Here is a 115343-nt window from a genome sequence, read left to right on the forward strand (position 1 = left end):
GTCATCTATGCCTATGATTATTCGCCAGTTCAGTGGTATGAATGGGGTGCGTTTGACCGAGTTTTGCATTTAACGTTGGAAATACTCATGGTGGTTTTGTTGTATGTTACGACTGCGTTCTTAGTGGGTATGCGTCCTCGGCATTTGTTACTTAAGGGCAAATAATTTATGAGATTAATTAGGTACTTGCCAGATGGGCAGGCTTTTCCAAATGGTAGCGTGTTAACTATCGGCAATTTTGATGGTGTTCATGTTGGACACCGGATGGTGTTGAGCGCCTTAATTGAACAGGCGAAAAGCTTAGGCTTGCAAGCAGTTGTTATGTGTTTTGAGCCACAACCTATTGAATATTTTCGGGCTGAGGCAGCCCCTGCACGTGTGTCGACTGCGAGAGATAAAATAGAGCAGTTGTCGGAAACCGGCGTAGATGCGCTTTATCTTGTGCGTTTTAATGACTTGTTGGCGAATATGTCTGCAGAGCAGTTTGTAGAAATGTTGGTTCAACGGCTTAATGTTCAATTATTGATCGTGGGTGATGATTTTTGTTTTGGCAAAAATCGCCAAGGTAATTTTGAGTATTTAAAAGTCGCGGGAGAAAAATATGGTTTTTCCGTACAGCGCTCCCATTCTTTTAAAATTGAAAATGAGCGTGTTAGTAGTACATTAGTTCGACGTGCGTTGGAAAATGGGCGCCTAGATAAAGTGGCGGTTTATTTAAATAGGCGCTTTAGTATGTCCGGTCGTGTTATGCATGGGCACAAACGAGGGCGAGAGTTGGGTTTTCCTACGGCTAACATCCGGGTGAAAAATAGAAAAACTCCGCTTAAAGGTGTTTTTGCCGTTACAATAACACTCGAATCGGGCGTGGTATATAAAGGGGTTGCGAACGTTGGAACGCGGCCTTCCATTGAAGAAGCAACAGCGGTTTTATTAGAAGCACACCTATTTGAATTTTCTGGTGACTTATATGGTCAACGCGTTGTCGTTGCGTTTGCAAAAAAATTACGCGAAGAGAAAAAATTTGAAAATTTAGAACAGTTAACGCAGCAAATTTTAATTGATTCTGAACAAGCTAAAACATACTTTAATCAGACATTAACATCCTAAGAGCATCATGGATTACAAAACAACACTGAACTTGCCAAAAACCAGCTTTCCGATGAAGGCTAACCTTGCTAACCGCGAACCCAATGCGTTGAAACGTTGGCAGGAAATGGGGTTGTACCAGAAAATACGTGAAAAATTTGCTGGTCGCCCTCAATTTGTCCTACATGATGGACCGCCTTATGCAAATGGCCCTATTCATATTGGTCATGCGGTGAATAAAGTACTTAAGGATATGATTATAAAGAGTAAAACCCTGCAAGGTTTTGACTCGCCTTATGTGCCAGGTTGGGATTGTCATGGCCTGCCTATTGAATTGATGGTGGAAAAGAAAATCGGCAAAGCAGGCGTGAAGGTGTCGGCAGCTGAGTTTCGTAAAGCCTGTAGAGCCTATGCGACCAAACAAGTAGCTATGCAGAAAGAAGAGTTTGTGCGTCTGGGTGTTTTTGGTGATTGGGAGCGTCCTTACCTGAGTATGGATTTTCAATTTGAGGCGGATATTGTTCGCTCACTAGGCCGTATTATTGAAAAAGGTCATTTGCATAAGGGATCAAAGCCTGTGCATTGGTGTACCGATTGTGGCTCTGCGTTAGCAGAAGCAGAAGTGGAATACGAAGATAAACGTTCACCAGCCATTGATGTGCGTTTTACGGTCAATGATGAGTCAAGGTTTTTACAACAACTCCACAGCAGTGATAATGCACCTGGGCACGGCCCTATCTCCGTCGTTATTTGGACGACTACACCGTGGACTTTACCGGCGAACCAAGCGGTTTCATTAAATCCTGAGTTTGATTATGTGTTGGTTCAAAGCGGTGATGAGCGCCTTGTTTTGGCGGAAAAGTTATTAAAAGATGCAATGTTACGTTATGGCATTGAAGATTACCGTGTGCTTGGGTATTGCAAAGGTAAAGATTTGGAACATATGACGCTGAGTCACCCGTTTTATGATCGTGTTGTTCCTATTATTGTCGGTCATCATGTAACGGCTGAGGCAGGCACAGGTGCAGTGCACACTGCGCCAGGCCATGGGCAGGACGATTATATTATTGGTCAGCAATATAAGTTACCAGTGGACAACCCTGTTGGCGATAATGGCGTGTTTTTAGCCAGTACTCCTTTGTTTGCTGGTAAACATGTTTTCAATGCGAATGATGAGGTGATTGACGTTTTAAAAGAACGTGCTGCGCTCGTGCATTCAGAAGTGTTAAATCACAGCTATCCACATTGCTGGCGACATAAAACGCCAATCATTTTTAGAGCAACACCGCAGTGGTTTATCTCGATGGATAAAAATAATCTGCGAGAAAAGGCACTGGCAGAGATTAAGCAAGCCTCGTGGGTGCCAGAATGGGGTGAAGCGCGTATTAATAGCATGGTTGAGGGGCGGCCAGATTGGTGTATTTCTCGTCAGCGCAACTGGGGCGTGCCGATTGCTTTGTTTGTGCATAAAGAAACGGGTGAATTACACCCCAATACGGCTGGCTTGATTGAGCAAGTGGCGGTTCTTATAGAAGAGTCGGGTATTGAAGCCTGGTTTGATTTAGATGCTTCGACATTGCTAGGTGATGAAGCGGATGAGTACAGTAAAATTAATGATATTTTAGATGTATGGTTTGATTCTGGTGTAACGCATGCCTGTGTTTTGGAGCGGCGTGAAGCATTAACGTTTCCAGCGGATATGTATCTTGAAGGGTCAGACCAACATCGAGGTTGGTTTCAGTCATCTTTGCTGACATCGGTTGCCATGAATGACCAAGCACCTTATAAGGCTGTTTTGACACATGGTTTTACCGTCGATGCGAAAGGTATGAAAATGTCTAAGTCAAAAGGCAATGTTATTGCGCCTCAAAAGGTGATTAACTCCCTTGGAGCGGATGTTTTACGCCTTTGGGTTTCAGCTAATGATTACAGTGGCGAAATGACTGTCTCGGATGAGATTTTAAAACGAGCATCTGATGTTTATCGTCGATTGAGAAATACCGCACGTTATTTGTTATCAAATTTAAATGACTTTGATCCAGCAAAAGATATGGTAGCGTTTGCTGATATGTTGCCATTAGATCGTTGGGCGGTTGAAAAAACCCGTGATGTTCAAAAAGACGTATTGAAACACTATGATCAATACCAGTTTTTACAAGTTCACCAAGGTATCCACCACTTTTGTTCTGTTGAAATGGGCAGCTTTTACTTAGATGTCATTAAAGACCGCCAATACACATTACAACAAAATAGCTTAGCAAGGCGTTCATCGCAAACGGCAATGTTCCATATTGCCGAAGCATTAGTGCGTTGGGTAGCACCAATACTCAGTTATACAGCCGAGGAAATTTGGTCAGCAATGCCAGGTGAACGTGAAGAGTCAGTGTTTTTGGCCACTGCTTATGACGGTTTCCCGATTGAGGATACTGAAGTAAGTAATGAGTTGGCGTTTTGGAAGCCGGTGATAGAGACGCGTGAATTGGTTAGTAAAGAGCTGGAACGCGTCAGAGAAGAAGGTCTAATTGGTTCTGGCTTAGATGCAAGCGTCATCTTGTATTGTGAGGGTGAATTATATGAAACACTGGCTAAGATGAACGATGAACTACGTTTTATCTTTATTACCTCATATGCCGAAGTAAAACCTCTTGCAGACAAACCCGAGCAGGCAAAGGCAACGGATAATGCTCAGTTATTCATCACCGTTACTGCCAGTGAGCATGAAAAATGTATTCGTTGTTGGCATCACCGTCACGATGTGGGTGAATCTGAAACGCACCCTGAACTATGTGGGCGTTGCGTAGAAAATATAGAAGGCAGCGGTGAGCAAAGACTGTTCGCTTAGAGTAAGCCGTATGTTTAAGTGGTTAGGATTGTCACTGCTGGTTATAGTTCTGGATCAGGTCAGTAAACTTTGGGTGGTTGCATCTTTTAGCTTATACGAGTCTATTGATGTTATGCCGTTCGTGAATTTAACGTATGTGCATAATAAAGGCGCGGCGTTTAGTTTTTTAAGTACCGCCGGTGGTTGGCAACGTTGGTTCTTTGTCGCAATCGCATCGATTGCAACACTGATTTTGGTGATTTGGTTAAGCCGTTTGAAGCCGAAAGAAAAATGGATGGCCGTGAGCCTGTCATTGATTTTGGGTGGTGCAATAGGTAATCTATATGATCGGGTTGCCTATGGTTATGTTATTGATTTTATAGACGTTTATTATAATTCTTACCACTGGCCCGTATTTAATATTGCTGATTCAGCCATTTCAATTGGCGTTGTAATGATGTTGATAGATATGTTCCGAGGCGAAGACTCAACGGCCAGTCAGTAGCGTCCTAAATTTTTGCCAATCGAAGCTTTCGCCAGGGTCAGTTTTTCGGCCCGGAGAAACGTCACAATGACCAACGATGGTTTCTGTAGAAAGCTCAGGATAATGTTGTATCAAAGTTTGGCAGCAGCAACTAAGTGCTTGGTATTGTTTCTCTGTATAAGGGATATGGTCCGCACCTTCTAATTCTATGCCGATAGAAAAATCATTACAGTTGTCCTCGCCGGCATACTGTGAAACACCAGCATGCCATGCACGTTCTTGAAACGGAACATATTGCGTCACGCTACCATCACGACGGATTAATAAATGTGAAGACACTTTAAGAGTGCAAATCTCTTGAAAATACGGGTGTTGTTTAGGGTCTAATTGATTAAGAAAAAAATCATCAATCCAACCCGCTCCAAATTGATCAGGGGGCAGGCTGATTCCATGCACAATAATTAACCGAATATCAAAAGGGTTTGGACGCTCGTTTTTATTCGGCGAGGCTTTAAATTCAGCAGTTTCTAGTAGACCTAGGCGAATATTTGTTGGTGTGTCAGGCATATAAAATGAGGGTATCTAAATATGTGCTCTAGCGCACAACTTTATACATGAGCTGACTATACTCTATGTATCCAGAATACAAAAAAATTTCAGTTTATGGAAAAAGCACAATCACAGGCAAGGGTAGTTCCTATTCGCCAAAATAACAACCGTTCAACATCGAGGAACACTATGTCGGTAGAGAAGCAAAGGGTGATTAATGCATCAGTTAATTTATTGAAAAGTTATTTGCAAAAAATGCTGGTTATCCACTTGGAAAAGAGTGAACAGCAGTTGTTTGATGCGATAGATAGCAAAAAAATGGACGCTGCAACCGGCGATATTAAGGTGTTTCAAAAGGCCTCTTTGTACATTCCTTCGCTATACATTGATAGTGTGATTAAAAACCTTTCTAGTTTTTCAGCGTCGCCTAATCCGACGGTTGGCGAAGCGTTTGCCTCATCAGTTGAAACCGAAGATTGGTCTGGTTTACAGTTATTGGGAACAGACGAAATTGAAGGCCAGTTACTAATCGATGGCTATATTGCTAACTGTGAAAGTGAGTTGGCTGATGTCTTGTATGCGCTAGCTCGTCGCATTGAATTTGTGTCGGGCACAGACGAACTTAAAGCGAGTAAAAACCCATTTGGCCCAGCCATTTTATTGAAGACTTATGTTGAGTTATTGAAAGGCGAGTCGTTTTCAAAACAGGCTCATAACATTTTGTGTGAATCATTTTCACAAGAGGTTCTTACGAATTTAGGTGATGTTTTAGGGGAGATTAATGAGGTGTTTGTTCAAGCAGGCATCCTGCCAACATTACCGAAACCAAAAATCAAAAATACTAATGCAGCCGTTAAGCGGGCAGCACAATCATTTACTAATGAAAAAGTAGCACATACGAACCACGAGCAGGCGCCGGTCACGGAGCAGCCTATCACGACAGCAAACGTATCGATGGCTGAAATTGACCCTGCGCTATATACGGGCTTGGTTGAAATGGCGCACGTGTATCGTTCTCAGCAGGGTGATAGCATGGTGTCCGATGGGTTGACAGTGTCTGGACAGCAACTACCGACAACGGAGCTTGTTGATACACTGACTCATCTTCAAAAAGAAGGCGCAGTGGAGGGTATTGATATAGCTGAAAGTGTTCGCCTAAAAATTGGGGAAAGAATTCAAGTTGATGGTCAGCGCCAACCATATGCAGAACAAGATGACACATTAATTGATGTGGTTGCGATGTTTTTTGATGTGATTTTGCAAGATCGTCAATTGCCCGATACGGTTCGGGCGATGATTGCTCAATTGCAAATTCCTATTTTAAAAGTGGCAATGATAGATAAGGAGTTTTTCGCCAAAAAAAGTCACCCAGCAAGAAAATTTCTAAATGCCATGTCACAAGCAGGCTTGGGTGTGAGCGAAAAGAACAGGCAAATTAGAAGTGCTGTGTTTGAAAAAATGGAAGAGTTAGTCGAGCGAGTACTGATGGAGTTCGATAATGACGTGGAGATATTTGCTGAACTTAATGAAGAATTTGATGTGTTTATGGAGCAGCAGCAGCGTCAAATAGACGTGATAGAGGAACGCTCTCGCAAAGTGACTAAAAGTACCGAACAGCTTGAGTTAACAAAGCGTCAAGCTGCCTATGAAATTGCTTTGCGACTAAATGGTAAGTCAGTGCCTGAGTTCATTCAGTTATTTTTAGACGACGCATGGAAAGACGTGCTTGTATTAGCCTTATTAAGGCGCGAAAGGGAGCCACAAGAAACGCAGAAATGTATTGAGGTAATTGATAGGCTAGTGGTCAGTGTTGTTGAGCCAGCGGATGACGCGGCTAGAGAATTGATTATAGAGGGGCTGGCTAGGTTGTTGAAAGACATTAAAGTTGGACTGGAAAATATCTCATATGATTTTCATCAATCCGTTCCATTTTTTAAAGAGCTGGAGTCCTGGCATAAACAGTTATTGGTTATGAGGGTCGGCGAACAAGACAATATTCCAGTGGCTGAGAAGGTAGTTATGGTTGAGGTTAACGAAGACTTATGTGACAACCTCGAAGAGGATTTATTGCAAGAGCTTGAAAGCAAAAAAGCACAAATGCCAAACGATAAATTCAGCAAGTTGGCATCTAAAATAGATGTTGGTGATTGGGTTGAGTATACGGGGGAAGATGGTGGTGTTTTACGTGCCAAATTGTCTTGGAAAAGTTCGGTTACTATGCAATGTCTTTTTGTGAATGATTGCGGCGTTAAAGCAATGGATATTAGTCTGGATGATTTAGCAGAAGCGTTTAGGCAAAAACGAATGACTATTATTGGTCAAGAAAGGGCGCCGCTAGTAGACAGGGTGTTAGCGGGAATGAAGAGCCTAATGACATCAAAAAGTGCTGAACCTGGCTTGGCATGAGATTCTTATTAGCATTAAATTATGTGATAATAAAGAGCCTCTAACAAAGAGGCTTTTTTTATTTTTCAGGTGAATGGATTTTTATGCTCGACCCCAAAATAATAGACGAAGATGTTTGTCGGTTTTTAGCAGAAGATGTTGGTAGTGGTGATTTAACCGCACTGGTCATTCCAGAAGAGAAATTAGCTAAAGCAACTATTCTAACGCGTGAAGCCATGTTGGTATGTGGCCAAGCATGGGTGAATGCGGTTTTTAAAAAGCTGGATGAAAAGGTTGTCATCGATTGGCAGTTTAAAGAAGGCGAGCAGGCATATGCTGGTGATACCTTGTGTTACCTATCAGGCTCTGCACGGGCTTTATTAACAGGAGAGCGCGCAGCGTTAAATATGTTGCAGACCTTATCGGCAACAGCGTCACTTGCTAAGCAATTTGCGAAAGCAGTTGAAGGTACGTCAGCGACCGTATTAGATACGCGTAAAACAATCCCTGGCTTACGGTTGGCGCAAAAGTATGCAGTTCGCTGTGGCGGAGCGTCTAATCATAGGGTTGGCTTGTACGATGGTATGTTGATAAAGGAAAATCATATTATGGCGGCTGGTTCAATTGCAAAAGCGGTCGCTGCTGCTCGTCTAAGCAGTTCGCTGGTTGATGTTGAGGTAGAGGTTGAAAACTTAGACGAGGTGAAACAAGCACTTGAAGCGAAAGCGGACATCTTGTTATTAGACAACTTCACTTTAGAGCAATTGCGTGAAGCGGTTGAGCTTAATAAAGGCGTTGCGAAACTAGAGGCGTCGGGTAATGTTAATTTATCGACTATCCGAGATATTGCTAAAACAGGTGTGGATTTTATTTCGGTAGGCGCGTTAACAAAAAATATTCAAGCTGTCGACTTATCAATGCGCGTGGACTTAGAAGCCTAAGCTAGTCATTAACCCTAGCGGCTAATACATCACAGGTTGCACCGTGTAGGACGGCATTAGCGGTAGAGCCGAGTAATAAACTAAGTCCACGTCGTCCATGACTTCCCACCACAATAAGGTCGCATGGCAGGTCTTTGCTGAGCTGATGAATCGTATCAGCGGGGCGGCCAATTTGGATTAATTGGTTTTCTTCTGCTAGGTCGATGGAAGCGGCGAGTTTACTGAGTTTCTTTTTTGCTGACGCTTCAATCTCATCTTGAACCGGTAATAAATCAGTTGAGATAGTCCCATCAAATGCCAAATGTGAGGACTCTACAAGGGGTTCAATAACATGAATAGCTGATAATTTGGCGTGGTTTTGTTGAGCAAGCTCGTGCGCTTTTTTTAAAACAAATAAGGAATGTTCGCTGAGGTCTAGGGCTACTAAAATATGTTGGTAAGTCGTCATGGTAATTCCTTACTGTTTGCTTCCTTACTGTAAGAATAAGGGTTAGTCATCTGGTTTGGCAAGCCATTTTATGCGTCTATTGGAAATACCTTATCCGGATTTAATAGATTTTTGGGGTCAAATTGAGCCTTAATTTTTTTCATAATGCCGATAGCCGTGGCTTCTAGTTCTAAATTAATATAATCACGTTTTTCAAGCCCGATACCGTGCTCGCCAGATAGGCTGCCATTAAGTTGTATGACTAATTCAAATACCTCGGCTAAACATTCTTTTGCTCTATCTAGCTGCTCAAGCTGAACGAGAAGATTAACATGAATGTTTCCATTTCCTGCATGACCAAAATTAACAATAGGGATTTGATAACGTTTAGATAGTGCCTGAAGGCCATTAATTAACTTAGGAATATAGCTAACGGGAACAACCACGTCTTCATTTATTTTTTTTGGAGCGACTTTTCGAAGAGATGGAGAAAGGGCTTTTCTAGCAGACCAAAGCTGTTTAACTTGTTCAGCTGTATGGGCAATATGAATGTCGATGAGGCCATCGACCGATGCACTCGCTGCGACTTTATCTGCAATGGCATCCAGCCCAAATTGATCACCATCAACCTCTATCATTAGTAAGGCTTGTGCATTATCAGGTAAATCTAATTGGGCGTCTTCTTTAACCAGTGAAATTGCGGTTCCATCCATAAACTCCAAGGCGCAAGGGGTGATTGGTTGTGCCATGATGCGTGCAATGGCATTAGCCGCGGCTTGAATAGAATCGTAAGTAGCTTGAAGTGTGCGTTTGCTTTCAGCCAAAGGTGTTAGTTTTAGGGTTGCTTGGCTAATAATGGCTAAGGTGCCTTCAGAGCCAATAATGAGTCGAGTTAAGTCGTAGCCGACGACGCTTTTTGTGGTGTTTGCGCCGGTTTTTAAGGTTTCTCCACTGCCGGTAATACAGGTTAGCCCTAATGTGTTCTCGCGTGGTGTGCCGTATTTCACAGCCCGTGGGCCAGCTGAGTTATAAGCAAGGTTTCCACCAACGGTGCAAATGCTTGCGCTGGTTGGGTCGGGAGGCCAAAAGAAACCATGTTCTGCCGCCGCTTGTTGAATGGCCTGATTAGTTACACCGGGTTCAACAATCATCATGCGGTTATCAGGGTCTATGCTGATGATATTATCCATTTTCTCGGTGGATAAGATAATGGCACCATTCGATGGTACGCTAGCACCTGTTGTGCCGGTTCCGCTGCCACGTGCAGTGATGGCTATATTATGTGTGTTACATAATAGGACGGTATCAATTATTTGTTGATGAGAGCTAGGGAAAACAACAGCAAGGGGTTCTTTGTGTCGTCGGCTGTTATCATAGCCGTAACTCCAACAGTCAGCGGGGTCTAAGAAAAGTGATTTTTCGTGATAAAGCCCGGTTAACTGCTGTAAAAAGTCGTCATTTTTTTTTCTCATTAGTCAGTAATTTCAAACAACTTCACTACACGTTGAACACCGCCTACCCGCCGAACTGTTTCAATGACAGGGGTTACTTCGTGCTGTTTTAGAATACCTAATAAATAAACGACACCGTTTTCAGAAACAATTTTGACGCGAGTGGGATCAAACCCTTTTATTTTATTAAGGCTAAATAAAGCAACTTTAGCTTTGCTGGTAATCAGGCCGTCACTGCTACGAGAGACTAAGGAACTTGGCGCAGCGATTAGAATTTCATTATGTACTTTTCGGACTTTTGGTATTTTGCGCAATCTATTTGCAATATCGTTGCGCAGGCTTTCTGTTGGTGCTTCACCGGTTAGCAATAAGATACCGTTATAGCAAGTAGCATTAACGTGTGTGTTTATACGAATATTATCTACGCCATATAAGACACCCAACGCTTTAAGTTCAATGGTTTGATCATCAATGACGGTGCCAGTGGTGCGTCTGTCATGAACAACGGCAGCGCCTGTAGTGGCGGTTCCAACAGCAACAGCTACACAGCCTGATAATAAAACGATGGACAGTAAAGCGGGTACTATAAAAGCTTTTTTAAAAAACATGTTGTTTATCCGAATAATTGAAAGTCGATCAGGTCACAAAGACAATGGGTGATTAAAAGATGGACTTCTTGAATACGGGCCGTTGAGTTAGACGGTACCCTTAATTCAATGTCGCTATCTTGTAATAAATCATTAGCGGCTATCGTGCCGCCATCTTTACCAGTAATGACGATCACCAACATTTCTCGGTCATGCGCAGCACTGATGGCTGATACGATGTTCTTGGAGTTTCCGCTTGTTGTGTAGGCTAATAAAATATCGCCTGCTTGCCCCAGTGCACGTATTTGCTTAGAAAACACCTCGTCGTACGAATAATCGTTTGCAATGGAGGTTAGCGTTGAGGTGTCTGTGCTAAGTGCAATAGCTGGTAGGCTAGGGCGCTCACGTTCAAAACGATTAAGCATTTCAGAAGAAAAATGTTGCGCGTCCCCTGCCGACCCACCGTTACCGCAGGTTAGAACTTTGCCATTGTTAAGTAAGCTCTGGACAATAGCTTGGCCGGCTAATTCAATGGAGTTGGGAAGCGACTCTAAAGCGTCGTGTTTTGTTTGAATGCTATCGGTAAAGTGTTGATAGATTCTTTCTTGTAAACTCATGTTAGAACTCATCAAATGCGTTGGTAACCCATTGTATCTCATGCTGGCTAGAGGAGGGTGAAATTGCGATTACATCAAATCGAAAGTTTTGCTGGCCTGATGTGTTGGCAATGTAGTGTTGAGCACACTTTATAAGTTTAGCTTGTTTGTGTCGATCGACAGACAGTAAAGCGCCGCCAAATTTCGTTGAGGAACGGTAACGAACCTCAATAAAAACGGTGTAGTCATTGTCTTTCATAATTAAGTCAATTTCACCCAAGCGAGTACGATAGTTTCTTTGTATAAGAACAAGACCTTTTTGACGTAAAAAGGTAAGTGCTAAGTCCTCGTTTTGTTGACCAAGAGCATTAGATGAGTCCATTAAAGGGGGGCAGTATTAACGTGTTCGGTGTGTTGAGGAGAAGGCACTACTGATTGCATATTCATCGTGCGCTCAAGGTGAGGTGCCAGGCCTAATGATTTGACTTGACCGCGCTGGAATTGGCCGCAACTCAATTGCCTGTTAATGACGTTATTATTCATTGAAAGAATACCGGTTTTGCCATCAAGGCGAGCAAAATGGTTGGATTTCAAGTGTTCTAAATGTGGAATAAGTTGATACGCATCGTAACCAAAGGCAGTTAATCGACGGTGTAACCCACGAGTATTGGGCCATTGTTTTAGTGCCTGGTTGAGAGAGCCATTTTGTTGCTTATTAGGTTCGATAAGCCAGGGCATGTCACAGAAAAAAACGTCATCTAAATCACGGTTTGCCCCTTTGTTTTGCTCACCCTCGTAAATTTTGGAAGTACTAAAAACAGCAATGTCGGCAGCGCGGTGGAAACGTAATTGTGGCTTGATTAAGCGGCCTTCACGAGGGCTTGCCAATAAAAAGATAAAGTCTGCATCGTGACGACGTCTTTCTTCGAATTTGATGTTCAGGTTAAGGCGCTGACGAAGTTGTTTAAAGCGGTAAACACTGTCGTCAATTTGTAACAGGCTTTTAATGGCAGTGGAGTAGTCTGCTTGATTAGCTTCGTATGTTTGTACATCTAGAACTTGTCCACCAAGTTTTTGCCAAAGCGATGAAAAATGACCGGCTAATCGTTCGCCACTGTTTGATTGAGGCGTTAAAATTAATGCTTTTTGGTGCCCTTTTAGCCAAGCAAAACTGAGTATTTGCGTAATATCTTCTTCGGGTGACAACGAGAACTCAACGTAATGAGGGCTATGATGACTACCATTTTTATTGAGCCCAATAACAGGGATGGGTAAATCAGGTAATAAGGCTATTTTACTAAGGTTTTTTTTGTCCAGTGGGCCAATAATGATGTTAACGCCATCGCTTATGGCTTGTTGATAAAGCGTTTCAATGGGTGTAGATGAGGTGTCGTAAAAATGAATATTCAGCGGCCATTTGTTGGCCATGGAGTATGCAGCAGCGGTGATGCCTTTACGAACACTAAAAGCAGCCTGTGAGAAAGGGCCTTGGCTTGGAAGGAAAACGCCTACTTTATTGGGTGCTATGAAGTTTTCTTGGGACTGTTTGGCCATGGTTAGAAGAAATGAACCATTCGCGGCGTGCGTGGGGTATTGTTGTTTCCACGATTCAACATCAGAACTGTTTGGAATAAAGGTGACTTGTTGTTTTTTTATAATGGCAAGGTCTACCCAGCCAGCCATATTGTTGTCAGCTGTTGGTAATAAAGCACGTAGAGCGTGCTCGGACAATAAAGATAAAACATTCACTAAGTCCAATTGATTATTGAGCTTGCTAGTAGGCTCATCTATGAGTGCATCTAATATAATGCGTTCGCGGGCACTTTCGATTAAATTACCAGCTTGGAAGAAAGCAGAGCTAGTCAGTGTGTGAAGATCAATGCGTTGTTCGTTGTTTAAATTAAGCTCACTTACGCTCATTAATACGCTAATAGCGTCTTCGGCTTTACCTTGCTCAAGTAAGAGTGTTGCGAGGGATAATTTATTATCACTGGTAAGCTGTGATGAAGGTGTCAGTAAAGAGTCAATGAGCGAGTCAGCATTCGTTAGGTCGCCAGCATTAAAATAGGCCTCAATAGCAGATATTAGATATTGGTTTTTAAGAGGGGCCTGACTGTTTTTTGCCAGTTGTTTGAACAGCATTGCCGCACGAGAAAATTGTTGTTGAGACAAAGCTTCTTGGGCTTGAATTGCCAATGGGTTAGACTGTTCGACCGTGGGCGTTTCTATCGGTTCAAGAGCGCTACAATTTGCTAAAAGCAGTACGATAAACGCTATAACTACTAGTTTGAAAGGCGTAATTAAACTCTTTTTGTATGGACTCATAAACGAACGACTTAAACCGCAAAATTAAAAATGATCAAACCAGTGCTTAGTATCTTTTTCAGGGTCAACGATGTCAAACGATAAAGGCATACTTTATATTGTAGCCACACCTATTGGGAATTTATCAGATATCAGTTTACGTGCATTAGAAGTGCTTAAGACGGTTGATGTGATTGCCGCCGAGGACACGCGTAATAGCAAAGTCTTGTTGAATCACTACTCGATAAACACAGCGATGACGGCCTACCATGAGCATAACGAAAACAATAAGCGTCAGTTTTTATTAGAAAAGTTGAGCGCTGGCGAATCAATCGCGTTGATATCGGATGCGGGTACACCACTTATTAATGATCCGGGTTATTCCTTAGTTGAAGGGGTCAAGCAGGCTGGTTTTGAGGTGGTGCCAGTTCCCGGTGCTTGTGCGTTAATTGCGGCGCTTAGCGCATCTGGATTAGCAACAGATAGGTTTAGTTTCGAAGGCTTCTTGCCGCGAACATCGGCTGCGCGAAAAGCAATTTTTGAGATATATAAGGGTCGTCAAGGTACGCTCGTATTTTATGAATCGAGCCATCGCATTATTAAATGCATGGACGATATATTCGCTACGTATGACCCAACGCATAAGATATCGATTGCCCGTGAATTGACTAAAACATATGAAACAATTGCAACAGGGTCGGTTGCAGATATTTATCAATTACTTCAAGCAGATAGTAATATGCAGCGTGGTGAGTTTGTCGTATTGATAGAAGGCGTCAACAAAAAGCAGCATAAAAAGGATGAGCTGTCCGATGAAGACGTTAAGACCCTAGAAACTTTATTGCAAGAGTGTTCACTAAAAACGGCTGTTAAATTGGCAGTTCAATTGACCGGTCAGCCAAAGAAAGCGCTGTATAAAAGAGCACTTGAAATACAAGCTGATGATTAAAAAAAGGACAAAAACTAGGGTGTGGTTACCCAGTTTTTGCTCAGTTTTAAAAAATTTATTTCCCTCGGCTGCGTAAAGACTGAACGGTGAAGTCCTTTAGTTTGACAGACGGGTCGTTGATTTTAGTTTTCATTTTGAGTGTCGTGCAGTGTCTAGCAGTAATATCAATCATTGAAATTAGTGTTGGAATTGCCACCCCTGAACCTTTGTTTTGCTCAAGGTGCTCGTCAGGGTGAGAAAAGGCACTAATACCTATACGCCAAATTTGACTGTTTCTATCATAATGGCGCCCGGCAATTGGAATATGTGTTTGAGCATCTATATAAAAGATACGTTTAGATAACGGATGATCGGTGAGTTTAGGCTCCGCCTGAAGAATATGAAGCTCTCTTAGTTGCCAAGGTACATTTGGGAAGCAGCCACCTTCTCCATGAAAGGTGCCAAATGTATAGTCATTCGAGCTTTCTGATTCAACATTTTTTATCAACGTACTGTGTTTATATATTGGAGCTAATAATTGCTGAGTTCCTAAGTAGCGCCATGTCATATCATTTATTCGGCCGTTATAACCGAGAAAATCTTCTATCATGATATCGCTGCCTAAAAAAGCATCGGTTGTTTGTCCGGCAGGTAGTCGGCGAACACGCCGCTGAACGGAAAAGTACAACCATGTTCTTTCACGTGCACTATCATCTTCTAATCGATGAACCAGTAATTGAGTGTTTTTTATATCAAAAGGTTCTTTTGCGAGGAGGTAAATACCGTTAAAAATGTCAGCAGGGTTTTTAGGAAGGTTCGGTTTGGGCGGCATCAAAAGTCGGTGTTTATAGCGCATCGTTTTACCGATAAATGAAATACTTCTTTCAACTTTACCAGTTTTCATATTGATATAGTCCCAAATAAAAGGGTCAACAACTGAAGTATCACCACCATAAGAATAACGCATATTCCACGCAAGTTTTAGTCCGGTCAGAGGGTCATCAGTTGTTGGTTGTTCTGGAAAAGGTAAGCCCCCCTGATAATTTATCATTTGACCTGTTTTTGAATCGATTGAGACAGTTCCTTTATTTGCCTCAGTCAACGCTAAAAAAGAGGGGTTCGGGGCCATATCAAACTGTTTGCCAATAGTTATTGAGAATGAGCCTTGTGTTATTAAATCTACAATAGGTTTATCTAAGTAAGGTGTAAACTTTTCAATATTTTGCTGATTAATGAGGTTCCCAGCAATTAGTGACGAATCGGCTTGGGCTGAAATAATGACGCTGCTAAGTAATAAGGTTAATAATAGTTTCATTTGAAAGATTCTTCCCTAAATACGGTTACAAATTTTTGAGTGATAAGTTATGTAGTAATGTTATCTGCCGGTAAAAGATAATTTAATGCATATAAAAAAATATTAGCTAATTCTAATAATTGAATCAATGTAAACTATCAAGAACCTTAATAATAGGTGTTTAAAATGATTTGGTGCATTCTTATTGCTTAACAAGGCTAAATAATAATTAATAAAATTGATCGAAGAGGTATTAGTTTGTACACTGCACGCGGAGTTGGCCAGGCAGTCGCTCTGCGCAAGCAGGGAGGAAAGTCCGGGCTTCATAGGGTAAAGTGCCAGGTAACGCCTGGGGGGCGTGAGCCTACGGATAGTGCAGCAGAAAGGAAACCGCCTAAGTCTACTGGTAGACCGGTAAGGGTGAAACGGTGCGGTAAGAGCGCACCGCGTGTACGGTAACGTATCACGGCGATGGTAAACCCCACTTGAAGCAAGACCAAATAGAGAAGTAGCAACGTAAGTTGCAACGTGTGGCCCACACGGCTTCTGGGTAGGTCGCTCGAGGTGCATAGTGATATGCATCCCAGATGAATGACTGTCCTCGACAGAACCCGGCTTATCGGCCAACTCCACTTACTTTTATAACGATTCTAACGCCTAAAAACAGCTCACTTAAGTGCTAAAGGCATTGTTTTTTCATTGTTTGGCCTATGTTGCGTCGCGGTATTTTATGTAGTAAAATTCGCCTTAACGAACGTTAAGTAACCAGTTGGTAGATGAACGCACAAAGCAAAGAAATAAATACACGCATTAACATACTGGATAAGGCCACACCGTTATTTGCCGCTAAAGGCTATAACGGCGTTTCTATGCGTGAATTATCTAAATTGGTTGGCTTGAGTACCGCCGCAATTTACCATCACTTTCCCGATAAACACGCGCTATATTTTGAAGTGCTGAAACACTCATTTGTTGATAAGGCGACTGCCATAGCAGGCTCTGTTTCAAACACAGGGGCACCGCTAGAGCGACTTGAAAGTTTTATCGAGCGCTTTGCCTTGATGGTTAATGACGATCAAAACGTTAGGGCGTTAGTCATGTGGGAGTTGCTGGATGGGGATGAGGCGAGGTTGAAGTTAGTGGCTGAAGAAGTGCTATTAGAGCCCTTTAAAATGGTTCTAGCCTTGGTTCAGGATATTGCCCCTGAGGCTGACCATTACATGTTAACCGTCTCCAGTATTTGGTTGGTGCTATCGCACTCAGCTACCAGACCTATGTGTCAATACTTACCGGGATGGAAGACATCTTATAGTGACCCAAGTGTTATTTCGTCACACGTTATACAACTATTGAAAAACAATATTAATACCATCAATACAGTGGCCGATGAGAGGGGCCCTAATACATGAGTTTTTTGAAAAAACAATTAACACTTATGCTGTCAATAGGTTTGCTGGTTAACCTATTAGGGTGTTCTGAGCAGCCTAAGGCTGAAAAAGCAGTGAAAGAACCTTGGGCACTGCAAACAGCACAGGTGCAAGTTGAGAGTCTACCAATAGTTTATCGAACAACAGGCTCTATTGTTTCAGATCATCGTGTTGATGTTGCCTCTAGAAGCACGGGCTATATTAAGAAAATCTTGGTGCGTGAAGGTGATTCGGTGACGACCGGACAAACATTAGTGGTATTGGATGGTGCGGATGTTGAAGGTGCTATTCGGCAAGTCACCGCGTTGGTGGATAAAGCAAAATCGGCATTAAAAGATGCGCAAACCGATCTGGAAAGCTTCCAAGCATTATTTGAGCGTGGCAGCGTGTCTGAAAACAAACTCAGAAAAGTACGATTGCAGCGGGATATCGCGCAAGACACATTACGCGAAGCTAAAGCAGCGCTACAAACAACTCAGGCGCAGCGTCAATATACTCAAATTACAAGTCCAGTTAGTGGTGTGGTAGTGGGGCGGCATAAACGTGAAGGAGATTTGGCAGCACCTGCTATACCTTTACTAACAGTTGAGTCAGCTGACGGTTTGTTATTTGAAACGTATATTGGCGAGGGACAGTTAAAAAATATCAGTCGAGGAGAAACTGTTGAGCTGGTTATTGATGCGCTTGATGAATCGCTTCATGGCGTTATTGCTCGAGTTGTTCCATCGGCTGATCCGTTAACGCGTAAATCACAAGTAAAAGTCTCGTTACCGGATAACAGTAAGCTACGGCCAGGGATGTTTGGGCGAGCTCATTTTAAAGTAGGCGTCAAGTCCTCGCCGGTTATTCGTGTTGAGTCCTTGATAAGCAGGGCGGGCTTAACCGGGGTATATATAGTTGACGAACAACAGCGCATTCATTTTCGCTGGCTACGCTTAGGGAAAACAACCCGCGGAAAAATTGAAGTATTAGTCGGTTTAACGGGTGGCGAGCAAATTGTATCAGCCCCGACTGAGCGGTTACGAGAGGGTGACTCTATTCAAGCAAGGGATGTAGTGGGTGAATAATAAGCGATTAAATCCGGCGGGATGGGTTGCCCATGCTTTCGTTACCTCCAAGTTAACCGTGTTATTTATGCTCAGCTGTGTATTGCTGGGTATTATCGCTATTTTGTTAACGCCTCGTGAGGAAAACCCGCAAATTGTGGTGCCGGGCGCCGAAATTTTTGTCAGCATGCCGGGTGCAACACCAAGCGAAATAGAAGAACTGGTGATCAATCCATTAGAAGGCATTATTCGAGAAATACCTGGTGTTGATCATACCTATGCAACCGCACTGAACTCTATGGGTGTGGTGAGTGTTCAGTTTAAAGTAGGGCTTGATAAGGAAGAATCGCTCGTGAAGCTTTACGACCGAGTTCTAGGAAAACAAGACCAATTACCTGCTGATGCTTCAGTTCCTTTAATTAGAAGTGTTGATGTTGATGATGTGCCAATTCTAACGGTTACCCTGGCCTCAGAAAAATATGATGATTATGCTTTAAAACGCCTAGCAGACCATATGGTAGACCGTTTACGTAGTTTGAATGAAGTGTCGGTTGCCTACGTTAAAGGAGGGCGAGACAGGGAGGTTCGGGTCGAACTTGATCCTGAAAGGTTGTTGGGTTTTGGTATTACGCTAGACCAAATGCAGGCAGCATTGCAAGCTGGTAATGTATCGGCCCCAGTTGGCACACAAGCAATTCAAGGAAAGGTCAGTAACCTCTACTTAGATGGGTTTTTAACGTCTGCTGAACAAGTCAAAAAACTAATAATAGGTAGCTTTAATCAACAAGCTATTTACATGGAAGATGTTGCAGACATCATTGATGGTCCTCGAGAAGAACGAGACAAACTTTCACGATTTGCTTATGGCCCAGCAGACCCAAGATTTGGTTCCACCGCTGCGGTAGAGATTCCCGCGGTTTCTATTGCCGTTGCAAAAAAAACCGGGACCAATGCGGTCTTCGTCGCGGATGATGTGCTAGATAGAATCGAGCGGATGAAAAACAGTTTTATTCCCGCCGGAGTAGAGGTCATTATTACGCGTAATGATGGCAAAAAGGCTGATGATGCGGTTAATAATTTAATTGAGCATCTGGGTATCGCTATCATTTCTGTTTTTGTTGTTATTGTGCTTTTTCTTGGGTTTAAAGAAGCGCTCATCGTTGGGATTAGTGTGCCTTTTATTTTGGCATTAACACTGGGTTCTGACTATATATTTGGAATCACCATCAATAGAGTCACCTTGTTCGGTTTAATTCTCTCTTTAGGGTTATTAGTGGATTCTTCAATTGTGGTGATTGAGAATATTCATAGGCATTATAAAAGCTTATGGTTAAAGGATAAGGTGGATGTCACCGTTGAGGCCACTAACGAAATTGGGAACCCAACCAATTTAGCGACGTTTGCCGTTATGTTGGTGTTTGGTTCGTTGGTGGTGGTGACGGACATGGCAGGGCAATATTTTTTCCCCATCGCATTTAATGTGCCAATGGCTATGTTTGCGTCATTACTAGTGGCTTATATTGTTACACCTTGGGCTGCTAACCGTTGGCTTAAACCGGGTGAAGGGGAAGATTTAGAAACGCCCCATGACAATGATAAATTACATCAGTTTTACTACAACATTATTACGCCCTTATTAGCTCGTCGGCGTTATCGCTACATTACAATAGGCGTTATTGTCTTAGCTATTGTGTTATCAATGTTGCAACCAGCTTGGCAATTTATTCGCCCTGCGGGTGTGGGTGGCCCAGTGTCAGCGGGCGGTATTCCTTTAGTCTTTTTGCCGAAGGATAATAAAAACACCTTTAACATTACGATCGACATGCCTGAATTCACGCCGATAGAAGTGACCGATCAGATCACTCGCGAAGTGGGTGCTCTATTGCGTGAGCGTGATAACGTGCTTAATTATCAAAGTTGGGTTGGGCAAACGGGCGTTATTGATTTTAATGGCTTGTTAAAGGGAGCGGGTAATAAAAAAGGTTCATTTGTTGCTGAAGTGAGAGTGAATTTAACGGATAAAAAAACGCGAGATATGAGTTCTATTGATTTAGTTGCTCAGCTGCGTCCTGCAATGGAAAAAATTCAGCAACGTTACCCTGGCAGTGTTATTCAATTAGCAGAAGACTTACCCGGCCCGCCTTTACGGGCGACGGTTTTAGCTGAAATTTATGGTAAAGATCCTGAAAAGCTTCGTGAAATATCAGCCAAGGTGAGCAAGGTGTTTAAAGAGACTTACGGCGTTGTTGAGGTGCATGATTCTGAAGTGGCTGATGTGCCACAGTTTAGAGTGATTGTAGATAAAGAAAAAGCCGCTTTATCGGGTGTTTCAGTAGCGCAGGTTGTACAAGCATTGAGGCAAATGGTCAGTGGGACTGAGATGGGCCGTTTACATATTGCGTCAGAAAAAAAGATTGTGCCAATACGCTTACATATTCCTTATCAATACCAGATAGACCCAACGCTTTTATCGAGTATTTATTTAACGAACAGACAAGGGCAAAGAATACCGCTATCTGAATTGACTCGAGTAGTTAACGATATTCAAGACCGGCCAATTTTGCATAAGGATTATGAGCGCGTGACATTTGTAGGTGCAGAACTGAGCGATACCACACCGGTGTATGCAGTGATGGATATAGAGCAACGATTAGACAATCTGTCATTGGGTGAAGGAGAGGTGTTAACAACGGGTAATTTACAATTACAATCGGTTACCCCTGACACGATTGATGGATACCAATTGCTATGGGATGGCGAGATTCGTTTAACCTTAGATGTTTTTCGCGACATGTTAGGTGCACTTGGTATTGCATTGGTTTTTATCTATCTATTATTGGTCGGTTATTATGCCTCGTTTAAAATACCTCTGATAGCCATGTCGGCTATTCCACTTGGGCTGATTGGTGTGTTTCCTGGGCACTGGATAGTTGGTGAGCCTTTCACCTCAACGTCGATGATTGGAGTAATAGCATTAGCAGGTGTGGTGGTTCGTAACTCATTGTTAATTATTGATTTTGTAGTGGACTATATGAAAAAAGGTATGTCTGCACATGAAGCGGTTAGAGAGGCCGGGGCTGTTCGGTTACGGCCAATTTTATTGACAGCATTGGCGATTGTTTTGGGCTCTGCGGTAATGTTATCTGACCCTGTTTTTGGTGGGCTGGCGATCTCATTAATCTTCGGTACGATTGTGTCAACGGCGTTGACACTGGTTGTGGTGCCGATGTTGCTGTATTCAATGTTAACACGTCAGTCGCTTCATACTGGTTCAACAGGAGAAGACTAATGTTGTTTAAAAAAAACCAACTTTTTGCTCTTGTACTTTTGTTTGGCTGCGTGCTTCCCATGGCTTTAGAAGCAGAAACACTCGAGCAGGCATGGGATATTGCCATCAAGTATGACCATAGTCTTCAAGCGGTGCGTGAAAATACACAAGCTAGTCAATACCAGCTAGAGGCAGCAAAGGCAGCCCGTTTGCCTAATGTCACTGTTGGGGCAGGGTATAGCATGATGGAGAATGACCCAGAAGCAAAAGTAGATTTTGCGGGTGTATCAACACAATTCACATTGGCTGAACGAGAAAGTTATTCGTACAAAGCGATGACGGTATTACCTATTTACACCGGTGGAAAAATTAGTCGTGGTATCGATGCGGCAACCTCTTCGTTAGAAGCTTCAAAAAAGTTTGAGGCGGGTAAAGTGCTAGACTTGAAGCTGAAAGTGGCTGAAGCCTACATCGGGGTGTTGCGATTAAGTAAAGCACTTGAGGTGGCAAATAGTCATGTGCTCAGCCTATCATCGCATAAGGCAGATGTTGAAAACCTATATCAGCAGGGGATGGTATCAAGAAATGATTTATTAGCCGCGAAAGTTGCTTTGGCCGATGCAGTGCAGTCATCTATGCAGGTTGAAAATAGGCTTGATATTAGTCAATCTGCCTACAATCGTTTACTGGGGCGAGATTTTCAAACAGCAGTCTTATTGAAAGAATTAGAGCCGCAAAGAGTAGACCTTTCGTTGGATATGTTATTGGCCCAAGCGATTAAGCAACGTTACGAATTGCGTGTTTTAAAAGAACAAGCCGAGGCACTTAAATCCAAAGCAAAGGCTGTTCGAGCAGGTAATGCGCCACAAGTTGCTTTAACGGGCGGTTATGATTTTCAAGAAAACGAATATCAGGCACATGAGGGTCAATGGTTAGTGGGTGTCGGTGTGAAATGGACGTTGTTCGATGCAGGCCTAATTCGTCATCAATCGTCAGCAATGGCTCGTCAAGCGCGTTCACTTGAAAAACAATATGATGAAGTATTAAGCCTTGTTAAACTGCAAGTAAGGCAATATTGGCTAGACGTACAAGAAACACGTAAACGTCTTGGCGTAACCGAGCAATCTATTGATCAGGCAGAAGAAAACCTAAAGGTTAATCGTGATCGGTATGAGCATGGCTTATCAACCAATACCGATGTGCTTAGTGCCGAAGCACTACGGAAAAACAGCCAGAATAACCATGCAAATGCTGTTTATGATGCGGTCTTAGCAAGCATTAGGTTAAAAAGGGCTATCAGTGATTTATAAGCGCTCTATCAACTTACATAAAGAATTTTAATCAAGTATGGAACTATCGACCCCCGCCTTATTATTTCCCGCTATTTCATTGTTACTACTTGCCTATACGAATCGCTTTTTGGGCTTGGCAAACGTTATCCGCGGTTTACATCAGCAAATTAATGAGACGAATAAGCAGCTTATTGCACGTCAGATTATCAGTTTGCAGTTGCGTATAAAGTTAATCATCTGGATGCAAATTTTGGGGGTACTAAGCATTAGTTTTTGCGTAGCTGCGATGTTCCTATTATTTTTAGCGGCTGGTGATTTCGGTCAATGGGCTTTTACTATCAGTTTAGTACTCATGATGCTGTCGCTGGTTGTTTCACTATACGAGCTGATTATTTCAGGCCATGCACTTAATATAGAACTTGAAGATATCGATTGTTAGCCAATAAAGGGTAGTCAGTAATACGACTGTTACCCGTGAGTGATAGGCGTATTAGTAATATCTTTTAGAATACCGTTCTTAATATTGTAAACCCAGCCGTGTACCGATAAGTCAGCACCACTTTTCCAAGCATTCTTGACGATAGTGGTGTCACAAACATTAGCTACTTGCTCAATCACGTTTAATTCACATAAACGGTGTTCCATTTCTTCCTGATCAGTAATTGCATTTAACTCAGTTGCGTGAAGGCGATGTACATCTTTAATGTGCCCAAGCCAATTATCAATAAGCCCATGGTCGACGTCCTCCAGTGAGGCTTTGATACCGCCGCAACCATAATGGCCGCAAACGATAATATGCTTAACTTTAAGTACTTCAATGGCAAACTGCATAACCGACAAGCAGTTTAGATCACTGTGGATAACCATATTAGCAATGTTACGATGAACAAAGACCTCACCTGGGGCAAGATTCAGTAGCTGATTGGACGGTACTCGGCTATCAGAGCAGCCAATCCAAAGGTACTCGGGTGATTGCAGTTTAGATAAATTTTTAAAAAAGTTTGGGTCTTCGTCTGTAATGGACTGAGCCCACTCTTTATTTTGTTTAAAAAGATGTTCCAGCTTTTTCATATTCATTTGCCACGATGATTTTTAATGGTGATTAAATTTTACATGAATTTGGGTCACTATCTCACCGATCTTTAGGTCAAATGAATCGATTGCTAAATAATTGTCGGTTCCGACTTAAAGGTATATGCTAAAAGTACCAACAAATGATAGGAGGATAAGATGAGTCATCATACCTATAAATATATTGAGCTAACGGGTAGTTCAGAAGTCAGCTCGGACGATGCAATAAAAAATGCCATTGAAGCTGCGGCTAAAACAACCCGTAATATGGATTGGTTTGAAGTAATAGAAACGCGCGGTCACCTAGCCCAAGGGCAAATTAAACATTGGCAAGTAACCGTTAAAATAGGCTTCCGGTTAGAAGACTAAGGAGTAAAGCGGGGTAGCAAATGGATTATAAAGACTATTACACCATTATGGATGTTGCGCGCGATGCGAAACAAGATGAGATAAAACGAGCGTATAGGAAATTAGCGCGTAAATACCACCCTGATGTAAACAAAGCCGAGGATGCAGAAGCCCGTTTTAAAGAGCTTGGTGAAGCCTACGATGTACTAAAAGACCCAGAAAAGCGTGCGGCCTACGATCAGTTGGGAGCTAATTGGAAAGCCGGTCAAGACTTTAACCCACCACCAAATTGGGACGAGGGTTATGAATTTAGTGGTGGTTACAACGATGGCGATGGTGCGGACTATAGTGACTTTTTCGAGTCTTTATTTGGCCAACAGTTTAACCAAGGGCAAGCAGGTCGTCAGCAAGCCGGTTTTAACGCACGAGGGCAAGATCATCATGCCAAAGTAAGCATAGAACTCATGGATGCCTACTATGGTGCAATACATAGTATTACCCTAAACGCCGCTGAATTGGACGCTAACGGGCAAGTAGTCACTAAACAGCGAACCTTAAAGGTAAAAATCCCTAAAGGGGTTAAAAAAGGCCAGCGGATTCGTTTGGCGGGTCAAGGGTCGGCCGGTATAGGCCAAGGCGGCAAAGGTGATTTATACCTAGAAATTGATTTTAAAGCACACCCTTTTTACCGTGTCGATGGGCATGATGTGTACCTGGATTTACCTATTACTCCATGGGAGGCAGCCTTAGGCGCGAGCATTAAAGTACCAACGCCCGATGGGCCGGTCGATATGAAAATACCAGCGGGCACAAAAGGTGGCGGTAAAATGCGATTAAAAGGGCGGGGTATACCTAGCATACCACCGGGTGATTTATACGTAGTGCCACAAATTACCTTGCCAGCAGCGGATACTGAAGAGGCAAAAGCGTTGTACCAGCAAATGGAACAAACTTTAGGTTATAACCCACGTAGTAAATTGGGAGTGTAATGACGATGAACGATAAAATACTTAAAGGGCTCCTGCTAGATGAAGCAACGGTACTGTCTTTAGATGACTTATGCCAAGCGTGTTCAAGCAGTAATGAATGGGTAATTGAATTGGTGCAGGAGGGTATATTGGAACCTCAGGGGCAGCGGCAAACGCAGTGGCAGTTTAGTGCTCGTTGTCTGCAAAAAGCACACGCCGCCATGCGCTTGCAGCGTGACCTAGATATCAATCTATCCGGTATTGCCTTGGCGTTGGATTTACTCGATGAAATTGACAGCCTAAAATCACGCCTATTGCAGTTAGAGCAAGCGGCAAAATGACTAAAGCATCGATCGCTGGTCACGCTCAAATCACCGTTTTTTACGATCAATCTTGCCCCAGCTGCGTTAAAGATCGTGCGTTATTTGAGCGGCTAGCCGGTCAGAGGTCGGCTTTATTTAGTTGGTTTGATATCACCAGCCAAGACCAAGCCTTGCGACAACGTGGGATAGACCCGTTCAAAGCCTTGCGTGAATTACACATAGAAGATACTCATGGGGTTATCCATTCAGAAATGGATGCCTACAGCATTATGATGAAGCAAGTGCCACTATTAATGCCACTGGGTGTGCTTATCTGCTTGCCGGGTATCAAACCCGTACTCAGTTATTTTTACCGACGCATGGTTGATAAGCGTTTGGCTTGCGAAGGCCGCTTATAAGTTGGGTAACCATTTGCAAACAAGTTGAGCCGCTTTGTATTGGTGCTAGGTTAATGGTGAACTCGCTACAGCAACAAATCCTCATCAATCGGGTGAAAAACGCTAGCCGCATCAATCAGAGACTTTGCCGTTAACGCCGGTACACCATAAACTTCCGTTCTTACGCCATACTGCAGGTTTATTTTCTCCAGCAATAGATCAAAATCACCATCACCCGACAGCAAAATTACACGATCCACCTCTTTGGCTGCGTCTAGCACGTCAATTGTAATGCCTACGTCCCAGTCGCCTTTAGCGCTGCCATCAATACGTTGAATAAATGGCTTCAGCTTAACGCTAAAGCCCATGTGTTTAAGTGCCGATTGAAACTTATGCTGGCCATCGTCATCGTCACGCTGGGTGGCATACGCAGTAGCCTGTGTAATCGTGCCTTGCTGACTAATAATTTGCCATAACTTACGGTAATTAAACTGGCGACCATAGGTCTGCCGAGTGGTGTAGTAGATGTTTTGTACATCAACAAAAAGAGCTATTTTATCCATAAGACAGTCTCAGTAGGGCCGGTTTGGTTAAGCTTGAAAATGAGTGCGTTAGGCTAGCATATGTAGTGCTTAAAGCGTGTAAAGGGTTGAAGAAAACAGAAATAGTAAATTATTGGGGAAGGCATTTTTGTCATCAGCTAGTTAATGAAATTTTAGCGCATATGACTCGCGCTTATTTTTTTGATTTAATGGCTTGGCTAAAATACCGACGTGAATAAAGTCTTTTATTACCCCTGAGCGCATCAGGGGTTATTTAATTAGTCTGTAAAATGGGTTCCAAGTGGTCCCAAATCTTTTGTGCAATAATTGGCTGGGCTTTTTCATTTGGATGTAATTGATCGGCTTGCATCATGTCGGGTTCGAGTGCGACATCCTCTAAAATAAATGGCACAAAAGGAACGTCCATTTCTTCGGCCAACTCTGGGTAGTTGTTGTAGAACATTTCGGTGTAGCGTTGCCCATAATTTGATGGAATACGCATGCTAAGCAAGAGGGTTTGCGCACCGTTGGCTTTGATTCGTTTGACGAGTTCTCGTAAATTTTTCTTGATTAAGGTGGGAGGCATCCCACGCAAGCCATCATTTGCACCTAATTCTAATAGAACTATTTCGGGTGTATGTTGTTCTAAGGCTTGGTCAATTCGGGCAAGCCCGCCTGCGGTGGTGTCACCACTAATACTTTTATTTATAAGTGTGTAGGGCTTGTTTTGTTCGTTAAGTGTTTGTTGTAATAGGTTAACCCAGCCTTTTTCTATAGGCATTCCGTAGCCTGCACTTATACTATCGCCCAGGACCACGATGGTCTTAGCGAAAGGTGCGGACGAAAACAATGCAAAAACTAACAGTAAATATATTCTAATCATGTTGAAAACCAGTAATCCTATTATTGAAACAAAAAATCTAAATAAAACTGTACCTGTTGCCGATGGTGACTTGACTATTTTATCAGCCGTAAACTTAACTGTTGATGAAGGAGAAAGTATAGCGATTGTAGGAGCATCTGGCTCAGGTAAATCGACGCTGTTGGGGTTGCTGGCAGGTTTAGATAGCCCAACTGGCGGTACTGTCATACTAAATGGCGAAGAATTAACGGCGTTAGACGAGGATGGTCGAGCGGGTATACGAAATAAGTTGGTGGGATTTGTTTTTCAGTCGTTTCAATTGATGCCGCGTTTGAGTGCCTTAGAAAACGTCATGCTGCCTTTGGAATTACGTGGCGATAAACAAGCAAAAAAAACTGCAACGGCTTTATTGAAACGAGTTGGGTTAGGTCATCGTTTAGAGCATACGCCAATGAAACTATCAGGCGGAGAGCAGCAACGAGTGGCGTTGGCACGTGCTTTTGTGACGAGGCCGGCAATTTTATTTGCTGATGAGCCTACGGGCAATTTAGACAGTAAAACGGGCGATCAGATTATTGAGCTGTTGTTTGAATTAAATCAAGAGCAAAAGACAACGCTGGTGCTAGTGACTCATGATATGGCGTTGGCTTCTCGATGTCAGCGTAGTGTGCATATTGAAGCGGGGCAAGTTATATGAACCGATTGAGTTTAGCCCTTCGTTTGTTAAGCCGAGATTTTCGTAGTGGTGAATTAACATTATTAGCGTTGGCTTTGGTGATTGCTGTGACAAGCTCTACGGCCATTAGTTTATTTGCTGATCGCTTACATCGTACGATGAATTCACAAGCAGCAGAATTTTTGGCGGCTGATTTGGTGGTCAGTAGCTCTGATATCATCCCCAATACATGGTTAGATGAAGCAAAGCGGCTAGGATTAAAGCAAGCAAGAACGACTGAGTTTTCGACGGTCGTCATCGAAAATGATGAGTTGCTGTTGGTGGGGGTAAAGGCGGTTAGTAACGCCTATCCGTTACGAGGGCACTTAAAAACAAGGGCAATGCTTGATGCGGTAGAAACCGTTCATAAGCAAGGGCCAGAGGCTGGTAATGTTTGGGTTGATAGCCGTGTTTTGTCTACCTTAAAACTACAAGTGGGTGATGTTTTAACCGTTGGGGATCAGTCTTTGACGGTCAGTCATGTGCTTAGTTATGAGCCCGATAAGCGGGGTGATATTTATAGTTTATCACCAAGGGTTATGATGAATCAGTTAGACCTACAGGCCACCAATGTTATACAGCCGGGTAGTCGTGTCCATTATTTCTTTCAGTTTAGTGGAGAAGCTAATGCGATTAAACGCTTTAATGCGTGGGTAAAGCCTTTGTTATCGGCTTCACAAAGATTAATGGACGTGCAAGATGACCGGCCCGAACTAGGAAATGCGTTGTCTCGAGCTGAGCGTTATTTGGGGCTCTCGAGTATTTTGGTTATTTTAATTGCTGGTGTTGCTATTGCCATGTCTAGTCGCCGATATAGTGAGCGACATTTTAATTCTACCGCGGTGCTGCGTTGCTTGGGGTGTAAGCAGAATGATATTTTGTTGATATTCCTATATCAGTTTTTTTTAATAGGTGCCGTGGCTTGTTCGGCTGGACTATTATTTGGCTGGTTGACACAAGAAGCACTGTTTCATCTATTGCGTAATTTATTACCCGCTATGGTGTCAGATCCAAGCCTTATTGCTGTGATGTTTGGTTTTATGACGGGGTTTGCCATTTTGATTGGTTTTGCCTTGCCACCTTTGCTAAGACTCAAACGGGTTTCGCCCTTACGGGTTTTACGCCGAGAGCTCGAACCGTTGAATAGTAGCGCCTGGTTGGTTTATGGTTTAGCGCTTACTTTGATTAGTGGGCTTATTTATCGATACACCGATGATTTAATGCTGTTGTTTTCAATAATGGGTGGCGGCTTATTGGCGGTAATTTTTTCAGCAGGCTTGTTGTACGTGCTTTTATTGCAAGGTCGCAAGTTATTACCGCATGTTGGCTTAGCTGGACGCTTGGGTTTGCAAGGCGTGTTAAGAGACCCCAAAGCCAGTGTGACCCAAGTCTTAGCGTTTAGCATCACGATTTTGGCTATGTTACTGAGTTTTACGGTGAGGAATGATTTGTTAACCGATTGGCAACAGCAAATACCTGATGAGGCACCGAATTATTTTGCGATTAATATTTTTCCTGACCAAGTGGCTAACTTCGATAATATATTGAGTCGCCAGGGTGTTCCCGCTGCTAGTTTTCACCCAGTTGTACGTGGACGTTTAGTGGCTATTAATGGAACGCCGGTGCAAAAAATTGTTAGCAAAGACTCCCAAGGAGAGCGTGCAACACATCGTGATTTAAGCCTGACATGGAATAAGGAGCTGCCGCTAGATAATAAAACTCTAGCTGGACAGTGGAGCGGGACGAAAAAAGGCGAAGTGTCTATTGAAAGTAAGTTAGCTGAAAGTTTGCAGGTGAAGCTAGGCGATCAGCTGACCTTTAGTATTGGTAGTGAGCAAATTAACGCCAAAATAACGCACCTGCGGAGCGTGCAATGGGACACGATGAAACCGAATTTTTACATGGTGTTTTCTGAAGAAACCTTGGCTAACTTTCCAACCACATACATCACGAGTTTTTATTTATCAGAAAATAATAAAACGCTCTTAAATGATCTGGTCAGGCAATTTCCAGCGATGACCTTGTTGGAAGTGGATGCCATGTTGAAACAAATAAAACTGATTTTATCGCAACTCACTAGTGCGATTAATTACTTATTATATTTTGCTTTGTTAGCTGGTTTTACCGTACTGCTGTCGTCGATATATTCAACATTGGATACTCGAATTTCAGAAGGTGCTTTGATGCGAACATTGGGTGCTCATCGCAGGCTATTACGCAATGCCCATTTAATTGAGTTTGCTGCAATTGGGGTCATGTCGGGGTTAGTTGCGGTGTTTATTTTCAACTGGGTGTTGTTTGGTTTATATCGCTATGTGCTTCACTTGGATTTTTATTTTAATTGGGTATTGTGTCTTGTAGTACCCATTATTAGTGCTGGCTGCGTTGTCTTGGCTGGTTTCTGGGGTGTTAAAGATGTGGTTAATAAGTCACCTGTGCATATGCTTCGAGGGACGTAAGCAACGTGTATTATTTGTATGAACGATAAAGGTTAAAATATATATTATGAAAAATATTTCCCTACAAGACCAATTGCTAAAGGCTGGCTTGACCAGTAAGTCGAAAGCGCATAAAGCTAAAACGCAAAAGCATAAACAAATTAAACAGAAACAAAAAAATAAAATTCAGGTGGTTGATCAAGCGGCCGTGTTGGCTGAGGAAGCTAAGCTAAAACAGCAAGAAAAGGATCGTTTGCTTAATGAGAAACGCAATCAACAAGCTGAGCAGAAACAAATTGCCGGACAAATTAACCAACTTATCTCGCTTAATAAATTAGATAAAGACGAAGAGGGTGCCCCGTTTAATTTTACTCACGATAATAAAGTAAAAGCCATTTATATAGATGAAGCTTTGCGACAACGTATTGTTGCAGGCACGGCGGTGATTGTTCAGCTAGGTAAAACCTACGAAGTCGTGCCTATTGGGGTTGCTGAAAAAATTGCACAGCGCGATAAAGAGCGTGTGATTTATTTAGAAGATGTTTCACCTATTTCATCGGATGATGCCTATGCTGATTACGCTGTGCCGGATGATTTGATGTGGTAAGGGCAGCTGACGAAAGGGTCATAGAGAGTTGTCGCCAATGGGTTGAGACAGTAATTATTGCGTTGAATTTTTGCCCGTTTGCAAAACCTGTTGTTAATGCGGGGCGCGTTGACTACAAGGTGATTAATGAGCGCGGTGTTGAGCAAGCTTTAATGGCGCTTAGTGATCAGCTCAGTTACCTTGCCAACAACGATCATGTCGAAACGAGCTTATTGATTTACCCACAGGGCTTAGAATCATTCGATGACTATCTTGATTTTGCTGCGATAGCCGATGATTTATTGCTTGAGGAGGGATATGAAGGTGTATTTCAAATAGCTACGTTTCACCCAGACTATTGTTTTGAAGGCCAGCAGCAAGATGATGCATCTAATTATACAAATCGTTCGCCATATCCAATATTACATATTTTACGAGAAGCAAGCATAGAAGCAGCGTTAGAGGGTGTATCAAGCCCCGATAAAATACCAAGCAGAAATATTGAGTTGGCCAGAGCAAAAGGTTTGGAAGGCATGCAAGCGTTGCTGACGGCGTGCCAATCAACATAAAAAAGCCCGTCTTTAGTATTCAAGCGGGCTTTTTTGTAACGATATGACGGTGTCTTTAACGGGTGCCCGTTTTGACGTTTTCAATATCTTGGCTTTTAAGATATTCATCATAGGTGCCATGGAAATCAACAATGCCATTAGGTGTTATTTCAACAATGCGGTTGGCAAGTGAAGAGACGAATTCGCGGTCATGACTTACAAAAATTAATGTGCCATCATAATTATCCAAAGCTAAGTTTAAGGCTTCGATAGACTCCATATCTAAATGGTTTGTTGGTTCGTCCATTAACATGACATTGGTTTCGCCCAAGGTTAGTTTGCCAAACAGTAGACGGTTTTTCTCACCACCGGAACACACAGCAACTTTTTTATTAAAATCATCGGATGAAAAGAGCAAACGCCCCAAGGTCATGCGGACTACTTGGTCATTATGACTTGGTTTTCGCCACTGACTCATCCAGTCGAATAAGGTCATGTCGACATTAAAATCGTCGCTAGCATCTTGCGGGCAATAGCCAAGAGTGGCATTTTCTGCCCATTGAATAGTACCCTTGTTAGGACTTATTTCATTCATGAGGCAACGCAAGAAAGTCGTTTTACCGGCACCATTTTCGCCAATAACAGCTAAGCGTGTACCGGCTTGTAAAATCATGCTGGTGTTTGTAAATAAAGTTTCATCAAAACCATGCTCAAGGTTTTCAATGGTGACGGCTTCACGATGAAGTTTTTTAATTTGATTGAAGCGGATAAATGGGCTCACACGTGATGAGGGTTTAATATCGGCCAGTTCAATTTTTTCTAATTTCTTAGCTCGTGATGTTGCTTGTTTGGCTTTAGACGCATTGGCAGAAAAGCGACTAACAAATTGTTGCAGTTCAGCCATTTGAGTTTTCTTCTTGGCATTCTCTGATTGTAGTAACTCGCGCGCTTGGGTTGATGCGATCATGAAATCATCGTAGTTGCCCGGGTATATACGCAGTTCGCCGTAGTCAATATCTGCCATGTGCGTGCAAACGGCATTTAAGAAATGTCGATCATGCGAGATGATGATCATGGTGCTTTTTGACTGATTGATAATCCCTTCAAGCCAGCGAATCGTATTAATGTCCAAGTTGTTGGTGGGCTCATCGAGAAGTAATACGTCAGGCTCTGAAAAGAGTGCTTGGGCTAATAAAACACGCAGTTTCCAGCCCGGAGCAACGTTACTCATTAGGCCGTAATGGAATTCTTGTTCAATCCCCGCACTCATGAGTAGTTCTTCTGCACGACTTTCAGCGCTGTAGCCATCCATTTCAGCAAACTCAACTTCTAATTCGGCAACCCGCATGCCTTCTTCTTCGGTCATTTCAGCTAATGAATAGATACGTTCACGTTCTTGTTTTACCTTCCAGAGTTCATCGTGTCCCATGATGACGGTATCAACAACGGTGTGTTCTTCAAAGGCAAATTGGTCTTGGCCTAATTTACCGATACGTTCTCCTGGGTCTTTTGATACGTTGCCGGATGTAGGCTCTAAATCGCCTCCTAATATTTTCATATAGGTTGATTTGCCACAACCGTTTGCGCCGATAAGCCCGTAACGGTTGCCGTTGCCAAACTTGGCTGAAACGTTTTCAAAAAGTGGCTTAGAGCCAAACTGCATGGTGATGTTTGCGCTAATTAACATAGTGATTGCTCGTTATAAATGTGTTGTTTAAAAGTGTGGTTACCGATTTCCAAAATTATCAGGTCGGTTGGTAGGTTTATTTTGAGTATTGCGCTTTTTTGCACGAGTGGAGCCATTCGGTTTAGCACTGGTGTTTGTTTTAGGTTTGGCAGGTGAATGGTTTTTGGGTGTTGATTTTCTAGGGCGTTGATTATTACGGCCATTTTGAATCGGTTCTGGTTTGATGCTTAGATCAGGTTCATAACCTTCAAAAGTAACTTTTTTGATATCGGTTTTAATCAGGCGCTCAATACCTTTTAGTAGTTTTAATTCATCAACACAAACTAGAGACATGGCTTCACCTTCGCTGCCTGCTCGGCCAGTACGACCGATGCGGTGTACATAATCTTCAGGCACATTAGGCAGTTCAAAATTAACCACATGGGGAAGCTGGTCAATGTCTAGGCCACGAGCGGCGATGTCTGTGGCGACCAGTACACGAATATCGTTGGATTTAAAGTTTGCTAATGCTTTAGTGCGAGCCCCTTGGCTTTTATTACCATGAATAGCGGCTGCAGTAATACCATCTTTATTGAGTTGCTCGGATAATTTGTTGGCGCCATGTTTAGTGCGTGTAAACACCAGGACTTGTTTCCAGTCATTTGAGCCAATAAGAAAAGATAATAATTCACGTTTGCGTTTTTTATCAACAGGGTGAACGACTTGGGAGATCAGCTCCGATGCAGAATTCTCTTTGGCGACTTCTACTAACGCAGGGTTATGTAACAGGCTGCTCGTTAGTTTCTTAATTTCGTTTGAGAAGGTGGCTGAAAACAGTAGTGTTTGTTTTTGCTGAGGTAGTAAAGCTAAAACCTTTCTAATGTCTCGAATAAAGCCCATATCAAGCATACGATCGGCCTCATCGAGTACGAGGATTTCGACGGATGATAGGTCAACAGTATTTTGGCTGACATGATCGAGAAGACGGCCTGGCGTTGCGACTAAAATATCAACACCCTTACGCAACTTTTGCTTTTGTGGATTAATGTTTACACCACCAAATATAACAAACGATGATAAGGGTAAATGTTGACCATAATCTCTGACGCTCTCAGCAACTTGTGCCGCTAGTTCGCGCGTTGGTGTTAATACTAAGGCGCGAACTTTGCCCGCCTTTGGTTTCGCGTCGCCAGATTCCATAAGGCGTTGTAAAACAGGTAACGTGAAACTGGCTGTTTTTCCGGTGCCAGTTTGTGCGCCGCCCATTAGGTCTCGTCCTTCTAGGATGAGTGGAATGGATTGGGCTTGGATTGAGGTGGGTTCGGTGTAGCCTTTTTTAGATACAGCGGTGATTAATTCAGCTCTGAGGCCGAGTGAGTCGAACGACATATAGTTTTCTCCGTGAGTCCATCCGCCATTTAATAAATGGCACGGTCGAGGTGGAAGCAATGTTTAGTTACGGCGGGCAGTATTTTAATATTGCCACGTTTTGAGGTGGGTGCAGACCGATCAGCACAACCATTTTGAGGGGCTTATTGTACCTGATCGCTAAAGAATATAGTGATATATGTCAGTAAAGGTTGAGAAAAAGCTGTTTTTCTAAAGAAAGTACGTTAGAATTAATCTCGCTACATTCTCTACTGGTTTTTGTAAGATCTGCTCTTGTTAATTTCCTTGTAAGATTTGTAACATTTTTTAATTTTAATTTTATTGAGGTATTATCATGGCAACAGGAACAGTTAAGTGGTTCAACGAATCTAAAGGCTTCGGCTTTATTACTCCAGAAGATGGCAGCAAAGATGTATTCGTACATTTCTCAGCTATCGCTAGCGAAGGTTTTCGTACATTAAACGAAGGTCAGCAAGTGAACTTCGACGTAGAGAATGGCCCTAAAGGCCCACAAGCTGTAAACGTAACAGCTTAAGTTTCTATTCGTATGAAAAAGCCTCGCTTAATGCGGGGCTTTTTTTTGTCTACACACTTTGTAGGTGTTTTTTAAGGTATGATTGATTTGAGGTATATTTAAGGGTTAGAGGTAATGGCTGAGATATTTGATCAAGTTAATGCGGCACTGCTACCAAGTGCATTTATTATATTAATGGGTGTTTTGCTGAGGTATTGGGAGCCTGCGGGTCTTACATTACATGAAACTCGGCGTGTCATCAGTACCTTGGTGATTAATCTGTTTTACCCGGCACTTATTTTTTCTGTTATTCCTAATGTGACCCTATCGGGAGACATTTTTAGTGCTCCGATGGTATCAAATGTAGGCATTGTTGTTGGCATGCTTGCGTGTTGGGTTTTCTACCCTTGGTTAAAACGTCAAGGTTTGGGTAAACCTGAACTGGGCGCGTTAATGTTGGTTTGTGGTTTAGGGAATATTATTTCTCTGGGAGTGCCGTTACTACAGGCGATGCAAGGTGACGAGGCCGCAAGGTTCGCTATTTATGTCGATATTATGGCCATTACACCAATGTTGTGGATTGTTGGTTTGTGGATAGCGATAGAATGGGGTGATAATGACGAGCAAAAGCAAACTCCGTTAAGGTTTATTAAATCATTATTAAGCCTGCCGCCCATATGGGCCTTTGTTGTTGCAATTTTGATGAATATTTATGACATTAGTTTGCCGCTGTTTCTTCAAAAGGGCACCACGATGCTGGGAAATATTACGATGTCGGGTATGTTGTTGGTCGTGGGGATGTCGCTCTCATTTGGTAGCCTAAGGAAGCACAAAGGCATTGCTATTTTGGCGTCAGCAATAAAGCTACTTGTCGTCCCAGCGGTCGTTTACTTTACAGCAAATGCAACCATGACAGATGTTAAAACGATACATGCGACGGTCTTGGTAGCTGCTACGCCGTCGATGATGGCAACAATGATTTTAAGCGAGCGTTATGGTTTGAATACGGAGCTATTGTCTACTGTATTAGTGGCAAGTACGGCATTATTTTTTATTACTTTGCCGGTTTGGTTGGTGGTGCTGTAGGTTTTTTTCGCTAGGGTCTTTGAGTTGATTTTGTAATTCATCCAGAGATGATTCAACCTCTTTAATGGGGGCGGAAATACTGTTATCGAGGGTGTTTTTAGCACGTTCCACGGATTGTTTTAATTCTTCGACACGAATTTGTTCGTCAATTTCATATTTAACTGTTTTTACCATACCGCGTGCCTTACCGAGCCATAAGCCTGTGGTACGTGCTACACGTGGAAGCTTCTCTGGGCCTATGACCAGTAGTGCGATAATACCAATGAGGCAGATTTCAAAAAAACCGATATCAAACATGCTTTTTAGTGTTAAGAGTGGCTGTTTATTAGAAGAGTTATAGGGGCAGTATAAGATAAACAACAGAGGTTAACCAAGAGTCATCAATCTTAGGTGATAGATTTCCCTTAAAAAAATGATCATGTAGAATGCTGTCTAATGAAAGAATTAGCTTTAATGGGCTTATTGATAGGTTGCTATATAGTGTAAGCCGTATCGTTGAATGCCTTATTATGAGTTGTCGGTAAAGGAACCTATTTGTAGTTATAAACTCAAAGGGGTGGTAAGTATTTATTAATATTGAGGAAAATATGTCTGTTACATTAACTGAAAACGCTGCAATGCAAGTGCAGGATCAATTGAATAAACGGGGTAAAGGGTTGGGCTTACGATTGGGTGTTCGTGAGTCTGGTTGCTCGGGTTACTCTTATGTCATTGATTTTGCAGATGAAGTTGAGTCTAAGGATACTGTTTTCGAAATGCATGGTGTTAAAGTCATCATCAATGAAGACTCGTTGAGTTTTTTAGATGGGATGGAGTTGGATTTTGCAAGAGAAGGTATTAATTCTGCCTTCAAGTTCAATAACCCAAATGTGAAAGATGCGTGTGGCTGCGGTGAAAGTTTTACCGTTGAGCCATAATTTTTTTCCTGTGCATAATTTAGTCTTCGTGATAGTTTTTACGGCTTATTAGCTGATTGCTAGAAAGGGCCGTAATCTGTAGACTACACACATTGTGACAGTTCGCTGTCAGATAACCTAATACCGTGAATTTACACGGGTTTTTCTAAAATTAATTTTTATTGTTGGAGTAATACTATGGCGCTTGAGCGTACTTTTTCTATTGTAAAACCGGATGCAGTTGCAAAAAATGTAATTGGACAAATTTATGCTCGCTTTGAAGAAGCGGGATTAAAAATTGTAGCGTCTAAAATGTTGCAACTTTCTCGTGAGCAAGCAGAAGGCTTCTATGCTGTGCATAAAGAGCGTCCTTTTTATAATGACTTGGTTTCATTTATGATCTCTGGCCCTGTCATGGTTCAAGTGCTTGAGGGTGAAAATGCTATTTTGAAAAACCGTGAAGTGATGGGTGCAACAAACCCAGCTGAAGCCGAAGCAGGTACTATTCGTAAAGACTTTGCAGATAGCATTGATGAAAATGCAGTTCATGGCTCAGATGCGCCTGAAACAGCGGCTGAAGAAATTAAGTTCTTCTTTAATGATGATGAACTGTGCGAACGTCTTCGTTAAACACTGATGAACTCAAAACAAAACTTGTTGAATTTAGATCGTAAGGGTCTGGAAACATTTTTTACTGAAATAGGTGAAAAACCATTTCGTGCGAAACAAGTTTTGAAATGGATTCATCAAGAAGGCATTTCTGATTTTGAGCTAATGACGAATATCAGCAAGGGGTTGCGAACACACCTTGCTGATATTGCTGAGGTACGCGTACCTGAGATAGTCTTCGAACAAAAATCTGATGATGGAACCTATAAATGGGTGCTTGAGTTAGATGGGCAAAACCGTATCGAAACAGTTTTTATTCCTGAAGAAGGTCGCGGTACCTTATGCGTGTCATCACAAGTAGGTTGTGCGCTTGAGTGCACTTTTTGCTCTACGGCGACACAAGGTTTCAATCGTAACTTATCTGTTGCTGAAATTATTGGGCAGGTATGGGTGGCGGTTAAGGCGCTAAAAGGTAAAGCCAATCTAACAAATGTTGTGATGATGGGAATGGGCGAGCCGCTACTTAACTTCAACAATACCGTTACGGCCTTAAACTTAATGATGGACGATTTTGCATACGGCTTAGCCAAACGTCGTGTCACAGTCAGCACCTCTGGTGTTGTGCCAGCGATGTATCGTTTGGCCGAAGTGAGTGATGCGAGCCTGGCAGTTTCTCTTCATGCGCCGAACGACGAATTAAGAAACGAATTAGTACCAATTAATAAAAAATATCCAATTGCTGAGTTGTTAGAAGCCTGTAAGTATTATATTAAAGGCGAAAAACGCCGAAAAATAACCTTTGAATACGTGATGTTAAGCGGCGTAAATGATTCGGTTGAGCAAGCGCATGAATTAAAGCGCTTATTGGCTGATGTGCCGTCCAAAGTGAATTTGATTCCTTTTAACCCCTTTCCTAATACACACTACAAACGCTCTAGTAATAATGCGATCCACCGGTTTACCAATGTCTTGAAAGAGGCTGGACTGATAACAACAACACGTAAAACACGTGGAGACGATATTGATGCTGCTTGTGGGCAATTGGTTGGCAAGGTGAAAGATAAAACAAAACGACAGCTAAAGAACCAGAGGGTAACCGCGGTATGAATAAATGGATTATTCAAATAATAATGCTGTGTTTTTTGGCTACCCTTGTAGCTTGCCAGCCGCAACACGTTAAAGAAAATAGCGCCTCATCTATCCAAGGCACAGAAAAAAGCCCTGCTGATGTTTATGTATCCCTTGGTGTGGAATATATGAAAAGAGGGATGAATGAAGTGGCGTTAGAAAAACTAAAGAAGGCAATAGATGTTGACCCTTTTTCCAGTAACGCACATAACGTTCTAGCCGTACTCTACGACCGCTTAGGCGAAAAATCATTAGCCGGTGAACATTATAAAAAAGCAGTGACTCTAAGCCCAAGGAACTCAAGTGCACAAAATAATTATGCACGCTATCTATGTAGCATGAATGAATTTGAGTTGGCAGATCAACACTTTAATATAGCAGTTAAAAACCCATTGTATCGGTCTGCGGTGGCGACGTTAACGAACGCAGGAACGTGTGCATGGAAAGCGGGGCAATTAGATAAAGCGGAAAGCTATTATCGTACGGCCTTACAGCGAAATAACCGTTCGGCTGTGACATTATTACAAATGGCCAAATTAAAATTTGAAATGCAGAACTACTTATCCGTACGGGCTTATCTGCAGCGCTTTAAAGAAGTAAGCAAGCATACACCAGCCTCTTTATGGTTAGGTATTCAAGCAGAAGATAAGCTGGGTGATAGCGATAGTGTTGCCAGTTATATTCTTCAATTAAAACGACTTTATCCAGACTCGCACGAAATGGGCTTGTTAGAAAAAAGTAAGTTCAACCGTTAACAATAACACAAGGCCAATGAGTAAAAAGTTACAAGCCATTCGTGGTATGCATGATATTTTGCCCGATAAAACACCATTGTGGCAGCGATTAGAAAAAGCGATGTCAACAGTGTGTCAACAATACGGTTATTCAGAAATACGCATGCCGTTAGTTGAAAGTACGGATTTGTTTTGTCGCTCGATCGGTGAAGTGACCGATATCGTTGAAAAAGAAATGTACACATTCGATGATCGCAATGGAGACTCACTGAGCTTGCGGCCAGAAGGAACAGCAAGTTGCGTAAGAGCTGGTTTAGAGCATGGTTTGTTTTATAACCAAATTCAACGTTTATGGTATCAAGGCCCTATGTTTCGTCATGAACGTCCGCAAAAAGGGCGTTATCGACAGTTTCATCAAATTGGTATTGAATGTTTTGGTATGTCGGGCGCAGAGATTGAAGCTGAAGTCATTCTTGTGTCGTATAGACTCTGGAAAAACCTTGGTTTAGCAAGCGAATTAACCTTAGAGATTAATACATTGGGTACGCTCGAAGAGCGGACAGCCTATAAAGATATTTTGGTGGCGTACTTTAAGCAACATTTAGAACAATTAGATGAAGATAGCACACGTCGATTAGCCACGAACCCACTGCGCATATTGGACAGCAAAAACCCAGCCATGCAAACATTAATCGAATCAGCGCCACAATTAATAGATTCTTTAGGTGAGCAGTCCACGCAACATTTTGAAACGTTGCAAGGCTATTTGATGGATGCAGGTATTCGATTTAAACATAACCCACGGTTGGTTCGAGGTTTAGATTATTATTCACACACGGTGTTTGAATGGACCACTACATCACTAGGTGCACAAGGAACTGTTTGTGCTGGTGGTCGTTACGACGGTTTGATCGACCAACTGGGTGGTAAGCAAACCCCTGCTGTTGGTTTGGCAATGGGCGTTGAACGTTTGGTACTGCTGTTGGAGCAGCGTGAATGGCCTGAAGCAACACCCTTGGCTTATATCGTTTATCAAGGTGAGCCGGCTAGAAAAGAAGCGATACAATTGGCTGAACGTTTACGGGATCAATTGCCAGAAGAAGGCATTGTTCTTCATTGTGGCAATGGTAGCTTAAAAAGTCAGTTTAAAAAGGCAGACAAGGTTGGTGCCAAGTTCGCGCTCATTCTAGGTGAAGCAGAAATTGAAGAAAATAAAGTGAGTATTAAGTTTTTACGTGACAGACAAGAACAACAACAAGTGCCGAATAATCAAATAGACGCATTTTTAAAAAATAACAGTTAAAACGGAAAAGATGATGGACACTTATCAAACAGAAGAAGAACAGGTTGAACGGATCAAAAAATGGTGGGCAGATAACTCTCGTTCACTTATTGCTGGAGTCGTGTTGGGTTTAATAGGCCTTTTTGGTTGGCAAAGTTGGCAGGGCCAGCAGCAAAACCATGCGCTGGAAGCTTCAGATGCCTACCAGCAATTGGCCCAATCAATGGAAAGTTCAACGTTTGAAGCGGCAATTGTCTTGGCTGAAGAAATTGATAAAACCTATAGCGATACACCTTATGCAGCGTTGGCTGGCTTGCAAAAAGCCAAAGCACAACTTGAAACTGGTGATCGTAAAGCGGCAGTTGAATCACTAGAAAAAGTGGCTGATTTGGATGGCAATAAAGCCCTTCAACATATTGCGCGTATACGTGCGTTTAGAATTAGACTGGCTGATGGTGATGCGAATGGCGTTGTGAGTGATCTTGAATCAGTGATTTCGGGAGAAAACGGGATTAACCCAGGACAATTTATTGGCCAATACGAGGCATTAAAAGGTGATGCATATCGCCAGTTGGGTAATGTAGAAAAAGCTAGATCTGGCTATATGGCAGCATTGAGAGACGCAACATTAGATAGCCAGTTGATCCAGTTAAAACTGGATGATCTAGGACCGCCGACTATTGTTGACGGTACAGAAACTGTACAAGAGATAGAAAAATGAGTCGGTTAAGCCTAGTTATTTTGCTGCTTTTTTTAGCAGGTTGTGCGGGAATCGTAGAAAAAACCAAATCGGCCGGTAAGAGCTTGGAAAGTGGCATTATCGATATGATGAGCACATCCGAAGAAGATGAGTCTGCACCTCCACGTGAATTGGCTGAAATTGTTGAGGAAGTTAGCCTTACACCTGTCTGGCAGCAAAAAGCAAGTGAAGGCAAAGGCTCTAAATACCTGAAGCTTGAAATGGTCGTGTCAGATGGCAAGCTTTTCGTAGCGGATTTAAAAGGCAAGGTCCTTGCAATAGATCAAATGACGGGTGAACTAATATGGGAAGTCAAAACTGAACTTCCGATCTCAGGTGGCTTAGAGGTGGGTTATGAACATGTCTTCTTTGGCACCACAGATGCTGATGTTGTTGCACTAAAATTAAATGATGGTGATACAGCATGGACTTCACAAGTCTCTAGTGAAGTATTGTCAACACCGAGGTTTTCAGATGGGCTTCTTGTGGTTCGTAGTGTTGATGGCGCAGTGAATACACTGGATGCTGCAAACGGTGAAGAGCGTTGGTCGTATATTCGCGATGTACCAGCATTAAGTTTACGTGGTACCAGTTCTCCGGTTGTTAAAAGTGGAGGTGTTATCTGTGGCTATGCTAATGGTAAATTGGTGGTGTTGCGATTAAAAGATGGTCTGCAGATCTGGGAAACAAGTGTTGCCGTAGCGAGAGGCCGTGGTGCACTATCACGGATGGTAGATGTGGATTCAGATCCATTAGCAGGAGAGCGTTATATTTATGCAGCCACCTTCAATGGCGGGGTTGTAGCCGTTGATGTAAGGTCTGGCCAAATTGTGTGGCGTCGCTCAGAAATGTCGTCATATAAGAAAATGATTGCAGACTGGGTGTCCATTTATGTTGTTGATGTGAATAACCACCTATGGTCTGCTGACCAAAATGATGGCAGCATTAATTGGCTACAGGATAGTTTAGAGCACCGCCAATTAACACCCCTTACTCAAGCTGGAGATTATTTGTTAACGGCTGATTACGAAGGCTATCTTCATGTGATAAATAGCACGGATGGCGCGTTGGTTGGACGTTTAAGAGTGAGTGATGTCGCGATTTCTACAGCGCCTATTATTGATGATGGCTTGATTTATGTGCAAGACATAGAAGGTGTTATAACGGCCTTACGAATGGACACTCTGTCGGTCACGGAAGAGTAAACGATGCTACCTGTTATTGCCTTAGTTGGCCGACCTAATGTCGGTAAATCAACATTATTTAATTACTTAACGCGTACACGTGATGCATTAGTTGCTGATTACCCAGGGCTTACCCGTGATCGACAATATGGGTTAGTAAAACGTGCAGATATCAAATCTCTAGTGGTTGATACGGGTGGAATTACGGCAACTGCAGACGGCATTGATGGCGTTGCTGTAGAGCAGGTCGAGCGAGCACTTGAAGAAGCTGATGTGGTTTTATTTTTGGTTGATACGCGCCATGGTATTCACCCTATTGATGAAGAAATAGGGCAAAATTTACGAAAACTTGGCAAACAAATCGTACTTGTTGCAAATAAAACTGATGGTTTAGATGCTAATACACATATCGCAGAATTTCATAAAATGGGCTTCGATAAACCATGGCCGATTGCAGCAACACATGGGCGAGGTGTGGTTGAGCTCTTAAGGCATGTATCAAACATTTTGCCGAAAATAGAGTCATTTGATGACACATTGGCAGGAGAAGGAATCAGGGTTGCTGTCATTGGGCGACCTAATGTAGGCAAATCGACACTGATTAATCGCTTGCTGGGTGAGGAGCGGGTCGTCGTTTTTGATCAGCCCGGCACTACGCGTGATAGTGTTTTTATCCCTTTTGAACGTGATGGCAAACAATATACATTGATTGATACGGCTGGTGTTCGTCGTCGTTCAAAAGTATCAGAAGCCGTTGAGAAATTTAGCATTGTGCAAACACTACGTGCAATTGATGACACGCACGTGGTCATTTACATGATTGATGCGAGTGAAGGGGTGACCGATCAGGATGCGAGTTTGCTCGGAATGGTACTGGAATCAGGACGAGCATTGGTTATTGGTTTAAATAAATGGGATGGCTTGTCGGAAGATCAACGAGAAAAAGTGAAGCGTCAAATTGATGTGAAATTAAGTTTTCTTGAGTATGCGGAACGTTACTTTATTTCTGCGTTGCATGGCAGTGGTGTCGGTAAGTTATTTGAATCAATTGGGGCGTTATATCGATCTGCGATGATTGATATGTCAACACCACGGTTAACCGAAATTCTTGAAAATGCGATCAAAGCTCACCAACCCCCATTGGTAGGTGGTCGTCGGATTAAACTGAAATTTGCACACCAAGGTGGGCAAAACCCACCTGTCATCATCATTCATGGTAACCAAACGGTGTCGGTTCCTGGTAGTTATAAGCGATATTTAATGAATGCCTTTAGAGAAAAGCTAGGGTTAGTGGGAACACCGGTAAGGATAGAGTTTAAATCGCCGGATAATCCTTATGCTAAAAAAACAAGGAAGTCGGCGACAAATATCGAAAAAGGCAAAGTCAGTAAATTAAAAGAGAAAAGAAAAAGCAAACCTAAACATCGATAACTAAACCCTCCTTAGGCCGTAGGGTCACTTGCTTTTTCCTGAATTTTAATACCCTGGCCTTCGTGTTTGAGGTTTAAAAGCTCAGGATATTTTTTAGTACGTTTCTTTAAGCTGTGCCGAATTGAACGAATGAGGTACCTGGTGTTAGTGTCCCAAGGTAAGTCAAATTCATTTTTACAGTGTGTACAGGTAAAAGTGGCTGTTTCACCATCATGGATAATAGTGGTGATTGTCCAATGGTCGCATTTAGTGCAAAGGTCTTTGATATGCATAGTGATGATTACTTGTTTTTGCTAAGTTTGTGTATATGGTCGCTAATAAAAAATGCAGGGTCAACCTTGCTTTTATTAAGATAAATATTCCAATGCAAGTGAGCACCTGTTACTCGACCGGTGGTGCCAATTTCGGCTATTTTTTGCCCTTGTTTAACAGTGTCTCCAATGCTGACAAAGGTTTTGTTTAAATGGAAGTAGCCGCTAATCAACCCCTGTCCATGATCAACCAATACTGTGTTGCCGTTAAAAAAATAATCCCCGACGTCTAGAATAGTGCCCGCAGCTGGTGAGGTAACAGGGGTGCCCGTAGGCGCTGCGATATCTAAGCCGCTATGTGGTTTTCTCGGTTGATTATTAAAAAAACGTTTTAAGCCAAACGGACTGCTGAGTCGGCCATGCGTTGGTAAGCTAAACTCAACTTGTGGGGGCGTGTCAGACCAAGTAGATAAGGCTTTAGAGAGCGTTTTTTTCTCGCGATTGATACGCTCCATATCCATTTTATTTGGGTTGATCATGCGTTTATTTTTGGGCGTTTTTTTTAAAGTAATGTATTGAGCTGGGTAGGTTTTATCGCTAACTTCAAATGTCGTGACTTGAGCCGTTTGTTGATCTAGCAATTTATGAGTGCCAGGTTTTGCTGACAAGGGAATTCCAACAATAGCCACCCATTGATTATTTTTAAGTAGGGTTAACACTTTATTATTTTGATAATAGAGGGCCGGCTGTGTTTGAGACTTCAGTGGAATAACGGCAATACCACCGGGTACGGGATGATGTTGAGGGAAAGCGTGCGCCGTTTGCATAAACAAAAGGCTAATAGCGAGTACATAAGCGTTAAGTGTTTTCATGGATACTTTCTATATTGGTTTTCAATACCCCATTCGTTAATTGAATATTGATTTTTTCACCTAAAACAACCTGATGAATATTTTTCACGATTGTACCATCAGCCTCACGCTTGCTGATGCTATAGCCTCGCGCTAAAGTAGCTAAGGGGCTGAGTGTCTCAAGCCCTTTGTTACAGTCGGTAAAACGTAAGCGTGCTTGTTGTAAGTTCAGTTGTATTGGTTTAGGTAAGCGTTGTTGAAGACGTATTAGCCGTTGTTCTAAAGCGTGTGCCTGATGACTAGGGTTATTGTTTAAGAGGCGGGCGCGTAGTTCGGATAGGCGGAGTTTTCGCTGTTGTAAAACACGTTGAGGTGTTTGCATTAAACGAGCATGGTAATCATCTAAGCGCTGGGCATGAGCTTGCAATTGTGCGCCTGGGTGGGAACGCTTTAATCGGTGGTGGAGGTGATTTAAGGTTTGTTTTTTATCTGATAAATGACTCGATAATGTATTTGTTAACTGCTTAGCTAAATAATTAAAATGACTCAGCCATTGGTGTTGGTCAGGGCTGACCCGTTCGGCTGCTGCGGAGGGTGTGGCGGCGCGATGATCCGCAACAAAGTCAGCGATGGTAAAGTCTACTTCATGACCAATGGCGCTAATAATCGGTATAGATGAGTGATAAATTGCTCGTGCAACAATTTCTTCATTAAAGGCCCATAAATCCTCTAATGAACCACCGCCACGAGCGAGAATAAGAACGTCACAATCTTTACGCTCATTAGCCAACTTGATGGCACTTACAATTTCGTTTTTAGCACCATCGCCTTGCACGGTAACGGGGTAAATCAGCACAGGTAAGGCGGGGAAACGGTTATTTAATACGGTTAAAATATCATGAATAGCCGCCCCGCTGGATGAGGTGATAACGCCGACTTTTTTGGCTAATTCAGGCAGTGGTTTTTTATGTTGCTCATCATAAAGCCCTTCGAGTGACAGTTTGTTTTTTAACATCTCAAACTGTTGTCGAAGAGCGCCTTCGCCAGCAGCTTCCATGTGTTCAGCAATTAACTGGAAATTTCCACGAGCCTCATAAAGGCTAACCCGAGCTTTTAAGGTAATGCGCATGCCATTGTCTGGTTTGAAACCTACTTTGCGAAGTTGGGCGCGAAACATGGCACATTGCACTTGGGCTTTATCGTCTTTTAAGGTGAAGTAAATATGCCCGGACACAGGACGAGATAAGTTAGATATTTCACCTTCGATGCAGAGTGTTAAAAATGTTCCCTCAAGCAAAATTCGTGTTTCCCGACACAACTCGGAGACGGTATAAATGTGTGTATTGTCGCGCATAATGTCGGAAAGCTATCTATTAGATGATTATTAACGGAGCATACCTTATAATGAGCTGCTTTTTCTACGACAAGCCCGAGATAATATGCGATTCGAACAAGAAGCTTTAACATTTGATGATGTTTTGTTGGTGCCAGCTCATTCTACGGTACTTCCTCGTGATGTCAGCCTGACAACACAGCTTACACGTGGCATTTCTCTAAATATTCCTATTCTATCTGCCGCGATGGATACAGTAACTGAGGCTCGTTTAGCCATTGCGTTGGCTCAAGAAGGCGGCATCGGCATTATTCATAAAAACATGACGGTTAAGCAGCAAGCGCTAGAGGTAATGAAGGTGAAGCGTTTTGAAAGTGGTGTTGTTAAAGACCCGATTACTGTTACGTCCGATACGACCATTCGAGATGTTATTGCAATAACCCGTCAACACAATATTTCAGGTGTTCCAGTTGTTAATGGCACAGACCTTGTGGGTATTGTAACCAGCCGTGATTTACGTTTTGAAACGCACCTAGATGGCTTAATTGAATCAGCGATGACGCCTAAAGAAAAGCTGGTTACTGTTCAAGAAGGGGCGAGTAAAGAAGAGGTCATTGGTCTGTTGCATAAACACCGTATTGAAAAAGTGTTGGTGGTGAATAAAAACTTCAAACTTTGCGGCATGATTACCGTTAAGGATATTCAAAAAGCTAAGGACTATCCGAAAGCATGTAAGGATAACCAAGAACGTCTTCGCGTTGGGGCAGCCGTTGGAACGGGGCATGGCACAGAAGAACGCATTGAAGCTCTAGTTGATGCTGGGGTTGATGTGGTTATTGTTGATACTGCCCATGGGCATTCTCAGGGCGTTTTAGATCGTGTTTCGTGGGTAAAAAAGAATTACCCCGACTTGCAAGTTATTGGGGGCAACATTGCTACCGCTGATGCAGCCTTAGCATTGGCAGATGCGGGTGCCGATGCGGTTAAAGTAGGTATTGGTCCAGGGTCTATTTGTACCACACGTATCGTTGCCGGTGTTGGTGTGCCACAAATTACAGCAGTTGATAATGCTGTTCAGGCATTGAAAGGAATGGGTATTCCCGTTATATCTGATGGAGGCGTACGCTACTCTGGCGATGTGGCAAAAATTATTGCTGCTGGCGCCAGCTCGGTAATGTTAGGTAGCCTACTTGCAGGTACAGAAGAAGCACCGGGCGAAGTGGAGTTATTTCAAGGCCGTTCCTACAAAAGCTATCGCGGTATGGGCTCATTAGGTGCGATGTCTCAACAAGAAGGGTCAAGTGATCGTTATTTCCAAGAAAGTAGTGATACTGAAAAGCTAGTGCCAGAAGGTATTGAAGGTCGCGTGGCTTATAAAGGCAGCATGGTCAGTATTGTACATCAGCTTATTGGCGGCTTACGCTCTAGTATGGGGTATACCGGCTGTGAAAGCATTGAAGAGATGCGGCATAAAGCAAAATTTGTTCGAGTTACCAGTGCTGGCATGCGTGAAAGCCATGTCCACGATGTGACGATTACCAAAGAAGCACCAAATTATCGTGTTGAACGATAATAAAGAGGTTTAGTTTGAATACACAGCAACACGAAGATATCCATTCTCATAAAATTCTAATTTTAGATTTTGGTTCGCAATACACACAGTTAATTGCTCGACGCATACGCGAAATAGGTGTGTATTGTGAAATTTATCCATACGATGTTGAATCGCAATCGATTAGCGATTTTAAGGCGAATGGCATCATTTTGTCGGGTGGCCCCGAAACTGTTACAAATGGTGATGCGCCCCAAGCGCCCAGCATTGTTTTTGAATTATCTGTGCCTGTCTTAGGTATTTGTTATGGCATGCAGACAATGGCGGCTCAAATGGGTGGTCGTGTTGAGGCATCTGAGGTTAAAGAATTCGGTTATGCCAGTATTCGAGCACGTGGACATACAGAGTTATTAAGAGATATTGAAGATCATACCACGCCAGAGGGTTATGGCATGTTGGATGTATGGATGAGCCACGGCGACAAAGTGGTTGAGCTGCCTGAAGGTTTCAAATTGATGGCAAGCACCGAAAGCGCTCCTATCGCAGGTATGGCTGATGAGGATAAACATTTTTACGGCCTACAGTTTCACCCGGAAGTAACGCATACAAAACAAGGAGGGCGAATTTTAAGTCGCTTTGTTTTGGATATTTGTCAGTGTGAGGCATTGTGGACGTCAAAAAACATTATTGACAGTAGTATTGAATCTGTTCGCGAACAAGTTGGTAACGAACAAGTGGTGTTAGGTTTATCGGGCGGTGTTGACTCTTCTGTTGTTGCTGCGTTATTGCATAAGGCGATTGGTCAACAGCTGATCTGTGTATTTGTTGATACGGGTTTGCTTCGTTTAAACGAAGGGGATCAAGTAATGGCCATGTTTGCTGAACACATGGGGGTTAATGTTATACGTGTTAATGCCGAACAACGCTACCTTGATAAATTAAAAGGTGTTTCTGACCCTGAAGAGAAAAGAATTATTATTGGTAATCTATTTGTTGAAATTTTTGATGAAGAATCAGCAAAGTTAACCAATGCAAAATGGTTGGCCCAAGGCACCATTTACCCGGATGTTATTGAGTCAGCAGGGGCTAAAACAGGTAAGGCGCATCTTATCAAGTCACACCATAATGTAGGTGGATTACCAAAAGACATGAAGTTAAAGCTGGTTGAACCCCTACGTGAGCTTTTTAAAGATGAAGTTCGGCAAATTGGGGTGGAGCTTGGCTTACCATCGGATATGGTCTATCGTCACCCGTTTCCCGGTCCAGGCCTTGGCGTAAGAATATTAGGTGAAGTAAAAAAAGAATACGCAGATTTATTGCGTCTGGCCGATGACATCTTTATTAGCGAATTATATAAACACGACTTGTATCATAAAACTAGTCAGGCATTTGCGGTGTTTTTACCGGTTAAATCAGTGGGTGTTACTGGTGATGGTCGGCGCTATGAATATGTTATTGCATTACGTGCAGTTGAAACGATCGACTTTATGACAGCGCGTTGGGCGCAGCTTCCCTATGACTTTTTAGGACATGTGTCGAACCGTATTATTAATGAAATATCAGGTATTTCCCGTGTTACCTACGATATTTCAGGAAAGCCACCTGCCACGATAGAGTGGGAATAACTTCAGAAAATAGGTAACAGGCTGAATGAGTTTAAAATATTCAGCTTGTTACCTTTACTTCTTGTGCTATTAAGCTGTGTTAGGCAAATTCTTTCAACACTATAATTCGTGATACTCTTGTCCTTAAGTTAGGGGGTGAATAATGCCTATGCCGTGTCAAAAGTGCTATACAGGGCACAAAAAATCGACAACTCCCTAATATTATTTAAAGCGTGTGGCAAAAAAATGCTATTTTGACCATAGCTACACCCTCATTGTATTGAACAGCACTACATAAGCGAGGGTTGGCAGAAAGCTTTATATATGCAGGCCTTTATGGAAGCTATGTGAAGTAACACCAACATGCCACAAGATCAGCAGGAGTTTTAAAGATGAGTAATAAGGCCAGCCATAAACCAAGCTTGAAATGGCCCGTAAGAGTAAGAATTTTGCAGGCCCTCGTTGTTACGGTTGTTATTGGCCTAGCTGCTTGGCTGTGGTGGCTTGCACAAGCAAAGGGTTTGCCAGAAGGTTTTGCTGCAGGTAATGGGCGGATCGAAGCGGTAGAGATAGACGTTGCGGCTAAGACCGCAGGTCGGGTCAAGGATATTTTGGCTAACGAAGGTGATTTTGTCCAAGCTGGGCAGCAACTGGCAAGGATGGATGTGGCGGTTCTAGAGGCGCAACTGCGCGAGGAAGAAGCGCAACTGAGACGTGCACTTATCGGCATTGAAACCGCACAAAGCCATGTAACCCAGCGTGAAGCTGAGAAGCGGGCAAACGAAGCATTGATTGCCCAGAGGAAGGCTGAGCTTGATGCCGCGAAGAAACGCCTTATCCGTTCGCAAGAGTTAGTATTGAAAGGGGCTGGGCCTGTATCACAGCAAGATGATGACCGCGCCGCTTTTCAGGCCGCGAAGGCCGCCGTAAGTGCTGCTGAGGCTCAGGCGGCTGCCGCACAAGCTGCTATAGGGCGAGCTAAATCTGATGTTATTGGAGCAGAAGCTTCTGTGGAAGCGGTACGAGCGGGCATCCAGCGCATTCAAGCAGATATCGAAGACAGCGTCCTGAAGTCGCCGCGTGATGGCCGTATCCAATACCGTGTTGCACAGCCGGGCGAGGTGCTTTCTCCGGGGGGCGTGGTGCTGAACATGGTCGATCTAGCAGATGTTTATATGACTTTCTTTTTACCGACCGAGCAAGCTGGACGTGTCGCTTTAGGTGCCGAGGCTAGGCTCGTACTAGATGCAGCTTTGCAATATGTTGTTCCAGCCAAGATTTCCTTTGTTGCCGATGTGGCGCAGTTCACTCCCAAGGCAGTAGAAACGGAAGAAGAGCGTCAGAAGCTAATGTTCAGAATTAAGGCGCAGATTGACCCGCAACTGCTCAGGAAACATCTTTACCAAGTCAAAACCGGCCTTCCCGGTATGGCTTATGTACGGCTCGATTCGCAGGCAGGCTGGCCCCCTGAGCTGCAAGTCAAGCTGCCAAAATGAATCAAAATAACAGCGAAAAGACGAATAAGCACGATCAGTTAGCTATGCCGGTTGCCCGCTTGCAAGCCGTCACCTTACGATACAAGAAGGCGCATGCGCTTGACGGCATTAACCTTGATATTCCAGCCGGTTGTATGGCTGGGTTGATTGGCCCAGATGGAGTTGGTAAATCGAGCTTGTTGGCGCTGATTGCCGGCGCTCGCGCAGTTCAAGATGGTAAGGTCGAGGTACTTAGCGGTGATATGGCGAATGCGCGCCACCGACGAAGCGTGGGGCCGCGGGTTGCTTATATGCCACAGGGCCTGGGGCGCAACCTCTATGCGACACTGTCAGTACGTGAGAACCTCGACTTCTTTGGTCGTCTGTTTGGGCATGACGGTGACGAAAGGGCGCGTCGAATCGAGGCGTTAACCGAAGCCACAGGGTTAAAGTCGTTTCTCGATAGAGCGGCAGGTAAACTTTCAGGTGGAATGAAGCAGAAGTTAGGCCTTTGTTGTGCATTGATTCACGACCCGGATCTCCTGATTCTTGACGAGCCGACTACCGGTGTCGATCCGCTCTCACGACGCCAGTTCTGGGAGTTGATTGACAGAATCCGTTTCTCTCGCCCCGGCATGAGTGTGCTAGTGGCAACCGCCTATATGGAGGAGGCAGCTCGCTTCGACTGGTTAGCCGCGATGTATGGTGGCCAGGTATTGGCTTGTGATAGCCCCGAAGGCTTGTTACAGGGTCAAGGAGTGGATTCGTTAGAGGCGGCATTTATCCAGTTGTTGCCAGAAGACAAACGACGAAACTATCGTGCTGTGGACATACCACCGCGACTGAAAGATGGTGCGGATACTGCGATTGAGGCGCAAGATTTGACCATGCGATTTGGTGACTTTACTGCGGTAGACCATGTCAACCTGCGTGTCCCACGAGGTGAGATTTTCGGCTTCCTAGGTTCGAATGGTTGCGGCAAGACCACGACCATGAAGATGTTGACAGGTCTTTTACCGCCGAGCGAAGGCCGGGCTTGGCTGTTTGGACAAGAGGTGGACCCACACGATCTTGCAACGCGCCGCCGCGTTGGTTATATGTCACAGTTTTTTTCGCTGTACACCGAGCTGACGGTACGACAGAACTTAGCGTTGCATGCCCGGCTGTTTCATGTGCCCGCCGCTGATATTTCGCGACGAGTGGAAGACATGATTGAACGTTTTGACCTAGCCACCGTAGTGGATAATTTGCCGGGTGGGTTGCCTGTTGGTCTTAGGCAACGTTTATCGCTAGCGGTGGCGATGATCCACAAGCCAGAAATGTTAATCCTCGATGAGCCAACTTCGGGCGTTGACCCAGTTGCGCGCGATGCTTTTTGGCGTATGTTGGTTGAGCTGTCGCGTGATGATGGTGTGACCATTTTTATTTCTACCCATTTTATGAACGAAGCTGAACGTTGTGATCGAATTTCGCTGATGCACGCAGGTCAGATACTGGTGACTGACACGCCTGATGCTTTGATCAGGCAGCGGGGAGTGGAGACATTGGAAGAGGCGTTTGTGGCGCATTTAGAAGAAGCATCGGAGACAGAAACTGCTGAAAAACCAGCAGATGAGAGAGCGTCGCTCGATGCAATAAATGCTTCAGCCGCTCACGTTGAGCCGAAGGGTTGGCGGCGCTGGTTCGACTCTCGACGGATGATCAGTTATGCCCGACGAGAAGGGTTGGAGTTGCGCCGTGACCCGATCCGGCTGACCTTAGCACTGGTCGGTAGCGTGATATTAATGTTTGTGATGGGCTACGGCATCAGCCTAGACGTGGAGGACCTTACGTTTGCGGTGCTAGATCGAGACCAGACGACCATGAGTCGCGACTATACACTTAATCTTGCCGGCTCACGCTACTTCATTGAGCAAGCACCCATTACCAATGTTGCCGATTTGGATCGGCGAATGCGCGAAGGCGATATCAGTTTGGCCATTGAAATTCCGCAGGGCTTCGCGCGCGACATCGCCAGGGGGCGGCGGGTTGAGATAGGCGCCTGGATTGATGGCGCGATGCCATCACGGGGTGAAACGACTCGAGGTTATGTGCAAGGGATTCATGCCCAGTGGCTTGGGACCAAGGCGCGTGAAGCCGGTTACGGTGAGGCTTTGGCAGGTCTCGTTAATATTGAGACTCGGTTCCGTTATAACCCAGATGTTAAAAGCCTAGTTGCCATGGTGCCGGCTGTTATTCCGCTTTTGTTGATGTTGATTCCGGCGATGCTCGCGGCGCTCAGTGTGGTCCGGGAGAAGGAGCTTGGCTCGATTACCAATTTTTATGTCACCCCAACGACGCGGCTCGAATTTCTGCTGGGTAAGCAACTGCCTTATGTGATGCTATCTTTTTTGAGCTTTTTGTTGCTGACACTGCTTGCGGTGACTGTTTTCGGTGTGCCGCTGAAGGGTAGCTTTCTGACCTTAGCAATAGGGGCATTGCTTTATGTTGGTTGCGCAACTGCGGTGGGTTTGCTGATCTCTACTTTCATGCGTAGCCAGATTGCGGCAATCTTCGGTACTGCGGTATTGACGATCCTGCCAGCAGCCAATTTCTCGGGCATGATTGATCCAGTGTCGTCTTTAGAAGGAATGGGGCGGATGATCGGTGAGGTTTATCCAACGACTCATTTTTTAACAATCGCACGGGGTACTTTCTCAAAGGCGTTGAACTTTTCCGACCTGCATGCGTCTTTCCTTCCGTTGGTATTGGCTGTGCCGGTGTTGATCGGCTTGTCTGCCATAATGCTTAAGAAGCAGGAGAGGTAGTCCATGCGTCTTGCTAATATTTTCCACATTGGTGTTAAGGAGTTGCGCAGTGTCGTGCGTGATCCGATTATGCTTGTGTTGATCGTTTATGCCTTTACCGTTTCAGTTTATACGGCCGCTACGGCCATGCCAGAGAGCCTTAACAAGGCGCCGATTGCGGTTGTAAACGAGGATCGCTCTCCGCTGTCATGGCGTATTGTTAGTGCTTTTTACCCACCGTATTTTGTTCCGCCTGACGTGATTGATCAAGCACAGATGGATGCTCGCATGGATGCTGGCCTTGACACCTTTGCACTGGATATTCCGCCGAACTTTCAACGTGATGTGCTAGCGGGGCGGCGGCCAACGATTCAGCTTAATGTTGATGCCACGCGGATGAGCCAAGCCTTTACCGGTAGCCGATATATACAAACTATCGTTGCTGACGAAGTGCAGACCTTTGCGCAGCGCTACCGTGAGGTTCCGGAGTTGCCGGTTGACTTGGCGCTACGGGCGCGATTTAATCCCCAGCTTAATAAGTCGTGGTTTGGTGCGATTATGCAGGTCATCAACAACGTGACGATGTTGTCTATTGTTCTTACTGGCGCGGCGCTGATTCGCGAACGCGAGCACGGTACCGTCGAGCACCTGCTGGTAATGCCGGTTACGCCTTTTGAGATTATGACCAGCAAGGTCTGGGCAATGGGGCTGGTTGTACTTGTTGCTACCGCCTTTGCATTAACCGCGGTTGTGCAAGGCTGGCTGTCGGTGCCGATTCAAGGCTCACTGGGGTTATTCCTAGTTGGCGCGGCGTTGCATTTGTTTGCGACTACCTCAATGGGTATTTTCCTCGGCACTGTCGCCCGTTCGATGCCACAGTTTGCTCTGCTATTGATGTTGGTGTTACTGCCGTTGCAGATGCTCTCTGGTGGCTCGACGCCGCGCGAGAGCATGCCGGAGCTCGTTCAATTGGTCATGTTTGCTGCACCGAATACACACTTTGTGATGCTTGCTCAGGCGATTCTCTATCGTGGTGCTGGTTTTGCCGCTGTCTGGCCGCAATTTCTTGCCATTACGGCGATCGGCGTTGTGCTGTTCTCACTTGCGCTCTCACGTTTTCGGCGCACTATTAGTAGCATGGCATAAGAATAGTTTCTAGGTATCGAGCGAATGCGAGTAAAGCCCTAACGGCTCGACTTATGAAAATTGGCAGTATTGATAGTGGTTAAGTTATTGATGTGGTAGGTTAGTTTTATGAATCAAACGCTCCTAAAGTACAAGTTAGTGTTGCTTCCATTAGTGTTGGTCATGCTATTAGATTTTGCGTTGTTGGCGATTAACTACTATGTTACTGCTCAAATTGAAGTATCTGCTAAGAACATCAATATCGCGGGTCGACAGCGGATGTTATCGCAGAAAATTATAAAGTTAGCGTCCCTTATTCATAATTCATCGCAGCATCAGACAGTTCCTCTGGGTGATATGGATAAACTGGCTAAAGCAGTTGCCTTATTTGATGAAACATTAAATGCTTTTAGTGAAGGTGGTACGGCTACAGCGGCTTCAGGTGAGGTCATATTTATTGACAAGCTGGTTGATGAAGATGCTAGAGAACGCTTATTTGACGCTCAGTATATTTGGCGACCATTGCATGAGGAATTAAGCTATTTTCTATCATCTCAAGCAGTTTCAGCATCATTTTCCCACCAGATGATGAAGGACTTGGCTAAGCATGATGAAGAACTATTGAGCTTGATGAATGAACTAACCATTAGTTTAGAAGAAGAGGCTAAGGCTGAGACATTTTTTTTAAGAAGTATTCAAACAGCGACAGTTTTACTTATTTTTGTTTGCTTTTGTATTGCTACAATAAGACTTATTCGTAGAGAAGACTATTACGATAATCTGATGGAAAAAACGACAGATATTGTGATTGGGGTTGATGTTAAAACAGCGCTGACCACTTTTGTTAGTGGGTCTGTGGTTGAATTACTTGGCTTCAACCAACAACATTACCTTTTAAAGCCAGCGAGTTTGTTTTTTGTAAAAGAATCGAAAGCTGTTTTTTCGGAAATATTGGAGGCAGTTGATAAGACAGGCCGTTTACCTACTAGTCGGTGTGAGGTGCGATTGCTAAAAAGTGATGATAGTATTTTAGTCGCAGACATTGTGATGCAAACCGCGTTGAGTGAGAACGGCAAAAATGTAGAAGTGACGGCTGCCATTAGAGATATATCGGAAAGGAAAGCAGCTGAAGCCATTCTTATTGAGCAAGCACATAAAGACGAGTTAACGGGATTGCCCAATCGTATTGTGTTTTATGAGTTGGCGGAACATGCGCTTAGTATTGCGCAAAGAAATAAAACGAGACTGGCGATACTGTATATCGATTTAGATCAATTTAAACCTATTAACGATACCTATGGGCACGGTGTTGGCGATACGGTGTTGCAAACAACGGCGAATCGAATTGCTGCTTGCATTAGGAAATCTGACAGTGTTTTTCGTATTGGTGGCGATGAATTTATTGTGTTACTTGAAGGGCAAGTGGATGATGAGGGGGTAAGGCGTCTTGCCGAGAATATTATTCAATCAGTTTCTAACAGCATAATGGTCAACGGTGATAGTTGTCAGATTGGTGCCAGTATTGGCGTTGCATTTTATCCAGACGATGGCGCAGATATTGATGTGTTAACACAAAAGGCAGATAAAGCGATGTATACAGTGAAACATTCAGGACGAAACAATGTGGCCTTTGCTGAATAAATAATGCTTATGAATGATGAGGCTTGGATGCGCAGAGCGATCAATTTAGCGCATAAAGCAGAAGAAGTTGGTGAAGTACCTGTCGGTGCAATTATCGTCAAAGATAATGAGTGTATTTCTGAAGGTTATAACCTGCCTATAAAGAATAATGACCCAACTGCACATGCTGAAATAGTGGCTATTCGTGACGCTGGTCTGCAACTTGATAATTACCGCCTTGTTGATACAACCCTTTTTGTCACTCTTGAACCTTGCGTGATGTGTTTGGGGGCTATTCAACATGCGCGAATTAAACGCATTGTGTTTGGTGCGTTAGATGAAAAAAGGGGGGCTGTTTGTAGTGCGCTATCACTCACTAAAGCTAGTTATGCAAACCATCATGTTGAATGGACAGGGGGCGTGCTGGCGAAGGAGTGTTCTGAGTTATTAAGCGCTTTTTTTAAAAAAAGGCGTAAATGAAAGGGCTATAGGAAATGTTAAGGCAGTTATCAGCTTAATCAGGATGGCTTACTATGTTATTTCAACTGTGTTGATTATAGCGCAAGGAAAATAATGGCAAAATACAGTGAAAAGAGGTGGCTTGCTAACGATGGAATGCCTATGCATGCCGTTAGGTGGCAGCCTGATGTTGAGCCGATAATGACGGTGTGTTTAATTCATGGTTTGGGCGAGCATAGTGGTCGCTACAAAGACATGGTTGAATACTATACATCCTGTGGTGTTGAGATTGTTTCGTTTGATTTGCGAGGGCATGGAAAGTCTGGTGGTCAACGTGGTCATAGTGCTGATTTTCAACAAATGATACGGGATATTAAGTGTTTTATAGATGAAGTATCAAATATTGACGTTGCCAAGCCCTGGTTTATCTACGGTCACAGCTTGGGTGCAACACTGAGCATTCAATATGCGCTGTCACATCCAATTGGTTTCAAAGGCGTCGTGTTGAGTTCACCCTTGTTTAAACCTGCATTTGAGCCAGCTAAATGGAAATTACTATTGGGTCGACTTGTGCAAACAGGGTGGCCAACTTTATCGTTATCGAACGAGATAAACGAAGTCGCCTTATGTCGGGATAAAGAGATATTGAAAAGCCGAGCGGAAGATTCTTTAATTCATCACCGGATTTCAGCTAGATTAGGCATTCAAATGCTAAGTGAGGGCGAGCAACTGTTACGAAAAGCCTCAGAAGTGGACTTTCCAGTCTTGTTGATGCACGGTGATGCTGATGCGATCACAAGTCATACAGCGAGTACCATATTTTCTGAGCGCGTCGGTCAGCAATGCCGTTTGAAGATCTGGCAAGGTTTTTATCATGAACTTCATCATGAACCAGAGAAAGAAAAGGTTTTTGAGTACGGTTTAAATTGGATGAAAAGAGAGTTACAGCGCTTGTAACTCGATATTTAGTGTGGCGTCGGTATCAATTTTGTTTTGTTCATCACTTAATGAGTTAGGCTCAAGTTTTTTAAGCATTTTGATATATTGGCGAACATTATCAATATAGGTGACGGGTTCTTTACCACGTGCGTAGCCGTATTTTGTTTTTTGATACCACTCCTTTTCAGCAAGTAGTGGTAGTCGCTGTTTTACATCAATCCATTTGTCTGGGTCGCCGCCTTGTTGTTGGGTCAATATGCGCGCATCTTCTAAGTGGCCAAAACCAATATTATAAGCGGCCAAGGCCATCCATGTTCTGTCGGGTTCTTCGATCCGTTTAGGGATTTTTTTTATTCGAGTTGATAAATAATGTGCGCCGCCTTCAATGCTTTGCTCGGGGTCTAATCGATTAGTTACGTTCATTTGTTTGGCAGTGGCTTTCGTCAGCATCATAATGCCGCGAACACCCGTTGGCGAAACAGCGTGTTTGTTCCAGTGAGACTCTTGATAGGCAACAGCCGCTAGTAATTTCCAGTCAAGATTATATTTTTTTGCAGCTAAATGAAAAGACTTAATGAGCTTAGGGAGCCGAGTGTCAGCATGGTGCCAGAAGGTACAAATTCCAACGTAATCTAATTGTTTAGAATAGCCGAAGTGCTTGTCTTGTAGCTGCTCTAAGACACCGGTGGATTTAAGTTCTGCGAGAAATTTAACCGCTTCATTATATAAGCTGTGGTCTTCACCAAGAGGAAAAGCCCACGCTATTTTTTCAGGTTTTGAAATATCAAAAGCAACGTTTAAGTTGGGAAATTGACCGCGAATGAGTTGAAATTGATTGGAGTCGACGACGGTGTAGTCAAGTATATGATCGTTCACTAGAGAAACTAACTCTAGAACAGTTGAATCGGTGCTTTCTATCCAAGACAAGTTTTTATGTGTTTTTTGAATGCTACGTAAGTTTTCGGCATGACTGGTATTGGCAATAACTTCTAAAAAAGAACCGGTCAGTTTCGCCACGGACTTAGGGCGACGCGTTCGATAATGATATACAAGCTGTTGCGTGACTTCGTAATAAGGCGGCGTGAAATGTAAGCGTTTTTTTCTGTCTGGGGTGATACTTAGTCCAGCAGCTACAAAATCAGCCTCATCCTCAGTTGATAATTGCACCAATTGTTGAAATTCTTTTGCAATAATGAAGCGTATATTAACACCGAGCTTTTCCGCAAACAGTGATGTTAATTCATACTCAAAACCATGGGTTCCGGCTTCGTCAATGATATACGTTGATGGATCTATTCGCGTCAGAACAACAAGCTCACCACGGTTAAGTACTTTTTCTAATGATGAAGGCGCTGGTGTGCAGCCTGAAAGTACAGACACAGCAAGAAAAATAAAAACGTATTTTATGCGTGAGGGGTTAAGCATAACCGATAGGCTAAAGGGGTTTGTACATAAACGTAATAAATAAACTCTGATAAAGTTTTAGTGTTAGGTAGCTAGATATTAGCAAAAGCAGGGTATTTTACATAACCCAATTGAAAGTAGGGGCGCTCTGAATGAATGCTATAACTGGGTTATTGGTGAGTAATAATTTAAAAAGTTACGACAACCAGATTAGCAAACACTGCCGTGGTGCTAACCTGGTTGTTTAATAAGCCGAGGTGAAGCTTATAATTAGAGCCTGCCTCCTGAGTTGAAAGGCTTTAATTACTTAACTACTTGGTTGAGTTCGCCAGAGTCGTAACGAAGTACCATTTCTTCTAGGTTAATGGGTTTAATACTGCTTGCCTGTCCAGATGTTCCAAACGCGTCCATACGATCTTCGCATATACGTTGCATTGCGTCGGTTGATACAGCTAGGAACTTTCTAGGGTCAAAGTTTTTGGGGTTTTCTGCTAAGTGCCGCCTGATAGAACCAGTACTAGCTAAGCGTAAATCGGTGTCGATATTCACTTTTCGTACACCATACTTGATGCCCTGTTGGATTTCATTAACTGGTACGCCATAGGTTTCACCAAGGTCGCCGCCAAAATCATTGACAATTTTTAGCCAATCTTGAGGAACCGATGAAGAACCATGCATTACAAGGTGAGTATTAGGCAGTCTTGCGTGGATCTCTTTTATGCGTTGAATAGCTAAAGTATCGCCAGTTGGGGGTTTGGTAAACTTATAGGCACCATGACTGGTGCCAATGGCGATAGCCAATGCATCAACCCCCGTTTTTTTAACAAAATCAGCAGCTTCCTCAGGGTCGGTTAGCATTTGTTCGTGTGTTAAAACGCCAGAGGCGCCAACACCATCTTCTTCACCTGCTTCACCTGTTTCAAGCGAACCGAGACAACCGAGCTCACCTTCAACAGACACACCACAAGCGTGCGACATTTCAACTGTTTTCCTAGTAACCTCAACATTATATTCATAACTACTGGGTGTTTTGCCGTCAGCTTCTAAAGAACCATCCATCATGACAGAGGTAAAACCTAACTGAATAGACCGTTGGCAGATGGCGGGGCTGGTACCGTGATCTTGGTGAAAAACCACAGGAATGTGTGGGTACTGTTCAACCGCAGCGAGAATTAGGTGTTTTAGAAATGCTGAACCAGCATATTTTCTTGCCCCGGCAGAACCTTGAATAATAACAGGACTATTAGTTGCGTCTGCTGCTTGCATAACAGCATGAACCTGTTCCATGTTATTGGCATTAAAAGCTGGTACGCCGTAGTTGTTTTCAGCAGCGTGGTCGAGTAGTTGGCGTAGAGAAATTAAAGCCATTTGAAATCCCCTTATAGAATTAAGTTGTTTGGTGACGAATGAGTGTTATTCGTTGATAAGGCTAGTTTAACTTTTATGGCAGCGTGTTTCTATTTTTAATAATGTTTCAACTATAAAAAAACCACTACCGAGTGGTAGTGGTTTCCAAAATAAACTTAATTTGATGTTTATTTTTTTGGTGTTAGAGCCGCTGCGCTTTCTTTAACAATGTTAAGTACTTGCTCGTTATAAGCTTTCGTGTCTTCGAATAAAGATTTGCTATCAGCAACAAATTTTTCAAGGCTTGATTGAGCGAGTTCGACTTGCTCTTTGGCAAAAGCATTAAGTGCCTCAGGGTTATTAATGTTGGTTGCTGCTTTGATGCGGGCTTCAGCTAATTCGGCATAGTTTTTAGCAGCTTCTTGTTGTGCTGCGGCCATTTTTTTAAAATGAGTTTTGTTTAATTCAATTAATTTAGTGATAGGGGCTGCAAAAGCATTAAAGTCGTTCATGAAATTTCTCCAAATAAGGTTGAGTAAATCTAATTTAAAACAAAGGTTAGAAAGGCCAGTTTAAAGTAAAATTTATTGCGGCGCAACATTTGTTTTGTGAGGTGCTTCAACCCTAATTAAAGGTAGCTAACAATAGTTAATTAAAGAAACAAAAAATAATCAGGCTATTTTTTTGTTTCTTTATCAATTTCTTTTTTTAGCTGAACGGTGCTTTCCTGAAAAAGTTTAATTACTTCGGCGTTATAGCCTGTCATGGTTTCAAACATAACACGGCTGTTATCTACCATTTTTTCATAGTTACTTTGGGCGAGTGCCATTTGATCGGTGACAAAACTAGCTAATGCAATAGGGTCTTTGATTTTTGTTGCAGTTTGCATGCGTTGCTGAACAAGTTTTTTATAATCTTCGGCTGCTTTTTTTTGAGCGTCCATGAGGGTGTCGAAGTGATGAGTATTTAATTCAACAAGTTTTGATATAGGTTGAGTGAAACTGTTTAAGTCCTTAATCATTATGATCTCCTGATAAATTTTCACTAAATACATGACGAATACTTTTTTGTATATCTAAGGCAGCCTGCTTGGGATCTCGATCATCACGAATAGGTCGCCCAACTACAATATGGTCGGCTCCATTATAAAAGGCTTGTTCAACGCTGACGACTCGTTTTTGGTCGTCATCTGGCTTATTATCGACGGGTCGAATACCAGGCGAAACAACCAAGAAGTTTGGACCTAATGAGTCCCGTAGTCCTGGGGCTTCTAGTCCAGAAGAAATAACACCATCACAACCCAGTTCAATAGCTCGTTTGGCGCGTGAGGTGACGAGTTCTTCAACATCGCATTTAAACCCTAAGTCATCTAGGTCGCCCCTATCTAAACTGGTTAAGACGGTAACAGCAAGAACTTTCAGTTGGCCTTTTTGCTCGGCGGCAGCCTGCATAATGGCGTTGTTGCCGTGTATGGTGACAAAATCAACTTTCTTATCGCTAAGCTGTTTAACAGCACGACCAACTGTTGCAGGCACATCAAAAAATTTGAGATCAACAAAGATGCGTTTATTTTGTTCATTGAGCCAGTCGATTAGCTCAAAATAATCACCAGACATGAATAACTCAAGTCCAATTTTGTAGAAAATAACGCTGTCGCCTAATAGCGTGACTAACGCTTTAGCCTGTGGAATATCAGGGACATCCAAAGCAACGATGAGTCGTTCATTAACAGGAATAGGTTTGTTAGAAAGCCATGACATGAGGCGCCGCTCCATAGTGTTTAAAGTATGGTGGATATTATAACGCCCTGTCGCCCGCTTGCCGATGGAAATTTGTCATGGCATGGGTTAAGCAAATATTCAGCTTTTTGGTTATGATGTACGTTATTAATGATAAGACAATAGCTAGCATGGCGAAGTATTTAAACTAACATTATAGCTAGATAAGGAAGCCGTTAAATTAGGGTTTGGATTATGGGCATAAAAAAACATAAAAAGGGTTTAGGCCAGCAATTAAACCTTGCTTTGTTGATAGGAGCTATTTTTTTATCAGTCATCTCATCAGCTTTAATTTCATATAAAGCCTATGAGCAAGAGCGGGCCGATTATGTTCAACACGGTAAGAGAGTAGCTGAAGCTTTAATCGATCAGCTTTCAACTCCTTTTTCTGGCGGTATTGAAGAACTATTAGGCTATTTAGCGACCCCTTTTTTTAAACTTGAGGGTGTGCAAAGCATTATTATTTTTGATGCAGATTTCAAAGAAATATCATCGGTCAAAAAGAACACAGAGTATGAGTTAATAAGCGGCTGGCAAGATGTTGACTTGGAGGAAGCGAGGCTAGAGCGTGAGACGGAACAAGCCTTTTACTTTACCGCTCGGCTCAATAATAATGGGGAAATACCTGCTGCTTACTTAATGCTGATACTTGATAAGCCGTCCTTAATTCAGTATGCCCAGACACTATTTGTCGCCAACGTAGGCATTATTATTGCGGTTGCGTTGGTTTTATTAGTACTGATGAGCTTGCTAGTTCGGCGTTTAACAAGGCCGTTAAAAGACTTTTCATCGATCATGATTCAAGCAGCATCAGGTGAGATCGGGCTTAGAGCCGAACATGAGGTTGCTGCGGAACTTGGCCATATGTCTGAAGCGTTCAACCAGATGATGAAGGTGCTGGAAACGCGAAGTAGTGAACTTGAACAGTCGAGGGATCAAGCCGTACAAACAGCTAAAATTAAATCAGATTTTGCAGCGAACCTAAGCCATGAAATTAGAACGCCTCTTAATGGCATTTTGGGCATGGTTAATTTGCTCAAAGAAATGGGCTTGCCACAGCATCAGCATGAATACCTTGAGGTAGCCAGTAAATCAGGTGACTCCTTATTGCAAATGATCAATGATGTGTTGGACTTTAGTAAAATGGAATCGGGGAATTTTCAGCTGGCACTGGAGGATATTGATTTAAGGTTGTTGCTTGAACAGCTAGCGTTGTTATATGCAGAGAAAATACAAGTTAAAGATTTAGAGCTTTGTTTGGATTTGCCCACCGACAATGTAATGTTTGTTCGAGGTGATGCGGTAAGGATTCGACAAGTCATCAGTAATTTATTAAATAACGCGGTCAAATTCACAAGCCAGGGGCATATTACTTTATCAGCAAAAATTGTGTCATCCTCAAAGGGGCGTTCTTTGATTGAGATAGCAGTGACTGATACGGGTATTGGAATACCGGAAGGCGCATTAAGTGAAATTTTTAGGCCTTTTGGTCAGGTCAGTGCAGAAACAACCAATCAATATGGTGGAACCGGACTTGGATTGACGATCGTTAATCAAATGACAAAGTTAATGGGGGGTTCTGTATCGGTTACTAGTGAAGTCAATGAAGGGTCAAGCTTCAGAGTATTACTTCCAATGCAAACGCATAATATTTCCTTCGAAGAACCTGCCGATGAGGTTGAATTATTGAGTGGAAAACGGGTGATGTTAATTGAACCGTTTGAAGAAACTCAAAATTATCTTGAAGGGATGTTCGATGCGTGGGGGGTTGAATGTCAAATAGTTAACAGTTTAGATGAGGCCATTTTCATCCTAAAGGACGAGTTAAAGTCGGGCAGAGGGTTGGATAGCTGCCTGTTTAATGTTGATTATAGTTTGGGGGATATGACTGCGTTTTTAGCGAGTTTTAAGGCGAATGAGGAATTTTCTGGTACAAAGTTAATTCCGATGGTCCGGTTTGGCAGCAAAATTAGCTCTGCAGACGAAAGCTTGCCGTTATTTGTAGGATCAATTGACCGTCCTGTACGGTATGAGAAGTTACGGATGACATTAATAGATGTATTCTCTGAAGGTAAGGGGAGCACGTCAGCGGAGATTGGGAAAAAACCCAAGATCAAGACATCAGATGTTTTGCAAAGTATAAAGGCCCTAGTTGTCGATGATAATGTGACTAACCAACTGGTAGCCGAGGCAACACTAAAGGAAATAGGTATATCGTCTGATGTGGCCAATGATGGTCTTGAAGCACTGAATGCTTTTAAAGAAAAAAACTATGATCTGATTTTGATGGATTGCAATATGCCAGTGATGGATGGGTATGAAGCAACTAAAGCAATCCGGGCGTTAGACCTTAAGTACCGGCAGCCGATTATTATTGCTTTAACGGCGAAAGATCAACCAGGTGACTTTGAACACTGTATTAATAGCGGGATGGATGACTATTTATTAAAGCCGTTTCAATTGTCAGCGTTATTGGCCAAGCTTGAAAAACTATTTGGTTTCCCTCTAATAGACGATGAATCATCAGGTATAGAGCTTGAAGTGTCAGAAGGCTCAGTAATTGTTGAATCGGCATTCAAGGAGCTCGTTGCTAATACTGGCAGTGGTATTCAACAAATTGTTCAATCCTATCTACTCGATACACCTATCTATATTGTTACCTTAATTGCCGCAATGGAGGCTGGTGATACAACAAAGTGTTTGGATGTGGCGCATAAAATTAAGGGCAGTTCACGTAACTTGGGGGCGGAAGATTTTGTATCTGTTTGTGTTGAAATAGAGGAGGCCTGGTCTCGTAACACTGTTGATGAATCGATAATTGCGCCATTAGCTGAGCGGTTAGAAACAGAGTTCACCTTGGTTGAAGCATCTTTGAACAGCAAGTTAGCGACGTTAGAACTTTCAGATACAGAACAAACAAAGCGAACGAAAGAAGTGGTGTTAATTGTTGATGATGATCAAAGTACGCGAATGACGGTAGCAAGTGTTTTGGAGCGCGAAGGGTATCAAGTTGAACTGGGTGCTAATGGTCGTGATGCAGTGAGGTTGTTTGAAGTGTTAAGGCCTAATGTGATTATCATGGATGCAATGATGCCCATTAAAGATGGTTTTGAGGCCTGTCGAGAAATCAAGGCAATGCAGGGTGGTTCGGATGTTCCAGTGCTTATAACCACGGCCCTAGAAAGTGAAAAATCTGTGGATTTAGCCTATGAAAGTGGCGCCGCTGATTTTGTACCCAAGCCGATAAACTTGTCAGTTTTAAGACAGCGAGTGAGACGTTTGTTAGACAAGCAGTTTGCTGATCAACATGTACATAAATTAGCTTATAAAGATGCATTAACGGGTCTACCCAATAGAACTGCTTTTGTTGAACAGTTTCAGCAAGAACTTGAACATGCCAAGAGAAAAGATTCAAAAGTGGCGGTTTTCTTTATTGATCTAGATCGGTTTAAAGATGTTAATGACAGCATGGGCCATGAAGCTGGTGATATTCTGTTGAAAGCGCTATCTGGGCGGCTAAAAAACTGTATCCGCTCAGGAGATATGTTGGCACGAATCGGTGGTGATGAATTTGTGGTTGTATTAAGTGATATGACCGGTAAAACAGCGCCTGACCAGGTTGCTAAGGCCATGTTAAATGCGCTAAAAGAACCATTTAGCCTCGCCGGGAACGAGGTTTTTGCAGGGGTTAGTATTGGTTTGGCAATATACCCGGATGATGGTCTATCAAAAGAGACGTTGTTGAAAAATGCAGATACGGCGATGTATAGAGCAAAAGCCGCTGGGAGAAATACTTACCGTGCTTATACGCAGGAAATGAGTGAGGTATTAGAGCAAAGAATGCGTATTGAAACTGAGCTACGGAAAGTGTTGGCGGATAATGAGTTATCGCTGTACTTCCAACCGAAACAAGACACATCAACAGCGGAAGTGATAGGCTCAGAAGCATTAGTTAGGTGGGAGCACCGGTTAAGAGGAATGGTATCACCAGCCGAGTTTATACCTGTTGCAGAAGAAATGGGGCTGATTAAAGAAATTGGTTTGTGGGTGCTAGACACCGCGTGCGCAACAGCAAAAAAGTGGCAACTAGAATTTGACTACTATGGCACTGTTGCAGTTAATGTATCCGCGGTACAGATGGCAGAGGAGAATTTTGTATCATTGGTTGGTATGTGTTTGGCTAAACATGAATTAGAACCAAAATACATAGAATTAGAAGTAACTGAAAGTATGGTGTTGGACAATATTGATGCGATGTTGGAAAAATTAAACGATATTGCAGCAATGGGTGTGAGTATTTCTATTGATGACTTTGGTACAGGGTATTCGTCATTTAATTATCTTAAGCAGTTACCAGCGAACACCTTAAAATTGGACATGGAGTTCATCAAAGAGATACCAGAAAATGAAGCTGATATGGCTGTTGTTGATGGAATGATAGTGTTGGCACATAATTTAGGTATGAAGGTTGTGGCTGAAGGGGTTGAAGCACAAGATCAATATGATTTCCTAGCAGAGCATAGTTGTGACCTAGTTCAGGGCTATTTAATTAATAAACCACTGTCGGAAGACGAATTTATCGCAGAGTATGCCCGTTCAGCTAAAGAAGTAGGTCGCGTTTAAGAAGAGTAACAACTGATCGTTAATGATGGCAGGCCTGCAACGGGTCGGTTATCCTAATGGTTTATTTTTAATAATAGAGTTTTTCGTGCATATTATTTACTTACATGGTTTTTGCAGTTCTGTAGATTCCTTTAAAGCGCAGTTAGTTAAAAGCTATATTGAGCGAAACAATGTTCATACCTTGTTTTTAAAAGATTTACCCCCTTCTCCAGCTCAAGCGATGTCCTTGGTTGAGGCGCACATAGCTTCGTTAGATGATCAATATTGGGGTGTTGTTGGTAGTTCTTTAGGGGGCTTTTATGCAACGTATTTAAGTCAAAAGTATGCCAAGAAAGCAGTGTTAATTAACCCCGCTGTTGATGCGCATTTGATACTTGAAAAAGCCTTGGGGAAGAATACTAATTATCATACCGGAGAGAGCTTTGATTTTACTCTAACGCATCTCCAGGAGTTGCAGCAGTTACACTTACCAAAGCTTCAGCAAGCGCAAAACTTACTGTTACTCACCAAAGTGGGTGATGAGGTGTTGGATTTTCAAAAAGGGGTTGATTACTACCAAGGTAGCGAGCAAGTGGTGCTTGAGGGCGGTGATCACGGCTTTGCTGATTACGAAAATTATTTAGAGAAAACATTCGACTTCTTAACTTCGTAAAAGGTTAATTTTCATCATAAATCGGTTGTTATACAGCCACCATGTTTCAAATCGGCATGGATTAATTGAATTAGGATAGAGAACATGATTGAAGGCCATTTAAAGAAAATGCTCAGCACCTTGAGTAACCCTGTTGAATATGTATTGCCCATCGGTGATGAGCGTATTGGCTTGAACCAATATTTGGGTAAAACCATCGCGTTAACCTATGAAGGTGAGATCAACTGTCTAAATTGTGGAAAACGAACAAAGAAAAGCTATAGCCAAGGCTTTTGTTATTATTGTATGACTAAGCTGGCTCAGTGTGATTTATGCATTATGAAACCTGAAACGTGTCACTATCACCTAGGTACGTGTCGAGAACCTCAATGGGGCGAAGAGTTTTGTTTTCAAGACCACTTTGTTTATTTAGCAAATTCATCTGGCTTAAAGGTTGGCATTACTCGCCATACACAGGTGCCAACGCGTTGGATTGACCAAGGAGCAACACAGGCCTTGCCCATTTTTAAGGTGCGAACACGTCTACAGTCTGGTCAAGTTGAGATGGCTTTAAAACAACACGTGTCGGATAAAACTGATTGGCGGAAGATGTTAAAAGGCCAAGCGGACCATAAAAACCTATATGAACATAGAGACCGCCTTATTGAGGCTGCAGCCTCTGAGTTAAGCAATATTCAGGCGGCTAATAAAGACGGGGATATAGAGTTAATAAAAGATGCTAAGCAGGTAGAGATTAATTACCCCGTTGTTGAATATCCTCAAAAGGTTACCTCCTTTAATTTTGATAAAACAGCTAGGGTCGAAGGCCGTTTAATGGGCATAAAAGGACAATATCTAATATTAGATAGCGGGGTCTTAAATATAAGAAAGTTCACCAGTTACAAGGTTCAATTTGATGCATAAAACAGACAAGGCGCCTAGCGTCATTATTTTTTCACAAGGCGATGAAGTGATTACAGGTGCTTTGGTAGACACCAATGCTGCTTTTTTGGCTGATCAGTGTCGCTTGCTAGGCTTCGATGTTATTAGGCATATTACTGTTTCGGATGACTTAGCAGACTTGGTTCAAGTGCTTAAAGAAGTAGATGCGATGGCTGATGTTTGTTTGTGTACAGGTGGTTTAGGGCCAACACAAGATGATTTAACCGCCGAAGCCTTTGCTCAAGCCTTTCAAGTAGAACTTGAAATGGATAGTGAGGCTTTAGTGATGATTGCTGAGTTTTTCGCGCAATTAAAAATGCCTATGGCCGATGTAAATAAGAAGCAAGCACTGTTGCCCACAAATTCGACACGAATTGATAATCGTTGGGGAACGGCGCCTGGCTTTACTGCCGTCGGTCAGCAGTGCCGGTTTTACTTTATGCCAGGTGTACCGTATGAAATGAAACAGATGATGGAGACGTTTGTGTTGGCCGATTTACAGCGCCAATTTAAGCTGGAGCAGCCCCGTTTGATTACATTTCGAAGCATGGGCATGGGAGAGTCTGATATCCAGCAAGCCGTTAATAGCTTAGAGATTGACAATGATATTCGTGTGAGTTTTAGAGCGGGTATGCCAGAGAATGAATTAAAGCTACTCTTTCCACAAAGCCATACCAAAGAGCAGGTTCAATATTGGGTTGATAACGTTAGTGATGCATTGGGTGCTAGCCTTTTTGCCATTGATGGTTGGGGTCAATCAGTCAGTAATTTACCGGATTGTGTCGATCAGTTAATGACCGAAAAAAAGTTGACACTGAGTCTTATTGAAACCTTATCGCAGGGTGATATCGCCCGCCAGTGCCAAGCAGATTGGCTATTAACTTCAGCTGTTTATCCAAAAGTTTCAGGCATACAAACTGCGTTTAGCACGGTGCAGCAACCCATTGGTGAAGCGTTGGCGCTTGAGATAGCAAAGGAAAATCGTGCTCGGCATAAAACAGCGTTAAGCCTTGTGCAACTTCATAAGAAAGTAAATGATACAACAGTGGCTGTTTTTACCGCAGTAGCAGATGCTCACGGCCACATTTCAAGCACAAAGGAAGTGTGGGGGAGAGCGCTACGTCAACAAACAGTAGCGTCAGCACTTGCGTTCAATTTAATTAGAAAATTTATTCAAAATCAATAATATGCCATTACTTAAGCTAGATAATGTTAGTGTAGCGTTCGGTTTAAAACCAGTGCTAGATAATGCCGACCTGCAAATCGATGAACAAGAGCGAGTGGGCTTAATTGGCCGCAATGGCGAAGGAAAGTCGACCTTGTTAAAAGTATTGGCTGGGCAAGTGTTGGCCGACTCAGGTCAGGTCTGGCGGCAAGCGGGCATTACCATAGCAACACTTGAGCAGTCACCGTTACTGCCCGATGCCTCCACCGTTTATGATGCTGTTGCTGATAGTTTGGGTGAGGTGGGTCACTTAATTGCTCGTTATCACGACATGTTGCTTGACCCTGATGTTGACTTAGAAGCGCTGGGCAAATTACAACATCAATTTGAAGCATTAGATGGCTGGTCATTACAACAACGTGTTGACTCAGTGTTAAGTCGTTTAAATTTACCCGCCGATAAAAAAATAAATGAAATGTCAGGTGGTTGGAAGCGACGTGTAGGGCTAGCCCGTGCCTTGGTAGTCGAGCCTGATGTTTTACTGTTAGATGAGCCAACTAACCATCTAGATATGGAAACAATTGTTTGGTTAGAAAAACAACTTGCAACCTTTCGCGGTGCCGTGGTTTGCATTACACATGACCGAGTTTTTTTACAAAATATAGCGAAACGTATTATAGAAATAGATAGAGGACAGCTAACCAGTTGGTCGTGTAGCTATGAGCAATACCTTGAAAGAAAAGCGGCCGCATTAGAGTCCGAAGCAAAAACAAATGCAGAATTTGATAAAAAGCTAGCGCGTGAAGAAGTCTGGATTAGACAAGGCATTAAAGCGAGAAGAACACGAAATGAAGGTCGTGTGAGGGCTTTACAACAGTTACGACGGGAACGTGCAGAGCGAAGAAACCTAGCCGGTCCTGCGAAACTAGAGGTTGAATCAGGTGAAAAGTCTGGCAAGTTGGTGATAGAGGCGGAGGATGTTTCTATTGCCTATGGCGGGCGTAAAATGGTCGATCAGTTTTCATGTCGATTAATGCGAGGTGACCGCATAGGATTGGTAGGACCAAATGGTATTGGCAAAAGTACGCTCATTAAAGCGTTGCTAAAAGAAATTGAATTAGATTCCGGTGCTGTAAAACACGGAACCAAACTAAAAGTCGCCTATTTTGATCAGCACAGAGATGTTCTGGATCTAGAGAAAACGGTTATTGACCTAGTCTCCGACGGACGAGAGAGCATTACCATTAATGGGCGTGACAGGCATATTATCAGCTACTTAGGTGATTTTTTGTTTGCCCCTGAACGAGCACGATCACCAGCAAAAGTATTATCTGGTGGTGAACGTAATCGAATTTTACTGGCGAAGTTATTTAGTCAGCCGGCTAACTTTATCGTGATGGATGAACCGACTAATGATTTAGATGTTGAAACATTAGAGTTACTAGAAGAATTACTGGTTGACTATGAAGGTACCTTAATATTGGTGAGTCACGACCGTAAGTTCTTAGAAAACGTAGTTACTAATTTTTGGTTTTTTGAAGGGGATGGTGTCATTACTGATTATGTAGGCGAGTTGCCTAATTGGAGTCAAATTATTAAAGACAGCAGTCAGGCCGAGCAGCCGAGTAAAACGGTTAGTGAAAAAAAACAGCCTAAAACCGTTAAAAAGCCGAAATTAAGTTTCAAAGTTAAAAAAGAATTAGATGACTTACCAAAGCAGATCGAGGTGCTTGAAGAAACGTTAGCGAAGCTACAGCAATTAACGAGTACGGCGGAGTTTCATGCAGGAGACCGAGAAGAGATAAAAAGCAAAATGGCTGAATTAACGTCTATCGATGAACAATTACAAGAAAAGTATCAACGTTGGGATGAGTTAGAGTCTCAACTACAATAAATACAAAAGGTTTAAGTTTGCTGATATAATTCAGCGCCCTAAAACGCAAGCACAGTGCGTTTTATAAGTTTTATGGAGAGATGTCAGAGTGGCCGAATGAGCACGCTTGGAAAGCGTGTGTACCGCAAGGTACCGAGGGTTCGAATCCCTCTCTCTCCACCATTAACTGCAAACGAAGCGCCATCTGCCGCAGGTGGCATAGCCAAAAAATCAGTGCTGCATCAATATTGAAGGCTTCTACAACTAGCCCTATTGAACGGTAAAAAGTAATAATCAACCTTCATGATTATTGATAGTAATGCTGGCTGTTCGCCCTGATATAAGTGCTATGTTATCAGGAATTTCATCAATCGCTATGCGGACTGGTACACGTTGCGCCAACCTTATCCAGTTAAAAGTTGGATTGACATTGGCGATCAGTGTATTAGAGGATGTTGCACGTTCACGGTCTTCAATCGCGGATGAAATCCCGACGACATGTCCGCTGATAGCTTGGTCTTCTCCCATAATATGAACTGTTGCAGGCATGCCAGTGCGAATATGGCTTAGTTTTGTTTCTTCAAAATATCCAGCGACATAAAAGCTATCAATATCGACCAACGCCATTACCGGTTGTCCGGCGGTTGCATAGGTTCCTGGGCGCAGTGAAAAATTGGTTACGATTCCATTGATCGGGGACTTCACTTGCGAGCGCTCTAGATTAAGGCGGGCGAGTTTCAGGTCTGCCAATGCTTGCTCATATTTCGCCTGGGCCTGCTCAGCAACAGAGATACGGTTATCACGTTCTTGTTCCGAGACAATGGTGTTTTTTAGGGTTTTATATCGTTTTTCCTCCCTGTTTGCTGCAGCAAGTGTTGCCCTAGCATTGCTTAATGCAGCTTCGTTTTGCGCTACAGTATTTTCCAAGCGATCGGTGTCGATAGAAAATAATACATCGCCCTTTTGAACCTGCTGGTTGTCCTGAACAAAGACGGCCTCTACTTGGCCGGATACATCGGAAGATAAGGCAACAATGTCGGCCTTGATCTTGCCATCGCGTGTTTGCGGAGTGTAAGTATAGTAGGAATAGATATGCCAGAGCACAAACGCTGCAAGAACGGTCAGCGTGCATGTCATCATGACTTTTAGGATGTGAATTGTTTTTCTTTTTGCATATTTTAACCGGTTATAAGGTACAAAGTTTTAAGTGAGATCCCCAGTAATATAAAAAATAGGGACATATCGAATAAGGGGCGATGCCAGACAACTTTGTAGATGTTTGCTTTTTCAAAAAGAGTTGAAATCATGATTCTTCCAATAAATGCACTTAGCAAGCATAAGAGTAACGGCGAGATAAATATTCCAGCTATATCAATTTCTCCGATCATGGGGCATACCTCCAAGCAGGTGCATATTCAAACAACGCAAGACGAAGGCCAATGAGCCCCCTTAACAGTGGATGTTTGGCCGATTTCAACTCATGCTTCCAGGCGGTTGAAAGGGCGTTGTCTATTTTTGCCAAAAGCTTGTCTGAGGGTTCTTTATGGTTAATGTCTTGGCGGATTGTGGTGAATAGGTCTTCCAGCACGCGACGAGTTTCTTCATTCAGGTAAGCACTGGTATGTCGTAGCTCGGCAATACTTGCAGCTGCACGCAAACGACTTAAAACACGAGAGCTAGTATTTATTTGACCGGTTTGTTCAAGCCTACTTGCAAGGGAACCAATTTTATCTAAAGACCGATTGAGGAAAGCGTCTCTATCGCGGGGTGTGGCGCGGTAAGTTAGGTTTAATACTTCTTCGCGACCCTCACGAATAAGTCGTTCCATGGTGTGTTTGGCGCCCAACGTGCGCACTAAGCCTAGCGAACAAAAGGCAATAAAAATGCCTAAAAGGTTGGCGATACAAATTTCAAGAAAGACACCAAAATCATAGGGTTGGTAGCTGCTTTGAAAATTAATGCTGCTAAAAGCCATAGCCAATAGCAGTATCGCCATCGGGTTTTTCGTTGCCCAAGCGCCTATTGGTAAGATAAATATCGCCATTATGATCAGAAACATGGGGTAATCATTGGCAAGCGGAAGCAGGCCATAGCTTAATATACTTGCGGCGAATAAGGCGATAATTGTAAACCGACCAAATAAGGTAATGGCGCGACCACCTTCGTCTGAACCACCAAAGAAGGCGAGAGCAGCAACCCCCATTAAAACTGCAGCGGGAGCATGATGCCAGCCTGTTGCATACCATAATACACAGAGCAGGCTGTAGGAGATAAGGCTGCCAATAAATATTTTTTTGGCAATATAGGTATCCGGATAAAGCTTAAATGAACGTGTATTGCTGACTTCTTTTTCAAGAAGAGGCGGTAACGGCGAATCTTGTTCTAGTGACTGTTGGCATTGGCGTATTTCAGACCAGTTATGCAGTATAGTTTTTAGTAATTCGGCCATGTTTTCTTGAACTAAATGGCGCCACTCAGACATGGAATCCATACTATGAGCCGTTTGGGTTATTTGTGTAAGTAGGGCTTCGTCCGCTGGCTCGCCATTTTTTGCATGGGCGGCCGCTGTTTTTAAAGAGGCCGTTAACTTGTTGCGTATATCGGGTTCGGCATCGGCAATGCGAGATGAGATGGCTGATAGCAACGGCACTAAGCGCAATAAACGCAATTGTATGGAAAATATAAGTTGGCTTTCCCGTCGTGTAACAAGCGGGTCATAACGCAATTGAGCGGCCAGAGCAGATAAGGAGCTGATATCAGAGAGGGCTTTTAAGCGGTCATGTACTGCATCGTCGTCGGTAATATGGCCTTCAAAGGCATCATCAATCCATTTCTCCATATCAGCCAGCCAACCTTGCAATTTAAACTGCACGCCAGGTTTTAAAGAACGTGGAGCAATAATGCTGTCGACCATGGTGCAGCATATGATCCCCAGACCAATTTCGCAGATACGAAATATGGCTATGTCAAACAGTGTGGCTGGGTGTTCTATATAGGGTATTGCGACGATCATTAAGGTCAGACCAAAGAGTTGAAAACCGTAGCTTCGCGGTGTGCGATCTAGTAAAGAACATCCAAATGCTACTGCACCAATTAGCCCTATAAAGGCAATCATTAAGATCGGTGTGTTTGCAAAAAAACTTACTAAAATCAACGAGACAAGCCCGCCACAAAATGTACCGGTAAATCGATAAACGGCTTTAGATCTTACGGCACCGCTCATGGGGTTCATAACCACGCAGCAGGTAACAATGGTCCAATATGTTTCGGGGAGGCCAATATGCGCGGAGATTGTAAACGCCATCATCGCTGCTAGGTACAGCTTGAATGCGAATAGCCACTGGTCAGGTTTAAAAATCATTTTTGATCAGTTTTGCCATTTAGTAAATAGGCTTGGCATCGCTCTTCCAACAGACGCATTACGCGCGTTGTTGTCTCAATATCTTCTTCTGGCACATCACCCATCAGCTTAAAACGAAGGTCCTTAAGTGTAGCTTCCATTTTGCTAGCGTGGCGCTTTCCCTTCGCTAGCAGCTTAATGGCTTTGCTTCTACGGTCATTGGGAACATCACAACGAACGAGTAGCCCGGCCTCTTCGCCTTGATCAAGTATACGAACCAGCGCGGCTGCATCAATACCAGCTTCGATAGCCAGCGTTTTTTGTTGAACATGAGGCCCGAAACGCGATGCTAGTAAAACGATAATGGCTAATGACGTGGAAATACCATGATCAAAAGGAAGAGTGCTAACAGTTTGCATCCAAACTCTCCGTGAAGGCTGAATAACATTAGTAAGATCAAAGAGATGTTGGTCTAGAGAGCGTTTTTTAGTAGACATTTTGTATAGTTCAAATGTAAGTTTTTATATATGTTATAAATCAATAGTTGATTTGTCAACTAGTTCAAAGTATCGACAAGCATCTAACATGGTTATGCTCAGTGTGCTGTATGAGGTTTATCAAACAGCATGTTTAAATATTTCAGGAGAGGGCGAGGTGACTAGCGTTATATCCGCAGCCACTGTTAGGACCAGTGAGAACTTGGCGCTGACGAGACAGTAAGTTATTAGGCTTTTATGACACGCTGGCCAGCTTTTAACTGGCTGAGCAGGCGACAAAAAACAAAGCGTTATACGCTTTTCAAATTGCCGGCGAGATTAACGATAAACCAAGCGTTTATCGGCTATTCATTCGTATTAGCCATACAGTGTCATTCATATAAAACTAGTTAGATGGCTTTTCTGCAGTGCTTTGATGAGCTTCATAATGTATTACTTGAGGCTCAGAGTAGTTTGGAACATCATCATAACTAAAGGCAGCATAATATTTTGAGATTTTGCTAGAGCCAAAGCTGTCGTATGTGTAATTATCCGAACCAGCATAGAGCTTTACACCATCATAGGGTGAGCGCGGTGGGCGGAACCTATTGCGTACGACATAAGTGCCAACAAATGCTTTGGTAGGTGGGTTCGCCCATGTTAATTTCATTCGACCATTTTCATTGCTTGCTTTTAATTCAGTAACCGCTGCCGTTGGTTTTTTGCGACGCTTGATATATTTAACGACTAATTTCACTTCATTTTTATGGCCAGCCTCATGCCAGTCAATCAATTTTGCATAAGATTCTGACTCAGAGGTGGCTCGTATTACAAAAGCAGCTGCCTCATTAGATTCGTGTTTTTCTTCTAATGTTAATTGACTATATTTGTCGAAAATGAAGTACTGCTTTTGCTTGCGAACAAGGTCTTGCGTGGTTGCTTCATAACCAACATATTCGATATTAGTTCGATTTCTGATATCAGAATAGCTGATGGCATTAATGTCGACAAACTCAAGATTAAAGCAGATATCACGATCACTGGGGGGTGTGTTTTTATTTTGTAAGCAAATAAAGGCTTCGGTAATAACCGTTTCTTCTGGGTTCGGTAAACTGTACAGATTAAACTCAATATAGCCGTATGTTTTACCATCATTTTCGCTAAAACCAGACAGGAGCTCGTTTTCAACAATACCTTCTTTTGACAGACTACTAAGGCGCTTGGGTGATAAGACCACTTCTGTTTCAGGGACAGTATAAATGACCTCAAGGTGTGGGCGATAATGAATCCCGCCACCAAATTTTCCATAGCCAATGTCGAATTGCATCATTTGTGAATCACGCCCAAGAGGTAGTGTTTTGGGGCCATCTATGCGAAATAATACCGAGCGTTTTGCTAGGTTTGATTCTAGAATTCGACATTCATGAGCACTAAAGGTCCAATGACTCCAGATACCTTGTGTTAGGGCGTCTGATGGAACTGTTTGGCCTAATGTTTCAATGCTTTCGGCCTGCTCTATATCTTCAAAGTTTGTTATATCGGCTACGTTATCTTGCTCTAAAAATGAAATCGACCAATCTCCAAACTGCTCAATTTTTGCGGCGACACGATTCATTGGGTAGAGTGAAGCCCTGGCAAACTTAATAACAGCATTTTCAGGGATGTTATCGAGGCTAAACTCAAGAACACCGGTACAGATACCTTTGGATTGGTTGATGCCAATAAAGAGTGAATTGTGACCAAAATGTTGGCGATTTTGCTCGCCAGTGTATTGACCAACATAACCGACTTTGGATTTACCGGGGAATAGCACCCTAGAAAATTCATTATGATCTAGTAATGTTTTTAATCTAATTTTTGTAGCAAAAGGCGATTTAATATTACTCAAGCGATGAACCGCACGAATATAGTAAAAATACATGGTGCCACTATCGAGTTCTATATCTGTAAACTCTTGTGCATGGGTAATGCCAACTAAATTACTTTCGGTGCAGGCTTGTTTGTTTTTTGTATTGCGATAGATTTCAAAATAAATATCCTCATCTTCTTCATACGTCCACGTTAACGTGGCAGATTTACTTTCAATGTTAAGGATATTAAGTTCAGTAACGCGTTTTGGAGCGTGTGTGGAATAATTAATTGCCTCACCTAATGCATATTGTACCGCCGGTATATTTTCATTAATCGACTGGGTCATGTTTTGCATATAGTCGGGAATATTACGGGTACCGACTTCGACAACAGTGGCAAGAATGCCTCGGCTATAATAGTATTCTCGTCCGCTTCCACCGATCAAGTTTGTAGGCGGTTTACCACGATGAATACCGTATTTACGCCCTGTTACTTTGTAGATTTTTCTGGCCATATTGGCGCAAAGCATATTCAGGTCTGTGCCTTCATGTTCGGCTTCATGATTAAACTTGTGGGCAGGGAAAAAAACATTTCCCTGAGAGTGGTAATCTAAAGCAATCGTAATGTTTTGATGACTGTCCACAAATTGTTTGATGGCCTGAGTTTCTGGCTCACTAAAGGGCTGTGGCCCACTATAGACGTTTGATGAAGTGTTTTTTGAGCCTGGGAAACCGACACTAAAGTTACGATTAAGGTCAACACCATAGGTACCATCGTGATTGAGACGACGGTTCTTTCGCCAAAATGAGAAATGCTTCATTGAGTATTCGAAGCCATCCGGATTTAAACAAGGCACCATATAAAGTGTGTTACGGCTTAAGATGTTGATAAGCTCAGGGTTGTACTCATGGTTATCGACGATATATTCAATAAACTTAACAGCCAGCTCGTTACCAATCCATTCTCTGGCATGAATGGTGCCGGTATACAAAAGAGCGGGTTTAGACTCTGCCTTTTCTACATCGAAAGAAGCGGTGATTAGCATAATCTCACGTTGTTCGTGAGTGGTGCCGATACTCTGAAGTTTAAATAAATTGGGGTGCTGAGAAACAACATGTTGTAAATACTGTTCTGTTTCTTGGTATGTTTTATATTGTTTTTTCACTGCAGTCGATTCTTCTTAAAGTAAGGGGCGTTAGATTAAGGGGGCTTATTGGGGGCGTATAAAGCCAGCTAATGCTTATTTGGACGATGCTAACACGTTGATCACATTAAGTTAACACCGATGCCTAGTTGCTAATGCTGCGTTGTTTGCGGCATTAGCGCATTGCTTATAAGTATCAAGGCTTAACGTCCCTATTTAGAGTAAAACGGGTGTCATGTCATTTGCCAAACCTTTAATACTACGTGGTTGTTTTTTTACCGTTAGTTGAAAACATAATAAATTCGGTAGTAATGCTTTAACTTCATCGGCTCTTCCTTTGAATGTGCCATCATTACCCCATATCGCAATCGTTTTTTCAGCGCGTTGATGATTTTCTAATAAGCTGACATCATTATATGTGCCGATTGGGTCGCAGGCCTTTTTTAGGTCTGAAATGTTCTTCGCTCGGTACGCAAAAAGACTGCCAATAATAATGCTGCCATAGTCATGTTGTTTCGCATAAGCGATACATTTTTTTATTAAAGTATCATCATAATGGTCTTCTTCGCAGGTTGGGTGTAAAGCAATAAAAAATAAGCTCGGTTTTTTAATATCCCATGTTCGGCTCAGTGAATAACGGTATGTCTCATCGGTGGGTGGTATAACAAACGCATTGTCGGCATTTGCGCTAATGGACTCAGCTGTTTTAGCAGAATTTTTTGATGTGGCTGGAGCCGGTTTTGAATCGGATTTTTTTTGACGACCTAAATTATCTTGAAAATTCCAAATATCACTGGGCCACTCTTCTTGACTAAGGTCTTTTACTAAAAGCTCGTTAGTGCTTGTTTTGGCAAGTGGTGTAAAGCAGTCGGCATCTGAGCTAGGGGTATATTGACCAAAGGTGATTTGGCGCATGGTTCTTAATAAGTAGGGCGATATCTTACCAAGCTCTTCCCAGTTATTAATGGGGAAATGGGGCTTTTTAAATTGACCGTTACCAAATAACCACATCAAATATTGACCTATCCAGTCCCTAATATAAGGGAAGGCCGCAAAGGCCGTTGCGCACTCTAATATGCGGTACTTGCCATCTTTTCCAACAGCGATGTCACAGGCCCAGTATTCTGCTTTTGCGGCTTTAGAAACGCGTACAGCTAAATCAAGCACTTCCTTTGGCACGTTTTGGTAATCAATGCTGCCACCCTGGCTGGTATTGGTTAACCACTCACCTTCTGGTGGACGGCGCCAAAAGGCACACACCGGTTCGTGACCGATTAACATGACGCGAATATCAGCTGACATGGGAATAAAATCTTGAACGTAAATGGGGTTGTATTTTTTGCTTTCTAGTAGTTGTTTGGCTTCATCAAAAGTATCGACCTTATGAACAAAATAGCCACCATAATTTGACGGCCCATAGGATTTTTTAATGATTTTTGGGTAACGAGTTTTTTCAAGAAACTGGTAGCCTTTTTTACGGTCGTAAAAAATATGTGTTGGCGGAATAGGAATGTCATATTTTTTACAAAAGCGTGTAACGTTTTCTTTGGATTTATTAGAAAACTGTGTGTCTAGTGAGGGGACAAAGCGGACGTTAGGCAATGCTTTGGAGATTTCACGAAACGTTTCATATGCTGTTGCCGGAATATTACCAATTAAAACATCAATTTTTTTGTTTTTAATGTCGTTAATAAGGCGTTGCTGGTCATTTTTCCAATGATAAGTGACGGTTTCAATTTTATCCGGCCAACCTTTAAAGTTAGATGGGTGAAAAAATTGCAGTACAAAGTCCATGTACAGTAAACCTAATGTTGGGCGTTTTTGACTGCTATTCATTTATTTTTCTCGTGTAGTTTTTTTTCAATTAAGTTGACGATGGCGTTAATTTTTTTAGTATTAAAATCTAAGCCTAGTTGTTCTTGTTCTGGTGTGGCAAAAGCAGGGATGCCGTTGACCTCTAAAACCACATATTGTTCACGTTCTTGATCATAAATCATATCGACGCCAGCAATATCCAGGCCGGTTAATTTGGCGGCCTTTTTAGCTAAAGCGACCAGCTCATCAGTTGGTTCACGTAGTAACAATTTGCCGCCACTGGTAATGTTGGTTTTCCAGTCGCCAGCAGGGGCTTGACGACCATAGCAACTGATGTATTCACCGTCGACAATATCAACCCTGAAGTCAGTGTTATCGTAATCAATAAAGCGTTCAACGTAAAAATGCCGAAGATCGGTATGTTTTATAAAGGGTATCAGCATATCAAGGGCCGCGTCGTTTTCAATTTTAACAAGCCCCATACCTCCCCAGCCCTCAGTAGGTTTGTATATAATCTTGCCACCCCATTCTTTTAAGATTCTGCGTAGTGTATGAACATCATTACGATGGCATAACTCATATTCTGGCGTGATGATGCCATTACGTTGTAATAAATGAGCTGTTTTGAATTTATCTTCGGTTAGGCTAAAGGCCGTATAGTTATTAATGATCGGTATATATTGATCCAACGCCTCATAAAGATATAGTTGGTACTGTGTTTGTTGGCCAGCGTTGTAGCTAAAGAACAAATCTAACTCTTCCATTCTAATACCATCACAATAAATAGCGCCATTTGTGGCTGTTGCATTTCTTAAATTTAGCTCGGTAATTGCAGAAATGTCGCGTTCTTGTAATTGGGCAATGATCGAATTTTGAATAACATCACCACCACCATTTTGATAGATCCATAACCCAATTTCATAGGTAGACATGTTTTTTTATCCTCAGATGAAGCGCTCTATAAGATTACAGCAATATTAGTACCAAGCCTGTAAGTCTTTGTTTAGAGCTTGCTTAAAGCTGTTTTAGGTGCAAATAGTCGCACCATATCAGCGCTTTTTGCTTTTATATGGTGCGGTGCAAAAAATAAATGCTGGTTTTTTTTATTTGTTGTTCAAAACTGCGATATATTTCTAAGTATGGGGTGAATAATAGTGTTTATATCTTGAGACTAGGTGAACAGGGTTATGGCTATGTTGTTTGGATTTACCCTGAATTTGGTTAGGCCTTTTTTTGACTGTTAATAAAGCATGGTGAAGGGTGAAATGGATTTTTCTGAATTAGCAGAATTAATTAATATTAATTCTTATACGAAGAATAAGCAGGGTGTCGATAAGAGTGGTGCCTTGTTTCAACTATGGATGGAAGAGATTGGTTTCGTGACCTATGTTTACCAGCGAGAAATGATCGGTAATCATTTATTGTTTACCTCAACTCAATCAACAGGTAAAAAATTACTGCTGTTGGGCCATTTAGATACCGTTTTCCCGCCTTTGAGTTTTGAAACCTTTAGTGAAGATGAGCAGTGGATATATGGTCCGGGTGCTTGCGATATTAAAGGCGGTAACTATGTAGCTCTTTGTGCCTTGAGAGCTGTTAAAGCTGCCTGTGGTCAAATTGGCAATATAGATATGTTATTGGTCAGTGACGAAGAGACCGGCAGTGATGATTCCAAACTGATTAGCCAGCAATTAGCCGAACAATATGATTATGTGTTGGTGTTTGAGGCTGCAGGAAAGAATAATGAATTGGTGACTGGGCGAAAAGGCGTGGGCACATTCTTTATTGATATTAAAGGTAAGGCCGCACATGCTGGAAACCATTATTCCGAAGGAGTTAATGCTAATTTAGAGGCGGCGCATAAATGTATTCAATTAACTGAATTGACCGACTTGGAAAGAGGGACCACAGTGAATGTTGGTAAGTTGGAGGGCGGTATTGGTGCCAATACTATTTCTCCGCATGCTCGTTTAATTGTTGAAATGCGTTATACCAATATGAAAGAAAGAGATCGAGTGCTTGAGGCGATACACGTGATTACCCACACGCATGAAGTTGAGGGAACTGATGCCAGCTTATCTGGGGATATTCAGCGAGATGTCATGGAGCCTAATGAAAAACAGCAGCGGTTTTTAAGACAATTAGAATCCATCACCGGTGATCGATTGTTAACAGAACAACGGGGTGGTGTTAGTGACGCAAATATTTTTGCTGCGAAGGGTTGTATTACCTTGGATGGGTTTGGCCCCTTTGGAGATGGGGACCATACTATTCATGAACGAGCGAATAAACAAAGTTTTATAACGCGTATTGAGCAAGTTAGAAAAATCTTGATGCATTATAACCAAGGTTTGGAGAAGGGTTAACGCGTCTACTCAGTGTAATGAAGTTGATAAAAACCATGTGTGATCAAGTCGTTCGCTCGCAAGGCTAAACAAATATCTTATTTTGGACGAATAAAAGGCCTACTTATCTTAAGTGGCCTGTAGGATAAACTGCATTTTGCAGCCGTGGCTACATCATTATTAAGCCTTGCTTGGTATCAAATTTTTCATCGCTATTCGTAAAACCAGTAGACGTCTAGCCGTTGTTTTTTTAGGCCGTTATAAAGCCCTTTGTGTTTACTTAATGGGGTATCATCATGACAGTAAAGTTGTTAAAAATTTAATGAATCAGTGGCTTAGCCCGCCCTCTGGCATTCATTGGTATAAGCAAGTTGTCAACGATCGGGGTTTATATGGGTCAACAAGATTTAAAACAAGAATCTAGGTGCTGGGGGGTGTTTGATTTGACACCCAACACAAGGTTGCAATTTAACTGTGGGGACCTTTTGCTGGATATTGCGTCTGGCGAGAAAGATTGGCTTATGCAGTATGAGTTGAAAACAAGCGACACAGTGCACAACCCGTGTATACAACTGATGGGTACGGGTGAGGAGGGCTGGAGCTTGGCGAACAAGCAACGTATTGTGTCAAACAATATGCCGCAAAAGCTTTCCTTGACTCCTGTTATGTCTGACAGGGCTATTGTCTGTCGTGCGACCACGACTGTTGTCTTGTTGCCAAAAGAACAAATATCGCTCTATGTTGCTGTTCCATTGTGGTTGCAACTGAGTATAAGGGGCGGAAAAAAACCATTGTTAGATGTCTCAACAGAGCGTATTTCAGATACATGGTTTGGCTTAAATTCACGAGAAGGTGTGATGAGTTATGCTTTGCGTATGAGCGAGCAATTAGATATACAACCTTCAACCAACCACGGAATGCGAGTGACGATTGAGATTAGAATTAAAAATGAATCCAATGAACAACTAAATTTAGATAAAGTGAGTGTGCCAGCACCACATCTTGCGCTTTATGTAGATGAAGTTGGTCACTTTTGGACACGCCGTATTACTATGGTTCGTGAACAAGATGAACAGGCGACCCTGACCATAGATAAAGTAATGAGTACAGGTTTAGCCCATCAAAACCTGACCCTAGTGAGTGCAGCAAGAGACGACCTGGGGCAACATAAAATAACAAAGGCCTTATCAGCTTTGTTTGGTTAGCCAATAATACCCCAGGACATAACAGATGGATAATGTATTCGCCAACATAAATACCGAGTTAACAATGGCCGTTGTACGTGCGCTGATTTTTTTTATAGTCGGTATTATTTTATCTCGAGCAGCTAATAACGTGGTGACCCGCTGGTCAACGCATAAGCTGGATGCGCATAAACAGTTATTGGTCGCAAGAGTGGCCAGTTACCTTGTGCTGCTGATGTTCTTTTTTATGGGTTTAAAAGCACTCGGGTTTGATTTAGGGGTGTTGATAGGCGCAGCTGGAATTATATCGGTTGCGATTGGTTTCGCCTCGCAAACCTCCGCCTCAAACATTATTAGTGGGTTGTTTTTGGTGTCTGAACGGCCCTTTTCGATTGGTGACATGGTTCGTGTAGGTTCAACCATTGGCGAGGTTATTTCTATTGATTTATTATCGGTCAAACTAAGAACCTTTGATAATTTATTTGTACGAATCCCCAATGAAACATTGATCAAGTCAGAAGTCACCACATTGACGCGTTTTCCAATTAGGCGAATTGATTTGGCGATAGGTGTTGCCTATAAAGAAAGCATTAAGCATGTGCGCAAAGTGATGGAGCGGGTCGCCGATGCTAATCCGATCTGTTTGGATGAGCCTAAACCGACTTTTATTTTTAAAGGGTTTGGCGATTCCTCGTTGGATATGCAGTTTTCGGTTTGGGTAAAGCGAGAAAATTTTAGCGAACTAAAAAATGCTATTTATGAAGAAATTAAAGAAGCCTTTGATGCCGAAGGGATAGAAATACCCTTTCCGCACCAATCCATCTATGCGGGTAGTGTTACCGAACCGTTCCCTATACGCGTGGTAACAGAGGAAAATGAGGCTGGACGTTAATTCGTAGTGAATAACGCTACTTAGAGAGCTTTATCAACTGGGCTTAGCCGCAAAAACTAATGTTTGAAGCTGACTGATTGGGCTTTATGATATCTGCGCTTTTAGTCATGGTTTTCATCGGCAATTACTTTTTCTCGTTGGTATAAAATAATGGCGGCGGTTCGTAGTGCGCCTAGTACAAACAAAAAAGCAGAAAGGGCATAAAGCATACTGGGATCAATTTTATGCTTGAATAAGGCAATTAAAATTTCACGAATAATGAAAACAATCGCTGCGTCAATAATTAAAGAAATTTTTAGTTTGTGAGAAATAAAGTAGTCGGTTATCGAACGCGATAATTCAATTAACACATAGAGGGTGAGCACATCAGTAATAATGTTAATATACTGACCGGTTACCCCTTCTAATTTAAGCAAATCCCAAACAGAGAAAACGAGTTGGCCTGCCCCAATAGCAATGCCAATTATTATCAGTGCGAGAATCACCCCAAATACAATATCAATGGTCTGACGATATAATTTTTTGAAAAACGTACTGAACATTATTTGCTCCTAAGCACGTCATTCGACGTGTGCTATTAACGACAAAATAGACAATAACACGAATTGCTTTGAGTCCTTATTTAATAATATAGAAAGCGCTAAATCAGACTGTCATAAACCGTTACTATGTCTTATGTTAAAAGAAACGAAAGGGCTAACAGTTGATTAAAAGATCCGATGGCTGGTAGGGGTGGCGAGTGTATTTCATAAGAAGGGTTTGGCTGATTTTTACACATAAACAATGTATTTAAACATTAAGAAAGGGGAATAGAATGACCGATGAAGTAAGCCAGTTAGTCGAACGGCTCAATGATGCTCATCATGATGAACAAAGGGTTGTCTTTGAAGATGCTGTAGATCAACTCGAAGGCACTGAGCTGGCTTTATTACTCGAGTCATTGCCTGTGGCGGAGCGCTTAGAGCGATGGGAACAAGTGCCAGATGAAGAGCGTATTAATGTGTTGGTCACAATGCGCTCGGAATCACGCCAGGCCATTTTTGACAGTATTGATGAGGAGAAATTACACGCTCTATTGAATAATGTTCATGCTGAAGACCTTGTTCAATTAGCCGATACGTTGCCTGAGTCAGTGGTTGATGAAGCCTTGCAAAATATGGCTGAAATGCAACGTGAACATTATCAGCAATCGGTTCAATATGAAACTGATCAAATTGGGCGTTATGTCGATCACGGGCTATATATTTTGCCCAGAACAGCACGTGTTCGTGATGCCTTACGGGGGCTTAAAAAATCGTCTTTTGAGTGTGCAGATTGCCTTTATTTAATTAAAAGAAATGGTGATTTTGCAGGGACCGTATTAATTCAAACATTATTTTCTGCTCCGCCAGAGCAATCATTGCAGGCATTAAGTATTGACGAGCCAATGACAGTGCCTGCTGAAATGAGTCGTTCTACAGCCTCCGATAAAGTTGAACATTCGGGTTTGATGGCGCTGCCTGTGGTTGATGCGAATAACAAACTATCTGGGCGTATTACTTTGCGCCAAGCCCTTGAAATAACGCGTGAAAATTATGAAAGCCAATTAATGGCAACAGCGGGTTTAAATGAAGATGAAGACCTTTTTGCGCCTGTATTACGCAGTTCTAAACGAAGGGCAACTTGGCTGGGCATTAATTTGTTAACCGCATTTTTCGCATCTTGGGCGATTGGCCTTTTTGAAGCGACATTGCAACAAGTTGTTGCGCTAGCTGTTTTAATGCCTATTGTCGCCTCTATGGGTGGGATTGCCGGCAGTCAAACATTAACCTTAATTATTAGGGGACTTGCATTGGGGCAAATTGCAAAAGGTAATATCCCACCCTTGTTAATCAAAGAGGTCAGTGTCGGTGCGCTTAACGGTGTGTTATGGGCTATTGTAATTGGCGTTATTGCCTCTTTCTGGTTTGCTAGTATCAACATTGGTTTAGTCATAGCAGCAGCGATTGTATTAAACATTATTGCGGCAGCTTTTTCAGGCGTGGTGATTCCAATTATTCTTGACCGATTGACTATAGACCCAGCCTTATCGGGCTCAGTTATCTTGACAACAGTAACTGATGTGGTGGGCTTTGTTGCATTTTTAGGTTTGGGAACCTTATTTCTGCTTTAATGCGGTATTGACGTTACTTTTACTCTTTCGAAAGGTTTAGTGGCGTGGTGATAAGGTGGTGGGTCGTTCTAATCATCTAGAGGATTTTATTGTTAAGGTGATGGCACAATTTTAAAAATTATTTAGAGGTTATGCTTTGTTTACAGTGTTATTAAGGGGGAGCCTATTCGCTGTATTGTTGTCATTATTTTTTATGGCGGGCCTTGTGCAGGCGGAAGATCTGATCATTTCGGTGCAATTAGATGGCGCGCCTGAAGGCAAAAAGGACACCTTGTTAAGTGGTCTGAGTATTGTTAAACATCAAAAAAACCAACTGTTATCGTCTAAACGTATTCATCGCTTACATGAACAAGCAGTAGATGAGCTTTCCGAAATGCTGCCCGTGTATGGTTATTACAAGGCCAAAGTTACTAGCAAATTAGAAAAAAAAGATAATATCTGGTTGGCGAGTTATCAGTTAAATTTAGCTGAGCCTGTCACTATTCAAGCGGTCAATGTCACAATCGAAGGTGAAGGCTTGCACGATGAGAGTTTTCAGCGGTTATTAGAAAATTTTCCATTAAAGGAAGGGGAGGTGCTTAATCATGAGCAGTATGAATCAGCCAAGAAAAACCTACGACGATTAGCTGCTGAACGAGGTTATTTTGATGGTGAGCTGACTGAGCATCGGGTTGAAGTTAGTTTAGCTAACAACAAAGCGACTATTTATTTAGTGTATCAATCCGGTGGGCGGTATGTCTTTTCGAAGACTGTCTTTCCTAAAACGGTTATTAACAATGAACTATTGTTAAAACTATCGCCGATCAAGCAAGGCGCGCCTTATTTAGCCTCTAAGGTCTTGGCGTTGAGAAGTAATCTGAATAATAGTGGTTATTTTAATTCCGTGTCAGTGACGACGCTGATTGATGAACGTCAAAATGGCGTAGTCCCCTTAGCTATTTCCTTGGAACCGGAAACGCAGTATCGCTATTCTGCGGGGTTGGGGTTTGGAACCGATAGTGGTGCAAGGGCCTCACTCGGCTGGGAAAATAGATATGTTAATAATCGCGGGCATCGCTTTAGTGCGGGCACTAAATTTTCACAAATTGGTAATAGCTTGTCGGCGGACTACCAGATGCCCTTTTGGAGCCCTAAGATTTCTGATGTTGGTTTTAATGCCGAATTTAAAAACAAAGATACCGAAAGCAGCGAAAGTCGTTCATTTGCAGTCGGCAGTTATTATAAAACTGATCGATGGGGCTGGAATGAAACCGGCTCAATAAAATTTCTAAATGAAAATTTTGACGTGTCAGAAGATGATAATACCTCGACCTTGGTGATTCCTAGTATTGCTTGGTCAAAAACATGGGCAGATAACAGTATCTATACCCGACAAGGTGGTCGGTTATCCTTGTCATTGTCGGGTGCCAGTGAAGCGGTATTATCGGATACGACGTTTGCGCAAATGGTTTTAAGAGGGAAATATATTCAATCGATTGGCGAAAAAGGTCGGTTTATTACCCGTGGTGCTTTAGGGGCGACAGACGTGAGCGATTTTACAAAACTGCCTAGCTCATTGCGGTTTTTTGCCGGTGGCGACAGCAGTATCCGTGGTTTTGATTTTGAATCACTAGGGCCTGAAGGTGACGATGGTGAGGTCACTGGTGGACGTTATTTATTGGTTGGAAGTGTGGAATACGAACGCATGCTGGTGGGCAACTGGGGAGTTGCCGTGTTCAGCGATTTTGGTAATGCCGTTAACAGTTTGCATAATCCCCTAGAATACAGTGCAGGCCTTGGTATTCGCTGGAAATCGCCCATTGGCCTTATTCGATTTGATATAGCTAAAGGGTTATCAGATTCAGCTGATTCAATCGGCTTCCATGTGGTCATTGGGCCTGACTTATGATGTATCGCGCTGGTCTACGTGTATTGTTAGCCACGTTTCTTTTGATAAGTGTGCTGTTGGCTTGGCTTGCGTTGACCGAATCTGGTCTTTCGGCGGTGCTATCGCTCAGTCAAAAATTGGTACCCGAATTAACGGTAAAAAAAGTGTCTGGCCGCTTGCTTGATGGCGCTGTATTTGAACAAATAGACTATCAAGTTGACGAGCATAACCGAGTGTCTATTAATAATTTAACGCTAAGTTGGCAGGCGGCTGAGTTAATAAGAGGGCGGTTAACAATTAACGAGTTGCTGATTGATGATGTGTTGATGACACAGCAGGGAAATGGGGCACAGACCTCAACGCCTATCAGTTTGCCTGCTATTTCATCTCCGTTGGTATTATCGCTGAAGAAGGTTCGTGTTAATACGCTAACAGTGCAGCAAGGGCAGGCTGTGAGGCAGCCGATCAGAAACCTTCAAGCGGCATTGAGTCTTTGGGGAGACATCCTAACGATTGATGCTTTATCCCTCGACAGTACAGATATAGCAGGTTTAAAACTGAATGGATCGATACAGTTAAGCGGTGATTACCCTACAACTTTAGCGTATGAGTGGTTTGCAAAGGATCCGACGTTGAAAGGGCTGGCTGGGAAAGGCGATATTAAAGGTAATGCAAGCGAATTACGAGTTGAGCTGAAGGTTATTAAACCGATGCAGTCGACCAGCGTCCTGACGATAAAAAATTTACTCGGTAAACTGAGTTGGCAAATGAATGCGCGCATTGCACAGCTTAATCTGGCTGATTATGTAGACGGCCAAACAGGGCATTTAAATAGCATTCAAGTAACAGCCCAAGGCGATATAAATCAAGCGGATATTAAGTTTGATGCAGGCTATCAACAAAAAGGCTGGCCCGTGTTGGCGTGGAGCGCTCAGCTGCTTAGTAAAGACCTTGATAGCTGGACGCTGAACAGCATTTTAGCCAATGAAAACGGACTAAGGTTGTCCCTGTACGGCGCTGTTAATAACGTGATGACGTTACCAATACTTGAGCTAACTGGGCAGTGGCAACAGTTCGCTTGGCCGATGTCTAACGGAGCTAGCGGTATAGCAAGTCGAAGCGGCGAATTGACTATTCAAGGCGGGCTGGACGAGTATAGGCTTGCAATAAATGGGGTGGTGGAAGCGCAGCAACAGGCCTTCAATTTTAAAGGGGTGATGGAGGGCAGCTCGAATAAGCTAAACATCACACAGTTACAACTGAACGGTTTAGACGGCCAGGCTTCTTTAGTGGGCTGGTTAGATTGGCAGAACCAAATACCTAGTTTTCAGGCTAATGTCACAATAGAAAACATTGACTTGCCAAACATTTTGAGTGAGACGGCCTTATTAATTAAAGAAGGACAGCTAGCGTTTGCCGGTACGGTTGCCGATGCTACGGCTAAAATCGACGGCGATTTATCAATCAATTCGCTACCCGTGTCAGTACAAGCACAGGCAAAAATTAGCCAGCAAGGTGCGAAAGATTTAAATATGAAGCTGGCTGTTGAGTCTGGCCAAATGAGCTTTATTGGCGAAGCGCAATGGCAAGATATGCTCGCGCTTAAAGGCTCAGTGAGGCTCAATAAAGTTAACCCCGCATTTATTTCGTCACAATGGCCGGGGCAATTATCTGGTGGTTGGCAACTGGTGGCCGAAAACCTTAATACTAAGGCCGTGGGTGTATCAATAAAGGGGCTGGATATTAGCGGTACCTTAAGGCAACGACCGGTGCATTTTAGCAGCGATTTTTCAACCCTTGCACAGCAGCTGACGGTCAAGAAATTCCAACTACAGTCCGGCCAATCAGTTATCACAGCGTCGGGGCAAATAAATGAAGGGAAAACGCTAAATTGGGTTGTTAATTCGTCTAATTTAGCAGATTTTCATCCCGAGCTAACGGGAGCATTAACGGCGTTAGGAACAGTCAGTGGGAACCTTGCTACAGCGCAAATATTTGCCGATATTGATGGAAACAAACTAGCCTATTCTAACGTTGTGAGCATTAATCAATGGAAAAGTAAGCTTAGCCTAGATATGAGTCAACAGGGCGTTATGAGTGGTAAAGGCTCGCTTGTCGGCTTAAGTGTTGAAAATTCAGCGCCACTTGATGTCACGGTGGATCTTAACGGTACGACAGATAAGCATCAAGTTTCTGTTGATGTGGATAACAGGGAGTTAAAGGTATCGGCTCAACTGGCCGGTGGCTTGTCTGGGACAAATTGGCAGGGTGAGTTTTCACAACTGACGCTAGAACATGTTCTAGCAGGGCAGTGGCGCCTTAGCGAGCAAGGTGCAATACGTATCGCCAGTACGCATGGTTCATTTGATAAGCATTGCCTACAATCAGCCACTGGCTCAGTCTGTATACAGGCAAATAATTCAACCCGTGGCGATTGGAATATTCAAGGTGAGTTGGCTACCATTCCGCTAACGCTTTTACAGAGCTTTTCCAGTTCACTGGACCCATTAGAAGGGAATTTAAAAGGTCGGTTTGAACTGGCTGGCAGAAATCAATATCCAATAAGTGGCCAAGGTGTTTTCAGTTTGACTGATGGTCGGGTTTTGCTAGAAAAAGATTTAACGCTTGAAAATACAGTGATCGCCTTACGCAATGCCAATATCGATTTTCAGCTTGCCGAGAAAGGGGTGGTTGCGAATGTGTTGATTGAGCCTGATTTAACTGGTGTTTCAGCGTTAACAGGCCAAGTTAGTGTGCCTTCCCTGAAAACGGTTATTGATACGCCACAGCAAGCAGGGTTGTCAGGCTATTTCAGCTTGTCGGTAAAAGATTTATCGGTTTTTGATACGTTGTACTCTGAGTATGAACACTTACAAGGCCAGTTGAATGTTGATATCAAATTAACTGGTACGGTGGCGAACCCAGATGTTACAGGAAACGTATTGCTTGCTAACGCGGGAGTAGAGTTGACTAGTTCTGGAACAGTGTTATCAGCAATTAATGCGAGTTTAGAAGGCGGGGTGGAGACAGGTATTCACTTAAAATATAAGGCGACCTCTGGTGAAGGTGATTTTTATGGTGATGGTCAAGTTGTTTTTGCTGATAAAGGCTGGCATGCCTCGTCTACACTGGTAGGCGAGAATGTTGAGGTTTTGAATTTACCCGAAGCGTATGTAATCGCATCACCGAATTTATTATTTAATATGACGGCTGGCTCAGCATACCTTGAAGGAAGCATTAATATACCGACCGCAGACTTAGCACCGATAGAGTTTAATATTCCTGTGTCTGCTAGTAAAGATGTGGTTGTTATTGATAAGACGTTAGCAAAAGAAACAAAACCTATTTCAACCCGGGTCAAATTAAACGTTAATTTGGGTGATAACGTACAGGTTAAAGGGCTGGGTTTTGAGGGAGCACTAACTGGCGGATTATTAGTTAGCGGTGAGACAGATAAACTGCTTCTTGGAACTGGCGATATCGTTATTAATAAAGGTACCTATAGGGCATATGGCCAACAACTAGCGGTTGATAATGGCAAAATACAATACTCCGGAGGCGCGCTGGATAACCCAAATTTGGATATAAAGGCGGTAAGAAAAGAGAAAAAATTTACAGCGGGCCTGCACTTGTTAGGCCCGGTCGATAACCTTCAAACCTCGTTATTTTCTATACCGTCGATGAGTGATGACGAGGTGCTGGCTCATTTGTTATTGGGCCGCTCTTTGTCGAACGCGAGTGCATCGGATGCTGCTTTGTTAGCCTCTGCTGCCAGTGGTTTAGGCATTAAAGGCGGTAATATGATTGGTGAACAAATAGCCAATGCGTTTGGGTTGGATGCTGTTACATTTGATGGTAATGGTGGGGATGATACGGCTTTGCATGTTGGTAAGTATTTGCTGCCAAATTTATATTTAAGTTACGGCATTGGGATTTTTGATTCGGTGAGTACGGTTAATCTGAGGTACGAATTGAGTAAGCTGTGGTCATTAAAAGCAGAATCGGGTGTAGATACGGGGGTGGATTTACTATACGTTCGTGAACAATAAATCTAATAGCCATCAGTGGCTTAGTAGATAAGCGGTTATAGTAATGGGGTAAATGAAGGGTTAGTTTTAACATATGTTCACATGCTAGGTGAGCATTGTACAGTCGATATATGAAGCGAAGCGTCTAGGGTGTTTATAGTGTGGGGAATAAAATATGAAGTTATTGCGGTGTTTTAGTTATCTTTGTTTGGTTGTTTTTAGTGTTCACAGCTCGGCTGTTGCTGCGCAGGAACTGATAAATCAAGAAGCGACTAAGTTATGGCTTAAAGAAAAACAAGAGACGATAGAACTTATTTCTCAACAGCTAGCTGACAATACGATAGATAAAGCTCGTTTGTTGGAATTGCGTCAAACGCTTCGCTCAGCGCGAACAGAATTACAATATAAGGTTGACGTTATTAAGCCGGTTAATAATAGCGTGCAAGCAGATTTGGCCGACCTTGGCGCTGCCCCCGATGAAGATGCGCCACCAGAGCCCGATAATATTCAAAAGTTGCGCGCTGAGTTAACGAATGAATCGTTAATTATTGAAGGTTTGCTGACACAAGCCGAAGCGCTGACGTCTAAATCATCGCGGTTGTTAGAAAAAATCACTTCGTTAAGACGCACATTATTTTTAGATGGGCTTTTTGAGCGGCAAATGGCAGTATTTAATACTACTTTATGGAAAACAGCAGAAGAGCCTTTTTATGCTCAATTTTCAAATTACAAAGGTATTTTTTACGATAAAACTCTGCGGTCGTTGAGTGTCATATCGGGCTGTATTCTTTTGGTCGTTTTCCTTTTCGCCACGTTAGTATCAAAAAAAAGGTTAACTATAAAATTACAAAATGCTGGGCGGGAACATGTGTTTCCATTGGTTTCAGCGTCGTTAGTTTTGCCATTTTTAGCGATAGGGCTAGGGCTGCTTTTCATTTATCAACTATTTATTAGCCAAGGCATTGTAACCGAGGCTAATCACTTGTTAATACAAAAGGTATTAATGCTTACGGGGTTTTTGTTCGCTGTGTATTTGATGACAGGGCGGTTTTTGAAAGCGGCTCTTATTCGTTCACATTTGCGTTATTTAATCTGTGTGGTGGCACTGCTGTTTGCTGTTGATACATTGCTTCTTGAAAGTGGAAAAATTATCGGGGTGCCCATAGAGCTGGCTGTTGTCCAAAGTTATATTGTGAGCTTAACTTTTGCGTTTATATTAGGCCTGTTTTCTTTGTTTGTATTGATAGGGCCAAAAGAGACTAAAGACTACTTTTTCCCACGCAAGATATTTGTTGTTTTTCTAACGATTAGCCTCTCCATCATTATATTTAATGTATTTGGCTATGCAGCTCTTAGCCGTTATATCTTCGAAGGTTTTGTTCTTATTTTTTCATTATTAGCGTCTATTCTCGTTATAAGAGCGGTTATTCGTCCATACTTTTATCGCTTAGATAAACGCTTTTCTCAAGACAACATACGGGAAGACTCAGAGCAGGTTATTTACTTCTGGTTATGCCTATCATTGGATCTTATTTTGTTCTTTATCTGTTTACCTTTTGTTGCCGGTATTTTTGGCACCGAATGGCAATACATTCAAGAGACGATAAAGCAGGCATTTTTTGGCTTTAAAGTTGGCAATATGACCATCTCAATTTCAAATATTGGGGTTGGTTTACTTGTCTTTCTAACCTTGCTGTTCATCACACGCGTTATTCAGCGTATTTTGGATCAAAAGATTTTGCCTAAAACGAACATGGATACGAGTGTTCGTCAGTCAATAACACAGGTGTTAGGTTATGTTGGGCTGATTGTTGCGCTAATGGCGAGTATATCAGCGGTTGGATTTGATCTAACGAATTTGGCGTTGATAGCCGGTGCGCTGTCTGTTGGCATTGGTTTTGGTTTGCAAAGTATCGTGAGTAACTTTGTTTCAGGCCTTATTTTGCTGTTTGAACGGCCCATAAAAGTAGGGGATTGGCTGATTACCAATTCAGGTGAAGGGATTGTAAAGAAAATCAGCGTGCGTGCCACAGTTGTTGAAACCTTTGACCGAACATCGATTATTGTGCCAAATGCTGAGCTCATTTCATCGTCTGTTAAAAATTGGACGCATGCAGATAGAGTAGGTCGTGTGATTGTGAATGTTGGCGTGTCATACTCCTCGGACCCACAACAAGTTCGAGATCTTCTAATGGACATGATTACGGAAAATAAAGACGTCTTAAAAACCCCAAAACCAACAGTTCTTTTTAAGGACTTTGCAGATAGCGCATTGATATTTGAAATACGTTTCTTTATTAGTAATATCCAAGAAATTTTTCCAATTTCAAGCCAAGTGCGCTTTGATATTTGGGAAGTGTTTAAAGAGGCAGGGGTGGAAATTTCTTTCCCACAAAGAGACTTACACATTCGTACAGCACCTGGATTAGAGGGAGTGTTTGATGGAAAATAGTCATATCCTTTACGCTTGTAAGTTGAATGGCGACGGCTCGAGTACCTTGCTCGAAGAGTCACAGATACAACAAACCATTAGTAGTGAATCCAAGGTTTGGATTCATTTAGAAGCAGAGCACCCAGAAAGCCGCCGTTTGCTTGAAAAAGAGTTTCCGCATTTAGATCACTTAGTTGTTGATGCCTTATGTGCAGATGAAACAAGACCTAGAATTCTTGAATTTGACTATGGCGCGTTGCTTATTTTACGCGGGGTAAATTTAAACCCTGGCGCTGAGCCGAATGATATGGTGTCGATACGTTTATGGGTTGATAAAGATAATATTATCAGCCTACGGCGTCGAAAACTAAGAGCTGCCATCGATATTCAAGGGAAACTAAAAGCGGGGAAAGGGCCAAAAAATAGTGGCGATTTTGTGACCACGCTAATCGCCGGTTTATTTGAGCGAATGGAACCTATTTTTTCTGAAATAGATGAGAAGTTAGACGAGGTTGAAGAAAGTGTTATGGAAAATCCTGACACAAATGAGCGACAGGAAATCACCTCTATTCGTAAAGACGCCATTATGTTTAAACGTTATATTGCCCCTCAAAGAGACGTGATTTCAAGCCTTCGTGTCTCTGATCAGTCGTGGTTGGAGCAAATGCATAAACGCCGCTTGCAAGAGTCATTAGACCGCGTAATAAGGTATGTTGAAGATTTGGATACGATTCGTGAGAGGGCTCAAATTGTTAAAGATGAGCTGGTCACCGGTCTTTCTGATCGGCTGAATAAAAATATGTATATGCTCTCGGTTGTTGCGGCTATATTTTTACCCCTAGGTTTCTTGACTGGGCTGTTAGGGATTAATGTTGGCGGTATACCAGGGGCAGATAATGAAGCTGCTTTTTGGATCTTTATGGGCATATTGGCGCTAATTATCTTAGCTCAGGTCTGGTTGTTTAAAAAATTAAAATGGTTTTAAGAAGCGGTTTTTAAAGGTATATGGTAGTGAGTATCGGCCAAGCGTTTAGCGGATAGTTTGCTGGCCTTAACTGAACCAGCAAACCATTCATGGCGTCTTATAAGAGAGGGGGTAAGGGGCTAAAACCGCTGAGTGTTTATAAAAATAATCTCTGCATACCGTTAGACAGGGGGGAGCGCATGCAATGGCTAAATTTTGCCCTTTTTAGTTAATAGCGCGTAGGTGGTTAAAGTGTTTCCAAAACGCTAGAACTAACGGGTCTTTCCCACTTAAGCCTCTTTTCAATAGACGCAATAATATGCCCGGCTATATCTTTACCGGTGGCAGACTCAATACCTTCTAAACCTGGAGATGAATTAACTTCTAAAAGCAGTGGACCTTTACTCGAACGTATAATATCAACGCCAGCAACTTTAAGCCCTAATACTTTTGCCGAAAGCGTTGCTAAACGACGTTCTTCGGGTGTTATTTTAACCACAGAAGCGCTACCACCTTGATGAATGTTAGCTCTAAATTCGCCAGGAGCAGCAGTTCGTTGAATTGAGGCAACTACTTTGCCATCAATGACAAAACAGCGTAAATCTTTCCCGTCTGCTTCTTTAATAAACTCTTGAACTAGCAAGTTTGCATGCAGTGCTTTGAAGGCATTGATAACACTTTCGGCGGCTTTTTTAGTTTCAGCTAATACAACACCTCGGCCTTGAGTGCCTTCTAATAGTTTTACAATCAATGGCGCTCCGCCAACCATTTCTATCAAGTCGCTGGTATCCATTGGCGAGTGTGCAAAACCTGTTGTGGGGATACCAATGCCACTTTTTAACATCAGTTGAAGCGAAAATAACTTATCTCTTGATTGGCTAATAGCGGATGATGAATTGACGGTATAAATGCCCATGCTTTCAAATTGGCGAGCCAAGGCGCAGCCATAAAAGGTCATGCTAGGTCTTATACGTGTGACAACGGCATCTAAGTCATTGAGGATTTTACCGCCTCGATAATGGACTTCAGGTGCTTGTTCATCGACTTTCATATAGCAATATTTGATGTTTAAAAACACCATTTCATGGCCACGTTCCTCAGCGGCTTCCATAAGGCGCATGTTGCTATAAAGGTCGGGGTTACTGGCAAGTAAGCCTATTTTTAGCCCACTTTTGTTTTTTTGAGGCTGGCCATACCAATCGTAAAGCTGTTCTTTTGACGGCTCGTTGAGGCATAGGCTTAGCTCAGGGTCTACCAAGATTCGTCCTTTCATCGCTTCACGACCTAACAACATACGATAGCCCATTGAATCACGGTTTGCTAAGGTGAGTTCTACTTCCCATGTTTCGCTTTCCACCTTAATTAAGGTGGAAATTACGTAGCGTGTTTCAGAAATTCCAGACGAGCTTTTGACGGAACGTTTGTCAACCACAGGGCGTTCACAGCGCAACACAGTGCGGCGATCCTTTTGTAGTGGGTGTACTTCAAAGCTAACCCATAAAAGGCCTTCGCGTCTAAAGGTTTGAATGTTAAAGGCATGAATAGAGGATGTTTTAGCACCTGAGTCTACACGCGCTTTGATAGCAGGAATGCCTAGGGCAGGGAAGGAACACCATTCTTCACTACCTACAATGATTTTATTATTGCTAGAAGTCATTTATTAGTCCAAATTAAAGGGTAAAAGGGGTACAAAACTAGATGATTGGAAGGTCTTCAGGGGGGGCTTCATCACTAGCAGGATCAAGGTCCAGCTGAAAAGCCTCCAAATTATCTACAACATCCTTAGGTCGTGTGAAACGCGCAATATGAAATAAGGCTTCACCTTCACTAACGAGAGGCAGATTGGTTCTGCCGATAATAATGCCTGAAATGGGTGAAATAATATCGGTTTCTTTGCCATCCTCACCGTAGGGTGTGGCAACAGCACCGAGTAAGTCACCCTCAAAAACATGTTTTCCCATTGAAACAGTCATCCGGAAAATACCACTTTGAGGTGCGCGAACCCAAAGAGTAGAGCGTGCAACAAAAGGTTCTGGAGCTTTCTTTTTGGTTTTACGTTTAGGGGGTGTCAGCATGCCAATCGATTGCATCACCGATAGAATGCCTTTGACCCCTGCGCGGATCGAAAACTCATCGAAGCGGAGTGCTTCCCCTGCTTCGTAAACAATGATTGGTAAGTTTTTTTCTGTACTACAGGCATACCGTAAAGAGCCTTCTATTAGGCCAGAATTAACCACCACAGGCGCATTAAAGGCTAAGGCCATCTGTTCGGTCACCTGGTTGCTTAAGTCGGCGCGTATTTGCGGCAAGTTGTCTCTATGAATGGCTGCTGTATGCAAATCAATGCCATGTGTACATTGCTGCACCACTTCGGTCATAAATAATTTAGCTAAGCGTGCAGCTAAGGAGCCTTTTACCGAGCCTGGGAAACAGCGGTTTAAATCTCTGCGGTCGGGTAAGTAACGGCTTTGGTTGAGAAAACCATAAACATTAACAATAGGCACAGTAATCAACGTGCCTTTCATTCGTGAGAGTGATTTGCTTTTTACCAGTCGACGAATAATTTCAACGCCATTAATTTCATCACCATGAACGGCCGCAGAAACAAAGAGAATGGGGCCTTCTTGCTTTCCTCGAATGACCTGTACCGGCATTGATAAAGAAGAATGTGTATATAAATCTGGCAGGGGAACATCAATGATAGTGTTTGTTCCTGGTAAGACTTCTTGACCTGCAAGTATAAAGGGTTCTGACATTTTAATTATCCACTTGTATGTAGCTTAAATAGAGACCTTATCAGTCGGTTTTATTAATTAGCTAGAGATTAAACCGATCTGCTTATTGGTCTGCGTCGTCTTCATGAGGTTGGTTTAATTCATCTGATTGTAAATCCTGAACTTTTGGCCTTCGGCGAGCCTTTGTTTTCTTTGGAATCATGCCACGTAAAGAGTCTAATTTTCCAAAGCATAATAGCCTATCATCAGCTTCGAGTTCGCGTGCAGCACGTGGGTTAGGGATTGCCTTGGCCCCTCGATACAAGGTGAGCACGTTAATGTCTTTTTCTTCATCCATCACTTCTTGGATGGTCTTCCCAAGAAACTCTGATCCTTCAGGAATATATATTTCACTGACGCCATACCCTTTGCTAATGGTTAATCGTTGGCGTATATCAATTTCAGGAAAATCAACTTGAGCAGATACATAGTCAATCACAGCGCCGGCAATATCTAAACCGGTGGCCGTTTCAATACCTTCAAGTCCTGGCGAAGAATTGACCTCCATTATTTGAGGGCCGTTTTTACCTTCCAACATATCAACGCCAGCTACTTCTAGGCCTAAAATCTGAGTTGCTCGTACGGCTGTTTCTCTATACCGTTCATCAAGTTCTACCGGTTCAGCAATGCCGCCTCGGTGTACATTGCTACGAAATTCTTGTCCTTGGGCGACGCGGCGCATTGCGGCAACAACACGATCGCCAACGACAAAAGCGCGAATATCCTTTCCTTTGCTTTCTGCCACAAACTTTTGAATGAGCACATTTTGTTTTTGGCTTTGTAGTAGTTCAATAATCGACTCAGCCGCTTTCATTGATTCAGCCAATAGCACACCAATGCCCTGGGTGCCTTCAATCAACTTAATAACGACAGGTGCACCACCAACTCGTTCGATCGCAGGAATCACATCCTTTCGGTCTCGGACAAAGGTAGTTCTAGGAATACCAATATGATGACGACTTAAGATTTGCAGGCTACGTAACTTATCTCGCGAGTTAGAAATGCCATGTGCAGTATTAGCACAAAAAACGCCCATTTCTTGAAATTGACGGACAACAGCCGTGCCATAGTAAGTAATTGATGCACCAATTCTCGGTAACACAGCATCATAGCTACTTAAAACTTTTTGCCGGTAGTAGAGGTCGGGGATGCCTTGTTGTAAATCGATAGCAAACTTAAGGGTGTTTAAGACTTTTACATCATGCCCTCTTTGAAGGGCCGCTTCTTTTAAACGTCGTGTGCTGTAGGCATTAGGTCCACAGGATAAAATAGCAAGTTTCATAAGAGCACCCTTAGGTTTTATCGTTAAGAAGTGATTGTATAGTCTTAATAATTGAAGCTACAGCTTTATATCGCTAAAGGTTAAATCGGTTAGCTCAAATTTGTTCTCGTTTTGTTTTTAATAAGTTGAGCCAATTAATTTTTTTGTCATTGTAGGGTAGGGGCCATTTAGACTTAGCCAGATGGAAGGAAATGTATCTGAAAAACCAGCTTCATTTATTTTTCCTATAAATTGTCCATTAAAATAAAAGTAAGTGATTTTTTCATTATCAATGTAAACCGTAATGGTATCGTTGGGTTTAACACTCGGCCATATTTTTAATAATTGTTTTGCCCAGTTTTTTTTCTGCTCTTCGCTAATATTGAAACGTTTCAATTGGGTTAGTGTTTCATCTACAAGCTCAACATTAGAGATGACTCTTTTGTAAGTTAGCTCTAGAGATAGCGGCCTTTTTCCTTCTTCGTACGTTCCGCTTGGAGTTTTTAACTCAATATCATAAATATCCCAAAACCAAACGCTGAAGTTTGAACGACCGACAAGGTTTAGATCATCTAAATGCAATTTATTAGCACTTGTATTAGCTGTATGTAGCAACAAAAGTAAGATGAATATTTTCTTCATAAAATCTAAAAGTCGTAAGCGGTTTATTAAAAATAAAGTATTTCTAATATGCTACTTAATAACTGGCGTACCGATTTAAAAGCGGACCTAGGATACCTGTAAATTTTAAAGGCGCTTCTGTTATTGCTAAACAAACACAGCCAGTATCACCAGCGACAGGGCTGTGTTCATCAGAACCATCACAGGCAATAAAATCACCAGCGGTATGTGTTCCCTTGTGATCTTTAAAGTCTCCTTCAATCACAAACGTAAATTCTTTACCTAAATGCGTGTGTTTGGGGATTTTAGTCTTCGCTGAAAAACGTAATAAATTAACCTTAAAACTAACGTCGTATAATTCAAGCTCAACGGTTGAAATGTTTGATGTTAGTTTTTGCCATTCAAACCCATCCTGATTGAAGTTTAATAATTGCTTTAGTAAGGGCCTATTGATTTCAGCAACGGCATAATCATCAACAAAACCGATGCCGCCATTATTTTCTCTATCATGATTTGTCAATACTTGAGGCACTGCCTTGTTAGTGTCAGCCGTTGTCAACTTCGCTATATCTGTAATTAAACGATCAAAGCCAGCACCTTCGTTATGACTACTTTCAGATAATTCAAGGTTTTCACCATAATGTGACTCTAAACCCTTAATTTTTTGTCGACATGTTGGACAGTGTTTTTGGTGAAGAGCAATGGCCAAACTCAAAGCAGGTTCAACACTGCCCTCTACATAATTTAATAATAATTCAGTATCAATATGATTATTCATTCGTTTTGATTTCCTAGATGGTGGCGCAAAACCTTCAATGAACTTCTAATTCTAGATTTAATAACACCCAATGTTAAACCCAGCTCCTGAGCTGCCAATTGGTGGCTTTTATCTTCGTAATAGACTTTTAAGATAACCCGCTTTTGCTCCTCACTTAAGTGCTTGAGATTATTGCTTACTTGTATTTTTTCAGAAGTGCTAACAAGCCCTTTATGAAGGTTATCTTCAGCTATTTGCAGCTGAGAGTGTGAGTCATCAAGGCTAACTTCAGAAATTCTCTTTTGCCTTAGTACATCAATTTTTAAATTCCTAGCGATGGTGAAAATCCATGTTGAAACGTTTGCTTTTTCTGCTTGGTATGTTTTGGCTTTTTGCCAAACACGCATGAACACTTCATGGGTCATTTCTTCAGCATCACTTGTACTAGCGTGTTGTTTGAAGAATGTTTTGACCTTAGGAGCAAAGTAAAGATACAGGTTTTTGTATGCATTCTTGTCTTGCTTAACGGCAATAGCCTGCATGTATTGTTTACACAGCTTTGCTTGTTCGGTCTTGCTGATGATGGGCTCGTTCATAGAGTAATAAACTGGTTGCAGAAGCGTGCTTTGAGCTGACCAATATACTAAGTTTTCGGTTATTTGTCTTTGCGCCTGCCCATTCATATTTTTTAAACTCTAAGTGTTATAAACATCGATAAATAGAACAGCGATACACCGCCCTATTTACTGTTTTACGAAAAATATGCTTTTTTGGATCAAAAAAATAAATTTAATCTAATTGGCCATTTTCTACGTACAAGTAAATATGTCCCAGGAATTTGAGGTATCGATGAAAGTACTGTGTTTGATCTTTAGTGTTTTTTTAATCAATGGTTGCGCAATAGATGCCGAGCGTTACCGCGATAAAACACCTGGTTTTAAGTTTGAATCTTTTTTTCAAGGAAATCTCTGCGCAAAAGGCTTAGTGAAATCAAGAAATGGTCAAATTAATCGAAAATTTGCAGCCGATATTCTTGCCTCTCATTCTGCCAATCAAGTTATCTTAGAAGAAGTTTTTCTATTTGATGATGGAGAACGCCAAGAACGTAACTGGGTGTTTGATAAAACAGCTGAAGGTTGGTCCGGTACGGCCGGTGATGTCATTGGTATTGCAAACGGTGAAGTATTTGGCGATAGCCTACATTTAAGGTATCAGTTGAAAATTAACATTGATAACTCTGAATATATTGTCGCAATGGATGATTGGTTAACGTTAGTTGATGATTCGACGCTTATGGGCTCTACAGAAATAACTAAATGGGGTGTTAATTTGGGCCGAATTGATATCGTTATTCAAAAAACCGAGAGTCTTCAGCGAAATGCAAGTAAGCTAGAAAACTGTATTGAGGCTGGAGTGTTATAAATGCGTTTGCTAAACCGCTTAAAACCGATGCTTGTATGGTTCGATACCCAATCCGGTTTGGAGTCAGTTGCCACTAAAGACTCGAATAAATTGGGCTGGGCTCAAGTCACCCCATTCGTTTTTATGCATTTAATGGTATTCGCTGTCGTGTGGGTCGGGTTCAGTTGGGTAGCTCTTTGGGGCGCAATCTTTCTATATTTAGTCAGAATGTTTGCGATTACTGGTTTTTACCACCGATATTTTTCACATAAATTGTTTAAAACGTCACGTTTTATACAATTCTTTTTTGCATTTATGGGCGCCAGTGCGGCGCAACGAGGCCCATTGTGGTGGGCCTCACATCATAGAGTTCACCATCAGGCTTCTGATAAAGAAGGTGACCCACACTCACCCCGGTTGCAAGGCTTCATTTGGAGTCATTGCCTTTGGTTCTTAGCACCCAAAAACTTGCAAACAAAAACTGATAAGGTGAAAGACTTTAATAAGTTCCCAGAACTTAGGTGGCTTGATCGATTCGATATAACGGCACCTTTGGTGCTGATAGTCGCCCTGTATTGCACCGGCTTTCTGATGGAAATCTATTACCCTCAGCTAGAAACAACAGGCGCGCAAATGGTTATATGGGGCTTCTTTATATCAACAGTTGCCTTATATCACGGCACTTACACGATAAATTCACTGGCACATTGTTTCGGTAGCCGTCGTTTCGATACACCTGATGACAGCCGTAATAACGCACTCTTAGCAATTATTACACTCGGCGAAGGCTGGCATAACAACCATCACTTTTACCCGGGAAGTGCCCGTCAGGGCTTCCTATGGTGGGAATTTGATATGACGTTCTATGTGCTAAAAGTAATGAGTTGGTGCGGCTTAGTGTGGGATTTAAAACCCATTCCGCTTGAGGTTCAAAAAGAAATTAAAAGGAAATAGTGATGATAATTGAAGACTTTACTCAAATTTACCAACGGCTCAATAAAGATAATCTTGAGTTATTAACAGACCTTTATAGTGCAGATATTACCTTTATCGACCCCTTACATACAATTGAAGGGATTGATAATTTAACGGTTTATTTTGCAGGTTTATATGACAATGTTTCCTCCATCTCTTTTGATTTCGAAGAAGTCACATCGGATAAAAACAGTCATTTCATAACCTGGGATATGACCTTGGCCCATTCAAAAATGAACGGAGGAAAGCCCTATATTGTGCCTGGTATGACACACTTAAAAACCAACGAGGAAGGGCAAATAAGCTATCACCGAGATTACTATGATGCTGGTCAGATGCTTTACGAGCAAATACCGCTGATTGGAAACATCATCAGACTCATTAAACGGAGACTCTAGTGGCCTACGATTTTAACGGTAAAAAAGTGTGGGTTACGGGTGCTTCCAGCGGAATTGGTCGATGTTTGGCTGGTCAACTGAGTGAAAAAGGTGCTCATGTATTTGTCAGCGCAAGAAATACCGAAAAATTAAGTGAAAACTTTTCAGGTAAGGAAAGAATAACTATTTTGCCCGGCGATTTAACATCTGCGGATGTTAATAAAAACATCGTGGCTGACATTAAAGCATCAGCGGGAGGCTTAGACTGCGTTATTTTTAATGCAGGGACGGCTGAATATGTTGATGCTTATCATTTCTCAGCGGCCCCATTTGAACGAATGATAGAGGCCAACTATTTCACTATGATTAGGGGAATTGAAGCGGCCTTACCGTTATTAAAAGAATCTGAAAATGCGTATTTGGTGGGCATGAGTTCTAGTGTTGGGTGGCAAGGCCTGCCTTCAGGACAAGCATATTCAGCGAGTAAAGCGGCTATTAGAAACTTGTTTCAAGGCTTAAAAATAGAGTTGGCTCCAAAAAACATAGCGGTCAGCTGGGTCTGCCCTGGCTTTGTTAAAACGCCACTAACCGATAAAAACACCTTCGATATGCCATTTAGGGTAAGCACCGATGAAGCCGCACATACAATTGTTAAACAGTTAATGAAACAAACGACGGAAATCCATTTTCCTAAACGGTTTACCTATTTCTTGAAATTTGTATCGTGCCTGCCCGCAGGCTTGGCAGCAAAAATATTAAGTAAAACCGTGCCGGAGTCAAGCTGATGAAAATTGCTGTTGTCGGTACAGGTATATCGGGTAATTTGGCGGCATACCACTTAAACAAAAAACATGATATTACTGTTTTTGAAGCTGAAAACTATGCCGGTGGGCATACACATACACACACGGTTGAGCTAGGTGGTGAAAAGCAGATTATTGATACGGGTTTTATCGTCTTTAATAAAAAAACCTACCCTAATTTTATTAACTTATTAAAAGAATTAGGTGTTCCTTACCAATCAAGCAAGATGAGCTTTAGCGTTCAGAATCAACGTACAGGTCTTGAATATAATGGGACTAACCTGAATGCTCTATTTGCTCAACGTAGGAATCTATTTAGGCCCCGTTTTTATCGGATGATAAAACAAATACTACGCTTTAATAAAGAAAGCCTTAGCCTGCTAGCAGACGATACAGACTCCATATCGCTAGGTGATTATTTATCTAATAATCAATATGGTAAGGAGTTTATTCATGACTATATTATTCCTATGGGGGCTGCAATTTGGTCAACCGACCACGATAGTATGTTTGCCTTTCCAGCACGTTTTTTTGTGCAGTTTTTCCATAACCATGGCATGTTATCGGTCGATGTTCGTCCCGAATGGTTTGTTATTAAGGGCGGCTCTTCGGAATATTTAAAACCCCTTATCGCTGGACATAAAGACAAGATCCGCTTGTCAGCACCTGTTGAAAATGTACGCAGGACAGCAGGTGGTGTATTTGTAAAAGCGACCGGCTATGAAGAAGAGCGTTTCGATTATGTTTTTATAGCCTCACATAGTGACCAAGCGTTAAGTTCGTTAGCAGAACCAACCCCATTAGAAAACGAGGTGTTGGGTGCTATTCCCTACATCAATAATGAAGTTGTTTTACATTATGACCAAAGCTTATTGCCAAAACGTAAATTAGCTTGGGGCGCTTGGAATTATCACTTGTTGAAAGAGAAAAAAGAGCGCGTCGCATTGACCTACAATATGAATATTTTGCAGTCACTTAAAAGTGATTACACCTTTAATGTAACGCTTAATAATACTGCAGCTATTGACCCCAAAAAAATCATTAAAGTACTTCAATATACGCACCCATTTTTTAGTGTAGACGGTGTAAAAGCACAACAAAAACACAGCGAATTAAACGGCCAAAATCGTACCTATTATTGTGGTGCCTATTGGCGGTATGGGTTTCATGAAGATGGCGTTGTTAGTGCCTTGCAAGCACTTAAAGACTTCAATAGAGATGTGCTCGGTGAACAGTAAAATATTTACTGGCCGAGTGAGACATCGGCGGTTTAAGCCGAAAGAAAACGAATTTCAATACACTATATTTATGTTGTATTTAGACCTTGATGAATTACCGACGTTGTTTGATCGATTTTGGCTCTGGTCCTTAAATAAACCCAATGTCGCTAGCTTCCAGACTCAACAATATTTAGCGGATGAAAACGGCTGTATAAAAACGGCGGTTAAAAATGAAGTTAAAGCACAGTTAGGCGTTGTTCCGAAAGGGCCCATAAGGTTACTGACACATCTGTCTTATTTTGGATATTGCTTTAACCCAGTTTCTTTTTATTATTGCTTTAACGAAGATGGTGAAACGCTTGATTTTATAGTCGCACAAATTAATAACACGCCGTGGAATGAAAGGCACTGTTATGTTTTAGATAATAGACCCTCCGACGCAAGCAATAGCCCCTCTAAAGTGGTTAGAAGTGAGTTTGAAAAAACATTTCATGTATCGCCATTTTTGCCGATGGATATGCGCTATTTTTGGCGTTTTAATACGCCGAGTGAAAAATTAGCTGTTTATATGAAAAACACGCAGGATGACGAGACGTGTTTTGATGTTAATTTGTCATTAAAGCGCAAAGAAATTAATTCGTTAAATTTATGCGCTGCTCTCGTAACGTTCCCCTTGATGACGTGGCAAGTAATAGTTGGTATTTACTGGCAATCATTAAAGTTATGGTTAAGAAAAACACCTTTCTATGATCACCCCAAAACGCATAACACTAAGTAATAAATAGACTCGATAGTAACCTAACAATGATAATTTGAGGATGGTATGAGCAAATCAGCATCAGTAAGAAAACTAACTCAACACTTAGAAAATAAAGCATCTCATCGCAGAGGCACTTTGTTTAGCAAGGTGTTGAAAAAAGCTGTATTAAAACAGCTAAATCACCTTCAGTATGGACAACTAACGTTGACCGACAGTGGGGAAACACACCATTTTATGGGTAATAAACGTAGCGATTTAGTCGTAGAAATAAACATTTTAAATAACGAATTTTATTGGTATATCGCTTTAGGCGGTAGCATAGGGGCTGCCGAATCTTATATCAATGATTACTGGCGCACACCTGATCTAACCAAGGTTATTCAGCTATTTGCCTTAAACCAATCCGTTATGGACTCAATGGAGACGGGCTTGGCGAGCTTTACAAGCCCCATTAAAAAAGCATTTCACTGGTTAAACAAGAACACGCATAAGGGAAGTAAAAGTAATATCGTTGCGCACTACGACCTCGGTAATGATTTCTTTAAGCTATTTCTGGATCCAACGATGATGTATTCATCGGGTATTTTTTATCAACCAGATGACACAATGGAACAAGCCTCGACCAATAAATTAGAAAGAATTTGTACTCGTTTAAATTTAAAGCCAGAAGATCAAGTAATTGAAATTGGTACAGGCTGGGGTAATTTTGCGATGTACGCGGCTAAACACTATGGCTGCCATGTCACCACAACTACAATTTCTGAAGAACAGTACGCCTATGCAAAACAACAAATTGACAATGCAGGTTTAAGCAACAAGATTACGCTACTAAAACAAGACTACCGTGAGCTGACAGGGCAGTATGATAAGTTAGTGTCAATAGAAATGATCGAAGCGGTAGGTCATCAATACTTTGACACCTTCTTTTCAAAATGTAGTGCGCTTTTAAAAGACGAGGGTGAGATGCTTATTCAAGCCATTACTATTAGTGACCAGCGATTTAATAGCGCAAAAAAAGATGTCGACTTTATAAAGCGCTATATTTTTCCTGGTAGTTGTATACCGTCTATTAACGCGATTAGCCACAGCCTAACTAAATCGAGTGATTTGCGAATGACCAATATGGATGATTTCGGTATGCATTACGCAAGAACGTTAAATGAATGGCACAAGTCGTTTAAAAGCAATATTCAAGCAGTAAAAGCACAAGGCTTTAGTGATGAGTTCATTAGAATGTGGGAATATTATTTCAGTTATTGCGAAGGTGGCTTTAAAGAACAAGTAATCAGTGTATCGCAGTTGCATTTAGTTAAGCCTATGGCGCGGGTTCCAATGTCGTTAGTAGCACTGGAGACATAACAATCAACCTGTGGCAAACAGTTTTATTATTTCAGACTGGTTGGCTAGTCCTCGTTTCATGCCACGACAGTTTGCTTTACTTAGTCTCAATCGCTTTGATTTTGCTTTATTTGCTGCTCGACCTATATAAGACAAAGCAAAAAGACTATTTATCGTACGCCTTGCCGAAGCTTTTAATGTTTATAAGCGGTTGCCTGGCAGATTGGAGTTTAGCCAAACTTGAGTTTATTCAGTTTGCTGCTGATGGCCCGACTCTACCTTTTTGGTTAGTGTTGCTTTGGCTGCTTTTTTCTATTACGTTTGAACAGTGTTACCGCTGGTTAAGCGGTAAGCTAAAGGTTGCCGCTTTATTGGGAGGCTTATTTGGCCCAGCTTCATATTGGGCTGCCAGCAAACTGTCCGCTGTCAGCATACAGATGCCGGTTGAATTTACTCTATTAAGTGCTGTTTTTTGGGCCGTGCTGTTTGTTGCTTTTATTAAAAAAAGACCGCTGGCCACTTAAGCGCTCACTAATGTCGAGTTAACCGCGGTTGAAATCAATAAATCCACCATTAAATCAGAAGCGCCTAAGTGAGGCGAAAGGCTAATATTGATGTTTGCATGCTGAGCTGTACACCTATTAATAATATTAGGTATATCTTCCACCACATGCCGACCAGAATTAAGAAAGTAAGGCAAAACGGTAATTGATGTTGCACCCTCTGCAATACACTGCTCAATACCTTCAGGAATCAATATATCGCTTAGCTCCAAAAATGCCGGCTTAACAATATCGTATTGTTCACCGCAGTTCTTTTTAAGCTTTTCAGCTAGATGGACTACCTCATCATTCGATTGTTTGCGTCGGCTACCATGCGCAACTAGTAATAGTGCATTCATGATGTAACAGTCTCATCATGATTCTTTCCTAGCAAGTAGTAAGTGATACCTAAAGCCAGAATAATACTCGCTAGAGCAAACATATGCATAGGGTCGACAAACTTAAAGTCAATAATGATAACTTTCCTAGCCATTGCCATCATAGCCGTTGCGACGACTAACCTTAGCGGAAATACATCAGTCCTTAAGTAAAGCACAATATTTTGGAAAATTTCTATCGCGATTAAAACCGCTAAAAAAGCAGCGAAGGTCTTAAATATATCTGACAAGCTAAGCAACAAGAAAGGAGGCGCTAGCAGTTGCTTATACATCACATAAAAAACATCGGCGACTCCCCAAAAAATAACCAGCACCATTAATACAGCCAGTATTTTTATGGCCACTTTTATTGCCTTATGCAAAATGGAAATTAAAGGGTCGTGGTGCTCGGTAGGTAGTTCATCATGCTGGCTCATGTCAGGTCTCTTTAAAATATATAAGGTAATTACTGGTGAACGAAAATTAACGCTGAGGTGTCGAATCCAATAGATTTTGACATTGAGATAAACTGGTCAATCACCTCTGGTTTAACGGTAGGCGTTCTTGCTAACAACCATAAGTAGTCTTTATCTGGGCCCGATATGAAGGCATATTGATAGCCTACGGTATCCAACTCAAAAACAATATACGAACCATAGAAGGGGCCAAAAAATGATACCTTTAAATGCCCTTCATCGGCGTCATTCACAAAATAAGCTTTACCTTGGGCTTCTTGCCAGGCACTTTTTTCGGCAGAAAACCCACGGTTGACAACATTAATACCACCGTCCTCTCTTAAGCTATAGTCTGCGGTAACTTTGCTAAGCCCTCTTTCAAAAGAATGGTCTAGCCGCGCAATTTCATGCCATGTTCCTAAGTACCGTTCAAGCTGAAAATTTTCAACCGGTTTTACCCCCTCTGGTATGCCAACACATCCGGACAGGATAAAAACAACACTGAAAAAAAGATAAGCTATGGTTTTTTTTCTAAACATAGAGTGACTATACACCTTTAAAAGCAGACAGCGCTCTTAAGCGACCCCGCTTTAAATCAACAATCGGGCTAGGGTAATTCTCCGGTCTATTCTTGGCGCTGGGTAAATGAATGTCTTTATCTGATAAGTGTGCCAGCTCTGGCAGGTAATGGCGAATAAAAGCACCCTTTGGATCAAACCGTTGTGATTGAGTGACCGGATTAAAAATTCTAAAGTAAGGCACCGAATCAGAGCCTGTTGAGGCACACCATTGCCAGCCCCCATTGTTTGCCGACAGATCACCATCAATTAAATGTTGCATAAACCAACGCTCACCTAAGCGCCAGTCTATCAATAAATGTTTCGTTAAAAACATAGCCACTATCATCCGCAAACGGTTATGCATCCACCCCCTTGTTAATAGCTGCCGCATGGCTGCATCAACAATGGGGATTCCCGTTTTACCGTTCTGCCATGCCGCTAATTGCTCTTTATCATGTCGCCATTCAATCTGCTCTGTTTGCAGCTTCAAGGGCTTATGTTTAGACACTTGCGGAAAATCAATCAGGGTGTGTTTATAAAATTCACGCCACAGCAACTCGTTTTGCCAAATATGTACGCCATCACTCATTTCACAGTGCAACGCTGCGTGCCAACATTGTGCAACGGAGAGTATTCCACTGGCTAGATACGGGGAAAGTCGACTGGTGCCGGCTAACGATGGCGTATCCCTATCCGCGTTGTAATGTTGAATAGGCTGCTGACAAAATTCAGTCAATCTGGCTAAGGCTTGCTGTTGACCGGCAGGCCAAAAGGTTTGTATTTTTTTTGAAACCGTTGGCCAGTGTATGTCTGCAAGCTGACACTGTCCGCTCAACCTCTTCGTTGCGTTGTCGTTTATTTTTTCGCAAGGATTAGGTACAGGGTAGAGGCTAGGCGGGGTCGCAAGCCGCTGCCGAGCTTGTGTTGAAAACGCCGTAAATACTTTATACGGCGTGCCGGTTTTAGTCCGTATACTTGCTGGTGGAAGCAGCAATTGGTCGTGATGCTCTTGATAGGCCACGCCACTGTCTTGGCATCGATCAATAACGTTTGCATCTCTTTGGCATTCGTTAACAGGGAGTTCCGCGTTAACGTGCACTTTATTTACAGCCCACTGCTGACAAATAGTGGCGATTAAATCAGGAATTTGTTGGTAGTTATCAAGCTGAAAAAAGTGCAATTCAATATTTAGCTCAGCTAACTCTTTTTTAAGTTGAACGAGATTGCGGTGCCAAAAGTCCAGCTTTACCGCAGCATCATCATGCTGATGCCATTGTTGTGGTGTGGCAATGTATATTGCAATAACCGGCTGCGTAGATTGGCAAGCATGGTAAAGCGCGGGGTTATCAATGGTGCGCAAATCATTACGAAACCAAACTAATTCATGCTGTGCCGACATTAGCGTTTTGTTTTTTCTAGCCAAGTTTTCATCGCAGCGGATTGCCAAGCGTTACTGCTATGGCCGCCTACACAAGCAATACCTAGGCTAGTTAATTGCTCATAGTGAATATCCGATGCCAAGCCAAGACAGATAATATCGTCTTTCCACAACGCGCCAAGTTTAGCTAACGGCTTAAATGCTGTTTGCTCTAGGCGTTGATCTGCATACACTATTAATGGCCATTCAGCATTATTATGTAAGCGTGTTAAACCCGCTAAATCCTCAACTTTACCAAAGGCATTAACACGAAGGCCGCTTTGCAAAAGTAGGCTATGCAGCAAGTAATAGCCCAATGATGGCCCATTAAGGTCTAGGCTTGCTAGGTAGCAATGCCCTTGTGGCTTTTGTTTTTCTGTACGCAAGGTCATTATTAACGTTTGCCGTTGCCAACTTTGTTGCCATAGCTGTTGTTCCAGCTGATAACCCAGTGGTTGCCGTTGCCAGCGCTGGGCTAATGTTGCCTGCAAAGGGTGGTAGACGTATTCACAGAGTGTAATAAACGGCACTGATTTGTTTAATCGGTCCAGCATCTGGTTTACACCAGGCTTGTTAAGCTCTGAGATGCTCGACAGCAATTTATTTTGCTCTACTAACCATTGTTCAGCAACCGGCTCAGCCGCAGCATATGACTTACCGCTGGCAAGCAAAGTAGCCACCTTGCTGATCGCTACACCACGGTTTAGCCACGACAATATGTGTTGAATATCCTGAATATTGCCTTCGTTATACACGCGATGGCCCTTCGCTGTTCTTTCTGGCTTAATTAAGCCATAACGCCGCTCCCATGCGCGCAAGGTGACCGAGGCTACCCCGGTTTGTTGGCTAACATCACCAATCGTATAGTTTTTTTCAGATGGCATTACGTAAACTCAAATCGTCTGGGTAAGGTTGCAAATATGCCTGCTTTTCAATGTAAGGGTCGGGGTGGTTATTAAAATGATGCTTCAGCAAGGTAATGGGCACAATTAGCGGCACCTGATGAGTACGGTATTGTTCAATAAGGTTACCTAGCTCTTGTTTCTCTTTAGCGGATAACACTTTTTTCAAATAACCCTGTAAGTGCATTAACACATTGGTATGCGTTTTACGGGTGGCAAGAACGCTTAAATTTTCCATTAACAAACTAAAATAGCGCTCAGCCAAATCATCAATATCGTACCTGCCCGCATCAGCTAGCAGCTGCCCAAGCTCCACATAATGCGTAGGGGTACGTGCCATTAAGCAATACTTATAACTCGCATGAAATTCTAGAATAGCGTGATGGCTCAACCCTTGTTTCTTGAGTTGTTGCCAATTGTGATAGGCATAAACCCGCGTGATAAAGCTTTCCCTTAGCACTGCATCTTCTAATCGGCCAGACTCTTCAACGGGTAATAATGGATTAGCCTGCATAACGGCTTTAGCATAAACCCCACGACCGGGTTCAGCCGCAGGATAACCACCTTCTTGATAAACTTTGACCCGAAACACCCCGCAACTGGGGGACTTCTGCATAAATACATAACCGCATAATTCATCTAGTTGTTGCGCTTTATGTTCACTGTATGTCTTTAGCTGATCGGTGTAATCTACGCTATTATCGTGAACAGCCACCACCTTAGGCGCCTGTACCTCGCCAATAAGGCGGATGGGTTTTCTAGGAATAGACATGCCGCTGGCCACTTCAGGGCATTCAGGTACAAACTCAAAATAGCGAGAGAGGCTATCGGTACAAAGCTGAGAGTGCTTATGGCCGCCGTCAAAACGCACCTCATTACCCAGTAAGCAACTGCTGATTCCTACTTTTATTTTCATTGTTAATACCCCTTATGAGCTATAAACAAGAATAACAGCTTATAAAAAGTTGTACAAGAATGTTATTTTGTACAAATATATGCCATTATAAAGCCATCAATTAAAGGTCATTTCTATGAAACATGTTCTTATAACTGGTGGTACAGGCTTAATTGGCTCGGCTTTGTGTCAATTATTGCTAAGCCGGCAGCATCAGGTCACCGTGCTTAGTCGGCAGCCCGACACAGTGCCCGCTAAATGCGGCCAACAGGTTAAAGGTATTCAGTCGTTAAGCGATATTAGTAATGAGACACCGATTGATTGGGTTTTCAATTTAGCAGGCGAACCCATTGCCGATAAGCCATGGACAAAAAAACGCAAAGCCTTGCTGGAAGCAAGCCGAATTGAGCTAACACAACAACTTGTTGACTGGATCGCCCAGCGCAAAACCGCGCCAGACTGTTTAATCAGTGGTTCGGCCGTTGGGTGGTATGGCAATGGCAAAGACACGGTGTTAACAGAGCACAGTGATTTTGTGAATGAATACACCCACCAATTGTGTGAGGCATGGGAGCAACAAGCACTGCGCGCCAAAGAATTTGGTGTACGCGTGTGCACTATACGAACCGGCTTAGTGTTAGCACCAACGGGTGGCTTTTTACATAAAATGCTGTTGCCCTTCAAATTAGGCCTAGGGGGAAAACTCGGCTCTGGTCAACAATACATGCCTTGGGTGCATATTAACGATATGGTACGCTTGCTGGCGTTCCTTGCTGATAACGAGCAAGCCCAAGGGCCATTTAATGCGTGCTCTGCTAACCCAGTACGTAACAATGAATTTACCAAAACCTTAGCGCAGACCCTACATCGTTATGCGTTTATTCCAATCCCTGCTTGGTTACTTAAAGGCGTATTAGGTCAAATGTCTGGCTTATTATTAACAGGGCAACGAGCCATTCCCGAGAAAGTTCATGCAATGGGTTTTAACTTTGCTTATTCCAATTTGCAAACAGCGTTAACAGATATTTTACAAACCAAACACTAACAGCGGACGACATAATGACAAACAAAGCAGTATTATTGGCTAACTTAGGATCACCAGACAATACCGATACAGCCTCAGTTCGGCGCTATTTAAACCAATTTCTAATGGACCCCCACGTTATTCAATTACCGTGGTTATTGCGCCGAATGATTGTTAGCCTGTTTGTATTGCCAACGCGGCCAAAAGCTTCTGCTGAAGCCTATAAAAGTGTCTGGATGGATGAAGGTTCGCCGTTGATTGTTTTATCAGAGCGGCTTAAAAACGCATTGCAATCTCAATTAGAAATCCCTGTCG

The 115343-nt window shown here is 42.5% G+C and carries 102 protein-coding genes, 1 tRNA gene, 1 other RNA gene and 2 pseudogenes (2 of these 106 only partly in view); 63 read left to right on the forward strand and 43 right to left on the reverse strand.

What is annotated here, in order from left to right; translation table 11 throughout:
- The 4 genes in view from murJ to lspA are tightly spaced (at most 10 nt apart) and all read left to right on the forward strand, a layout consistent with a single transcriptional unit that may run on beyond the window.
- Nucleotides 1–165: the final stretch of a murein biosynthesis integral membrane protein MurJ gene (gene murJ, locus Q91_RS02855; protein ID WP_015005377.1), read on the forward strand. It extends 1332 nt beyond the left edge of the window; the window shows 165 of its 1497 coding nt (coding positions 1333–1497); the start codon falls outside the window, past its left edge; it ends in the stop codon at nt 163–165.
- Between the two features lie 3 nt (nt 166–168).
- Nucleotides 169–1107, forward strand: a complete 939-nt coding sequence (gene ribF, locus Q91_RS02860; protein WP_015005378.1) for a bifunctional riboflavin kinase/FAD synthetase — start codon at nt 169–171, stop codon at nt 1105–1107.
- A gap of 7 nt (nt 1108–1114) precedes the next feature.
- Nucleotides 1115–3928 carry an isoleucine--tRNA ligase gene (ileS, locus tag Q91_RS02865; protein WP_015005379.1) on the forward strand — a complete coding sequence of 938 codons (2814 nt, stop codon included), beginning with the start codon at nt 1115–1117 and terminating at the stop codon, nt 3926–3928.
- 10 nt (nt 3929–3938) lie between these two features.
- Nucleotides 3939–4412, forward strand: coding sequence for a signal peptidase II (gene lspA, locus Q91_RS02870; protein WP_016389788.1), 474 nt, complete (start codon nt 3939–3941; stop codon nt 4410–4412).
- Here the strand turns inward: lspA and ampD are convergent.
- The gene (gene ampD / locus Q91_RS02875) at nt 4395–4958 is read right to left on the reverse strand and encodes a 1,6-anhydro-N-acetylmuramyl-L-alanine amidase AmpD (RefSeq protein ID WP_015005381.1); all 564 of its coding nucleotides are present in this window, start codon (nt 4956–4958) and stop codon (nt 4395–4397) included. The genes lspA and ampD overlap by 18 nt on opposite strands.
- 171 nt (nt 4959–5129) lie before the next feature.
- Between ampD and Q91_RS02880 the strand changes: the two genes are divergently transcribed.
- The gene (locus Q91_RS02880; RefSeq protein ID WP_015005382.1) at nt 5130–7346 is read left to right on the forward strand and encodes a DUF1631 family protein; all 2217 of its coding nucleotides are present in this window, start codon (nt 5130–5132) and stop codon (nt 7344–7346) included.
- An 83-nt stretch (nt 7347–7429) separates the two neighbouring features.
- Complete coding sequence (gene nadC, locus Q91_RS02885) at nt 7430–8266, forward strand: carboxylating nicotinate-nucleotide diphosphorylase (RefSeq protein ID WP_015005383.1); 837 nt, start codon at nt 7430–7432, stop codon at nt 8264–8266.
- Nucleotide 8267: 1 nt separating this feature from the next.
- Here the strand turns inward: nadC and Q91_RS02890 are convergent, their stop codons facing one another.
- The 6 genes from Q91_RS02890 to Q91_RS02915 form a co-directional block, all read right to left on the reverse strand.
- Complete coding sequence (locus Q91_RS02890) at nt 8268–8714, reverse strand: universal stress protein (protein ID WP_015005384.1); 447 nt, start codon at nt 8712–8714, stop codon at nt 8268–8270.
- Between the two features lie 68 nt (nt 8715–8782).
- The gene (locus Q91_RS02895; protein ID WP_015005385.1) at nt 8783–10165 is read right to left on the reverse strand and encodes an FAD-binding oxidoreductase; all 1383 of its coding nucleotides are present in this window, start codon (nt 10163–10165) and stop codon (nt 8783–8785) included.
- Nucleotides 10165–10752 (reverse strand): BON domain-containing protein, encoded by a 588-nt coding sequence (locus Q91_RS02900; protein ID WP_015005386.1) that lies wholly within the window; start codon nt 10750–10752, stop codon nt 10165–10167. The genes Q91_RS02895 and Q91_RS02900 overlap by 1 nt, the downstream gene beginning before the upstream one ends.
- A gap of 5 nt (nt 10753–10757) precedes the next feature.
- The gene (locus Q91_RS02905) at nt 10758–11348 is read right to left on the reverse strand and encodes a phosphoheptose isomerase (RefSeq protein WP_015005387.1); all 591 of its coding nucleotides are present in this window, start codon (nt 11346–11348) and stop codon (nt 10758–10760) included.
- Between the two features lies 1 nt (nt 11349).
- Complete coding sequence (locus Q91_RS02910; RefSeq protein ID WP_015005388.1) at nt 11350–11709, reverse strand: YraN family protein; 360 nt, start codon at nt 11707–11709, stop codon at nt 11350–11352.
- Entirely contained in the window at nt 11709–13652 is a 1944-nt protein-coding gene (locus tag Q91_RS02915) for a penicillin-binding protein activator (RefSeq protein ID WP_015005389.1), read from the reverse strand. The genes Q91_RS02910 and Q91_RS02915 overlap by 1 nt, the downstream gene beginning before the upstream one ends.
- 70 nt (nt 13653–13722) lie before the next feature.
- On the opposite strand from Q91_RS02915, the gene rsmI reads away from it, so the two are divergent.
- Entirely contained in the window at nt 13723–14580 is an 858-nt protein-coding gene (rsmI, locus tag Q91_RS02920; RefSeq protein ID WP_015005390.1) for a 16S rRNA (cytidine(1402)-2'-O)-methyltransferase, read from the forward strand.
- Between the two features lie 55 nt (nt 14581–14635).
- On the opposite strand, the gene Q91_RS02925 is transcribed toward rsmI, so the two are convergent.
- Nucleotides 14636–15874 carry a DUF1329 domain-containing protein gene (locus tag Q91_RS02925; RefSeq protein ID WP_015005391.1) on the reverse strand — a complete coding sequence of 413 codons (1239 nt, stop codon included), beginning with the start codon at nt 15872–15874 and terminating at the stop codon, nt 14636–14638.
- A 252-nt stretch (nt 15875–16126) separates the two neighbouring features.
- Here Q91_RS02925 and rnpB point away from each other — a divergent pair.
- From rnpB to Q91_RS02950, 6 genes are all read left to right on the forward strand, one after another.
- Nucleotides 16127–16488: RNase P RNA component class A (gene rnpB / locus Q91_RS11445), an RNA gene on the forward strand.
- Nucleotides 16489–16629: 141 nt separating this feature from the next.
- A complete protein-coding gene (locus tag Q91_RS02930; RefSeq protein ID WP_015005392.1) occupies nt 16630–17262 on the forward strand; it encodes a TetR/AcrR family transcriptional regulator in 633 nt (210 codons plus the stop codon).
- Nucleotides 17259–18347, forward strand: coding sequence for an efflux RND transporter periplasmic adaptor subunit (locus Q91_RS02935; protein ID WP_015005393.1), 1089 nt, complete (start codon nt 17259–17261; stop codon nt 18345–18347). The genes Q91_RS02930 and Q91_RS02935 overlap by 4 nt, the downstream gene beginning before the upstream one ends.
- On the forward strand, nt 18340–21615 hold the full coding sequence (locus Q91_RS02940; RefSeq protein WP_041230481.1) for an efflux RND transporter permease subunit: 3276 nt from the start codon (nt 18340–18342) through the stop codon (nt 21613–21615). The genes Q91_RS02935 and Q91_RS02940 overlap by 8 nt, the downstream gene beginning before the upstream one ends.
- A complete protein-coding gene (locus Q91_RS02945) occupies nt 21615–22904 on the forward strand; it encodes a TolC family protein (protein WP_015005395.1) in 1290 nt (429 codons plus the stop codon). Before Q91_RS02940 ends, Q91_RS02945 begins: the two co-directional genes overlap by 1 nt.
- Before the next feature lie 37 nt (nt 22905–22941).
- A complete protein-coding gene (locus Q91_RS02950; protein WP_015005396.1) occupies nt 22942–23325 on the forward strand; it encodes a DUF2721 domain-containing protein in 384 nt (127 codons plus the stop codon).
- Between the two features lie 29 nt (nt 23326–23354).
- On the opposite strand, the gene can is transcribed toward Q91_RS02950, so the two are convergent.
- On the reverse strand, nt 23355–23957 hold the full coding sequence (gene can / locus Q91_RS02955; protein ID WP_015005397.1) for a carbonate dehydratase: 603 nt from the start codon (nt 23955–23957) through the stop codon (nt 23355–23357).
- A gap of 159 nt (nt 23958–24116) precedes the next feature.
- On the opposite strand from can, the gene Q91_RS02960 reads away from it, so the two are divergent.
- Genes Q91_RS02960 through Q91_RS02975 form a run of 4 tightly spaced genes read left to right on the forward strand, consistent with a single transcriptional unit; the run spans nt 24117 to nt 25994 of the window.
- Nucleotides 24117–24326 carry a dodecin gene (locus Q91_RS02960; protein WP_015005398.1) on the forward strand — a complete coding sequence of 70 codons (210 nt, stop codon included), beginning with the start codon at nt 24117–24119 and terminating at the stop codon, nt 24324–24326.
- A 20-nt stretch (nt 24327–24346) separates the two neighbouring features.
- Nucleotides 24347–25294 (forward strand): DnaJ C-terminal domain-containing protein, encoded by a 948-nt coding sequence (locus Q91_RS02965; RefSeq protein WP_015005399.1) that lies wholly within the window; start codon nt 24347–24349, stop codon nt 25292–25294.
- A gap of 5 nt (nt 25295–25299) precedes the next feature.
- The gene (locus tag Q91_RS02970) at nt 25300–25614 is read left to right on the forward strand and encodes a chaperone modulator CbpM (protein ID WP_020932907.1); all 315 of its coding nucleotides are present in this window, start codon (nt 25300–25302) and stop codon (nt 25612–25614) included.
- Nucleotides 25611–25994: a thiol-disulfide oxidoreductase DCC family protein gene (locus Q91_RS02975; RefSeq protein WP_015005401.1), complete on the forward strand. Its 384-nt coding sequence runs from the start codon at nt 25611–25613 to the stop codon at nt 25992–25994. Before Q91_RS02970 ends, Q91_RS02975 begins: the two co-directional genes overlap by 4 nt.
- A gap of 65 nt (nt 25995–26059) precedes the next feature.
- Here Q91_RS02975 and Q91_RS02980 read toward each other — a convergent pair whose 3' ends face one another.
- Nucleotides 26060–26536, reverse strand: coding sequence for an NYN domain-containing protein (locus tag Q91_RS02980; protein WP_015005402.1), 477 nt, complete (start codon nt 26534–26536; stop codon nt 26060–26062).
- A 253-nt stretch (nt 26537–26789) separates the two neighbouring features.
- Nucleotides 26790–27296 carry an arylesterase gene (locus tag Q91_RS02985; RefSeq protein ID WP_015005403.1) on the reverse strand — a complete coding sequence of 169 codons (507 nt, stop codon included), beginning with the start codon at nt 27294–27296 and terminating at the stop codon, nt 26790–26792.
- 100 nt (nt 27297–27396) lie between these two features.
- Here Q91_RS02985 and Q91_RS02990 point away from each other — a divergent pair, with 100 nt between their 5' ends.
- The 4 genes from Q91_RS02990 to Q91_RS03005 are packed head-to-tail and all read left to right on the forward strand — an operon-like array spanning nt 27397 to nt 31685.
- Nucleotides 27397–28074, forward strand: coding sequence for an ABC transporter ATP-binding protein (locus Q91_RS02990; RefSeq protein ID WP_016389760.1), 678 nt, complete (start codon nt 27397–27399; stop codon nt 28072–28074).
- Nucleotides 28071–30551 carry an ABC transporter permease gene (locus Q91_RS02995; RefSeq protein ID WP_015005405.1) on the forward strand — a complete coding sequence of 827 codons (2481 nt, stop codon included), beginning with the start codon at nt 28071–28073 and terminating at the stop codon, nt 30549–30551. The genes Q91_RS02990 and Q91_RS02995 overlap by 4 nt, the downstream gene beginning before the upstream one ends.
- Nucleotides 30552–30597: 46 nt before the next feature.
- Nucleotides 30598–31137, forward strand: coding sequence for a DUF2058 domain-containing protein (locus Q91_RS03000; RefSeq protein WP_015005406.1), 540 nt, complete (start codon nt 30598–30600; stop codon nt 31135–31137).
- The gene (locus Q91_RS03005) at nt 31131–31685 is read left to right on the forward strand and encodes a DUF1415 domain-containing protein (protein ID WP_015005407.1); all 555 of its coding nucleotides are present in this window, start codon (nt 31131–31133) and stop codon (nt 31683–31685) included. The genes Q91_RS03000 and Q91_RS03005 overlap by 7 nt, the downstream gene beginning before the upstream one ends.
- Before the next feature lie 55 nt (nt 31686–31740).
- Here the strand turns inward: Q91_RS03005 and Q91_RS03010 are convergent, their stop codons facing one another.
- Complete coding sequence (locus Q91_RS03010; protein WP_015005408.1) at nt 31741–33351, reverse strand: ABC-F family ATPase; 1611 nt, start codon at nt 33349–33351, stop codon at nt 31741–31743.
- A 39-nt stretch (nt 33352–33390) separates the two neighbouring features.
- The gene (locus tag Q91_RS03015; protein WP_015005409.1) at nt 33391–34719 is read right to left on the reverse strand and encodes a DEAD/DEAH box helicase; all 1329 of its coding nucleotides are present in this window, start codon (nt 34717–34719) and stop codon (nt 33391–33393) included.
- A gap of 334 nt (nt 34720–35053) precedes the next feature.
- On the opposite strand from Q91_RS03015, the gene Q91_RS03020 reads away from it, so the two are divergent.
- On the forward strand, nt 35054–35254 hold the full coding sequence (locus tag Q91_RS03020; protein WP_015005410.1) for a cold-shock protein: 201 nt from the start codon (nt 35054–35056) through the stop codon (nt 35252–35254).
- Between the two features lie 114 nt (nt 35255–35368).
- The gene (locus Q91_RS03025; protein ID WP_015005411.1) at nt 35369–36319 is read left to right on the forward strand and encodes an AEC family transporter; all 951 of its coding nucleotides are present in this window, start codon (nt 35369–35371) and stop codon (nt 36317–36319) included.
- Here the strand turns inward: Q91_RS03025 and tatB are convergent.
- The gene (tatB, locus tag Q91_RS03030; protein ID WP_015005412.1) at nt 36278–36616 is read right to left on the reverse strand and encodes a Sec-independent protein translocase protein TatB; all 339 of its coding nucleotides are present in this window, start codon (nt 36614–36616) and stop codon (nt 36278–36280) included. The genes Q91_RS03025 and tatB overlap by 42 nt on opposite strands.
- A gap of 290 nt (nt 36617–36906) precedes the next feature.
- Between tatB and iscA the strand changes: the two genes are divergently transcribed.
- The 8 genes from iscA to der all read left to right on the forward strand — a co-directional run bounded on the left by iscA (nt 36907) and on the right by der (nt 44322).
- Entirely contained in the window at nt 36907–37236 is a 330-nt protein-coding gene (gene iscA, locus Q91_RS03035; RefSeq protein WP_015005413.1) for an iron-sulfur cluster assembly protein IscA, read from the forward strand.
- Nucleotides 37237–37413: 177 nt separating this feature from the next.
- On the forward strand, nt 37414–37845 hold the full coding sequence (gene ndk / locus Q91_RS03040) for a nucleoside-diphosphate kinase (protein ID WP_015005414.1): 432 nt from the start codon (nt 37414–37416) through the stop codon (nt 37843–37845).
- Nucleotides 37846–37851: 6 nt separating this feature from the next.
- The gene (locus tag Q91_RS03045; RefSeq protein ID WP_015005415.1) at nt 37852–38931 is read left to right on the forward strand and encodes a bifunctional tRNA (adenosine(37)-C2)-methyltransferase TrmG/ribosomal RNA large subunit methyltransferase RlmN; all 1080 of its coding nucleotides are present in this window, start codon (nt 37852–37854) and stop codon (nt 38929–38931) included.
- Entirely contained in the window at nt 38928–39707 is a 780-nt protein-coding gene (pilW, locus tag Q91_RS03050; protein WP_015005416.1) for a type IV pilus biogenesis/stability protein PilW, read from the forward strand. The genes Q91_RS03045 and pilW overlap by 4 nt, the downstream gene beginning before the upstream one ends.
- Nucleotides 39708–39723: 16 nt before the next feature.
- Nucleotides 39724–40989, forward strand: coding sequence for a histidine--tRNA ligase (gene hisS / locus Q91_RS03055; protein WP_015005417.1), 1266 nt, complete (start codon nt 39724–39726; stop codon nt 40987–40989).
- Between the two features lie 10 nt (nt 40990–40999).
- Nucleotides 41000–41689, forward strand: coding sequence for a tetratricopeptide repeat protein (locus tag Q91_RS03060; protein WP_232228556.1), 690 nt, complete (start codon nt 41000–41002; stop codon nt 41687–41689).
- Entirely contained in the window at nt 41686–42912 is a 1227-nt protein-coding gene (gene bamB, locus Q91_RS03065) for an outer membrane protein assembly factor BamB (protein ID WP_015005419.1), read from the forward strand. Before Q91_RS03060 ends, bamB begins: the two co-directional genes overlap by 4 nt.
- A 3-nt stretch (nt 42913–42915) precedes the next feature.
- Complete coding sequence (gene der, locus Q91_RS03070; protein ID WP_015005420.1) at nt 42916–44322, forward strand: ribosome biogenesis GTPase Der; 1407 nt, start codon at nt 42916–42918, stop codon at nt 44320–44322.
- 280 nt (nt 44323–44602) lie between these two features.
- Here the strand turns inward: der and Q91_RS03080 are convergent, their stop codons facing one another.
- Complete coding sequence (locus Q91_RS03080; RefSeq protein WP_015005422.1) at nt 44603–45445, reverse strand: peptidoglycan DD-metalloendopeptidase family protein; 843 nt, start codon at nt 45443–45445, stop codon at nt 44603–44605.
- Nucleotides 45432–46778, reverse strand: coding sequence for an exodeoxyribonuclease VII large subunit (gene xseA / locus Q91_RS03085; protein WP_015005423.1), 1347 nt, complete (start codon nt 46776–46778; stop codon nt 45432–45434). The genes Q91_RS03080 and xseA overlap by 14 nt, the downstream gene beginning before the upstream one ends.
- 85 nt (nt 46779–46863) lie before the next feature.
- Here xseA and guaB point away from each other — a divergent pair, with 85 nt between their 5' ends.
- The 8 genes from guaB to Q91_RS03125 all read left to right on the forward strand — a co-directional run bounded on the left by guaB (nt 46864) and on the right by Q91_RS03125 (nt 58335).
- Nucleotides 46864–48330 (forward strand): IMP dehydrogenase, encoded by a 1467-nt coding sequence (gene guaB / locus Q91_RS03090; protein ID WP_015005424.1) that lies wholly within the window; start codon nt 46864–46866, stop codon nt 48328–48330.
- 14 nt (nt 48331–48344) lie between these two features.
- On the forward strand, nt 48345–49934 hold the full coding sequence (guaA, locus tag Q91_RS03095) for a glutamine-hydrolyzing GMP synthase (protein WP_015005425.1): 1590 nt from the start codon (nt 48345–48347) through the stop codon (nt 49932–49934).
- A gap of 371 nt (nt 49935–50305) precedes the next feature.
- Nucleotides 50306–51409: an HlyD family secretion protein gene (locus Q91_RS03100; RefSeq protein WP_015005426.1), complete on the forward strand. Its 1104-nt coding sequence runs from the start codon at nt 50306–50308 to the stop codon at nt 51407–51409.
- Nucleotides 51406–54195, forward strand: coding sequence for a ribosome-associated ATPase/putative transporter RbbA (rbbA, locus tag Q91_RS03105; protein ID WP_015005427.1), 2790 nt, complete (start codon nt 51406–51408; stop codon nt 54193–54195). Before Q91_RS03100 ends, rbbA begins: the two co-directional genes overlap by 4 nt.
- Before the next feature lie 3 nt (nt 54196–54198).
- Nucleotides 54199–55320 (forward strand): ABC transporter permease, encoded by a 1122-nt coding sequence (locus tag Q91_RS03110; protein WP_015005428.1) that lies wholly within the window; start codon nt 54199–54201, stop codon nt 55318–55320.
- 108 nt (nt 55321–55428) lie between these two features.
- Entirely contained in the window at nt 55429–56940 is a 1512-nt protein-coding gene (locus tag Q91_RS03115) for a diguanylate cyclase domain-containing protein (protein ID WP_015005429.1), read from the forward strand.
- 3 nt (nt 56941–56943) lie between these two features.
- The gene (gene tadA, locus Q91_RS03120; RefSeq protein ID WP_015005430.1) at nt 56944–57399 is read left to right on the forward strand and encodes a tRNA adenosine(34) deaminase TadA; all 456 of its coding nucleotides are present in this window, start codon (nt 56944–56946) and stop codon (nt 57397–57399) included.
- 93 nt (nt 57400–57492) lie between these two features.
- Complete coding sequence (locus Q91_RS03125; protein WP_015005431.1) at nt 57493–58335, forward strand: alpha/beta hydrolase; 843 nt, start codon at nt 57493–57495, stop codon at nt 58333–58335.
- Here the strand turns inward: Q91_RS03125 and mltF are convergent.
- The 5 genes from mltF to pyrF form a co-directional block, all read right to left on the reverse strand.
- Complete coding sequence (gene mltF, locus Q91_RS03130) at nt 58321–59742, reverse strand: membrane-bound lytic murein transglycosylase MltF (RefSeq protein ID WP_015005432.1); 1422 nt, start codon at nt 59740–59742, stop codon at nt 58321–58323. The genes Q91_RS03125 and mltF overlap by 15 nt on opposite strands.
- A 282-nt stretch (nt 59743–60024) precedes the next feature.
- On the reverse strand, nt 60025–61089 hold the full coding sequence (fba, locus tag Q91_RS03135; RefSeq protein WP_015005433.1) for a class II fructose-bisphosphate aldolase: 1065 nt from the start codon (nt 61087–61089) through the stop codon (nt 60025–60027).
- Between the two features lie 167 nt (nt 61090–61256).
- The gene (locus Q91_RS03140) at nt 61257–61580 is read right to left on the reverse strand and encodes a phasin family protein (RefSeq protein ID WP_016389738.1); all 324 of its coding nucleotides are present in this window, start codon (nt 61578–61580) and stop codon (nt 61257–61259) included.
- Between the two features lie 164 nt (nt 61581–61744).
- Entirely contained in the window at nt 61745–62089 is a 345-nt protein-coding gene (locus tag Q91_RS03145) for a phasin family protein (protein ID WP_015005434.1), read from the reverse strand.
- Nucleotides 62082–62828, reverse strand: a complete 747-nt coding sequence (gene pyrF, locus Q91_RS03150; RefSeq protein ID WP_015005435.1) for an orotidine-5'-phosphate decarboxylase — start codon at nt 62826–62828, stop codon at nt 62082–62084. The genes Q91_RS03145 and pyrF overlap by 8 nt, the downstream gene beginning before the upstream one ends.
- 213 nt (nt 62829–63041) lie before the next feature.
- Here pyrF and Q91_RS03155 point away from each other — a divergent pair, with 213 nt between their 5' ends.
- From Q91_RS03155 to Q91_RS03180, 6 genes are all read left to right on the forward strand, one after another.
- Nucleotides 63042–67469, forward strand: a complete 4428-nt coding sequence (locus Q91_RS03155) for an EAL domain-containing protein (RefSeq protein ID WP_015005436.1) — start codon at nt 63042–63044, stop codon at nt 67467–67469.
- 22 nt (nt 67470–67491) lie between these two features.
- A complete protein-coding gene (locus tag Q91_RS03160; RefSeq protein ID WP_015005437.1) occupies nt 67492–68121 on the forward strand; it encodes a YqiA/YcfP family alpha/beta fold hydrolase in 630 nt (209 codons plus the stop codon).
- 84 nt (nt 68122–68205) lie between these two features.
- Entirely contained in the window at nt 68206–69024 is an 819-nt protein-coding gene (locus tag Q91_RS03165) for a DUF2797 domain-containing protein (protein WP_015005438.1), read from the forward strand.
- Nucleotides 69017–70228, forward strand: a complete 1212-nt coding sequence (locus Q91_RS03170) for a competence/damage-inducible protein A (protein WP_015005439.1) — start codon at nt 69017–69019, stop codon at nt 70226–70228. Before Q91_RS03165 ends, Q91_RS03170 begins: the two co-directional genes overlap by 8 nt.
- Nucleotide 70229: 1 nt before the next feature.
- Complete coding sequence (locus tag Q91_RS03175; protein ID WP_015005440.1) at nt 70230–72101, forward strand: ATP-binding cassette domain-containing protein; 1872 nt, start codon at nt 70230–70232, stop codon at nt 72099–72101.
- Between the two features lie 74 nt (nt 72102–72175).
- Nucleotides 72176–72263: transfer RNA gene (locus Q91_RS03180), tRNA-Ser, on the forward strand.
- Nucleotides 72264–72374: 111 nt separating this feature from the next.
- On the opposite strand, the gene Q91_RS03185 is transcribed toward Q91_RS03180, so the two are convergent.
- The 7 genes from Q91_RS03185 to Q91_RS03215 form a co-directional block, all read right to left on the reverse strand.
- Nucleotides 72375–73220 carry an HlyD family secretion protein gene (locus tag Q91_RS03185; protein ID WP_041230482.1) on the reverse strand — a complete coding sequence of 282 codons (846 nt, stop codon included), beginning with the start codon at nt 73218–73220 and terminating at the stop codon, nt 72375–72377.
- Nucleotides 73221–73258: 38 nt separating this feature from the next.
- Nucleotides 73259–73468 (reverse strand): DUF1656 domain-containing protein, encoded by a 210-nt coding sequence (locus tag Q91_RS03190; protein WP_041230483.1) that lies wholly within the window; start codon nt 73466–73468, stop codon nt 73259–73261.
- A complete protein-coding gene (locus tag Q91_RS03195) occupies nt 73465–75441 on the reverse strand; it encodes an FUSC family protein (protein ID WP_041230484.1) in 1977 nt (658 codons plus the stop codon). Before Q91_RS03195 ends, Q91_RS03190 begins: the two co-directional genes overlap by 4 nt.
- Nucleotides 75438–75839, reverse strand: coding sequence for a MarR family winged helix-turn-helix transcriptional regulator (locus Q91_RS03200; protein WP_015005444.1), 402 nt, complete (start codon nt 75837–75839; stop codon nt 75438–75440). Before Q91_RS03200 ends, Q91_RS03195 begins: the two co-directional genes overlap by 4 nt.
- A gap of 463 nt (nt 75840–76302) precedes the next feature.
- Entirely contained in the window at nt 76303–78912 is a 2610-nt protein-coding gene (locus Q91_RS03205) for a M14 family zinc carboxypeptidase (protein WP_015005445.1), read from the reverse strand.
- A gap of 195 nt (nt 78913–79107) precedes the next feature.
- Nucleotides 79108–80727, reverse strand: coding sequence for a DUF1643 domain-containing protein (locus Q91_RS03210; protein WP_015005446.1), 1620 nt, complete (start codon nt 80725–80727; stop codon nt 79108–79110).
- A complete protein-coding gene (locus Q91_RS03215) occupies nt 80724–81638 on the reverse strand; it encodes a RimK family alpha-L-glutamate ligase (protein ID WP_015005447.1) in 915 nt (304 codons plus the stop codon). The genes Q91_RS03210 and Q91_RS03215 overlap by 4 nt, the downstream gene beginning before the upstream one ends.
- Before the next feature lie 333 nt (nt 81639–81971).
- On the opposite strand from Q91_RS03215, the gene Q91_RS03220 reads away from it, so the two are divergent.
- The 3 genes from Q91_RS03220 (at nt 81972) to Q91_RS03230 (ending at nt 85127) form a co-directional block, all read left to right on the forward strand.
- Nucleotides 81972–83072, forward strand: a complete 1101-nt coding sequence (locus Q91_RS03220; RefSeq protein ID WP_015005449.1) for a M20 family metallopeptidase — start codon at nt 81972–81974, stop codon at nt 83070–83072.
- Nucleotides 83073–83443: 371 nt separating this feature from the next.
- Nucleotides 83444–84256, forward strand: coding sequence for a hypothetical protein (locus Q91_RS03225; RefSeq protein ID WP_015005450.1), 813 nt, complete (start codon nt 83444–83446; stop codon nt 84254–84256).
- Between the two features lie 25 nt (nt 84257–84281).
- Entirely contained in the window at nt 84282–85127 is an 846-nt protein-coding gene (locus tag Q91_RS03230; RefSeq protein WP_015005451.1) for a mechanosensitive ion channel family protein, read from the forward strand.
- A gap of 101 nt (nt 85128–85228) precedes the next feature.
- Here the strand turns inward: Q91_RS03230 and Q91_RS03235 are convergent, their stop codons facing one another.
- Nucleotides 85229–85669 carry a phosphate-starvation-inducible PsiE family protein gene (locus tag Q91_RS03235; RefSeq protein WP_015005452.1) on the reverse strand — a complete coding sequence of 147 codons (441 nt, stop codon included), beginning with the start codon at nt 85667–85669 and terminating at the stop codon, nt 85229–85231.
- A gap of 272 nt (nt 85670–85941) precedes the next feature.
- On the opposite strand from Q91_RS03235, the gene mgtE reads away from it, so the two are divergent.
- The 5 genes from mgtE to Q91_RS03260 all read left to right on the forward strand — a co-directional run bounded on the left by mgtE (nt 85942) and on the right by Q91_RS03260 (nt 96590).
- On the forward strand, nt 85942–87279 hold the full coding sequence (mgtE, locus tag Q91_RS03240; protein WP_015005453.1) for a magnesium transporter: 1338 nt from the start codon (nt 85942–85944) through the stop codon (nt 87277–87279).
- A gap of 193 nt (nt 87280–87472) precedes the next feature.
- Nucleotides 87473–89167 carry an autotransporter assembly complex family protein gene (locus tag Q91_RS03245; protein WP_050999768.1) on the forward strand — a complete coding sequence of 565 codons (1695 nt, stop codon included), beginning with the start codon at nt 87473–87475 and terminating at the stop codon, nt 89165–89167.
- Complete coding sequence (locus Q91_RS03250) at nt 89164–93195, forward strand: translocation/assembly module TamB domain-containing protein (RefSeq protein ID WP_041230485.1); 4032 nt, start codon at nt 89164–89166, stop codon at nt 93193–93195. Before Q91_RS03245 ends, Q91_RS03250 begins: the two co-directional genes overlap by 4 nt.
- Before the next feature lie 154 nt (nt 93196–93349).
- Nucleotides 93350–95626, forward strand: coding sequence for a mechanosensitive ion channel domain-containing protein (locus tag Q91_RS03255; RefSeq protein ID WP_015005456.1), 2277 nt, complete (start codon nt 93350–93352; stop codon nt 95624–95626).
- The gene (locus Q91_RS03260; protein ID WP_015005457.1) at nt 95616–96590 is read left to right on the forward strand and encodes a zinc transporter ZntB; all 975 of its coding nucleotides are present in this window, start codon (nt 95616–95618) and stop codon (nt 96588–96590) included. Before Q91_RS03255 ends, Q91_RS03260 begins: the two co-directional genes overlap by 11 nt.
- A gap of 226 nt (nt 96591–96816) precedes the next feature.
- Here Q91_RS03260 and rimK (Q91_RS11720) read toward each other — a convergent pair whose 3' ends face one another.
- The 8 genes and pseudogenes from rimK (Q91_RS11720) to Q91_RS03290 form a co-directional block, all read right to left on the reverse strand.
- Complete coding sequence (gene rimK / locus Q91_RS11720; RefSeq protein ID WP_232228647.1) at nt 96817–97689, reverse strand: 30S ribosomal protein S6--L-glutamate ligase; 873 nt, start codon at nt 97687–97689, stop codon at nt 96817–96819.
- 177 nt (nt 97690–97866) lie between these two features.
- A pseudogene (locus Q91_RS11725) lies at nt 97867–98226 on the reverse strand (ATP-dependent zinc protease); the annotation flags it as partial.
- 37 nt (nt 98227–98263) lie between these two features.
- Nucleotides 98264–99325, reverse strand: a complete 1062-nt coding sequence (locus tag Q91_RS03270) for a succinylglutamate desuccinylase/aspartoacylase family protein (RefSeq protein ID WP_015005459.1) — start codon at nt 99323–99325, stop codon at nt 98264–98266.
- A gap of 82 nt (nt 99326–99407) precedes the next feature.
- Nucleotides 99408–99641, reverse strand: a complete 234-nt coding sequence (locus Q91_RS11730) for a hypothetical protein (protein WP_232228648.1) — start codon at nt 99639–99641, stop codon at nt 99408–99410.
- Nucleotides 99642–99701: 60 nt separating this feature from the next.
- A pseudogene (gene rimK, locus Q91_RS03275) lies at nt 99702–100625 on the reverse strand (30S ribosomal protein S6--L-glutamate ligase); the annotation flags it as partial.
- A 117-nt stretch (nt 100626–100742) separates the two neighbouring features.
- A complete protein-coding gene (locus Q91_RS03280; RefSeq protein ID WP_015005461.1) occupies nt 100743–101246 on the reverse strand; it encodes a chalcone isomerase family protein in 504 nt (167 codons plus the stop codon).
- A 55-nt stretch (nt 101247–101301) separates the two neighbouring features.
- Entirely contained in the window at nt 101302–102003 is a 702-nt protein-coding gene (locus Q91_RS03285) for a ChrR family anti-sigma-E factor (RefSeq protein ID WP_015005462.1), read from the reverse strand.
- Nucleotides 102000–102578 (reverse strand): RNA polymerase sigma factor, encoded by a 579-nt coding sequence (locus tag Q91_RS03290; RefSeq protein ID WP_238538354.1) that lies wholly within the window; start codon nt 102576–102578, stop codon nt 102000–102002. Before Q91_RS03290 ends, Q91_RS03285 begins: the two co-directional genes overlap by 4 nt.
- 229 nt (nt 102579–102807) lie before the next feature.
- On the opposite strand from Q91_RS03290, the gene Q91_RS03295 reads away from it, so the two are divergent.
- The 8 genes from Q91_RS03295 (at nt 102808) to Q91_RS03330 (ending at nt 109380) form a co-directional block, all read left to right on the forward strand.
- A complete protein-coding gene (locus Q91_RS03295; RefSeq protein ID WP_238538355.1) occupies nt 102808–103404 on the forward strand; it encodes a DUF3833 domain-containing protein in 597 nt (198 codons plus the stop codon).
- Nucleotides 103405–104337: an acyl-CoA desaturase gene (locus Q91_RS03300; RefSeq protein WP_015005465.1), complete on the forward strand. Its 933-nt coding sequence runs from the start codon at nt 103405–103407 to the stop codon at nt 104335–104337. It begins immediately after the preceding gene.
- A gap of 2 nt (nt 104338–104339) precedes the next feature.
- Nucleotides 104340–104756 carry a nuclear transport factor 2 family protein gene (locus Q91_RS03305; RefSeq protein WP_015005466.1) on the forward strand — a complete coding sequence of 139 codons (417 nt, stop codon included), beginning with the start codon at nt 104340–104342 and terminating at the stop codon, nt 104754–104756.
- Nucleotides 104756–105520: an SDR family oxidoreductase gene (locus Q91_RS03310; protein ID WP_015005467.1), complete on the forward strand. Its 765-nt coding sequence runs from the start codon at nt 104756–104758 to the stop codon at nt 105518–105520. The genes Q91_RS03305 and Q91_RS03310 overlap by 1 nt, the downstream gene beginning before the upstream one ends.
- Complete coding sequence (locus Q91_RS03315; protein ID WP_015005468.1) at nt 105520–106776, forward strand: NAD(P)/FAD-dependent oxidoreductase; 1257 nt, start codon at nt 105520–105522, stop codon at nt 106774–106776. Before Q91_RS03310 ends, Q91_RS03315 begins: the two co-directional genes overlap by 1 nt.
- Entirely contained in the window at nt 106757–107536 is a 780-nt protein-coding gene (locus Q91_RS03320; protein ID WP_020932867.1) for a DUF1365 domain-containing protein, read from the forward strand. The genes Q91_RS03315 and Q91_RS03320 overlap by 20 nt, the downstream gene beginning before the upstream one ends.
- Before the next feature lie 45 nt (nt 107537–107581).
- On the forward strand, nt 107582–108877 hold the full coding sequence (locus tag Q91_RS03325) for a cyclopropane-fatty-acyl-phospholipid synthase family protein (protein WP_015005470.1): 1296 nt from the start codon (nt 107582–107584) through the stop codon (nt 108875–108877).
- 71 nt (nt 108878–108948) lie between these two features.
- Nucleotides 108949–109380, forward strand: coding sequence for a DUF2878 family protein (locus Q91_RS03330; protein ID WP_016389710.1), 432 nt, complete (start codon nt 108949–108951; stop codon nt 109378–109380).
- Here Q91_RS03330 and Q91_RS03335 read toward each other — a convergent pair.
- Genes Q91_RS03335 through Q91_RS03360 form a run of 6 tightly spaced genes read right to left on the reverse strand, consistent with a single transcriptional unit; the run spans nt 109377 to nt 114025 of the window.
- The gene (locus tag Q91_RS03335) at nt 109377–109757 is read right to left on the reverse strand and encodes a sirohydrochlorin chelatase (protein ID WP_015005472.1); all 381 of its coding nucleotides are present in this window, start codon (nt 109755–109757) and stop codon (nt 109377–109379) included. The genes Q91_RS03330 and Q91_RS03335 overlap by 4 nt on opposite strands.
- Entirely contained in the window at nt 109754–110212 is a 459-nt protein-coding gene (locus tag Q91_RS03340; protein WP_015005473.1) for a phosphate-starvation-inducible PsiE family protein, read from the reverse strand. Before Q91_RS03340 ends, Q91_RS03335 begins: the two co-directional genes overlap by 4 nt.
- A 29-nt stretch (nt 110213–110241) precedes the next feature.
- Nucleotides 110242–110769, reverse strand: a complete 528-nt coding sequence (locus Q91_RS03345; RefSeq protein ID WP_015005474.1) for a lipocalin family protein — start codon at nt 110767–110769, stop codon at nt 110242–110244.
- A 7-nt stretch (nt 110770–110776) separates the two neighbouring features.
- Nucleotides 110777–112237, reverse strand: coding sequence for a deoxyribodipyrimidine photo-lyase (gene phrB, locus Q91_RS03350; protein WP_238538356.1), 1461 nt, complete (start codon nt 112235–112237; stop codon nt 110777–110779).
- Nucleotides 112189–113091, reverse strand: a complete 903-nt coding sequence (locus Q91_RS03355) for a MerR family transcriptional regulator (protein ID WP_015005476.1) — start codon at nt 113089–113091, stop codon at nt 112189–112191. The genes phrB and Q91_RS03355 overlap by 49 nt, the downstream gene beginning before the upstream one ends.
- Nucleotides 113081–114025, reverse strand: coding sequence for a DUF523 and DUF1722 domain-containing protein (locus tag Q91_RS03360; protein ID WP_015005477.1), 945 nt, complete (start codon nt 114023–114025; stop codon nt 113081–113083). Before Q91_RS03360 ends, Q91_RS03355 begins: the two co-directional genes overlap by 11 nt.
- 115 nt (nt 114026–114140) lie before the next feature.
- Here Q91_RS03360 and Q91_RS03365 point away from each other — a divergent pair, with 115 nt between their 5' ends.
- A complete protein-coding gene (locus Q91_RS03365; RefSeq protein ID WP_015005478.1) occupies nt 114141–115049 on the forward strand; it encodes a TIGR01777 family oxidoreductase in 909 nt (302 codons plus the stop codon).
- Nucleotides 115050–115063: 14 nt separating this feature from the next.
- Nucleotides 115064–115343, forward strand: partial view of a ferrochelatase gene (gene hemH / locus Q91_RS03370; protein WP_015005479.1) — the 5' portion only. The gene runs 740 nt beyond the window's last position; only the first 280 of its 1020 coding nucleotides appear in the window; the start codon lies at nt 115064–115066; its stop codon lies off the right edge, out of view.

The organism is Cycloclasticus sp. P1, from assembly GCF_000299965.1.
In the GTDB taxonomy this organism is placed as follows: Bacteria; Pseudomonadota; Gammaproteobacteria; order Methylococcales; family Cycloclasticaceae; genus Cycloclasticus; species Cycloclasticus pugetii.

What these genes read in the sequence shown, in the direction of transcription:
- ribF (WP_015005378.1), top strand. Translation starts at nt 169, where the DNA reads ATGAGATTAATTAGGTACTTGCCAGATGGGCAGGCTTTTCCAAATGGT.
- ileS (WP_015005379.1), top strand. Translation starts at nt 1,115, where the DNA reads ATGGATTACAAAACAACACTGAACTTGCCAAAAACCAGCTTTCCGATG.
- lspA (WP_016389788.1), top strand. Translation starts at nt 3,939, where the DNA reads ATGTTTAAGTGGTTAGGATTGTCACTGCTGGTTATAGTTCTGGATCAG.
- ampD (WP_015005381.1), bottom strand. Translation starts at nt 4,958, where the DNA reads ATGCCTGACACACCAACAAATATTCGCCTAGGTCTACTAGAAACTGCT.
- Q91_RS02880 (WP_015005382.1), top strand. Translation starts at nt 5,130, where the DNA reads ATGTCGGTAGAGAAGCAAAGGGTGATTAATGCATCAGTTAATTTATTG.
- nadC (WP_015005383.1), top strand. Translation starts at nt 7,430, where the DNA reads ATGCTCGACCCCAAAATAATAGACGAAGATGTTTGTCGGTTTTTAGCA.
- Q91_RS02890 (WP_015005384.1), bottom strand. Translation starts at nt 8,714, where the DNA reads ATGACGACTTACCAACATATTTTAGTAGCCCTAGACCTCAGCGAACAT.
- Q91_RS02895 (WP_015005385.1), bottom strand. Translation starts at nt 10,165, where the DNA reads ATGAGAAAAAAAAATGACGACTTTTTACAGCAGTTAACCGGGCTTTAT.
- Q91_RS02900 (WP_015005386.1), bottom strand. Translation starts at nt 10,752, where the DNA reads ATGTTTTTTAAAAAAGCTTTTATAGTACCCGCTTTACTGTCCATCGTT.
- Q91_RS02905 (WP_015005387.1), bottom strand. Translation starts at nt 11,348, where the DNA reads ATGAGTTTACAAGAAAGAATCTATCAACACTTTACCGATAGCATTCAA.
- Q91_RS02910 (WP_015005388.1), bottom strand. Translation starts at nt 11,709, where the DNA reads ATGGACTCATCTAATGCTCTTGGTCAACAAAACGAGGACTTAGCACTT.
- Q91_RS02915 (WP_015005389.1), bottom strand. Translation starts at nt 13,652, where the DNA reads ATGAGTCCATACAAAAAGAGTTTAATTACGCCTTTCAAACTAGTAGTT.
- rsmI (WP_015005390.1), top strand. Translation starts at nt 13,723, where the DNA reads ATGTCAAACGATAAAGGCATACTTTATATTGTAGCCACACCTATTGGG.
- Q91_RS02925 (WP_015005391.1), bottom strand. Translation starts at nt 15,874, where the DNA reads ATGAAACTATTATTAACCTTATTACTTAGCAGCGTCATTATTTCAGCC.
- Q91_RS02930 (WP_015005392.1), top strand. Translation starts at nt 16,630, where the DNA reads ATGAACGCACAAAGCAAAGAAATAAATACACGCATTAACATACTGGAT.
- Q91_RS02935 (WP_015005393.1), top strand. Translation starts at nt 17,259, where the DNA reads ATGAGTTTTTTGAAAAAACAATTAACACTTATGCTGTCAATAGGTTTG.
- Q91_RS02945 (WP_015005395.1), top strand. Translation starts at nt 21,615, where the DNA reads ATGTTGTTTAAAAAAAACCAACTTTTTGCTCTTGTACTTTTGTTTGGC.
- Q91_RS02950 (WP_015005396.1), top strand. Translation starts at nt 22,942, where the DNA reads ATGGAACTATCGACCCCCGCCTTATTATTTCCCGCTATTTCATTGTTA.
- can (WP_015005397.1), bottom strand. Translation starts at nt 23,957, where the DNA reads ATGAAAAAGCTGGAACATCTTTTTAAACAAAATAAAGAGTGGGCTCAG.
- Q91_RS02960 (WP_015005398.1), top strand. Translation starts at nt 24,117, where the DNA reads ATGAGTCATCATACCTATAAATATATTGAGCTAACGGGTAGTTCAGAA.
- Q91_RS02965 (WP_015005399.1), top strand. Translation starts at nt 24,347, where the DNA reads ATGGATTATAAAGACTATTACACCATTATGGATGTTGCGCGCGATGCG.
- Q91_RS02970 (WP_020932907.1), top strand. Translation starts at nt 25,300, where the DNA reads ATGAACGATAAAATACTTAAAGGGCTCCTGCTAGATGAAGCAACGGTA.
- Q91_RS02975 (WP_015005401.1), top strand. Translation starts at nt 25,611, where the DNA reads ATGACTAAAGCATCGATCGCTGGTCACGCTCAAATCACCGTTTTTTAC.
- Q91_RS02980 (WP_015005402.1), bottom strand. Translation starts at nt 26,536, where the DNA reads ATGGATAAAATAGCTCTTTTTGTTGATGTACAAAACATCTACTACACC.
- Q91_RS02985 (WP_015005403.1), bottom strand. Translation starts at nt 27,296, where the DNA reads ATGCCTATAGAAAAAGGCTGGGTTAACCTATTACAACAAACACTTAAC.
- Q91_RS02990 (WP_016389760.1), top strand. Translation starts at nt 27,397, where the DNA reads ATGTTGAAAACCAGTAATCCTATTATTGAAACAAAAAATCTAAATAAA.
- Q91_RS02995 (WP_015005405.1), top strand. Translation starts at nt 28,071, where the DNA reads ATGAACCGATTGAGTTTAGCCCTTCGTTTGTTAAGCCGAGATTTTCGT.
- Q91_RS03000 (WP_015005406.1), top strand. Translation starts at nt 30,598, where the DNA reads ATGAAAAATATTTCCCTACAAGACCAATTGCTAAAGGCTGGCTTGACC.
- Q91_RS03010 (WP_015005408.1), bottom strand. Translation starts at nt 33,351, where the DNA reads ATGTTAATTAGCGCAAACATCACCATGCAGTTTGGCTCTAAGCCACTT.
- Q91_RS03015 (WP_015005409.1), bottom strand. Translation starts at nt 34,719, where the DNA reads ATGTCGTTCGACTCACTCGGCCTCAGAGCTGAATTAATCACCGCTGTA.
- Q91_RS03020 (WP_015005410.1), top strand. Translation starts at nt 35,054, where the DNA reads ATGGCAACAGGAACAGTTAAGTGGTTCAACGAATCTAAAGGCTTCGGC.
- Q91_RS03025 (WP_015005411.1), top strand. Translation starts at nt 35,369, where the DNA reads ATGGCTGAGATATTTGATCAAGTTAATGCGGCACTGCTACCAAGTGCA.
- tatB (WP_015005412.1), bottom strand. Translation starts at nt 36,616, where the DNA reads ATGTTTGATATCGGTTTTTTTGAAATCTGCCTCATTGGTATTATCGCA.
- iscA (WP_015005413.1), top strand. Translation starts at nt 36,907, where the DNA reads ATGTCTGTTACATTAACTGAAAACGCTGCAATGCAAGTGCAGGATCAA.
- ndk (WP_015005414.1), top strand. Translation starts at nt 37,414, where the DNA reads ATGGCGCTTGAGCGTACTTTTTCTATTGTAAAACCGGATGCAGTTGCA.
- Q91_RS03045 (WP_015005415.1), top strand. Translation starts at nt 37,852, where the DNA reads ATGAACTCAAAACAAAACTTGTTGAATTTAGATCGTAAGGGTCTGGAA.
- pilW (WP_015005416.1), top strand. Translation starts at nt 38,928, where the DNA reads ATGAATAAATGGATTATTCAAATAATAATGCTGTGTTTTTTGGCTACC.
- hisS (WP_015005417.1), top strand. Translation starts at nt 39,724, where the DNA reads ATGAGTAAAAAGTTACAAGCCATTCGTGGTATGCATGATATTTTGCCC.
- Q91_RS03060 (WP_232228556.1), top strand. Translation starts at nt 41,000, where the DNA reads ATGATGGACACTTATCAAACAGAAGAAGAACAGGTTGAACGGATCAAA.
- bamB (WP_015005419.1), top strand. Translation starts at nt 41,686, where the DNA reads ATGAGTCGGTTAAGCCTAGTTATTTTGCTGCTTTTTTTAGCAGGTTGT.
- der (WP_015005420.1), top strand. Translation starts at nt 42,916, where the DNA reads ATGCTACCTGTTATTGCCTTAGTTGGCCGACCTAATGTCGGTAAATCA.
- Q91_RS03080 (WP_015005422.1), bottom strand. Translation starts at nt 45,445, where the DNA reads ATGAAAACACTTAACGCTTATGTACTCGCTATTAGCCTTTTGTTTATG.
- xseA (WP_015005423.1), bottom strand. Translation starts at nt 46,778, where the DNA reads ATGCGCGACAATACACACATTTATACCGTCTCCGAGTTGTGTCGGGAA.
- guaB (WP_015005424.1), top strand. Translation starts at nt 46,864, where the DNA reads ATGCGATTCGAACAAGAAGCTTTAACATTTGATGATGTTTTGTTGGTG.
- Q91_RS03100 (WP_015005426.1), top strand. Translation starts at nt 50,306, where the DNA reads ATGAGTAATAAGGCCAGCCATAAACCAAGCTTGAAATGGCCCGTAAGA.
- rbbA (WP_015005427.1), top strand. Translation starts at nt 51,406, where the DNA reads ATGAATCAAAATAACAGCGAAAAGACGAATAAGCACGATCAGTTAGCT.
- Q91_RS03110 (WP_015005428.1), top strand. Translation starts at nt 54,199, where the DNA reads ATGCGTCTTGCTAATATTTTCCACATTGGTGTTAAGGAGTTGCGCAGT.
- Q91_RS03115 (WP_015005429.1), top strand. Translation starts at nt 55,429, where the DNA reads ATGAATCAAACGCTCCTAAAGTACAAGTTAGTGTTGCTTCCATTAGTG.
- tadA (WP_015005430.1), top strand. Translation starts at nt 56,944, where the DNA reads ATGCTTATGAATGATGAGGCTTGGATGCGCAGAGCGATCAATTTAGCG.
- Q91_RS03125 (WP_015005431.1), top strand. Translation starts at nt 57,493, where the DNA reads ATGGCAAAATACAGTGAAAAGAGGTGGCTTGCTAACGATGGAATGCCT.
- mltF (WP_015005432.1), bottom strand. Translation starts at nt 59,742, where the DNA reads ATGCTTAACCCCTCACGCATAAAATACGTTTTTATTTTTCTTGCTGTG.
- fba (WP_015005433.1), bottom strand. Translation starts at nt 61,089, where the DNA reads ATGGCTTTAATTTCTCTACGCCAACTACTCGACCACGCTGCTGAAAAC.
- Q91_RS03140 (WP_016389738.1), bottom strand. Translation starts at nt 61,580, where the DNA reads ATGAACGACTTTAATGCTTTTGCAGCCCCTATCACTAAATTAATTGAA.
- Q91_RS03145 (WP_015005434.1), bottom strand. Translation starts at nt 62,089, where the DNA reads ATGATTAAGGACTTAAACAGTTTCACTCAACCTATATCAAAACTTGTT.
- pyrF (WP_015005435.1), bottom strand. Translation starts at nt 62,828, where the DNA reads ATGTCATGGCTTTCTAACAAACCTATTCCTGTTAATGAACGACTCATC.
- Q91_RS03155 (WP_015005436.1), top strand. Translation starts at nt 63,042, where the DNA reads ATGGGCATAAAAAAACATAAAAAGGGTTTAGGCCAGCAATTAAACCTT.
- Q91_RS03160 (WP_015005437.1), top strand. Translation starts at nt 67,492, where the DNA reads ATGATGGCAGGCCTGCAACGGGTCGGTTATCCTAATGGTTTATTTTTA.
- Q91_RS03165 (WP_015005438.1), top strand. Translation starts at nt 68,206, where the DNA reads ATGATTGAAGGCCATTTAAAGAAAATGCTCAGCACCTTGAGTAACCCT.
- Q91_RS03170 (WP_015005439.1), top strand. Translation starts at nt 69,017, where the DNA reads ATGCATAAAACAGACAAGGCGCCTAGCGTCATTATTTTTTCACAAGGC.
- Q91_RS03175 (WP_015005440.1), top strand. Translation starts at nt 70,230, where the DNA reads ATGCCATTACTTAAGCTAGATAATGTTAGTGTAGCGTTCGGTTTAAAA.
- Q91_RS03185 (WP_041230482.1), bottom strand. Translation starts at nt 73,220, where the DNA reads ATGATGACATGCACGCTGACCGTTCTTGCAGCGTTTGTGCTCTGGCAT.
- Q91_RS03190 (WP_041230483.1), bottom strand. Translation starts at nt 73,468, where the DNA reads ATGATCGGAGAAATTGATATAGCTGGAATATTTATCTCGCCGTTACTC.
- Q91_RS03195 (WP_041230484.1), bottom strand. Translation starts at nt 75,441, where the DNA reads ATGATTTTTAAACCTGACCAGTGGCTATTCGCATTCAAGCTGTACCTA.
- Q91_RS03200 (WP_015005444.1), bottom strand. Translation starts at nt 75,839, where the DNA reads ATGCAAACTGTTAGCACTCTTCCTTTTGATCATGGTATTTCCACGTCA.
- Q91_RS03210 (WP_015005446.1), bottom strand. Translation starts at nt 80,727, where the DNA reads ATGAATAGCAGTCAAAAACGCCCAACATTAGGTTTACTGTACATGGAC.
- Q91_RS03215 (WP_015005447.1), bottom strand. Translation starts at nt 81,638, where the DNA reads ATGTCTACCTATGAAATTGGGTTATGGATCTATCAAAATGGTGGTGGT.
- Q91_RS03220 (WP_015005449.1), top strand. Translation starts at nt 81,972, where the DNA reads ATGGATTTTTCTGAATTAGCAGAATTAATTAATATTAATTCTTATACG.
- Q91_RS03225 (WP_015005450.1), top strand. Translation starts at nt 83,444, where the DNA reads ATGGGTCAACAAGATTTAAAACAAGAATCTAGGTGCTGGGGGGTGTTT.
- Q91_RS03230 (WP_015005451.1), top strand. Translation starts at nt 84,282, where the DNA reads ATGGATAATGTATTCGCCAACATAAATACCGAGTTAACAATGGCCGTT.
- Q91_RS03235 (WP_015005452.1), bottom strand. Translation starts at nt 85,669, where the DNA reads ATGTTCAGTACGTTTTTCAAAAAATTATATCGTCAGACCATTGATATT.
- mgtE (WP_015005453.1), top strand. Translation starts at nt 85,942, where the DNA reads ATGACCGATGAAGTAAGCCAGTTAGTCGAACGGCTCAATGATGCTCAT.
- Q91_RS03245 (WP_050999768.1), top strand. Translation starts at nt 87,473, where the DNA reads ATGGCGGGCCTTGTGCAGGCGGAAGATCTGATCATTTCGGTGCAATTA.
- Q91_RS03250 (WP_041230485.1), top strand. Translation starts at nt 89,164, where the DNA reads ATGATGTATCGCGCTGGTCTACGTGTATTGTTAGCCACGTTTCTTTTG.
- Q91_RS03255 (WP_015005456.1), top strand. Translation starts at nt 93,350, where the DNA reads ATGAAGTTATTGCGGTGTTTTAGTTATCTTTGTTTGGTTGTTTTTAGT.
- Q91_RS03260 (WP_015005457.1), top strand. Translation starts at nt 95,616, where the DNA reads ATGGAAAATAGTCATATCCTTTACGCTTGTAAGTTGAATGGCGACGGC.
- rimK (WP_232228647.1), bottom strand. Translation starts at nt 97,689, where the DNA reads ATGCGCCTTATGGAAGCCGCTGAGGAACGTGGCCATGAAATGGTGTTT.
- Q91_RS03270 (WP_015005459.1), bottom strand. Translation starts at nt 99,325, where the DNA reads ATGTCAGAACCCTTTATACTTGCAGGTCAAGAAGTCTTACCAGGAACA.
- Q91_RS11730 (WP_232228648.1), bottom strand. Translation starts at nt 99,641, where the DNA reads ATGGATGAAGAAAAAGACATTAACGTGCTCACCTTGTATCGAGGGGCC.
- Q91_RS03280 (WP_015005461.1), bottom strand. Translation starts at nt 101,246, where the DNA reads ATGAAGAAAATATTCATCTTACTTTTGTTGCTACATACAGCTAATACA.
- Q91_RS03285 (WP_015005462.1), bottom strand. Translation starts at nt 102,003, where the DNA reads ATGAATAATCATATTGATACTGAATTATTATTAAATTATGTAGAGGGC.
- Q91_RS03290 (WP_238538354.1), bottom strand. Translation starts at nt 102,578, where the DNA reads ATGAACGAGCCCATCATCAGCAAGACCGAACAAGCAAAGCTGTGTAAA.
- Q91_RS03295 (WP_238538355.1), top strand. Translation starts at nt 102,808, where the DNA reads ATGTCCCAGGAATTTGAGGTATCGATGAAAGTACTGTGTTTGATCTTT.
- Q91_RS03300 (WP_015005465.1), top strand. Translation starts at nt 103,405, where the DNA reads ATGCGTTTGCTAAACCGCTTAAAACCGATGCTTGTATGGTTCGATACC.
- Q91_RS03305 (WP_015005466.1), top strand. Translation starts at nt 104,340, where the DNA reads ATGATAATTGAAGACTTTACTCAAATTTACCAACGGCTCAATAAAGAT.
- Q91_RS03315 (WP_015005468.1), top strand. Translation starts at nt 105,520, where the DNA reads ATGAAAATTGCTGTTGTCGGTACAGGTATATCGGGTAATTTGGCGGCA.
- Q91_RS03320 (WP_020932867.1), top strand. Translation starts at nt 106,757, where the DNA reads ATGTGCTCGGTGAACAGTAAAATATTTACTGGCCGAGTGAGACATCGG.
- Q91_RS03325 (WP_015005470.1), top strand. Translation starts at nt 107,582, where the DNA reads ATGAGCAAATCAGCATCAGTAAGAAAACTAACTCAACACTTAGAAAAT.
- Q91_RS03335 (WP_015005472.1), bottom strand. Translation starts at nt 109,757, where the DNA reads ATGAATGCACTATTACTAGTTGCGCATGGTAGCCGACGCAAACAATCG.
- Q91_RS03340 (WP_015005473.1), bottom strand. Translation starts at nt 110,212, where the DNA reads ATGAGCCAGCATGATGAACTACCTACCGAGCACCACGACCCTTTAATT.
- Q91_RS03345 (WP_015005474.1), bottom strand. Translation starts at nt 110,769, where the DNA reads ATGTTTAGAAAAAAAACCATAGCTTATCTTTTTTTCAGTGTTGTTTTT.
- Q91_RS03355 (WP_015005476.1), bottom strand. Translation starts at nt 113,091, where the DNA reads ATGCCATCTGAAAAAAACTATACGATTGGTGATGTTAGCCAACAAACC.
- Q91_RS03360 (WP_015005477.1), bottom strand. Translation starts at nt 114,025, where the DNA reads ATGAAAATAAAAGTAGGAATCAGCAGTTGCTTACTGGGTAATGAGGTG.
- Q91_RS03365 (WP_015005478.1), top strand. Translation starts at nt 114,141, where the DNA reads ATGAAACATGTTCTTATAACTGGTGGTACAGGCTTAATTGGCTCGGCT.